The organism is Rhodococcus sp. KBW08, assembly GCF_003852455.1.
GTDB lineage: Bacteria > Actinomycetota > Actinomycetes > Mycobacteriales > Mycobacteriaceae > Rhodococcus_F > Rhodococcus_F baikonurensis.
In genome coordinates, this window is the sequence record NZ_QAJJ01000012.1 from 56,635 (window position 1) to 160,749 (window position 104,115).

Genomic DNA, 104,115 nt, shown 5'->3' on the forward strand with positions numbered 1-104,115 from the left:
AATGGCACGCAGTTTGTCGATCGATCTCGGCCCCAAAGGCGTTCGAGTCAATTCGGTTGCTCCCGGCTATATCTGGGCGGACTCGGTGAAGAACATGTTCGAGAAGAAGGCAGCGGCAGCAGGAGTCGACCCCAAGGCCATTTACGACGAAATCGCGGCGGGCACCGATCTACGCCGGCTACCGGAGCCGGACGACATTGCCAATGCTGTGGTCTTCCTCCTGTCCGATTCGGCCAGGGCCATCGCGGGGCAATGTCTCGACGTCAACTGCGGTCACACCCACCACTGAACCCACCCCACAAGGAATTACAGATGACACAGGATTACGACGGCATCGGTTCCGTCGACGACTTGCACCAGGTCGCGCGTGAGGAGACCGGGTACGAAAACTTCGGCAGCGACAGCTATCTCGAAGGGCTTCGAGTTCTCCTCGAGTCGTTCCAGAACGAGGCCGACCTCACTCCGCACGGCAAGGTGATCGCTCGCAAGATGATCATCGGCGCGCTCGCGGGTCGCCTGACCAGTGAGGCCGGATTTGCGAAATATCCAGAGCACATGGACGTTCCGATCGAGCGCCCGATCTTCGTGGTTGGGTTGACCCGCACCGGCAGCACCGCGCTGCACCGCTTGCTCGGTGCCGACCCAGCGCATCAGGGCGCCGAGATGTGGCTCGCCGAGACGCCGCAGCCGCGCCCCGAGCGCGACAAGTGGTCGGAGAACGCAGACTACGTTCGCTCCGACACTTTCTATCGTGCGCGCCAGCGCAACGAGGCGGACCTGATGAAGGTGCATTTCATGGGGGCGGAGGAAGTCGAGGAATGTTGGCGTCTGCTGCAGCAGACGATGCTCTCGACCGCGTTCGAGACCGTGGCGTACGTACCGAGCTACACCCGGTGGCTGGCGAAGCAGGACTGGACCGAAACATATGCGCGGCACAAGAAGAACCTGCAGTTGATCGGGCTGCACGACCAGGACCGACGGTGGGTGCTCAAAAGCCCGAGTCATGTCTTCGCGATCGACGAGATCATGTCGGTTTATCCGGATGCGCTGTTCGTCCGGACCTTCCGGGACCCGTTGACGTCGATGGCGTCCACCTTCAGCCTTGCCGAGCAGGGCGGACACGACATGTCGAAAGCCTTCGACCGTCCGGCCATCGGGCGCACGCAACTGGACCTGTGGGCAAGAGGGAACGCGAACTTCAACAGTGCCCGTAGCCGCTACAACCCGGATCAGTTCATCGACGTCGACTACAAGGACTTCATCTCCGACGCGGTCGGCACAGTCGAGAAGATCTACGCACAATTCGATCTGCCCTTCACAGACGACGCCCGCGCCGCGGTGGAGGCGTCGCATCAGGCGAGCCTGGCCGAGCACCGTCGTCCGTCTCACCGCTATTCGCTCGAGGAGTTCGGCGTGAGCGCTGCCGACGTCGAAGCGAAGTTCGCCACCACACCCTGATCGACCCAGACCTAGCCCCACTACAACAAGGAGATTTACATGAACGCTGTTTGGGAAAAGTTTTGCGCAGATCTGCTCGAGGTCGGAAAGGTCCTGGAAGACGAGATCGTCCCTCAGGATCCGCTGACTCGAGCCGAGGGCGTTCGCTACCTGAGCCGGTTGCTTCGGTACGGCACGATCAACTGTGTCGAGTACACCGATCCACGGTGGCCGCAGTTCTCGTCCGCTCCGAACCCGAACATGATGACGAAGATCGGTGCCGACAACCCGGACAACGTCTACATGCGTGCCAACATCTCCGGTAAGTACAACTACCGGATCATCGGCACCCGAGGCACCGTCCCGCTGATCACCTTCGGCTCGCGTGTCAATCGGTACCACATCGACGGCACCATGCTGCAGACCGGCGATCTGCACATCCACGACCTCGAGGTCGACGAGAACGGCCGTTTCGAGTTCATCGCGAGTGTGGACAAGCCCGCCGAGGGTGCCTGGCTGCCTTTGGCGCCCGAAAGTAACCTCATCTCCGTTCGGCAAACCCACAAGGATCGGCGCAACGAGGTCGTCGGTGATCTGACCATCGAATGCCTGAACCCGGACGGGGAGTTCGTCCCGCTGACTCCGGAAGAGATCGGCGAGCGCCTCACCAAGTCCGTCGGGATCGTGAAAGGGATGGCGGAGACCTTCCTGGAGTGGTCGCGCAAATTCCAGCCCCGCGCCAACGAGATCTTCGACTGGGGACAGGACTACTTCCAGGACGCCGGCGGTGATCCGACGATCTTCTACTTCCACGGTTACTGGAAGCTCGCCGAGGACGAGGCGTGGGTCATCGAGACCGAGGTCCCGAACTGCGAGTACTTCAACTTCGTGCTGCAGAACTTCTGGGTCGAGTCTCTCGACTACAACCGCACGAACATCTACATCAACAATCACACCGCGAAGCTCAACGACGACGGCACCATGACGATCGTCGTGGCGGCGAAGGATCCCGGCTACGGCAACTGGATCGACACCGATTCGCACTCCGAGGGGACATGGGCGCTGCGCTGGATCAAGGCGGACTCGCATCCGATCCCGACGTCGACGGTAGTCAAGATCTGATCAGCGGACGAGATTGGGAACGTATGTACACCGGAAAGATTCGGTTCGTACCTCGCTTTGTCGCGCTCGGGCTTGCCGGTGCATTGTGGTTGACCGGGTGTGCCTCCAGTAGTGGGGGCACCGCGGGATCGGATTCACCGAGCAGTAGTGGCGCAGCGGGTTTCGTGGGAGCTCGGGATACTGGGGAACGGGTCGACGGAGGTGTTCTCACCTTCGGGTCCTATTCGTTCCCTTCCTCGTTGGACCCCGCCAGAACGCAAGCCGCCGGTTCGACCGGCGGAACCGAAATGGCCGCAATTTACGACACGCTGGTACGCAGCGATTCCACAAGCGGGGGCTTCGTACCGCAACTCGCGAAGACTCTGTCGAACAACAGCGACTTCACCTCGTACACCGTCACTTTGGCTGATGGTCTCACCTTCAGTGACGGGAGCCCGCTCGACGCGGAAGCGGTGAAGTGGAGTATCGATCGATTCGTGGCAGGTAAGGGCGATGTATCGCAGACCTGGCTCAACATCGTGGATCGGATCGAGACGCCCGACGCCACCACTGTCGAATTCATCCTCGAGCGGCCCTGGAGTCAATTCCCGGCGCTGTTGTCGCTCGGCCCCGGAATGATCGTTGCGCGAAGTTCAGGCGGAGAGGCAGGGTCTGTTTCAGGAACCGGGGACGGAGCGTTCACGCCGATCGGGGCGGGCCCGTTCACCTTGGCCAAGTTCGCGCCGCACGAAGAACTGGTACTCGCCGCACGTACGGATTATCAGGGCGGTAAACCTTCACTGGACACACTGCGGTTCGTTCCTACTTCGGGCGCACAGTCTCAGTACGAATCGCTGAAGAGCGGTCAGATCGACATGACGTACATTCTGCGAGACGAGGCCGTCATCAAACAAGCTCTCGACGACGGATACTCGGGTTACCTCAGTCCGACCGGACAGAACGGGATCGGCACGATCAACAATCGCGAGGGCAAGCCCGGGGCCGATGTGCGTATTCGTCAGGCGATCGCCTCCGGGGTGGATCCGGCGGCAGTCGATACCCGTGCGAACAACGGATTGGGCACCGCCAGTTCCGAACTGGTCCCGCGGACATCACGTTGGTACAACAACACAGCAGGCATTCCGTTCGACCCGGCGAAGGCAAAAGCGCTGCTCGATCAAGCGAAGTCCGACGGGTACGACGGGAAACTCCGTTATCTCACCACCTCGGAGCCGAGCCAACAAGCGACGGCACTGACGGTTCAGGCGTCGCTGAACGCGATCGGTTTCGACGTCACCATCGACTACGCCACCGATGTGACCGATCTGGTTCGACGGGTATACAGGGACCACGATTTCGACATGACCAGAGGTGGCGCTCCGGTCGGAGAAGAAGCGCCGTACCTCAATGTGTACAACAGTATGGCCAGTGATTCGAAGAACAACCCGTCCGGCTTCGCGGACCCGGAGATGGACGCGCTGATCACGGCTGTGCAGACTGCATCGACGGACGATGCTGTCCGTGAGGCGATCAGCAGGGTGCAGGAGTACGCCAATGTGACTGTGCCTTACGTGATCTGGGGTCCCGCATCGGTGTTGACTGCATGGGACGGCAACATTCACGGCGTCGTACGCACTATCACCGACATCATGTTCTTCGGCGATGCTTGGATGTCGCCGGCGTGAGTTCCTGCAGATGGAAGGGTTTTCGACGTGCGATTGACGAAATGGTGTAGCGGCGAAATGGTGGAACGATGAAGTGGTCCTTGGCGGGCGCGATGATCGACGCCCTGGAGTTGTGCGAGTTGGCGCAGGTCGCAGAAGAGGTGGGTTTCGACGGAATCGCGATGCCGGATTCCGTGTTCTATCCGGAGCGGGTGTCGGCGCCGTATCCGTACACCGCTGACGGGAAGCGGATGTGGTCGCCCGAGACACCGATGGCCGATCCCTTCATTGCCATGGCCGCAATGGCGGCCGTCACGTCGCGAATTCGGTTTTACACCAACGTGTTCAAACTCCCACTGCGTGATCCGCTGTTGACGGCCAAGCAGGTATCGACCATGGCGGTGATGTCGCGGAACCGCGTCGCTCTCGGCGTCGGTTTGTCCTGGATTCCCGAGGAATTCACTTTCACCGGTACCGAGATGCGAACCCGCGGTGCGCGTACCGACGAAGCCATCGAGATCATCAAGGCCGTGTGTGCGGGACGTGGACCCGAATGGGTCGAATTCCATGGCAAGCACTACGATTTCGACGCGCTGATGATCAGTCCTGCTCCGGAGATTCCTGTTCCGATCTACATCGGTGGGCACAGTGAACCGGGATTGCGGCGCGCAGCCAGGTTGGCTGACGGTTGGATGTCGGTGAACACGACCAAGGCCGAATTGGCCTCCGCCATCGATCGTCTCACGGAATTGCGGGACGAGTACGGTCGTGCCGATGCCCCCTTCGGCGTCAACGTCTCGCCGACGGATGTTCGCGATCTGGACGGATATCGGGAACTCGAGGCTCTCGGAGTCACGGAAATCAGAGTGTTGCCGTGGTATCGCTACGGAGTTGATGGCGGTGATCGTCAGGCACGACTCGACTCGATTCGACGGTTTGCCGACGAGGTCATCGCTCAGTACTGATCGATCAGCGTCTGCATCGCCCGGCCGTAGAGTTTTGCCAACTCGTCGCGATCTGCGGACTGGGGGATGCTCTCGTCGCTGAGGACGCTCAACAGGCCGGACACCTGGGCGGAGACCAGGAGTGCTCGGGTGTACGCGTCTTCGCCGTCGAGGCGAGCGGCGAGATTGGTGGCAAACGTACCGGTCATCTCGCGCAGCCGCTCCCGGATCCGTGGACTGTCCGACGCCCGCATGAGCGCTGTGTACACCGACAGCATCCGGGCGTCGGCCTTGCCCAGGACGAATGCTGCGATCCGCTCACCGAGGGTGTCGAGTGGGCCGTCGAACTGGCCTTCGAAGTAGTCCGCAACCGGCGTGGTTTCCAGGAACAGCGCTTCCTTTGACCCGAAATGCCGGATCACCAGGGCCGGATCGATTCCGGCAACTTTGGCGATGGCGCGAACCGACGTGCCACCGAATCCGTGCTCACCGAATAGTTGGAATGCTGCAGCGCGAATCGCCTCGGACGTCGAGGGCTGTTCCTGCTCTGGCGTGTGCTTCGTGGGTGTCACGACATCGACCTCTGTGTTCGCGTGCCGACTTCGTTGTCAACGGCGTTGACTATAGCGTGTCAACGGTGTTGACTGTTGAGTCTGTCAACGGTGTTGACAGCTAGATGCGGTGAGTGAAGAGAGCGTGGAATATGACAGATGCCGACGTCCGGGTTCCCAGCGAAGAGGTTGTCGATCCGCCGACCAATTGGAAGATGGTGGGCAGTGGACTCGCATTTCCGTTGTTCTTCGTCATCATGTTCTGCCTGTGTTACGTCAGCGCGTTCCACTCACCGACGCCGAATCAGGCCCCGATCGTGGTGGTCGGTCCGTCGTCCGTCACGGCCCCGCTGATCGACGGAATCCAGGCGTCGTCGGGTGACAAGTTCGACATCGTTGCCACCGCCAACGCCGCCGACGCTCTCTCTCGGATCGACAACCGCGACGCGATCGGCGCCATCGAGATCGGTGACACCGTGACCGCACGTATCGCCACCGGCGCGGGCGCCTCGACGGTTTCCGTGGTGAGCAGCTTGGCGCATTCCGTCGCGGAGCAGACGGGGCAGCAGGTCACGGTGATCGACTCGGCGCCCGTCACGGCGCGCGACTCCTCGACCGTCGGGCTCTTCTACTTCTTGATCGTCTGCACCCTCGGTGGCTACCTGACCATCACGGTGCTCAGTCAGGTTGCGCCGAGAATGCGGCTGCGAGAGCAGTATTCGATCCTGGCCGGTGCGGCGGTACTCACCCCGCTCATCGCCTTCGGAATCACCAGCATCTTCATGCACGCCTTCGGGGCGTCGGTCGGTCAGATCGTGCAACTGCTGGGGATCTCGATGCTCTACACGTTCACCGTCGGTGCGGTGAGCATCCTGCTCAATCGACTGCTCGGGCAGGCCGCGATCTTCGCGGTGCTGACGGTGCTCGTCTTCATCAACTTCCCGAGTTCGGGCGGTGCCATCCCGGTGTCGTTCCTGCCCGGATTCTGGCAGCACATCCATTCGTTCTGGCTCGGATCAGCGGCCATGGAGCCCATCCGCTCCGTCATCTACTTCGGTGGGAACGGCGCCGGACCGCACCTGCTCGTTCTGGGGATCTGGCTGGTCGCGGCACTCGGCCTGACCGGACTGCTCGCCTCTCGGCAGTCGAAGAAGGCAGCAGCGCACTGAGCGTGGTGGGGCCGGCGATTGCCGACCCCACCCGAACTGTTTACTTCAGCCGTACCGCGTCGGTGCCCGGCCCGTCCAGCATCGCCGACCCCAGCAGGATCTCCGGAATGCCGAAGCCGTCGATCAGCGTCTCGACGTGCGGACGCAGGGTGCGGCACCGCTCGTTGATTCCGCGCGTCACGGCCTTCGAACGCTCCACCGACAGGTGCCGGTGCTCCATGAACCAGGCCTTGTCCTCCTCGATGACGGACAGTGCGTAGAGATCGCACACCTCGCCGAAGAGTTCCTTTGCGGTCTCGTCCTCACACGAGTCGATGCCCGCGACGAATGCTTCCAAAATGACGCGCTCGATGTGCGCCTGAGCGGCTTTGAGCACGTGGTCCTGCACGAAGTTGAACGCGTCGAACGGGTTTTCCTCGCGCTTCTGTGCTGCCTGCAATCGCCTTGCCGCAGTGGAGAGTAGGTACTCTTCGCGATCTTCGAACATCTTCATCTGGGTGCCGCGGTTGAAGAGGCTGCCGTCCTCTTCGTTGTCCTGGCGGGTGTCGACGATCGTCTGCAGGATCTGCTGCGCTGCCGTGCGCTTCTTGACCACGTCGGAGACCGTCGTAGCGGCGAAGCGCATCCAGTCGACCGGGCTCATGCCGCGAACTTCGTCGGCGTAGGAGGTGAGTAGTTCCTTGGCAACCAACTGAGTCAGAACGTGGTTGTCACCCTCGAACGTGGTGAAGACGTCGGTGTCAGCCTTGAGCGCGGTGAGGCGGTTCTCGGCGAGATAGCCTGCGCCACCGCAGGCTTCGCGTGCCTCCTGGATGGCCCGAGTGGCGTGCCACGTGTTGGCGGCCTTGAGTCCGGCGGCGCGACCCTCAAGTTCGCGCTGCTCCTGCGGATCCGGGTCGTCGCTGCTCTGGATGTCGTGCATCGCGGCAACAAGCTCGTTCTGTGCGAACTGCAGAGCATACGAGCGGGCGATCAACGGCAGCAGACGCTTCTGGTGGACGAGGTAGTCCATGATCAGGACCTCGTCGTCGCTCTTCGGGGCACTGAACTGTCTGCGCTGCAGGGCATATCGACCGGCAATGGCCAATCCGACGCGGGCGGCCGCTGCCGCCGAACCACCGACGGTCACACGTCCGCGAACCAACGTGCCGACCATCGTGAAGAAACGACGGTTCGGGTTCTCGATCGCCGAACTGTACGTGCCGTCCTCGGCGACGTCGGCGTAACGGTTGAGCAGATTCTCACGCGGGATGCGGACCTGGTCGAAGACGATGCGGCCGTTGTCGACTCCGGGCAGCCCGCCCTTGAGCCCGCAGTCGGACGTCGTGACACCGGGGAGGTCGTTGCCGGCGTCGTCACGAATCGGCACGACAAAGCAGTGGACGCCCTGACTTTCGCCACCGGTGATCAGCTGTGCGAACACTGCCGCGACGGTCGCGTGCTGGGCAGCGCCGCCGATGTAGTCCTTGCGAGAGGACGGAGTGGGGGAGTTGACGACGAACTCACCCGTCTCGACGTCGTAGGTTGCCGTGGTTTCGAGTTCCTGGACGTCGCTGCCGTGACCGGTCTCGGTCATCGCAAAGCAACCGAGCAGGTCCAGATCGATCAGCGGCTTGACGTATGCCTGGTGGTGACGCTCGGTGCCGAGGTTTTCGATGGCGCCGCCGAACAGACCCCACTGGACACCGGCCTTGACCATCAGTGAGAGGTCGGACATCGCGAGCATCTCGATGCTGGTGACGGCGCCACCCGCGTCGCCCGTTCCGCCGTGAGAGACCGCGAAACCGTTTGCGGCGTAGCCGAGATCGGCGAGGACGCGCATCTGTTCGAGAGCCTTGGAGCGCGCAATGGCGGTGTTGGGTGTGTAGTGCGGAGCAAAACGTTCGTCGTTCAATTCGCCGCGAACGCGCTCACGCACCTCCCGCCAGCGTCCGTCGAGTGTTGTCCTGAGGTGGTCCGCTGTGGTGGCCATGGAACCGACGATAGCGCGTAGCGCACCGCGGGCAACCCGGTTCGATCCCAACCCTCACATTCAGCAGGAGCCCGCGGCACCCGCTTCGATTCCTTTGCGGAAGAGTTCCTTCTCGCTCTTGGACATAGCCTGGTACGAAGGGTCGTTCTCGACGATCTTCAGGAAGTCGGCGCCCGCTGTCTGCGTCGACGTCTCGCCGCTCTGAACACGCTGCTGAACGTAGACGGACACCGCTGAACACCCTCCGAGAAACGCCGGGTCGGTGCTCGTTGCCGCGGTGGTTCGAGCCGAGTCGGTGGCGCTCGGCGGCGACGACGTTGTCGCCTTTTCGTCGTTCGAAGCGTCCGAGCCACACGATGTGAGAAGAATCGCAGCCGAGACCATCAGCGTCGTCAACAGTCGCTTCATGCCGGAAATCGTCTCACGCGGGGCCCGGTTCGACCGGAAAACTCGCCTCGAGCACCGAAGTCCTACACCCTGTCGTTGTCAGATTCGACAGAACTGGGACACTGGAAGCCGTGACTGTGTCTTCCGGTGATCCCGACGTGCATGCAACGAACTCCGCTCGGCTCTTCGAACGTGCCGGCAACGTGATTCCGGGTGGCGTCAACTCGCCCGTCCGCGCGTTCGGTTCGGTCGGCGGAACACCGCGGTTCATCCGCGAGGCGTCCGGTTACACCCTCACCGACGTCGACGGAAACGATTACGTCGACCTGGTGTCGTCCTGGGGTCCGATGATTCTCGGGCACGCTCACCCGGCAGTCGTCGAAGCAGTTCGCGAAGCAGCCCTCGGTGGTCTCTCCTTCGGTGCGCCGACCGAAGGCGAAGTTGCCCTCGCCGAGGAAATCGTCGCCCGCGTCGCGCCCGTGGAAAAGGTTCGCCTGGTCAACTCCGGAACCGAAGCCACGATGAGCGCAGTCCGCCTCGCCCGCGGATTCACCGGACGCACCAAGATCATCAAGTTCTCCGGTTGCTACCACGGCCATGTCGACGCCCTTCTCGCCGATGCCGGATCGGGCCTCGCGACGTTCGGGCTGCCGACCTCTCCCGGTGTGACCGGCGCTCAAGCCGAAGACACCATCGTCGTCCGCTACAACGATCTCGATGCAGTGGCCGCGGCGTTCGCCGCCAATCCGGGCGCCATCGCGTGCGTCATCACCGAAGCTGCCGCCGGAAACATGGGCGCCGTCGCGCCGCTTCCCGGTTTCAACGAGGGTCTGCGTCGTCTCACCCGTGAGCACGGCGCGCTCCTGATCATGGACGAGGTGATGACGGGATTCCGCGTCAGCGCCTCGGGTTGGTACGGCATCGACAACGTCGCCGGCGACCTCTACACCTTCGGCAAGGTCATGAGCGGCGGACTGCCCGCCGCAGCATTCGGCGGCCGCGCCGACATCATGGGCCACCTCGCGCCAGACGGTCCCGTCTACCAGGCCGGCACCCTTTCGGGTAACCCCGTAGCTGTCGCCGCCGGACTCGCAAGTCTGCGCGCCGCCGACGCCGAGGTGTACGCCAAGCTCGGTCGGAACGCGACCGCCCTCGGCGACCTCATGACCCAAGCACTCACCGCCGAAGGCGTCGAGCACCGAGTGCAGTACGCAGGCACCTTGGTGAGCGTGTTCTTCACCGAGAACACAGTGACCAACTACGACGAAGCCAAAGCCGCGCAGACCTGGCGATTCCCCGCCTTCTTCCATGCGCTGCTCTCCCGCGGCGTGTACCCGCCGCCGAGCGCGTTCGAAGCGTGGTTCGTCTCCGCAGCACTCGACGATCGAGCATTCTCGATCATCGCCGACGCCATGCCCCACGCTGCCAAGGCCGCAGCCGCTGCCGTCAAGTCCTGACACGTTCAAGCTCGAGCAACAACCGCACGCTTCCGACATCCATCTTCTTCAGCGAGGACCCTCGACTGTGACCGACGCCGATCACCCCGACCACACGTCCACCCGCACCATCGTCCACGTCCTTCGCCACGGCGAAGTTCACAACCCGCGCGGGATCCTCTACGGACGGCTCCCGGGCTTCCGGTTGTCGGTGGCGGGCGAAGCCCAGGCGCGTGCGGTCGCGTCAGTGCTCGCCGATCACGACATCACCCACGTGGTCGCGTCGCCGCTGCAGCGAGCACAGGAAACTGCAACGCCGATCGCCGAGGCACACAAGCTCGACATCGTCACGGACGAAAACCTCATCGAGGCAGGCAACGAGTTCGAAGGTCTCAAGGTTGCCGTCGGGGACGGTGCGCTCTCACGTCCGCGTCACTGGTGGAAACTGCGTGACCCGTTCACCCCGTCCTGGGGCGAGCCCTACCTGCAGATCGCGCATCGCATGCTCGCAGCCGTCAACGCCGCACGCGTCGCGGCAGTCGGACACGAAGCCGTCGTCGTCAGCCATCAGCTTCCGGTCTGGACCCTGCGCCGATTCTTGCAGGGCGAGCGACTCTGGCACGACCCTCGTCATCGTCAGTGCGGCCTGGCCTCGTTGACTTCACTGGTCTACGAGGGCGACACCCTGGTTGACATCGTCTACTCCGAACCCGCCGGCGCCTCCGACCCGAGAGTGACAGGAGCATGATTTCGCGCCGCATCGCCGCAGCACTCGCAGTCGCTGCGTCCGCGATGCTTCTTCTCTCGTCCTGCGCGACCGGCGACGACGCCGTCGCACAGGGCGGAACTTTCGACTTCGTATCACCGGGCGGACAAACCAAGATCTTTTACGATCCGCCGTCCGACCGAGGCACCATCGGCAAGCTCTCCGGGCCAGACCTGATGAACGAAGGCCAGAAGGTCGGCGTCGACGACTTCGAGGGCAAAGTCGTCGTCCTCAACGTCTGGGGTCAGTGGTGCGGACCGTGTCGGGCCGAAGCCGACGACCTGGAACAGGTCTACGAGCAGACCAAGGATTCGGGCGTGCAGTTCCTCGGCATCAACGTCCGCGACGACACCAAGAACAAGGCGCAGGACTTCGTGGTCGACAACAAGGTCTCGTACCCGTCGATCTACGACCCGTCGATGCGTTCGCTGATCGCCCTCGGTAAGGGCTACCCCACGTCGGTCATTCCGACGACGATCGTCCTGGACCGCCAACACCGCGTCGCCGCGGTGTTCCTCCAAGAACTACTCGCCGAGGATTTGCTGCCCGTCGTCCAGCGAATAGCTCAGGAAGACGCGCAGTAGACATGACAACCACGACCACCACGCTGCTGGCCGGCAGCGAAACACTGAGTGCCGGTGTGGGCGAGGCATTTCAGAACGCGGCGTCTTCGGGTCCGCTTCTGCTGGCCCTCGGCGCCTGCGTGCTCGCCGGTCTGGTGTCGTTCGCTTCGCCGTGCGTCGTTCCGCTCGTTCCCGGCTACCTGTCCTACCTCGCCGGCGTCGTCGGTGCCGACGCTCCCGCGATCACAGCCGAAGAGGCGAAGACGCGAACGATCACCCGCAGCAGTCGCCTGAGGGTGGCCGGTGCGGCCGGACTGTTCGTCGCCGGCTTCACAGTCGTCTTCGTTCTCGCGACTGCGTCGGTGTTCGGTGTCATCTCGACTCTGCTCGTCAACCGCGAGGTTCTGATGCGTGTCGGCGGCGTGATCACGATCGCGATGGGCCTCGTGTTCATCGGACTGATCCCCGCCCTCCAGAAAGACGTTCGTTTCGAACCCCGTCGTGTCTCGTCACTGGTGGGCGCCCCGTTGCTCGGGGGAGTGTTCGCGCTGGGCTGGACGCCGTGCCTCGGACCCACGCTGGCAGGCGTGATGTCCGTAGCCGCGGGAACCGACGGGATGACCGCCGCGCGCGGTGTCACGTTGATCGTCGCGTACTGCATCGGACTCGGCCTGCCGTTCATCATCTTGGCGCTGGGATCGGCGCGTGCGCTGACCGGCGTCGGCTGGTTGCGTCGTAATGCACGCACCATTCAAATTTTCGGCGGAATCATGTTGGTGGCAGTGGGAATCGCCCTCGTCACAGGCGCGTGGGACCAGTTCGTCGGCTGGGTTCGCGACGCATTTATCTCGGAGGTGACGCTGCCGATATGACAGCTGACGACAATAACGACAACCCGAAACCCGCGCTCCCGAAGCAGTCGGTGATCGGTCGAGTCGTTGCACTCGGGCGCAACACCTGGCGCGGACTCACCTCGATGCGGACCGCGTTGGTTCTGCTGTTCCTCCTCGCGCTGGCTGCTATCCCCGGCGCCCTGCTGCCACAGCGAACCCTCAACGAGGGCAAGGTCGCCGACTACATCGCCGCGCGTCCGACGCTCGGCCCGTGGATGGACCGCCTCGAACTGTTCGACGTGTTCAGCAGCTTCTGGTTCACCGCGATCTACGCATTGCTCTTCATCTCGCTGGTCGGCTGCATCCTGCCGCGTTGCGTGGAGCACGCGAAGGCGCTGCGTACCCGTCCGGTGAATGCGCCGCGCAATCTTGCTCGTCTGCCGCACCACACCAAGAGCGTCGTCGACGGCGAGACTCCCGACGAACTTGCTGCCCGGGTGTCGAAAGAACTGCGTGGGTGGCGCGTCGAAACGCGTCGCGGCGATACGAAATCGCGCCGTGAAGGCGAGATCACCATCTCGGCGGAAAAGGGATACCTCCGCGAATTCGGCAACCTCGTGTTCCACCTGTCGTTGGTCGGATTGTTGATCGCGATCGCCGCGGGCAAGTTGTTCGGCTACGAGGGCAACCGCATCGTCATCGCCAACGACGGACCTGGCTTCTGCACCACCTCGCCGGCCGTGTTCGACTCCTTCGTCGCCGGTTTGAGCCTCGACGGCACCGGCATGACCCCGCTGTGTGTCCGTGTGAAGAATTTCCAGGCCGACTACCTCGAGACCGGTCAGGCCGAGATGTTCACCTCGGACATCTCGTATCAGGCAGGCGACGACCTCGAGTCCGATACCTGGCGGGACACGACCATCCAGGTGAACCACCCGCTGCGGATCGCCGGCGATCGTGTGTACCTGCAGGGACACGGATACGCGCCGACATTCACCGTCACCTTCCCGAACGGCGAGACCCGCACCGAGACGCTCCAGTGGCGTCCCGACGACGCCACGACGTTCCTGAGCAGTGGCGCGATGCGTTTCGACCCGCCGGGCGGCATGTATCCCGATGCGGACGAGCGTCGGAAGAATCAGATTGCCATCGAAGGATTGTTCGCGCCCACCGCCCTGTTCCACGGCAACCTTCTGTCGTCGAGCTACCCGGCGATGAACGACCCGGCAGTCGCCATCGACATCTACAAGGGCGATACCGGACTCGACACCGGCAATCCGCAATCGCTGTTCGAACTCAACACCGAACTGATCAATCAGGGTCGACTGGTCAAGCAGGATCGAGTCAATCTCTTCCCAGGGGAGAGCGCGACGCTTGCCGACGGCACCCAGGTGCGATTCGATGGTGCCGTCGACTTCGTGAACCTTCAGGTGTCCCACGATCCCGCTCAGGTGTGGGTGTTGGTTTCGGCGTTGACGATGATGGCGGGTCTGCTCGTCTCGCTCGTGATCAAGCGTCGCCGGGTCTGGGCACGTATCTATCCCGATGACGAACGACGTACTGTAGTAGAACTTGGTGGGCTTGCCCGCACCGACCACGCAGGCTGGGGCGACGAGTTCGACCGCCTCGCCGACCGCTTGCTGAAAAGCAATCCGACCACCGCGGTGAACCAACCGCACGCGCAGGAGAACGCCCGATGACAACCAACGAGACACTCGCGCAGTACAGCGACTGGGCCTTCAAGTCCGCCTTCACCGTGCTCGTTCTGGCGTTCGTGCTGCTTATCGTGCAGTACGCGTCGGCCAGAGCCAAGGCGGTTCAGGACAAGGAACTGGTCTCGGCCGGCGGAGTCGACGCTTCCGTGCCGGGCAGGGTCGCGGAGAATCCGACCAAGTCGCTCTCGGAGCGGTTCGGCGGAATGGGCCGAGCTGTCCTGGTTGTCGGAACGGTTCTGATCATCGCGTCGATCGTGCTCCGCGGATTTGCGACGGAACGGTTCCCACTCGGCAACATGTACGAGTTCGTGGCGATGGCGTGTGCGGCGTCGTTGCTGGTCGGGCACGTCCTGCTGATCAAGCCGGCGTACCGTCCGATGTGGGTCTTCCTGCTGGTTCCCGTCCTGATTCTGATGTTCCTCGCCGGCACGGTTCTCTACGCCGACGCGGCTCCCGTGGTTCCGGCGCTGCGCTCGTACTGGCTGCCGATTCACGTGACGATCGTCAGCGTCGGCTCCGGCATTTTCATGATCGGCGGTATCGCTTCCCTCTTGTTCCTGCTGCGACTGAAGTTCCCGCCCGGTGACGAAGGCTCGAGCATCGGTGGCCGGATCGCGGAGCGACTGCCGGACGCCCAGACCCTCGACCGCTTGGCCTACAAGAGCACGATCATTGCCTTTCCGCTGTTCGGCGCCGGTGTGATCCTCGGTGCCATCTGGGCGGAAGCTGCGTGGGGACGCTTCTGGGGTTGGGATCCCAAGGAGACGATGTCCTTCATCGCCTGGGTGATTTACGCCGCTTACCTCCATGCGCGAGCAACGTCCGGTTGGCGAGAGACGAAGGCGGCCTGGATCAACATCGCCGGATTCGTCGCGATGTTGTTCAACCTCTTCATCATCAACATGGTCGTGTCCGGCCTGCACTCCTACGCGGGACTCAACTGATCCTCTCGAGGTACCGTGGGTGGCTGCCGACCGGTCTGTAGGTATTACCGGTAGGTAGGTCAGGGGCGGCAACAGTTACGATGCAGCTCGGTGAGTTATTAGCTGCTTGGTAGCTGTGGGATCGACGAGGGGGAACGGCGAGATGGCCGACAAGATCGAGGACGCCGGAGCAGGATTGTGGGAGCCGGTGCGCCCTGCCGAGCCGACGCGGAGCGAGTTGCGCACATCCGCACCCGAGACGTCATCCGACTCGGTTCCCAGCGATGTTCGTAGTCTCTTCGTGGCCCCGGTCGACTCCGGTCCGCTTCAGCAGGTCGCCGGCCCGGGGCCCGATGCACCCGCCGCTCAGCCACCGCTGACGACGCCGGCAACTCCTGCGCCAGGCCCAAAGACCCCGGTCATCCAATATCCGGAAGCGCAACCAGGCCCCGTCAACGGCCAGTTCTCGACCTCGCCCGCGATGCCGATGCAGACCTACGAACCCACGAATCGTGCAGGGTCGGTTCCGGATTCACGAACTGGCGCTCCACAGTCCTTCCAGCACCCACAGCCCGTCCAGAGCGCGCCGCCCCTCCCGAACCAGCCCGGTCCGACCGCGCGACCGTCCGCGGGACCACCCCAGCAACCACAGGCACTTTCTTCGCCTGGCGCGCAGCCACCCAACCCCAAGATTCGGCAGTTCGGCCACCCCGGCGCTGCGCCGGTGCAGAACGGCCACACCCTGCAATACGGTCAACCGCTGCAGAACGGGCAGGCGCTGCCGAACGGACAGGGGCTGCCGAACGGACAGGGGCTGCCAGTTGCTCCGGCGGCGCCGGTTCACCCTCAGATGCAGCAGACCGGATTCAACTCCGCTCCCGGCAATCTCCCTGAGCAGGCGCTCCCCATGACGGCGCAAGACCTTTCGGCCGCGCTGCTCGTCAAGCCTGTCCGACCCGCCCCGGCCGGTGGTTGGCGCAAGGCGTTGTACACGATGTCCGGCCGATCGGTGAACCTTGGAAACGGTGCAAAGGATCAGCATGTCGTCGAGTTGACGCGCCAGATCAACCAGCCCCTGCAGGGCTGCTACAAGGTTGCGGTGCTCAGTCTCAAAGGTGGCGTCGGTAAGACCACGACCACCGCGACGCTGGGATCGATGTTCGCGTCGATTCGCGGTGATCGCGTCGTCGCAGTCGATGCAAACCCCGACAGAGGAACCTTGAGCCAGAAGATCCCGCTCGAGACTCCGGCAACGGTGCGGAACCTGCTGCGCGACGAGAACAGCATCGAGAAGTACAGCGACGTCCGTGGCTACACATCGCAAAATCGCCACCGGCTCGAAGTGCTTGCATCCGACAGTGATCCAGCAGTTTCAGAGGCCTTCAGCGGCGGGGACTACACGCGTACTGTCGACATGCTCGAAAAGTTCTACAGCATCGTTCTGACGGACTGCGGTACCGGATTGATGCACTCGGCGATGCAGGCCATTCTCGAAGGTGCGGACTCGTTGATCGTCGTCAGTTCCGGATCCGTCGACGGTGCACGTAGCGCCTCCGCGACACTGGACTGGCTCGATGCTCACGGTTACAGCAGGCTGGTCGCCACGTCCGTAGCCGTCATCAATGCGGTACGCCCTCGCTCGGGCAAGGTTGATCTACCACGGGTCGTCGAGCATTTCGAGCAGCGCTGTCGAGCGGTGAGACTGATTCCGTTCGATCCGCATCTGGAAGAAGGTGCCGAAATCGATCTGGACCGGCTGCGTCCAGGCACCCGCCAAGCGGTGTTGGAATTGGCCGCCGTGGTTGCACAGGACTTTCCGACCTCCCCGTTCGGCTTTCCGGGGAGGTAAGCGGTAGCCGGGTGAGCCCGGACGCTACGTCGACGTGTCAGTCGGCGGTACGTCCGGACCTTCCGTGCGCTTGCGTCGTGTTTGCTGGTTCACATTCCACAGGAATTCGGGATCGTCGTCCGGCCCGCGCACGCCGCTCACCGGGGTACGCGTCGACGGATCGGGCCCGAATGCCTTCCACATCAGAACGATCAATGTCACCAAACCCACCAACGCCAACAGATACAACACGGCGCACCTCCTCAGGGAACTGAGGTCGAGCCTACTCAGTCTCCGGCCCGCTTCACCAGAAGCGGTGTGGAGAAGGGTTTCGGCTCAGTGCGTCAGTGCTGTATCTGTCGGGTACTGCAAGATCTGTCGGGTGCTACAAGTACTTCGAAGTGAGCTGAAGTTGCTCAGTTGTTGTCCGCTTCGGTGGTCAGTGAGCGCAGAAGCTGCATGACCTCGGTCTCACGGAATCGACGATGTCCCCCTGGCGTGCGAAGCGAGCCCAGTCGTCCTGCGTGTGCCCAGCGGGTCACGGTCTTGGGATCGACATGAAACAATGCCGCTACCTGTCCTGGCGTCATGAGTGCGTCTGCGGCGGTATTGAAGGTTGGTGCGCTCATTGTGAGGTCCTCCATGTTGATGTCGAACGTTGACGAGCAGTGACTCTGAACAGTGATACCGAACCGGTGTGTCGAGCAGTTGCCAAAAACCTGCGTCGAGTTTGTTTCGAAGTCCTTCGCTCACATTCGACCGTTTTCTGAGTGGTAGCGCAATGTTTGCACAGATATAGCCGGGTAGTCGATCTTTCAAGACAAAGTAATGTTTAAGTAAAGGACAAAATGGATATAGCGGGCTTGATCCCACCCGCATTCGGAATGGGTAACCTGAGAGGGTGAGCCAGTTGTCTGAAAACCCCGAAAATGTTCCTTCTGAGCCGGTCAAAGCCAGTAAACCCTCCGCAAACTCTGCACAGGCAAAGTCGACTGCCGGGCCGGTGACCAAGGGTCAACTGGCCCGCGACGTGGTGCTGTACTCGGTCGCTCGACTGCTCTTGGTCGTCGTGATCGGTGCCGTCATCATCGGCGGTGGAAAGCTCGCCGGCACCGACGTTCCCCTGATCGTCGCGGCACTGTTCGCAGTTCTGATCGCGCTGCCACTGTCGCTGCTGCTCTTCGCGAAACTCCGCAAGCGTGTCAATGCGGGCATCGCGGCCGTCGACGCCCAGCGCCGGTCCGATCGTGACGATCTTCGCTCCAAGCTGCGCGGGGACGGGCGGTGACCACGGGGTCGCTCGACGTCGACCGTCGGACGTCACGCCAGTGGGTCGACAACGCGGTGCGGTTGATCGAAGCCGACGCGCAACGCAGCGCGGACACTCACCTGCTGCGGTATCCGCTACCGAGTAACTGGACCGTCCAGCTCTATCTGAAGGACGAGTCGACCCACATCACGGGGAGTCTCAAGCATCGACTCGCGCGGTCGCTTTTCCTGTACGCGATCTGCAACGGCTGGGTTACCGAAGAGACCACCGTCATCGAGGCGTCGTCCGGTTCGACGGCTGTCAGCGAGGCGTATTTCGCGAAGTTGCTCGGACTGGATTTTGTCGCCGTGATGCCCGCGAGTACGAGTCCCGCCAAGATCGCATTGATCGAGGCGCAGGGTGGACGTTGTCATTTCGTGAGCGATCCGTCCTCGATCTACTCGGAATCGCATCGGCTCGCGAGTGAGTCGAACGGCCACTACATGGACCAGTTCACCCATGCCGAGCGCGCAACGGACTGGCGCGGAAACAACAACATCGCCGAATCCATCTTCACTCAGCTCGAGCACGAGGAAAACCCGATTCCCGACTGGGTCGTCGTCGGAGCCGGGACCGGCGGAACCGGCGCCACGATCGGCCGCTTCCTTCGCTACCGGAAATTCGACACCGGACTGTGCGTCGTGGACCCGGAGCACTCCGTGTTCTTCGACGCGTGGCGGGCCGGCGATCCGTCGATCGTCGGTACTCGGGGTTCCCGGATCGAGGGCATCGGCCGTCCGCGCGTCGAACCGTCGTTTGTCGGTCAGGTGGTCGACCGAATGATCAAGGTCCCTGATGCAGGCTCGATCGCGGCCGCACGGCACGCCAGCGCCGCCCTGGGGCGCAAAGTCGGCGGCTCGACGGGTACGAACCTGTGGGGCGCCTTTGCGTTGATCGCGGAGATGATGGCGGCCGGACGCAGCGGCAGCGTCGTCACGCTGCTGTGCGACGGCGGAGAGCGTTATTCGGGCACGTACTACAACGACGAATGGGTGACGTCGGAAGGGATCGACCTGCTCGGTCCGACGGCCGTGCTGGACGAGTTCGTACGGTCGGGTGTGTGGACGGCTAATTCCTGAGCCGCGTACTTCTGCGCTGGTGACACGTGACCACGGGCGGGGCGGCTCATCGTCACGCGTGGCCAGGCATCCAGCCCGGACGATTGCTCGTCGGTTCTGATGCGGATCAGTCCGGGGGAGAGCCTGTTCTCGGCCAGGCGCACGAACCCGAGTCGCTCGTAGTACGGCGCGTTCCACGGGACGTCGACGAACGTCGTCAGAGTCACGAGATCGTGGTGATGGTCCGCCGCCCATTCGGTGACGGCGTCGATCAGCTGGGCGCCGAGGCCTTGGCGGGCATGATCGGGGTGAACGGAAACCTGCTCGATGTGTGCGCCGCCGTCCACGATTTCGACGAGTGCGTACGCCACAGGTACGTCGTTAGCGTCGGTCTGAACCCAGATGTGCTCGGCCGCGAGAAAATCGTTCAACTCGTCGAGCGTGGGCGGTGGATCGTCTGCGATGGCGTCCATCCCGATGTCTCGGAACGGTTCGCCCGCGGCGATCTCGATCTGTTGCAGTGCGGGTAGGTCGGTGGATATGGCCGAGCGGATCACAGAAACCGTTTTACCTCGAGAGCGGAGTTTCGCCCAGCGCTACGCCGTGTGAAACACAAACCTACGCAACCGTAGGTTGTGTATCGTTTGTCCAAGGGGCACTTCTCCAGCGAGGGCGGATCATGGGCAATCCTGAAGTTTCACTCGACAATTACGAAGCGGTGTACGAGTACTACCGCAGCCATCAGCAGAACCGGTTTGTGGCGAAGCTCGCCTACGCCGCCTTGGCGCTGAAGTACCGCCCGCGAGTGCGATACGCGCCGGGGGCGGAGGCTGCGCTGAAGACTCTGCTCGAGCGCAAGACGCAATTGGTCGTGGCGGTCAATCATCTGACGGAGAGCGACCAGTTCACGCTCGCCGCGACCGCGTGGCGCACTCCGTTGCGCCGAGTGATCGGACGGACCAGGGTCCTCGCCAAAGACGAACTCTTCGTTGATCCCTCACAGCGCAAGAAGATCGACATGATGGGCAGTATCCCGGTTTTTCGCAGCAAGAACTACGGCCTTCGCGCTGTTTCGGATGCCGGCCGAGTGATGATGGACGTCGCGGCGGAGCGTCTGGGCAATGGCGATTGTCTGGCGATTTTTCCCGAGGGGACGTGCAATACCGAAGATCCGACGCAGTTGCAGCACGTCAACAGCGGAATCGGCCACATCGTGGCCCGGGCCGAGAAGTTGGGGTGCTCGCCGGCTCTGGTGTCGATCGGCATCAACTACGGCCCGGTTTCCGGAGACGTCAAGGCGGCGAGTGTCTTTGTCGGAATGCCGGTGACCGAACTGCCGGACAAGCCGATGGATATCGCCCGAATTGTGCAGGCTGATTTGCAGGTGGCAGTGAACGGGGCAGTCGCAGGGTACTGAGGCATGTTGTCAATTTTGGTTGACAGATTCCGTGTGTCAACCTAAATTGACAAACATGACCGAAGCAACCTCTCTAGCCGCTGCCGCCGGCAGCCCGGATCCCACCGAGGGATTGCGTGCCGTTCGAGCGCTGCGACGTCTGCTCGACAAACTCGAGGCCATTCAGGTCGCCAATGCGCGCCGGCACGGATGGTCCTGGCAGGCGATCGCGGAAGCTCTCGAGGTCAGCCGTCAAGCCGTCCACAAGAAATATGCGTCCGCGCAGTCGGAATCGATGCTGCGTTCACTGCGCGAGAAGGGCAGGTAAGTGCCATGTTCGAAAGGTTCTCCGCGCAGGCGAGGGGAGTAGTCGTCGATGCTGTCGCCGGATCCGGTCCTGTCACGCCGACGGAACTTCTGACCGCCCTGCTCACCGCTGATCGGGGCATCGCCACCGAGGTGCTCACCGAGTCGGGTGTCACCCTCGACGCGATCCGCCGCGCCGGCGCCGGCGCGAAAGGCGGTGACTCGACGGGCGGTGACTCGCACAACCTCGACGACGACGCCGAGATACTCAAGTCGATCGGCATCGATCTCGATGCGGTGCGGGAAAGTCTGGAGCAGTCGTTCGGTGAAGGTGTGCTTGACGAGACTCCTGTGCCGGACGGTGTCGGTACGTCGCGGAAAAGCCGATTCGGGTTTCCTCGATCGCGATTCGAGAAGGACTCCAAGAAGGTGTTGGAAATCTCGCTCCGTGAAGCGCTCGCGCACAAGGACAATCGAATCGGTGCCGAACACATCCTGCTCGGCATCCTGCGTGTCGCCGACGGGCCCACCCGTCAGGCCCTCGAAACGCAGGTCACGATGTCGGTGATCCGTGAGCGATTGGAAGCGAAGATGAATCGCGCCGCCTAGATTCGGCACGGCTCCGCATGCACGGGGCGGGATGTGCCAGCATTCAGACATGACATTTCTGGCACGTCTCATCATCAACGGCATAGCCATCTGGCTGGCGTCGGCGTGGGTCACCGGCATCACGATCGCCAACCACGACAACGGCACCTGGGGCACGGTTCTCGTGATCGCGGTGATCGCCTTGATCTTCACGGTGGTCAACGCCTTCATCAAGCCGGTAGTGCAACTTCTCTCGCTACCGCTGCTCATCCTGACTCTCGGACTGTTCACCCTCGTGATCAACGCCCTGATGCTGATGCTGACGGCGTGGATCTCGTCCGGAACGTCCTACGGCTTGACGGTCGACGGCTTCTGGACGGCAGTCTGGGGCGCGCTGATCATCTCGATCGTGAACTTTCTGCTCAGCGCGTTCGTCCCCGACAACCGTTGAGTACGGCGAAGTTCAGGCGAGACTGAGCGCAACTGCGGTCGCGGCGCCCCAGACGAGCATGGCGAGTCCGGTGTCGCGCAACGCGGGGATCAGAGCCATTCCCTGGCCCCCTGAACGCAGCGGGGCGTTGGCTCGGATTGCGAGTGGCAACGCGAGTAATCCGAGCAATGCCCACGGAGTACGCAGGATCAGCAGCAGGGTCGCGACGAACGGGACGGCCAGCAGGATCACGTGCAGCGTGCGGGTCTTCGCGTCGCCGAGTCGGACTGCGAGAGTGATCTTTCCGGACTCGGTGTCGGTCGGGATGTCCCGAAGATTGTTGGCGACAAGCACTGCGCTCGAGAACGAACCGATGGCGATCGCTCCGGCCAGTCCGGCCAGGTCCACCCGCTCGGCCTGCACGAACTGAGTTCCCAGCACTGCGATCAACCCGAAGAAGATGAACACGGCGATCTCGCCGAACCCGCTGTATCCGTACGGCTTCTTGCCGCCGGTGTAGAACCATGCACCGATGATGCAGAACACTCCGACCGCGACCAGCCACCAGGCCGTGGTCGCCGCCAGAACGAAACCGGCTACCGCGGCAACGGCGAAGCAGCTGATCGCGGCGGCCTTCACCGCTCCGGGACTGACCAACTTCGATCCGACCAAGCGCAGTGGCCCGACGCGGTCGTCGTCCGTTCCGCGGATTCCGTCGGAGTAGTCGTTCGCGAAATTCACCCCGACGATCAAGGCCAAGGAGACGATCAGTGCCAGGAGCGCCTTCCACCACACTGCGAGGTCCAGTGACGCCGCGGCTCCGGTGCCGACCAGCACGGGCGCAATCGCGTTCGGGAGTGTGCGCGGCCTCGCGCCTTCGATCCATTGAGCAGCTGTTGCCATACGACGATCTTTGCACTGTGCAATACGATCGAACGCGGTGGATCAGCACATGACTCGAGACGTGAGTGAGCGCGCCAGGTACGCGCAGTCGGGCGCAGACCTGGCAGACATTGCCTTGCTCGGACCCGTTTCGACCAAAGTGGGCGATCGTCTGGTGCCCCTCCCTGGGCCGCGAGCTCGAACTCTCCTGGTGGCGCTGGCTCGCAATCCCGGTGAGCCACGTACCGCGCAGAGCCTGATCGACGACGTCTGGGGGCTGGAGCCACCGCGCTCACCGATGAACGCGCTCCACACTCAGGTCTCGCGCCTGCGATCTGCACTCCCGGACGGGGCCCTCGAGGTGACGGCGGCCGGATACCGGCTCACTCTCGCTCGGGAGCGTGTCGACCTGGCCAGGGCAGCGGACGCGGCCCGTCGGTTGCGCTCGGGCGGCGCCGACGCGTCCGAGGCGCTTGCCGTCACGACCGACGCGCTGCGCCTGTGGCGCGGTACCCCCGGAAGCGACGTCGTCGGCGACGTCGCAGATCGCCTCGCGCTCGACGCGGGCCGCGTGTACGACGAACTGGAGTCGGCGCAGATCGACGCATTCCTCACGTTGGGGGAGTACGCGGCAGCCATTCCACTGGTGCGAGGACGGCACCTGGCGAGTCCATTCGACGACACGGCAGCCGAAGCACTGATGCGCGCGCTCGCCGGAGCCGGCCGCGTCAACGAGGCACTGGAGGTGTTCGCAGAGTTTCGAAACCACCTCGCCAACCGTCTGGGCGCTGATCCGTCACCTGCGCTGGTGACTCTGAACGCAGAACTTCTGGGCGCGCCGGCAGCTACACCACGGGCTGCGCGTGCGATCGGTCTACGCGCTGCCCCCAACACCTTGCTCGGTCGCGATGGCGACATCGACCAGATCGAATCCTTACTCGCCCGCTCTCGCGTCGTCACGATTCTCGGACCCGGCGGTGCCGGAAAAACCCGTCTCGCACACGAATTGGGCCTGCGCGCATCCGTGAACCGGCCTGGCGTCTCGGTGGTACTCGTGGAGCTGGCGTCGTTGCGCAGCAGCGAAGACGTCATCGCGGCCATCGGCGGCACCCTCGGAATCAGCGAATCCGATCTGGCGCCAGGAAAATTGACCGTCGGCCGGACGCATTCGGCGCGAGAGCGACTCAAAGAGGCGCTGTCGGCCGGTCCGATGTTGCTCATCCTCGACAACTGCGAGCACGTGATCGGCGCGTGTTCGGAGATCGTGGCCGAGATGATCGCGGCCGGTCCTCAGTTGACGGTACTGACCACCAGTCGTTCGCCGCTCATGATCAGTGCCGAGGCGGTGTACCCGTTGCCGCCGTTGGCGATCGACGACGGATCCGGGTCGGCAGTCGAACTCTTCTCGGCGAGAGCCCGCGCGGTGCGGCCGTCCGTTCATCTGGACGTCGACGCGGTCGTCAAGCTGTGTACGACGCTCGACGGACTCCCGCTGGCGATCGAGCTCGCTGCCGCTCGGGTCCGCACGATGAGCGTCGACGAAATCGGTTCGCGACTGCGAGATCGGTTCGCGTTGTTGCGCTCCGACGATCCGACGTCTCCGGACCGGCATCGGACGCTGCACGCGGTGATCGACTGGAGTTGGAATCTTCTGGGCAGCGGGGATCAGATCGCGCTGCGTCGGCTGTGCCGATTCCCGGCAGGCTTCACGCTTTCTTCGGCGCAGGCAGTTGCAGGGTGGGGCGAGCTGACCGATGTGGCGGGCGCCGTCGAAGCTCTGGTCAATCAGTCGCTTCTTTCCGTCAGCGACGGACAGGGCGATCTTCGGTACTACATGCTCGAGACGGTCCGTGAATACGGCGAGGAGCAACTCGCCGCGTCCGGGGAGGGGCCGGAAGTGATTCGGCGCCTCGACGACTGGGCGATCGCGATCGCCGAGGACGCCGTCGTGCGATCACGAACGGACCAGCTTCGCCTGATTGCCGACTTGGACGCCGAGCACGACAACCTTCTCGCTGTTCTTCGCTGGGCCGTGGAGCGCGGCGACGCGGTTACGGTGGCCAACGTCTTTCCCGTCCTCGCGATTCTGTGGGCCGTACGAGGATCGAACTCGGAAATCTCGAATTGGGCGTCGAAGATCGTGGGGGCGACCGCGGACAACGATCTGCGCGACGTGAATGCGGAACTGGTCGGCGCGACGTTCATCCTGGTGGCAATGCATCTCTTCTTCGGGGAGGCCGATCGAAACCATGCCCGTGCGCGGGTCCGCCTTCGAAAGCTGTTGCGTGAGCGCGATGATCTCGGTCCGTTGTTCGCATTTCTGATCAAGCTGACCACGAGTGGGATCGCCAACCACAAACTTGCGCGGTTGGTGGCCGAAGGCGTTCGCAGTTCCGATCCCGAGACCCGAATGGCGGCGCTGTCCGCGCGTTCGAACATGCGGGAGAACATCGGGGATCTGCGCGGTGCATTGCTGGACGGCGAGGCGTTGTTCGACTACGCCACCAGCATCGGTGACGAGTGGGGTCTGGCGATGGCGGCCCAACATGTCGGGTCGGTTCACAGCCAATCCGCCCGTTACGGCGAGGCCATCGAGTTCTACGCGATCGCGGCGGCGTCGATGGAACGTCTCGGTGCGCGTGACGAGGCGATGCAGCTCATCTGCTTTCAAGCCGGAGCAATGATCGCGGCCGGTGACACCGCTGGTGGTCGGGTACTTCTCGATCGGGCACGCCCGGCCTTGGCCCACTCGGGTGGGACCGGAGCCATCGAAACCGATCAACGGCGCGCGGCGCTCATGGCGAGTATCGCCGAGGCGGATCTCGCGGACGGCCGTATCGAGGACGGCCTGGCTCGGTATCGAGAAGCGCTGGAGCTGTTGGGTTCTGCGATCGAGAACATCTTCGGTGATCCCTTCGTCGTTCTGCTCGGTGCCGCGGCCGTGTGCGCTCATGCGGTTCACGGCCGGCACGAACTCGTGGCGGGTCGCGTTCTGCAGATGAAGGAGTCGAGTGCTCTCAAGCTCGATCCCAACGGTTACGCGGACCTGCCGCTCGCGGGTTCGTTGGCGTCGGCGATCGGGTCGTTCGATCTTGTGACGGGCAACATCGATCGCGGGGTCGAACTGATGGCACTGTCGTTGAAAATGCCGGGGAGACAAGACTTCGTCTCGCTCCACCATGCGCGCCTGTCCGACTTCGCTGTCGGTGTGGTCGGAGCCGACAGGTGGTCTGTGGAAACCGAGAAGGTGTCGGGCTACTCGCGCAGAGCGGTCCGCGAAGCAGTGTTGGCTGCGCTTCGCGGACCGGTGCTGGACTAGAGCTGGACGATGTTGCGGGACTTACGTCTTGCGCATGTACATCCGGACGGTCAGAGGTGCCATGACGGCAACGATCACCGCGGCGCCGACCAGTGACCAGACCACGTGGATGCCGAAATGGCCGTCGTTGGCCAGCTCGCGAACCGCGGTCACCAAGTGCGAGACCGGATTGACGTTGACGAACTTCTGAAGCCAACTCGGCATGGTGGCAGGATCGACGAACGCATTCGACAGGAATGTCAGCGGGAACAGCACGAGCATCGAAACGCCCTGCACCGTGGACGCTTTGTTCATCAGCACGCCCATGAGGGCGAAGATCCAGCTGATGGAGAACGCACACACCATGACCAGGATCGCAGCGGACAGGATGCCGACCACGCCGCCTGCCGGGCGGTATCCCATCGCGAAACCGACGATGAACGTGATCGTCGTGGCGATGCCGTAACGCACGACGTCGGCGAGCAATGCACCGGACAGCGGGGCGATGCGCGCGATAGGAAGGGACTTGAAGCGGTCGAACACACCCTTGTCCATGTCTTCACGAAGCTGGGTGCCCGTGACGATGGAACCGGTGATGACGGTCTGAACGAGAATGCCGGGGATGATCGTCGGCAGGTAGGCAGTCACGTCACCGGCGATCGCGCCGCCGAAGATGTAGGTGAACATCAACGTGAAGATGATCGGCTGGATGACGACGTCGAACAGTTGCTCGGGGTTGTGCTTGATCTTGAGAATTCCGCGGTACGCCATCGTGAACGTGTTCGCGAAGCTCTGCTGCAGGCTGATCCGGCGGGGCGCAGAGTCCGGTTGCGCAATCGGCGACCGGGGTTTGGTGAGGGTGGTTGTCATGCGACGCTCCGATCGGAGTCGTTGTCGGACTGGGCGTCGTTGCGTCCACCGTCTTCGGGTTGGTGCCCGGTGATGGTCAGGAACACTTCGTCCAGGCTGGGTTTCTGTACGTTGATCTCGTCGACGGCGATACCTTGCTCGCGCAGGCGGATCAACAGGTCCGCGGTGATCGACGGGTCGCTCAGCGGGGCGGTGATCCGACCGACCTCGGGCGTGACACCCACCTCGACGCTCAGCGCAGCGGCGATGAGCGAGCGAGCTTCCTCGGTTCGATCACGATCGACCAACTTGAGCTGTAGCGAAGAGATCCCGACCGACGCCTTGAGTTCGTCGGCGGTGCCGTTGGCGATCACGCGGCCGCGGTCGATCACCGCGATGCGATCGGCCAACTGATCGGCCTCGTCGAGGTACTGCGTGGTGAGCAACACCGTCGAACCCTCGGCGACGAGTCGCCGGATGGTCACCCACATCTGGGCGCGGGTGCGCGGATCGAGGCCGGTGGTGGGCTCGTCGAGGAACAGCAGCGGCGGGCGAGCGATCAGGCTGGCCGCCAGATCCAGGCGTCGACGCATACCGCCGGAGAAGTTCTTCAGCGGTTTGGTTGCGGCCTCGACCAGGTCGAACTCCTCGAGGAGTTCGAGGGACTTGCTGCGTGCGTCGCGGCGGCTCAGACCGAGCAGCCGCGAGAAGATCACGAGGTTTTCGGTTGCAGTGAGGTCCTCGTCGACGGAGGCGTACTGCCCGGTGACCCCGATCAGGGAGCGGACCGCGGTGGGTTCACGGCTGACGTCGTGGCCGAAGATGCGTGCCTCACCGCCGTCGGGGCGTAGGAGGGTCGCGAGCATGCGGACGGTGGTGGTCTTGCCGGCACCGTTCGGCCCGAGGACGCCGAACACCGAGCCGGTGGGGACGGTCAGGCTGACGCCGTCGACCGCGCGGTGCTCGCCGAACTTCTTGACGAGTCCGTCGGCCTCGATGGCAAGAGGCGAAGCTGTGTGGTTCATGGAGTGAAGCTTGGCAGATCGATCTTGCATGGACCTTGCGTGGAACTTGCGGTTACTTGCACAGCGCGCGAGGTCGGTGCTCCACAACCGGCAAACACTCCCCAGACGGATCTTGCTCGTCGGTCCGCGGGCGCGGTGGCATCAGGCTCGCTGCATGGAAATTCTCACGCGGGCACAGGCACACCGCGACGGCACCAGCGACGAACAGTTGCAACGAGCGGTCAAGCGAGGTGAGTTGCACCGAATTGCGGCGGGGATCTACATGCGGGCCGATCACTTCCGCGAACTCGATGCGAGAGCACGCCATCGCTGCGCTGTCATGGCAGCCGCCGAAACCTGTGGACCCGGCGCAATCGTGAGCCATGCTTCGGCAGCTGTCATGCACGGATTGGATTGCGGCGGATTGAGATTGGACACCGTACACATGACGCGTAGCCGACCCTCGGGTGGGCGGAAGAGCCAGACCTTGCATCTTCACCCGGCGGTGGTCCCGCCCGAGGAAGTCGTGCTGATCGACGGTGTCGCAACCACGTCGTTGGCGCGAACGTTCGTAGACCTCGCGCGGACGACGTCGTTCGAGAACGCCGTGGTGATCGGTGATTGCGCCCTGCGACGCGGGATGAGACGTGAGGACGTCGACGCCTCTCTCGATCATGCGCGCGGACGGCTGGGGATGAGCCGGGCTCGGGTCGTGGCCGAGTTCGTCGAATCGGGTGCCGAGAGTCCCGGGGAGTCCATCAGCCGCGTACGGATGCGCGACCACGGTTGGCTGAAGCCGACTTTGCAGCACGAGATCCGTCACGGTGGACGGTTTGTCGGAAGGGTCGACTTCTTCTGGAAAGAGCACGGTGTGGTGGGCGAGTTCGACGGGATGGTCAAGTACCGCGGCGACGATCCGGGTAGGGCGGTGGAGCGCGAGAAACTGCGCGAGGACGCGATTCGGGACGCGGGGTTCGAGGTGTTCCGGTGGGTATGGGCGGATCTGCGCGACTTCGAACGCGTCCGGGAAAGGTTCGAGCGGGCTTGTCTCCGCGGAGCCGCGCGCTGATTGTGCAGCCGCACCCCTGATCAGGCCTGCGGCTGAAGAAACGTGCTGCGGCTGCTAGCTGAACCGAGCAACCAGGGCGGCGCGATCGAGCTTGCCCGGGCCACGGAGGGGGAGCGCGTCCACCACGAACAACTCGCGCGGCGCTGCGGTCACGTCGAGTGTCCGCTGAGCATGTGTGCGCAGCTCCGCGAGCGTCGGAGCTTCGCCATCGGCTACGACGACGGCCACCACCCGCTGCCCGAGTCGCCGGTCTTCGATGCCGATCACCGCGCACTCGCGAACGGCGGGGTGATCGGCCAGCGCGGCCTCGACGACCTGCGGTACGACGGTCAGTCCGCCGGTGGAGATTGCCTCGTCCAACCGGCCGCTGATGCGCAGAACTCCGTCGACCACTGATCCGGCGTCGTCGGTCCGGAACCATCCGGGTTCGGCGAACGCGGGGTGGTCGGGAAGCCCACGATACCCGGACGCGAGCATCGGTCCACCCAGTAGAACCCGGCCGCCGTCGATGCGAATCCTTGCCCCGGACAACGGGATTCCGTCGTACACGCAGCCGCCGGAGGTCTCGCTCATCCCATAGGTGCGGACGACGGTGATGCCCGCTTCGGTGGCCTGCGCGAGCACCGGCGCAGGCGTCGCAGCGCCGCCGAGCAGAACGGCGTCGAGCGAAGCCAACGCCTCGACCGCAGCGCGATCACCGAGCGCCTTGACCAACTGCGTCGGCACCAACGAGGTGTAGCGACGCGGTCCGCTCATCGCGGCGACGGCGCCCGGAAGCGCTGCCGGGTCGAAACCCGCACTGACGTCGACGATCACCGGCTGTGTTCCGGCGAGCACACTGCGCAACAGAACCTGCATACCGGCGATGTGGTGCGGGGGCAGGACCAGCAACCAGGATCCGGTGCCGCCGAGGCGTTCGTGGGTCGCGTCGCCGCTGGCTCGCAGTGCGGCCGCAGTGAGCATTGCCCCTTTGGGAGTGCCGGTGGTTCCCGACGTGGCGACCACCAGCGAAATACCGTCGTCGATGGGCTGATCGGGGTGCAGAGCGTCGCTCAGGCGAGCTGTCTCGCGTGCGTCGGCCGCCGGGACGGGGAGCACGGCGTCGTGCTCGCCTCCCAGGATCTGCGCGATGCGCGGCAATACCTCGAAGACCGCCTCGCCCTGTGGAACCGCGAGCGTGCGAAGAACGTTCACCGGATGTCCGGCCCGGCAAGCGGCCAACCACCGTCAGCCAGATGACTTCGCACGCGGTCGACGTCGGTTTCGAGAGGCATCTCGTTGGTGATCTTCGTGATGAGGACCTGGATGTCGGTCTTCTCGATGGGCAGATCGCCGTCCTCGATCAACGCGTCGGCGACGGCGTCGACCTCGGATTCGGAGAGTCTGCGGGTGAGGAGCGCGAAGAGCGGGATGTAGTCCTGCTCGGGGACGCCGTTGGGATAGCCGGCCCGCAACCAGCCGACTATCGACGTGAGGAAGGGCGGAAGGGCCATGACGTCAGCTCACGTCTCGAACTTCGTTGTCGGCGTCCGCGTCTTCGATGACCGGCCATCCACCTGCGCGCAGTCTTTCGGTGACACGATCGACGTCGTCCTCGGACGGCTCCTCGTTGAGGATTCCCTCGATGATGGCGCGGATGGTGTCGTAGTCGACGTGCCGGTCCGGTACCTCGTGTGCGGACTCGATGGACATCGAAACGACCTGCTCGATCTCCTCGTCGGTCAGACGGCGACGGAGAACCGCGAGCAGCGCGAAATGATCCTTGTCCGGGATGCCCTCGGGGTACCCGGCACGCAGCCAGTCGAGCACGCTGCGCAATGAATACTTGCTCAAATCCTCGGCCTCATTTTCGTTTCGGTGGTTTCAGTGGTGTAGCGCGACGACCACTCAGAAGACGTGTATTCCGAACGTGCTGGCCAAGAAGTTCTTCATCAACAACAGTATTCCGGCGAAGATCGTGACGAGCACGACCGCAAAACAGAGGTACGCACCCATTTTACCCAGGGTGGACGGTCCTTCGGTGCCGTCGGCGTTCGGCAGGCTCAACGACTTGAGGCCGAAGGCGAAGATCGCCGGAAGTCCCGCTCCGAAGAGCAGTCCGACTGCCACTACCTGCCAGAGCGAATCGAGGGTATCGGTCAGTAGATGCATTCTCTTGCGCCCCTTTCAGGAGTTGCGGGTGGCTTCGGTGGACGGAGTGGGTTCGGCTGCCGGGATCTCGGCAACTGCCGCATCTGAATTCTCGTCCCATTCGGCAGTCACGTTCGCCGCGTCTACGGGTTCCTTACGCGAGCGTATGTACATGAAGATCGCGAAGGCGATGAGTGCAGCGAAGACGACGAGCACGCCGGCCAGTCCGCCGATCAGATGCGCGAGTGCCCAACAAATGGCGCCGACGACCGCGGCCGACGGCAACGTGATCAGCCAGGCAGCGGCCATCCGGCCCGCGACGCCCCAGCGGACCTCGGCGCCCTTGCGGCCGATGCCGGTACCGAGGATGGATCCGGTGGCGACGTGAGTGGTCGAGAGGGGGAGTCCGAGGTGGCTCGACGTGAGGATGATGGCGGCGGACGACGCTTCGGCAGCAAGTCCCTGCGGAGCGGCGATCTCGACGAGGCCCTTGCCCAGGGTGCGGATGATGCGCCAACCGCCGAGGTAGGTCCCGAGGGCGATCGCAACGGCACAGGTGAACTTCACCCAGAACGGCATCTCGGTCTCGGCGGTGATGGTGCCGTGAGCGACGAGGGCCAAAAAGATGACGCCCATCGTCTTCTGGGCGTCATTGGTGCCGTGTGCAAGTGAGATCAGTGAGGCGGTGCCGATCTGTCCGAAACGGAAACCGCGCTCGCGCTCGTCTTCCTTCACGGACGCGGTGATGCGGTACACGAGCTTGGTGCCGACGCCGGCGACCAGAGCCGCGACGACCGGCGCGAGGATTGCGGGGACGACGACCTTGGTCAGAACTCCACCCCACTCGACTCCGCCCATACCGATGGAGGCGATTGCGGCGCCGATCAATCCGCCGAACAGTGCGTGCGAGGAGCTCGACGGCAATCCGAGAAGCCACGTCGCCAGGTTCCAGATGATTCCGCCGACAAGACCGGCGAACACGATCAGCAGCAGATCCTGCCCGCTGACCGCGCCGAGGTTGACGACACCTTTGGCCACCGTCGCTGCCACCTCGACGGACAGGAACGCACCGACCAGGTTCAGGATCGCGGAAAGTGTGACCGCAACTTTGGGCTTGAGTGCACCGGTCGCGATGGAGGTGGCCATTGCGTTACCGGTGTCGTGAAAACCATTCGTGAAATCGAACGCGAGGGCGGTGACAACTACCACCAGGAGGATTACGAGCTCTGCGGTCACAACGTGAATTGTGCGTATCGAACGCGTAAAAGTACAGCGAACGGGATGCGAACAGGGGCTCCGTGGAGTACGTCCCCGTGCGTGGGCTGCGGCGCTGCCGTTCGCGATGTGTTCAGCGCCACGAAATCGGAACCCTGTGTGGGACCTCACTTTTTGGTCTCACTCACCGGGAAGGCACATTCGGACCGTTTTAAACGCTGATTACCTACGGGCACCGAGCGCACCGGAACAGGGGTTTCACCCCCTGTTTCTCGGTGTCTGTCAGTGAGAAGGAGAGCTCCGACCGTGAAGCCCAACAAGTCCACGAAGCTGATCGTGGCACTCGCCGCGACCGCCGTTCTGGCGTCAGCCTGCGCATCGAATCGTGGTGACGATCCCTACGCCGTCGCTGTCGGCGGATCCGGCGTCGGCGCCGACCTTGCGTCGAGCACCTCCGATGCGAAGTTCGGCACCCTCGATTCGCCGTGTGGCGAAGGCGACGCCACCGGCGCAACCGATCAAGGCGTCAGCGACACCGAGATCAAGATCGGGTTCGGTGACGACCGCGGGTACGTGAAGTCACCGGGGCTGAACAAGGAAATGAGCGATGCCGTCAACGCGCTCATCTCTTGGTGCAACGATCAGGGCGGCATCAACGGCCGCAAGGTCGTCGGTACCGACTACGACGCCGCGATGACGCAGGCCAACTCGGTCATGCAGGAAGCGTGCGCGAGTCAGTTCATGATGGTCGGGTACGGCTTCGCCATGGATCAGACCGCCGAGCAGACGCGTGTCGCCTGCAACCTGGTGTCCGTACCGGGCTTCACCGTCTCGCCGGACGCCGCGAACGGACCCATGACCTTCCAGGGAGTTCCGTTCCCCGTCGACTACGCGAACGGTTCGCAGTGGTTCCAGATGGCCGAGATGCACCCCGATCTGGTGAACGACTTCGACGTCGTCAACAGCACGATGCCCACGATCATCAGCTCCACCACGAAGATTCGTTCGATTGCCGAGGCCGCGGGCTTCAAGCTCAAGGATTGCGGCGTTACACTCAACTACGAGGGCGAATCGAGCTACGTGCCGTTTGCCGAGAAGTACAAGGAGTGCGGCGCGAAGGGTATCTGGACGTCACGATCGGCGAGCCCGTCGGAGCTGAACTTCGTGAAGGCCCTCGACCAGGTCGGGATCGACCCCGTCTTCTTCGGCGAAGCCACCTGGTACGGCGCGACCGTCTCGGATTGGAACAAGGACACCGGACTGCTCGACAACCTCAACGCGGGCATGACCTTCCAGATGCTCGAGAACGCGGACAAGGTGCCCGCAGTGAAGAAGTACGTGGATCTGGTCTCCGAGCAGGGCGGCAAGACGGCGCTCCTCGGGATGCAGGCGGCGTCGTCGTTCCTGTTGTGGGCCGCCGCCGCGGACGAGTGCGGCAGCGACCTGACGCGCCAGTGCATGGTCGACGAACTCTCGAACATTCACGAGTGGGACGGCGGCGGATTGCATGCCGTCACCGATCCCGGCAAGAACATGCCGGCCACCTGCGGCCTCATGACCTCGCTGAAGGGCAATACCTACGCGCAGGCGTTCCCGTCCACCGCGGGCGAATTCAAGTGCGACCCCAAGTACCTCGTAGCGACCGACAAGAGCACCTGGGGAACCGAACTCGGCGCTGACCGCGTGTCGACGAAGTACCAGAACGCCAACGTCATCAAGCCGCAGTCCTGATTCTTCCGACTCGGGCGGCGCGCGCCAACCGCCGCCCGAGTCCCTAACGAGGGTTCAGCCATGAACACTTTTGTCACTTTCACGATCCTGGGCCTGGTCCTGGGGTCGGTGTACGCGATCGCCGCCTCCGGGTTGGTGCTCACGTACAACACGTCAGGCATCTTCAACTTCGCGCACGGTGCACAGGCAATGCTCGGTGCGTTCATCTACTGGCAGTTGCGCTACGGCTGGGAACTTCCCACCGTCGTCGCCTTGCTGATTTCACTGGTCCTCGTCGGGCCACTGATGGGTCTCGGGCTCTACGTCCTGATCATGAAGGGCCTGCGCGATACTGCCGAGGTCACCAAAATCGTTGTGACGGTCTCGATCCTGCTCGGGATGCTCTCGATTTCGCATTGGTTCTGGCATCCCGAGACCGCCCGAACGATGCAGATGTTCTTCGGGGACCAGTCCAAGATCACGGTGTTCGGAGCGAGCATCCGCTACCACGAGTTGATCTGCATCCTCGTTGCGATCGCAATCGCAGTCGGCCTGCGGGTTCTTTTCACACGCACCCGCGCCGGTGTTGCGATGCGCGGCGTCGTCGACGATCCGGAACTACTGCGCCTCAACGGCCACAACCCGGAGCGTCTCGCGGCACTGTCCTGGGCGATGGGTTCGACGCTCGCAGTGCTCGCCGGCATCCTGATCACCCCGATCAGCGGCGGCACACTCGAGGCGAACATGTTGACGCTCTTGGTGATCGACGCGTTTGCCGCGGCCATGTTCGGCCGGTTGCGCAGCATTCCGCGCACGTTTGTCGGCGCCGTGGTTCTCGGCCTTGCCGGTACGTACGTGTTGGCGTACTTCCCGACCAGTTGGAGTTGGACATCGAACTTCCGTGTATCCCTGCCGATGATCGCGCTGTTCGTCGTACTCATCGTCCTACCTCAGGACCGGCTTCGCGGTGCGGTCACTCGTACCCGTGAGCGCTACCACGTGCCGAGCGTGCGCAAGGCCGTCGTCTGGGGCGCGGCGCTGATCGTCATCGTGTACCTGATCCGTCTGCTGATGGTGACGTCCGCCGTCACGACACTGACCATCGGAATGACGTTCGCGATCATCGCGCTCTCGCTCACACTCCTCACCGGCTACGCGGGTGAATTGAACTTGGCGCCGGTGTCTTTCGGTGCTATCGCCACCATCGTGGCCTTTCACTTCGGGATCTCCGGTTCCGGGTTGGCTGCGCACCTCAACCTGTGGGGCATCGTCGTCGGAGTCCTGGTCACCGCAGTCATCGGCGGCCTCGTCGCCCTGCCGGCGCTGCGGCTGAGAGGGCTGTATCTTGCGCTTGCAACCATGGCCTTCGGAGTGTTCCTCTCCAACATGGTTCTTCGTGACACCACCGAACACGAGATGTTCGGCATGAAGTACTCGCTGTTCAAGGACGGCAACATCGCCCTCCCGCCGCTGAAAATCGGTCCGCTCGATCTGAGCAACGAGACGGTGTTCCTGATGACCGTGACCGCGCTGTTCTCGGTACTCGGCGTCGGCGTCATCGCGTTGCGTAACAGCGGTTACGGGCGCCGACTCGCTGCGATGAAGGACAGCCCGGCCGGTTCGGCCATGCTCGGACAGAGCCTGGTTCGGCTCAAGCTGAGCGTCTTCATGATCTCTTCGGGGATCGCCGGACTCGGCGGCATTCTGATGTCGAGCGCCATGGGGTCCGTCTCGGGTGAGAGCTTTGCCATCATGGTCAGCCTCTCGCTGCTCATGCTGACCGTCGTCGCGGGTATCGGATACGTCACCGGTGCCCTGTTCGGCGGACTGATGGCCGGAATCGGGTTTGCGGTCATCATGGTCTCGTTCACCAATCTGGCTTCGGCGCAACCGGAGTTGGAGGGAATGTGGCTGCTCTTCGGCAACATCGCGGCAGTCAGTCCGGCACTGATCGGCATCGGTGTCGGCGCGAACCCCAGTGGCACCGTGCACAGCGTGATCGAGGGCTACCGACGGCTCGCCGATGCCAAGCCGGTTCTGATCGGCGGCGCCGCGGTCGTTCTGCTGACCTACGTACTTGCTCTGACCGGCGTTTTGGGCAACTGGTGGTTCGCGTCCATCACGATCGCAGTGGTGTTCATGCTGCCGGTGATCGGTGAGATGGTGATGCCCCGTGCGGTTCTCACCCCGGAAGAACTGGCCGCCAAGGCAACAGTCGTCCCCGAGGACGTCGGGATCGACGTCCCGTACAGTCCCGAGATCCGTGACGAGATCGACCGCGAACTGGGGCTTCCTCAGTACCAGGGCAGCTCGCGGAAGGAGTTGACCGCCCATGTCTGATGCACCACTACTCGAAACACGCGGTGTGAGTGTTCGTTTCGGCGGGCACGTCGCGGTCAAGGACGTTTCGCTCACCGTGCAACCCGGAACCGTGACCGGACTGATCGGACCGAACGGCGCCGGCAAGACGACGCTCTTCAACACCATCACCGGGCTGCAGAAACCCACCTCCGGTCAGGTGTTTCTCGGCGGCGTCGACGTGACGAAGCTGCCGCCGCACCAGCGGGCAGGTCGCGGGCTGGCACGTACCTTCCAGCGGCTCGAGTTGTTCGTCTCGCTGTCGGTGCGTGACAATCTGCGCGTCGCCGGCGACATCCACAAGGCGAACGGCCGCAACAAGATCGACGTGGACAGCGAGACCGATCGTCTGCTGGAGCTGACCGGGCTGACGGATGTCGCGGACAAGGATGTCGCGGACATCCCCACCGGACGCGCTCGCGTCGTCGAAGTTGCGCGAGCCCTCATGACCGACCCGCGAGTGCTTCTGCTCGACGAACCGGCCTCGGGTCAGACGGAGCAGGAAACCGAGGTCTTTGCCGAGATGCTCACCGAACTGGCAGCGGGGGGACTCGGAATCTGTCTGGTCGAGCACGACATTCCACTGGTGATGAAGGTGTGCTCGACCATCCACGTACTGGACTACGGCGCAGTCCTCGCCTCGGGTGATCCGGAGAAGATCCGGACGGATCCGGAAGTGATCGCGGCCTACATCGGGACCGAGGAGGAGGCAGTATGACTTCAGCGAAAATTGGCGAGGCGAAAATTGGCGCGGTGAAAATCGACGAGGGATTACGCGGCGCCGACCGCCCCGAACCGCTGCTCGAACTCTCCGGTGTCCGTGCCGGTTACGGATCCATCGAGGTTCTGCACGGGGTCGATCTGGTTCTCGAACCCGGCGCCGTGGTGGCGCTACTCGGACCCAACGGTGGTGGCAAGACGTCGACGCTCAAGATCTGCTCGGGGGTCCTTCCGGTCACCCGCGGCGAGTTCCGGCTCGCGGGCCAGGTCGTGAACGGCGTCGAGCCTTCGGAGTTGGCTCGGCTGGGGGTGTGCTCCATCCCCGAGGGACGCGGGATCTTCGCCAACCTCACTGTGCGGGAAAATCTGTGGATCGCGACCGGAACGGGCGTCGGCTTGGCCGAACTCGAAGAGGTTGCGTACGGCAGGTTCCCGATCCTGGGGGAGCGGCGTGGTCAGTTGGCGGGATCGATGTCCGGTGGCGAGCAGCAGATGCTGGCGCTGTCTCGGGCACTCGGCACTCACCCGACCGTGCTCCTGCTCGACGAGCTGTCGATGGGTCTCGCACCTCGAATCGTCTCGCAGATGTACGACGTCGTCGGCTCGCTTGCAGCCGAAGGCATTTCCATTCTGGTTGCCGAGCAGTTCGCACGAGCGGTGCTCCCCATCGCGACCTCGGCCGCACTGATGTTGCAGGGACGCGTCGTGAAGACCGGCGATCCACACGACATCGAAAACGAACTTTCTACCAGTTATCTAGGAGGATGACGATGACTACTCTCGCCGAAGATCGCCGTGAGGAATTCAAGAAGAACATCGCAGAGTTGAAGCTGGACAAGAAGCAGGCAGGCGGCGACGCGGCGACGCGCATCGCAGGCCTGGTGCTCATGGTCGTCGGAGTGGTCGGCGCCTTCGTCGTCTACATCTCTTCGCTGACGCTCTCGGACCTACGGGATCTGGTGTCGTACCAGATTCTCACCGTGGTTTTCCTCGCCCTGACAGTGGTCGGTGCTGCGCTCTTCCTGGCCGCATCGGTGGCAAAGGTGCTGCGGCTGTGGTTGGTTCGCCAACTGCTCGAGGGCCAGGCCCAGACAGATCAGATCTCGCAGGCGCTGAGCACGCGCAACTGATCTCTGCGAAGAACCGACAGATGCCCGCCACGGAAGTTCGTGGCGGGCATCTGTCGCTGCTCGACTATTCGGCCGGCGGCCGGGAATCTTTTCGGATCGGATGATCCTCGGGAATCTGCACCATCACGATCGGCGTCCCGTCGGGGTCGGCGATCCACATCTCGTGCAGACCCCACGGTTCCTGCCTCGCCTCGCGGGCGATCTTGACTCCGGCGAGAACCAGTTCGGTCTGCACCGCAGTGAGATCACGGACCTGCAGCCAGATCGCGCCGCGAAACCCACCCTCGCCGGTGCCACCGTGAGCGGCGACTTCGATCAGCCCTTGGCCGGCGAAGAAGACTGTGCCGCCGGGGTATTCACGAGCGATCGCCAGACCGAGGGTGTCTCGGTAGAAGCTCAGCGTTCGTTCGTACTCGCTCGGGCGCAATATGGTACGGCTACTCAGAATCTCCACGTCCGGCCTCCCGTCTCACACCTACTGTCTCAGAAGTACCAGGGATATGGTGACCAGTCGGGGTCACGCTTTTCGAGGAACGAGTCGCGACCCTCGACGGCCTCGTCGGTCATGTACGCCAAACGTGTTGCCTCACCGGCGAACAGCTGCTGACCGACCAATCCGTCGTCCTGCAGGTTGAATGCGTACTTGAGCATCCTCTGCGCCTGCGGCGACTTGCCGTTGATCTTGCCGGCCCAGTCGATCGCGACGTTCTCGAGTTCCGCGTGGTCGACAACCTTGTTGACGGCGCCCATCTGGTGCATTTCCTCGGCGGTGTACGTCTCACCCAGGAAGAAGATCTCGCGAGCGAACTTCTGGCCCACCATCTTTGCCAGATAGGCGCTGCCGTAGCCGCCGTCGAAGCTTCCGACGTCGGCGTCGGTCTGCTTGAACCGTGCGTGCTCGCGGCTGGCGAGCGTCAGGTCGCACACCACGTGCAGGCTGTGACCGCCGCCCGCAGCCCAACCGTTGACCAGGCAGATCACGACCTTCGGCATGAAGCGGATCAGGCGCTGGACCTCGAGGATGTGAAGGCGTCCGGCGCGTGCTTTGTCGACGGTGTCCGCCGTTTCACCTTCGGCGTACTGGTAGCCGCTGCGACCACGGATGCGCTGGTCTCCGCCCGAGCAGAACGCCCAGCCGCCGTCCTTCTCGCTGGGTCCGTTGCCGGTGAGCAGGACCGCTCCCACGTCGGAGGTCATACGGGCGTGATCGAGCGCGCGGTACAACTCGTCGACGGTGTGCGGGCGGAACGCATTACGTACTTCCGGTCGGTCGAAGGCGACGCGAACGGTGCCTTGGCTGACGTGCCGGTGGTACGTGATGTCGGTGAGGTTCTCGAATCCGGGGACAGGGCGCCAGAGCTGCGGGTTGAAGGTCACCTGAGCCACGATAGAGGCAAGCGTCGCGCGTCTAACGGATACCTGAGGTAGAACACGTTCCCGGGCGCGCTAACGTGCAGGTCATGAGCGAACAAACCGCAGATGGCACGGAGATCGTCACAGACGGTGAGAACCGGGGCGGATTTCCGCGGTTCCGGCACACTCCCGCAGGTCCGGACTTCGGGCGTTTCGTCGAGGCTATGCGCAGGTTGCAGGACCTTGCGGTCTCGACCAACGTTCCCGACGACGTACTCGCTGACATCGCCACGCAAGCCGAAGAGCTTGCCGATCGGCTGACGCCGTACGAGGTGCCGGAGGGCAAGTCACCTGCGGGCTCCAACATCCAACTGCCCGGACGCGGCAGCCTCCTCATGCTCCCGTGGATGGTCGAGAAGTTCGACACCGAAGGAGTCCGCAGTACCGGCGTCTTCCGCCGCTACCACCTGGGTGGCAACGGCGCCGCTCACGGCGGTGTACTGCCCCTGTTGTTCGACGACATCTTCGGGATGACGGTCCACGCGGGCGGCCGTCCGATCTCCCGGACCGGCTACCTCCACATCAACTACCGCGCGATCACTCCGCTCAACACGCAACTGGTGATCGAAGGGAAGGTGGATAGGGTCGAGGGGCGCAAGACCTTCGTCAGCGCGCGCCTGACCGACCTCGACGGCAAGCTCCTCGCCGACGGTGATGCGCTCATGATCGAACTGCTTCCAGGACAGCCCTGACATGTTCCCCTCGTTCGACGATCTGATCGCGGACGCCGTGGTGCTCGCGCTGCCGATGCGAGTTCGCTTTCGCGGCATCACGACTCGTGAGGCTCTGCTCGTTCGTGGCCCGGCCGGGTGGGGAGAATTCGCCCCCTTCGTCGAGTACGACGACGGCGAGGCGTCGCAGTGGTTGCTCGCCGGGATCGAGGCGGCGTGGCTGGGGCCACCACCCGCGCTTCGTCCGGCAGTGCCAGTCAACGCCACCGTTCCGGCGATCGACGCGTCTGCCGTTCCGCAATTGTTGGAGCGTTTCCCCGGGGCCCGGACCGCCAAGGTCAAGGTCGCCGAGAAGGGACAGACGTTGGCGCAGGACGTCGCCCGGGTGAACGAGGTGCGTCGGCACATCCCGAACGTGCGCGTCGACGCCAACGGCGGTTGGAGCGTGGACGAGGCGATCACGGCTTTGCGTGCCATCACCGAAGACGGTGAACTCGAATACGCCGAGCAACCGTGTGCAAGCGTCGAGGAACTGGTCAGGGTCCGCGCGGCGGGGACCGGTGTGCGGATCGCTGCCGACGAGAGCATTCGCCGTGCCGAGGACCCGCTGCGTGTCGTACGAGCCGGGGGAGCGGACGTCGCCGTCGTGAAGGTGCCGCCGCTGGGCGGGATGCGTGCTGTGGTGGCGCTGTCGGCGCAGCTGGCGGACTACGGGGTACCGGTGGTGGTCTCGAGTGCGCTGGACACGGCTGTGGGGATGTCCGCGGGACTGGCGGCCGCGGCGGCCTTGCCCTCGCTTCCGTTTGCCTGTGGTCTCGGCACGGGTGGCTTGTTCGTCCGGGATGTCGCGGTCACCGAAGCAGCCGCCGACGGCGCTTTGTCCGTTGGTGCCGTCGAGCCTGATCCGGTTCTGCTCGAGACGTTGGCGGCGCCCGCCGACCGGCGCGACTGGTGGTTGGAGCGCGCCAGGCGCTGCCATCGGATACTCGGCAGTAGAGACCAGCCGAATTTCGTATAGTCTCGGGCGCGACCTGATGAACATCAGTGAAGAATGAAGGGATCGAAAGTGGTTGCAGCTCTGAACGAAACCCTGCTCGAGGAATCACGGGTTCCCGCGGTCGTCGCGGACGTGCAGACCTTGATCGACGCAGAGGTTTCGGATAAGTCGGGGGCCTCAGGGCTGGCTCTCAAGGGTGGCTACGGCGCGGTCAAGAAGGTGAGCCCGTCCATCGTGCCGGACGCCGTCACCGCGCTTCTGCCGGCTTTCGTGGCAAAGCTCGAGCCGTACTGGCAGGAATTCTCGGCTTCCGGTGAAGGCAGCTTCGCCGATTTCATCAGTGCCCGCGGCGACGCGGTCGCCGATTCCCTCCTCGAGGTGACGGACGAGCGCATCGAGGGTAGTGACAAGGCTGTCGTCAAGTCGATGTACTCGAAGCTGCGCGGTTCGGCCAAGAAGCATGTGACTGCAGCTCTGCCGCGTCTGGGCGATGTGATCCAGAAGCACGCTGCATAAGCGAACGTAAAACAACGAGTGGCCCGGGAGTTTCTCCCGGACCACTCGTCGTTGTCGGTGCTTTTGTCAGTGAGCCGAATGTCCGTGACGCCAGAAACCGGTGAAGGTGATGTCGGTTTTGGCGAACTTTCGGTCGTTCACGAGATGTCGACGCAGCCCTGTGGTGAGAGCCTGTTCGCCGGCGACAAACGTGTACGACGGCCCCTCGGGCAGTTCGGCGGCGCGGACGGTCTCGAGGGTCAGAACACCCGGCGTTGCGTGTTCGTCCTCGCGAACGAGCCAATGCACGTTGACGTTCGCCAACTCCGGAATGTCTTGCTTGTCTTCGATGTTCGGAATCTCGACGAAGACCTCGGCACGCAGGTCTGCCGGCGCGGTTTCCAGAATGCCGATGATCGCCGGAAGTGCGCTCTCGTCGCCGACGAGCAGTTGCCACTTGGCCTCGGGTGTGGGGTTGTAGATGCAGCCTTCGTCGAGGAGGGCGACATTGTCGCCGGTCGACGCGGTGTCCGCCCACGCGGATGCCGGGCCGATGTCGCCGTGATAGGCGAAGTCGATGTCGATCTCCGTGGTCTCACCGAAGAGACCGGATCCGGCAGCACGGTAGGCGCGAATCGTGTAGTTGCGCACGACCGGTCGCGTGTCCTTGGACATCAACAGGTACTGCGCGTACCAGAGATTGCTTGCCGCGCTCGGCAACCGGAGTTCGCTCTGGCCGACCTGCGGGATGAACATGCGGAACCACTGATCGGCACCCATCGGTGCGATGGTGGACAGCTCTTCGCCGGCAATGGTCACCCGGATGAAGCTCGGGCTGATTCGTTTGTTCGCCACGACCTGCGCCGACACGATGCTGCGTGAGGCCGGTTTCACGAACTTGGCGCGCTTGGCCATGACTGGTTGCTCCCTGATTAGCTGTTACTCGTACCTAATCAGGTAACCCTAACCTGATTTACGGCCGGTGTGGAGTGGTGGGTCTGTCCTTTTCGACGACTTCGGGAGGAAGACCCCACTGCGCTCGGCCGAGTCGGCTCATCGGTGCGATTGCCGCGAAGTCCGGTAACCCGTCGTCGGCGACAGCCTCGGGACGTACTGCGACCGCGACCACATTTCCCATCACGACAAATGAATTACCGACCTCGATGACCTGGTGAAGCGTGCATTCGATGGCGATCGGGGAGTCGGCGACCCGGACAGGGCGAACCCGCTCGCTCGGTTCGCTACGGATGTTCAACTCGAGAAATTCGTCGGCCTCGGCGTCGTAGAAGGCCGAACTCTTGTTCACCACGTCTGCGAGCGTGGCGGTCGCCAGGTTGATCACGAATTCGCCGGTCGCTTCGATGTTGCGCAGACTGTCCTTGCGTCCGACCGACGTGAACTGCACGATCGGCGGCGCCGAACTTGCCACGGTGAAAAAGCTGTACGGAGCCAGATTGCCGACGCCGTCCGCCGACAGGGTGGACACCCAGGCAATCGGCCGGGGGACCACCGAAGCGGTGAGTAACTGATAGAACCGGCGAGGTTCGAGCTCGGCTGGATCGAAGAGTGTGCGCACCCACACATAATGCCGCTGTCCCCGCCCCTGGGCATGCTTGCACCCGAACATCTGACACTCTTGAAGGCGTGAATCCGTCCACTGCACAAGCCACAGCCGTCGTCGACGAACTGGTTCGTGGTGGCGTGCGTGAAGTCGTGCTGTGTCCAGGCTCTCGCAACGCGCCCCTCGCATTTGCCCTCCAGGCCGCCGATCTCGACGGCCGGTTGCGTCTGCACATGCGGATCGACGAGCGGACGGCAGGCTTTCTGGCACTCGGACTGGCAATCGCCGGTAAACGCCCGGTCCCCATCGTGATGACCTCCGGGACCGCCGTCGCGAATCTCGGACCTGCGGTCCTCGAGGCCAACTACGCCCGAGTGCCCTTGGTGGTCCTGAGCGCTAACCGGCCGTACGAGATGCTCGGCACCGGAGCCAACCAGACCGTCGAGCAACTCGGGCTCTTCGGCAGTCAAGTCCGCGCAACGATCAGCCTGGGCTTGGCCGAGGACGATTCGACGCAGAACAGCCAATGGCGCTCGGCGGTTTGCCGGGTCCTCGCCGCTGCCCGCGGAACCCGATCCGGAAACGCGGGTCCGGTGCATTTCGACATCCCACTCCGTGAGCCGCTGGTGCCGGACGTGCACGTCCAGGGACCGGTTCCGGAAGGCCGTCCCGGCGGTGCAGCCTGGACCACCACCCAGAACGCGACGCTCGATGTTCCGGTCGATCTGGACCTCACCGCAGATACGGTGGTCATTTCCGGACACGGCAGCGCACTTCGACCCGAGCTGGCCGGCCTGCCGACGGTGGCCGAGCCGACGGCTCCGATGCACGGGATCGCACTGCATCCACTCGCGCTCTCGCAACTCAAGCCCAAGCAGGCGATCATCACCGGCCGCCCGACGTTGCATCGTCAGGTCTCGAAGGTGCTGGCCGACCCGAGCGTCGACGTCTACGCGCTGACAACCGGGCCGCGCTGGCCCGACGTATCCGGCAACGTACTCGCCACCGGAACCAGGGCAGTGGTCACCGGGACGCCCGATCCCGCCTGGATTGCTCGCTGCGCCGCGCTGACCGAACACGCCGAAACTGCCGTCCGCAAACAACTCGACGCCCACCCCAAGGCCACCGGCCTACACGTGGCAGCTGCTGTGATGGATGCTCTCGCGGACGGCGACCAGCTTCTGCTCGGCGCATCCAACCCTGTTCGCGATGCGGCACTCGTGAGCTATCCCAAGCCCGCCGTGCGGGTGCTGTCGAATCGCGGCGTCGCAGGTATCGACGGCACCGTCTCGGCGGCGGTCGGTGCCGCATTGGCGTACGAGGGCGGACGGACCGTCGCTCTCATGGGCGACCTGACCTTCCTGCACGACGCGTCCGGGCTGCTGATCGGGACCGGTGAGCCGAGGCCGAGCGACCTCACCATCGTCGTAGCCAACGACGACGGCGGCGGTATCTTCGAGCTCCTCGAACAAGGCGACCCGCAGTACGCCGGCGTCTTCGAGCGAGTGTTCGGAACACCCCACGGCATGGACCTCGCTGCGCTGTGCGCCGCCTACCGCGTGCCGCACGCAGCCGTCAGCGTCGACGCCCTGGCAACGACGCTGGCGCAACCGGCCAACGGCATTCGGGTTCTCGAGGTCGCGACGGATCGCAGTGGACTGCGCGAACTCCACGCTTCCGTGCGGGCACAGCTGTGACGCAAACGGTTCTGCGTCGCCTCCGCATCGGCGTACTGGTGGTTGCGGTCGGCATTTCGGTGCTCGCGGTGATCCTGGTTCTCGGTGCCTGGCGCAACGATCGGACCATCGAATCGAACATGGGGACCGCAACCGCCGAGGTGCTCTCGGCGGGCTCGCTACGGTCGGCGATCAGCTTCGTGACTCCGGACGGCGCGAATCACAACCCTGAACTGGGCGTGCTCTATCCCACCAATCTGACTGTGGGACAACGTATCGAAGTCGAGTACTCCAAGGTCGACCCCGATTTGGTCCGGGTAGCGGGACGCAACGCGACGGTGGCGCTGATCCCGGCCGGATCCGTGATCGTCGTGACATGGCTCCTGGCAGGACCGTCGATCTGGTACCTGCGCAAGCGGGAAGCGCAGGCGGCAGGTTCGGCGCCGGTCGCCTCGAGTTAGTTCGCGCTTCGCCCGAACTTCACACGAACATGACGTGGACTTTTCCTGGCCCTGTCACCGTTCTCGGTGTGAGAGTAGCCATCGTTGCGGAGTCATTCCTGCCCAACATGAACGGCGTCACCAACTCGGTACTACGCGTGCTCGAACACCTCGATCGCACTGGCCACGACGCCATGGTCATTGCGCCAGACACCGTCGGATCCGACACCTCTGCCGCCACCGAACACGACGGCGTGCAGGTAGTTCGGGTGCCGGCCGTCATGGTTCCCAAAGTCAGTTCACTTCCCGTCGGTCTGCCGCAACCACGCCTGACCACAGCCGTGCGGACCTTCGCGCCCGACGTCGTCCATCTGGCATCGCCGTTCCTGCTCGGCGCCGGGGGAGTGGCCGTCGCCAAGAGGCTCGGGATCCCCACCGTCGCGGTGTACCAAACCGATGTCGCCGGATTTGCCGAAAGCTACGGGCTCGGCGTCACGAGCCGCGCCGCGTGGGCGTGGACCCGTCGAATCCACAAGAGCTGCAACAGGACCCTCGCGCCCTCCACGTCGGCAGTCGACGCGCTCGAAGAGCACGGCATTCCGCGTGTGCACCGATGGGCCCGGGGCGTCGACGCACAACGATTCGCGCCTTCGCGTCGTAGTTCGGTGTTGCGGCAGTCCTGGATCGGTGACAGCGACCGGTTGTTGGTCGGTTTCGTCGGTCGCCTCGCGCCCGAAAAGCACGTCGAGCGACTGGCCGTGCTGGCCGCCGATCCCAGTGTGCAGATCGTCGTCGTCGGCGACGGCCCGGACCGGCAGAATCTGCAGCGACTGATGCCGGACGCGATCTTCACCGGACAACTCGGCGGTACCGACCTGGCCGATGCGTACGCGAGCCTGGACGTATTCGTTCACCCCGGCGAGCACGAGACCTTCTGCCAGGCGGTCCAGGAAGCTCTCGCCAGCGGTGTCCCCGTCGTCGGACCGGACGCCGGCGGCCCGCGTGACCTGATCTCGCATTGCCGCAACGGCTACCTCCTGCCGACCGACAGGTTCACCGAACTCCTGCCAAGCGCCGTCGACGCACTTCGTCAGCGGGATCTGCGGGTGCAGTTCGGCTCCGCGGCAAGGCGCTCGGTGCTGCACCGGACCTGGCCGGCAATCTGCGAAGAGTTGCTCCGTCACTACGAGGACGTGCAGGGCCTCGGGCGGCGAACAGGTGTCAGAGCAGCCTGAACGCCCTCGCTGCCCGAGGGTTGGTAGCGTTTCGGGTGTGGACACTACACACGGAACCCGAGCAACTCTCGAGAAGCAACCGCACGAAGTCGCGTCGATGTTCGACGACGTCGCGGAGCGATACGACCTCACCAACACCGTGCTGTCCTTCGGCCAGGACAAGGGTTGGCGCAAGGCCACCCGCGAAGCCCTCGACCTCAAGCCGGGCGAGAAGGTACTCGACCTCGCCGCCGGAACCGGTGTCTCGACCGTCGAACTGGGACGCTCCGGTGCGTGGTGCGTCGCCACCGACTTCTCCAAGGGAATGCTGAAGGCCGGAATCTCGCGCAAGGTCCCGATGGTCGCAGGTGACGCGATGTACCTGCCCTATGCCGACAACGTCTTCGATGCCGCGACGATCTCCTTCGGCCTGCGCAACGTCTCCGACTTCCAGGCCGGACTGCGTGAGATCGCCCGCGTCACCAAGCCGGGCGGACGTCTCGTCGTCAGCGAGTTCTCGACGCCCGTCTTCGGACCCTTCCGCACGGTCTACATGGAATACCTCATGAAGGCGCTCCCGCGGGTCGCACGCACTGTCAGCAGTAACCCCGACGCCTACGTCTACCTCGCCGAATCGATCCGTGCCTGGCCGACCCAGGAAGAGTTGGCCCGCAAGATCGAGGCAGCCGGGTGGAAGAACGTCAAGTGGCGCAACCTCACCGGCGGCATCGTGGCGCTGCATTACGCAACTGCCTGAACCTGCTGTGCGCCTTTATTAACCCCCGGCGGTTAATAAAGGCGCACAGCACTTGCTCAACCGAACAGCGGTCGGGAGTCGATCTTTCTCGACGCGGCCCCCGACGCGCGCCAGGCCTTCGCCGTCAGATCGGCGTCGGCATCGGTGACGAGGTTCCCCATGACCCGCACGGCGACCGTCATCAGGGCACGTGAGCGCATCGCGATCGGACCCGACGCCGGCAGGAACTGCGGAACCGTCAGCAGGCCTGCGAGCCGGCGCGCGACCGAGAACGCCTGCCCGTAATGCTCCCGAAGCACGCTCGGCCACAGCTGCGTCAGATCCTCGGCGCCGAGCTGTTCGACCACCAAACGTCCGCCTTCGAGGCCGTAGTCGATGCCCTCACCGTTGAGCGGGTTCACGCACGCCGCGGCGTCACCGATCACGGCCCAGTTGCGTCCGGCGATGTTGGAAACTGCTCCTCCCATGGGTAGCAAAGCCGAAGCGACGGAATGTATTTCGCTGCTCCACTGCCACTCGCCTCGGCGCTGATCGGTGTAGAGGTCGAGCAAGGGTCGCAGGGCACCTGGTGCCGGACGCTTCGACGTCGCCAGTGTCCCGACTCCGATGTTCACCTCGCCGGTGCCGAGCGGGAAGATCCAGCCGTACCCCGCCTGCAACGTGCCCTCGCCGTCTCGCAGTTCCAGATGCGAGGTGATCCACGGATCGGCGCTGCGCGGCGTCGCGACATACGCGCGTGCCGCGACGCCGTACGCGGTGTCCCGGTGCCACTGCCGTCCCAGCTTCTTGCCGAGCGTCGAGCGAACGCCGTCGGCGATGATCAGCGTCCGACAACGAAGGGTGCTGCGTCCCGAGGGGCCGGCGAGTACGACGGCGGCTACTCGATCACCATCGAGTTCGACGTCCACTGCTTTGGTGCCCTCGACCATGACCGCGCCGGATTCGACTGCGCACCGGCGAATGGCGTCGTCGAGTTCGGTGCGGGGGATGGCACTGCCGATCGGCGGGAACGACGTCCCCGGCCACTCGAGTTCGAGTTCTTGTCCGAAACCGGACAACCGCAGGCCCTTGTTCGTCGTATGTGACCGAACCCACTCGCCGAGGCCGAGGAGATCCAGTTCGGCTACGGCGCGCGGAGTGAGTCCATCACCACAAGTCTTGTCTCGCGGGAACACGGCGGCGTCTACGAGCACGACGTCTCGGCCGCTGCGGGCGGCCCATGCAGCGGCCGAAGAACCCGCGGGACCTGCGCCGATGACCACAATGTCGGTTTCGGTCGGAAGCGAATCGACGACGGGGGACTGCTCTTCTACGGACACACTCACATCTTCCCAGGCCCGCGATCGCCACCGTGGCGAGGCCGTCCCGAGTGCGAACCGCTAGGTTCACTACCGTGGGAACCGAGCCGTCACTGACGACAGGAATGGGTACTGACATCGTGAGCACCGAAAAGACTGCTGCCGACGCAACCGCATCGAGCACCGTCGTTGCAGGCATCGACCTCGGCGACGAACAGCTCGCCGCAGTAGTGCGTGGTGGACTCTCCGATGTCGAGGAGTTGTTGGTCAGCGAGCTGTCCGACGGAGAAGACTTCCTCACCGAGGCAGCGCTGCACCTCGCGCGCGCCGGGGGAAAGCGCTTCCGTCCGTTGTTCACGATCCTGACCGCGCAGCTCGGACCGGTGCCGAACGATCCGTCGATCATCACCGCAGCGACCGTCACCGAACTCGTTCACCTCGCAACGCTCTATCACGACGACGTCATGGACGAGGCGTCCATGCGGCGCGGGGCACCCAGCGCAAACGCTCGCTGGGGCAACAGCGTGGCGATCCTGGCCGGCGACTACCTGTTCGCACACGCATCACGCCTGGTCTCGACGCTCGGACCCGAAGCCGTTCGGATCATCGCCGAAACCTTCGCCGAACTGGTCACCGGCCAGATGCGCGAGACGATCGGCGTCAAGAAGGAGCAGGATCCGGTCGAGCATTACCTGAAGGTCGTGTGGGAGAAGACCGGTTCGCTGATCGCTGCCTCGGGACGATTCGGCGGTACCTTCTCCGGCGCCGACGCAGCCCACATCGAGCGCCTCGAGCGCCTGGGTGACGCCGTCGGCACTGCGTTCCAGATCTCCGACGACATCATCGACATCTCGTCCGTGTCGGCGCAGTCCGGCAAGACACCGGGCACCGACCTGCGCGAGGGTGTGCACACCCTGCCTGTTCTGTACGCGTTCCGCGAAGAAGGAGCCGACGCAGATCGCCTGCGGGAGCTGCTCGCGGGCCCGGTCACCGAAGATGCACTGGTAGAAGAGGCACTCGAACTGCTCGAGCGTTCGCCGGGCATGGTCAAGGCAAAGGCAAAGCTGGGCGAGTACGCCGTCGCGGCAAAGGCTCAGTTGGCCGAACTGCCCCAGGGGCCGGCGAACGAAGCACTGGTGCGTCTCGTGGACTACACGATCGAACGAGTCGGCTGACACTCGACGAATCGGGGTTCCCGGGTGGAAACCCCGATAGTCCCTGGGGTGAATCCCTGACGACCCTGGGTGGGAACCCTGATGACCCTGTCCTTCGTTGACTGAACAGACCCGGTGCACACGCCGGGCAGTTCGGGTGAGCCTTCGGCTCCGGCGAGGCAAGAGGTGAGCAGTTTGCACGGCTACGCGAACGGTGCGAAGACATTCGGGTTGTTGGTGGGGATGTCGGCGCTGATCGTCTTCATCGGCTCGCTGTTCAACAGCCCGTTCCTTCTATGGGGATCCGTTCTGTTTGCCGTCGGCATGAATGCCTACGTCTACTTCAACAGCGACAAACTGGCGCTCCGATCGATGCGCGCGCAGCCCATCACCGAGGTCGAGGCACCGGCGATCTACCGGATCGTGCGCGAACTCGCCACGACAGCGCACCAACCGATGCCTCGGCTGTACATCAGTCCCACGAACGCCCCGAACGCGTTTGCCACCGGCCGTAGCCCTCGCCACGCCGCGGTATGCGTGACCAGCGGCATTATGCAGATTCTGAACGAACGCGAATTGCGGGCCGTGCTCGGGCACGAACTCTCCCACGTCTACAACCGGGACATACTGATTTCGTCCGTTGCCGGCGCGATGGCCAGCGTCATCTCGGGTCTGGCCAACTTCGCTATGTACGCGAGCATCTTCGGTGGCCGAGGGAACGGGCAGGGAAGTAATCCGATCGCGCTGCTGCTCGTCTCCCTGTTGGGACCGATCGCGGCAACCGTGGTCAAGCTGGCCGTCTCGCGCTCTCGCGAGTATCAGGCCGATCAATCGGGAGCCGAGCTCACCGGTGACCCGTTGGCGTTGGCGTCGGCGCTACGCAAGCTCGAGTCGGGCGTCGCGGCCGCGCCGTTGCCGCCCGAACCGAAGCTCGCCGCGCAGTCTCACCTGATGATTGCCAACCCCTTCAGAGCGGGGGACAAGGTGAGCAAGCTGTTCTCCACGCATCCGCCCATGGCGGACCGGATCGAGCGCTTGGAGAAGATGGCCGGGATGTAGGGCCTTCGGCCCCTGTGCGCGGTTAGGCAGTCCCAGGACTCCTTAACCGCGCACAGGGGCGCAGCCCCTACTACCGGTAGTTCACGAACTGCAGGGCGATCCCGAAGTCCTCACCCTTGAGCAGGGAGATGACGCCCTGGAGGTCGTCGCGCTTCTTGCTGCTCACACGAAGTTCTTCACCCTGGATCTGCGCCTTGACGCCCTTGGGGCCCTCGTCGCGGATCTTCTTGGTGATCTTCTTCGCGTTCTCGCTGCTGATGCCCTGGACCAAGGTTCCGGACAGCTTGTAAATCTTTCCGGACTGCGCCGGCTCGCCGGCATCGAATGCCTTCAGCGAGATGTCACGACGGATCAACTTCTCCTTGAACACGTCGAGGGCGGCCAGCAGTCGCTCCTCGGTGTCGGCGTTCAACGTGATCGTCTCTTCACCAGACCACTCGATCGACGCTCCCGTGTTTCGGAAGTCGAAACGCGTGGTCAACTCCTTGGCAGCCTGATGTAGGGCGTTGTCCACCTCTTGACGGTCAACCTTGCTCACCACGTCGAAGGACGAATCAGCCACTTCACACTCCCGCTTTCCGGTAGTTCACGAACATCGAGTTCCGCCCACCTTCCATACCGGTGGACACCTCGACGTTATCGGGTCGGCACCGCCCGTTACCACCCGGTTTGCAAAATGGGGGTGTGTTCGTTGTATTCTTCTCACCGCACCGAGGAAGCCGTTTTCGGCCGCCGCACGTCGCGATATACTTGCGAATGCGCCGGATCGAAGCCTGGTGCAAGCACGGCAGATTGCCCGAGCGGCCAATGGGAGCGGACTGTAAATCCGTCGGCTTATGCCTACGTAGGTTCGAATCCTACATCTGCCACCCCAAGTCAGCCCCGATTCTCTTCACGAGAGTCGGGGCTGACTTTTTTTGTGCGTGTTCCGAGGTCGGGCGCGCTGGTGACGCCGACGCCGGCCGCGGCTCAGGGGCGCCGGGGGAGGGTTTCGGGGGAGTACAGGGTCAAGCGGGTTCCCGCAAAGCCCTCGCCAGCGGCCCCGATCGGTGCAACAATGGGCTCCGGCACCATTTTTGCCCCGATGACCAGCGGATTTGGTGCTGGCGCTCGTTCGTGTGTAATCTTTCGGAGGCTTCAAGAGAGCGGCAACGCACTCCTGAGCCACGCCCCCTTAGCTCAGTCGGTAGAGCGTTTCCATGGTAAGGAAAAGGTCAACGGTTCGATTCCGTTAGGGGGCTCGCTGGATTGTGGTGCCGTGCTTTCCGCGCGACACTCGACACCGAGGCGGTGTAGCTCAGTTGGTAGAGCAAACGACTCATAATCGTTGCGTCGCCGGTTCAAGTCCGGTCACCGCTACACAATATGCATGATCCACCCTGATTGCTCGTAATCAGATACACCCGAAAGAAGGCATCCCGTGGCCTCCTCGACCGACGTTCGGCCCAAGATCACCTTGGCCTGCGAGGTATGCAAGCACCGCAACTACATCACCAAGAAGAATCGGCGCAACGACCCCGATCGCCTGGAGCTCAAGAAGTTCTGCCCCAACTGCGGAACCCACCAGTCGCATCGCGAGTCGAAGTAGTAAGTCCTTAACAGGACGACGATTTTCGCGGAAGACCCTCTCTGGGCCTGCGTCTTCGGGTCCTAGCTAGAAGAGAGTCTCACCGCGTGACAGATTTGCAAGAGAACCAGGCAGCGGCCGAGGTCCCTACGGACCCGGCCGCTCATGCCGTCCAGATGGTCGGTCACCACTATCGTGTCGAAGACTTCTACGAGGTCGGACGCGAGAAGGTGCGCGAGTTCGCTCGCGCCGTCCAGGATGCTCATCCCGCGCACTACGACGAGTCGGCAGCCAAAGGCCTCGGATACGACGGCCTGATCGCTCCCATCACGTTCGTCGCCATCGTGGGTGCCATTGCTCAGCGTCGTCTGTTCGAAGAGATCGTCACAGGCTACGACCTGAGTCAGATTCTTCAGACCGATCAGCGACTGGTGCTGCACAAGCCCATGCAGGTCGGTGACCGACTCTTCTGCGACGTCTTCCTGGATTCGTTCAGGCAGGCCGCAGGTAGCGACATCATCGTGACCAAGAACATCATCACCGATCAGAACGACGAAGCAGTTGTCACCACGTGGACGACGCTCGTTGCTCGTACGGGTGGGGAAGTGGACGAGAACATCGCCCACGCAGTCAAGGACGTGATGATGCATGTCGCTTCGTAAATTTTCCGACGTCACTGTCGGCGAACTTCTCCCCGAGAAGTCCGTCACCCTGACGCGTGGAAACCTCGCCAACTACGCGGGTGTTTCGGGAGATCCCAATCCGATTCACTTCAGTGACGAGGTCGCACGACTTGCCGGCTTGCCGGACGTCGTCGCGCACGGCATGCTCTCCATGGGTATCGGTGCCGGCTACGTCACCGAATGGCTGGGAGATCCGGGCGCAGTGACCGAGTACAACGTACGGTTCACGAGCCCGGTGATCGTGGCAGCCGACAAGGCGGCCGAGATCGAGTTCACCGCCAAGGTGAAGTCGGTCGACGAAGAAAGCAAGACTGCAGTACTGGCAATCGTGGCCAAGTCCGAAGGTAAGAAAATCTTCGGTCGGGCCACCGCCACGGTCCGTCTAGCCTGATCGCAGGGCGGATTGTGTTTGTTCCGGGGCTTTGAAGTACACTGAGATTTCTGGGATTCCTCAGCGCTGCGCGCTGCCCTGAATGTTGCAAGACATTCACCTCGGGTAGCGCGTATGTTGTGTGATCGCAGAACGGTTGATTCAGGCAGGGTCTACCTGTCGAGGTCAACCAAAGGGGCGTAGCTCAACTGGCAGAGCAGCGGTCTCCAAAACCGCAGGTTGCAGGTTCAAGTCCTGTCGCCCCTGCCCCCGGATGCCAGCGACTGAGAGGAACGACGTGAGCGAGGAGCGCGCCAAGCGCGACGCCGACACTTCGGATGCGGAGACTTCAACGTCTGCCGATTCGACCGGTGTCGACGACACTGCAGCTGACGCGACTACGCGTTCCGATCTGTCGCTGGACAAGGACGGTGCCGAGAAGGCACCCTCCGCACCTAGTGGGGTTTCCAACAAGCCGACCGGCAAGCGCGCTGCACGCGGCGCCTCGGTCAGCGCGTCCACCGTGAAGACTCCGGCCCGGACGGCATCCCGGACATCTTCGGCCAAGCCGACTGCAACGAACCCCGGCAAGAAGCCCAAGGCGAAGAAAGACAACATCTTCAAGCGCCTGCGCAAGTTCTTCCGCGAGGTCATCGCAGAACTCCGTAAGGTCATCTGGCCGAACCGCAAGCAGATGATCACCTACACCAGCGTCGTGCTGACGTTCGTGGTCTTCATGGTCGCTTTCATCAGCGGCGTCGATATCGCTGTGATCAAGGGTGTCACCTGGCTGTTCGGCTGATCGCCGTAGCAGCCGGGCGTCTTTGCCTGCGAGCGCGACAAGACCCGACCCGGGTCCGAGTAACGAGAGGAAGCGAGTGCCCCAGTGAGCACCCCCGAGAACGACACGAATGAGGCTTTGGCCGAAGAGCGTGTTTCTGCCGAGGCGGCAGCCGAAGTAGACGTCGTGGTTGCCGAAGGCACCGATGTGGACGTTGCTGAAGGCACCGACGCAGACGCTGCAGCGACCGAGGACGTCATCTCCGACGATGCCGAGAACTCCGACGAGGCCGCTCCCGCCGCCGAGCTCGAGGTCGAGGATCCCGTTGCCGAACTCAAGGCTGCGCTTCGTCGCGCCCCGGGCGACTGGTACGTCATCCACTCGTACGCCGGTTACGAGAACAAGGTCAAGACCAACCTCGAGACTCGCGTTCAGAACCTCGACGTCGGTGACTACATCTTCCAGGTGGAAGTTCCCACCGAAGAGGTCACCGAGATCAAGAACGGCCAGCGCAAGCAGGTCAACCGCAAGGTTCTGCCCGGATACATCCTCGTTCGCATGGAGCTCAACGACGAGTCGTGGGGCGCCGTGCGCAACACGCCTGGCGTCACCGGTTTTGTCGGTGCCACGTCGCGTCCCTCGCCGCTGACCCTCAACGAGGTCGTCAAGTTCCTGCTCCCGCAGCAGGAGCAGAAGAAGCAGCAGGCTGCAGCGGCCGCCGTCGCAGCAGGCGAGGCACCGTCCGAGTCCTTCGGCAAGCCCCTCATCGAGGTCGACTTCGAGGTCGGCGAGTCGGTCACCGTCATGGACGGCCCGTTCGCAACCCTTCCGGCCAGCATCAGCGAGGTCAACGGCGAGCAGCAGAAGCTCAAGGTTCTCGTGTCGATCTTCGGTCGTGAAACCCCGGTTGAGCTCAACTTCAACCAGGTCGCGAAGATCTGACCGCCCCAAAACTTGCAAATTGTTCGACGCAAGACACACACCCAAGCTAGAAACTAGGAACTAGAGATGCCCCCAAAGAAGAAGAAGCTCGCCGGGCTCATCAAGCTGCAGATCCAGGCAGGTCAGGCTAACCCTGCACCTCCCGTGGGTCCCGCGCTCGGTCAGCACGGCGTGAACATCATGGAGTTCTGCAAGGCCTACAACGCGGCGACTGAGTCCCAGCGCGGCAACGTTGTGCCGGTCGAGATCTCGGTCTACGAAGACCGGACCTTCGATTTCAAGCTGAAGACCCCTCCCGCCGCCAAGCTGCTCCTCAAGGCAGCCGGCGTCGCCAAGGGCTCCGGCGAACCGCACAAGACCAAGGTCGCCTCGGTGACCATGGATCAGGTGCGCGAAATCGCGAAGACCAAGGCTGAAGACCTCAATGCCAATGACATCGAGCAGGCCGCGAAGATCATCGCCGGCACCGCTCGTTCCATGGGCATCACGGTCCAGGGCTAGTAGTCCGCTCCACAGCATTACGTGGGAGGGCCGGCCAGGCCCCGACCACAACTGAACCATTCACCACTGCACAGGTAATTCGCTGCAGTGATAAGTAAGGACAGAACAAATGGCAAAGCGCAGCAAGGCGTACCTCGCCGCCGCTGAGAAGATCGACGCAGACAAGCTCTACAGCCCGCTTCAGGCTGCAAAGCTCGCCAAGGAGACGTCGTCCACCAAGATGGATGCAACCGTTGAGGTTGCAGTTCGTCTGGGCGTCGACCCCCGTAAGGCTGACCAGATGGTCCGCGGAACGGTCAACCTGCCCCACGGCACCGGTAAGACCGCTCGCGTCATCGTGTTCGCTGTTGGCGAGAAGGCAGCAGAAGCCGAGGCTGCAGGCGCTGACGTAGTCGGTGCAGAAGACCTGATCGAGCGCATCCAGGGTGGATGGGTCGATTTCGACGCCGCAATCGCGACTCCTGATCAGATGGCCAAGGTCGGCCGCATCGCCCGTGTCCTCGGACCGCGTGGCCTGATGCCGAACCCGAAGACGGGCACCGTCACGGCGGATGTCACCAAGGCTGTCAACGACATCAAGGGCGGAAAGATCAACTTCCGCGTCGACAAGCAGGCCAACCTGCACTTCGTCATCGGCAAGGCATCGTTCGACGATGAGAAGCTGGTGGAGAACTACGGCGCAGCCCTGGACGAGATCCTGCGTGCGAAGCCCTCGTCGGCCAAGGGACGCTACGTGAAGAAGATCACGGTCTCGACCACCACCGGTCCGGGCATCCCGGTGGATCCGAACCGTACTCGCAACCTCCTCGAGGATGCTGCAGACGCGTAAGCAGTCCGCATACGAACAAGAAGGCCGGCAGGGATCAACTCCCTGCCGGCCTTCTTGTCTGTTTCGGGAGGGAGTGATCCCTGCCGGTGGTATCGGTCCAACGGTGGCATCATCGGGGTATGCACGAAGCGTTCCAGTTCCTCGGAAACTTTTGGTGGCTGATCTTCGTTTTCGGCGGCACCATCGGTGGGGCGCTGAAAGGTGTCGCGGTTGCCAACGAAAGGCGGATCGAGCGCCGGCAAGAGCGCTTCCGGCTCAAGCAGCAGACCAAGGTCGCCATCGCGCAGGCCAACGCACAACATCACGCCGACGAAGAAACACAGCGCCGAGAGCTGGCCAAGGTAATCGAGCAGCACGATGCGGTCGACGACCGATGGTTCTCATACGAGCTCGATCCGGTCACACTGCTCGACACCCCGATGATGACGGACATGCGTGAGCCTTTGACGGCCGATTTTCATCGAGCCAAATATCGTGCCGATCTGCTCCGTCCAGGCAATCCGGAGACGATGATCGGCAACCAGCAGGCACAAACCGAGTATCGCGAGGCGGTGCACGCGTACTCGATCGCCTTCGAGATCGCGGAAGCGGAGGCGAAGCGTCGCCGACGGAGCGGATTCACCCTCGACGAACAAGAGCGCCTGGTACGGGCGCAGCGTCTGCTGCGACTGGCCATGGACGAGGGCGCGACGCCACAGGAACGTCAGAGTGCGTATCGGAAGGCCCACAAGGAACTCGATGGGCTGCTGGTGTTGCCGGACCGAGCTCGGGCAGAGATCGAACACAAGATCGCCAGGGCTATAGGCGCGTGACGGACCCGATTTGGTTCTGCAGCGAGCAGTCAGGTAGTCTTCGAGGCGGAGTTCAGTGCTGGATATGAACTTCACCCCAAAATCATGTTCTACCCAAGACCGTTGGTGATTGCACTCAGTGATGAGTGTGGTTGAAAGTCCGGGAGTGCCCGGCGGCCCACGTAGGTGAACGAGGTAGGGGGATAGCTTGATGTAGTGGTTCTACAGTTTGCCTGGTTATGCACTGCTTTGCGTTGCATCGTTACGCTGATTCGTAAGCCTCTTCTTCATGTTTCCTCTGTACGCCCCGTGCGCTTGCGCCGGGGCGTTTTGCATGTCGCGGACTGTGTCTTCTCGGGTTCACCCCGATGAGGTGCAGCGGTTCCTGAGTGGGACAACGACTGTCACGAGAGGAGGCGAAGTATGGCAAAGCCTGAGAAGGTTTCCGCAGTTGCGGAAATCACCGAGCAGTTCAAGGGTTCGACCGCCGCTGTGGTCACGGAATACCGTGGCCTTTCGGTTGGCAACATCACGACACTGCGACGCGCTCTCGGAGAAGGTGCCACCTACTCCGTCGCCAAGAACACCCTGGTCAAGCGTGCCGCCGCAGAGGCTGGCATCGAGGGCCTTGATGACCTGTTCGTTGGTCCGACCGCCATTGCATTCATCAAGGGCGAACCGGTCGACGCTGCGAAGGCTCTGAAGAACTTCGCTAAGGACAACAAGGCGCTCATCATCAAGGGCGGCTACATGGACGGCGCTGCGCTGTCCGTGGAAGAGGTCAACAAGATCGCGGATCTCGAATCCCGCGAAATCCTGTTGGCAAAGCTTGCCGGCGCGATGAAGGGCAACTTGGCAAAGGCCGCAGGCCTGTTCAATGCTCCCGCTTCGCAGATGGCCCGTTTGGCCGCTGCCCTGCAGGAGAAGAAGGCTGCAGAAGGCGGAGCCGCAGAGGCCCCCGCAGAGGCTGCCACCGAGGCTCCGGCCGAGGCCGAAGCCGAAAGCTGATCCGCACCCGCGCATCACTGCTATAACCCCGCCCGGTCGCGGATCAGCGACATGGGACTTACAGGAAGGACCGCCACAATGGCGAAGCTCAGCACCGAAGAGTTGTTGGACCAGTTCAAGGAGCTCACCCTCCTCGAGCTCTCGGAGTTCGTTAAGGCATTCGAGGAGACCTTCGAGGTCACCGCTGCTGCTCCCGTCGCCGTCGCCGCTGCAGGCGCACCGGCTGCCGGCGCAGAAGCTGCTGAAGAGCAGGACGAGTTCGACGTCGTCCTCGAGTCGGCTGGCGACAAGAAGATCCAGGTCATCAAGGTCGTCCGTGAGGTCGTTTCCGGCCTCGGTCTGAAGGAAGCCAAGGACCTCGTCGAGAGCGCTCCGAAGGCCATCCTGGAGAAGGTTGCCAAGGACGCCGCAGAGGCTGCCAAGGAAAAGCTCGAAGCTGCCGGCGCAAAGATCGTCATCAAGTAAGACGGTTTTCCCGCTGCTCTTCGCGAGTAGTAACGAAGAGGGCCACTCCCCACGGGGAGTGGCCCTCTTTTTTTGAACTTTTTTCGCGGGTGATATGTCGGAATCCATGCAGGTGGGAGGGGTGTCCGAACTAGGCTGTGACCTGAATTATGCTTCTTCCCTACTCGTTAGTAGTATTCGCAGTCACGGGTACCACTCCCATGCGATAGAGTGACCCAACCCACACGGGTGCATGCATGCAACGGACGTCGCGGAGGTAATGGTGGGAGTCGAGGTAGCGGTACAAGGACTGACAAAGTCTTTCGGGTCGCAGAGGATTTGGCAGGACGTGTCGTTGACACTTCCCGCGGGTGAGGTCAGCGCACTGCTCGGGCCTTCGGGTACCGGTAAGTCGGTGTTCCTGAAGTCCCTGATCGGACTGCTCCGCCCTGAACAAGGCTCCATCGTCATCGACGGCACGGACATCCTGCAGTGCTCCTCCAAGGAGCTCTACGAGATCCGCAAGCTGTTCGGCGTTCTCTTCCAGGACGGCGCGCTGTTCGGCTCGATGAACTTGTACGACAACATCGCCTTCCCCCTTCGTGAGCACACCAAGAAGTCGGAATCCGATATCCGCAAGATCGTGATGGAGAAGTTGGACCTCACGGGTCTGGTCGGCGCCGAGGACAAGCTTCCCGGTGAGATCTCCGGCGGTATGCGCAAGCGTGCCGGTCTGGCGCGTGCACTCGTGCTCGATCCCGAGATCATCCTCGTCGACGAGCCTGACTCCGGTCTGGACCCGGTGCGTACGACGTACATCAGCCAGACGCTGATCGACATCAACGCCCAGTCCGACGCCACGATTCTGATCGTCTCGCACAACATCAACCTCGCACGTACGGTGCCGGACAACATCGGCATGCTCTTCCGTCGTCAGTTGGTGATGTTCGGTCCTCGCGAGGTGCTGCTCACCTCGGACGAGCCCGTCGTCAAGCAGTTCCTGAACGGAACGATGATCGGTCCGATCGGTATGTCGGAGGAGAAGGACGAGGCTCAGATGGCGCACGAGCAGGCGCTCGTCGACGCCGGTCACCACGCTGGTGGTGTCGACGACGTCGAGGGCATCGTGCCGCAGATGAAGGCCACCCCCGGAAACCCCGAGCGTCAGGCTGTTCGTCGTCGCCAGGAGCGCGTCCGCCAGATCATGCACACCCTCCCAGGTAACGCTCAGGCGGCAATTCAGGACAGCCTGGACGAGGTTGACGGAACTGGGCAGTACGATCCCCAGTACGCCGACGCGAGCGGCTATCAGGGGGAGTGGAACGACAACTCGCAAGACACGCAGGTCATTCCTGCATACGAGGGCGATCCGTACGGAAACACGACACACGGGCAAGGGTAGGCATATCGGATGGGGGTTACCCGCAACTCGGTTCTGAGTCCGGTCAACGGAGCATTAACTCAGGCCGGAAACATCGTCGAACTGTTCGTCGACGTCGTCAGGAATACGTTCCGGCGTCCATTTCAGTTCCGTGAGTTCATCGAGCAGGCCTGGTTCATCGCCAGCGTGACAATTTTGCCGACGGCATTGGTAGCCATCCCTTTCGGCGCCGTCGTCTCACTGCAGACCGGTTCGCTGATCAAGCAGTTGGGTGCAGAATCGTTCACCGGCGCTGCCAGCGTCCTGGCGGTGATCCAGCAGGGTAGCCCTCTGGTGACAGCGTTGCTGGTCGCCGGTGCGGCCGGATCGGCCGTGACGGCCGACCTCGGTTCGCGAACCATTCGCGAAGAGATCGACGCGATGGAAGTCCTCGGAATCAATCCGATTCAGCGCCTGGTGGTTCCGCGTGTACTCGCGATGGTGCTGATCGCTGTGCTGCTCAACGGACTGGTGTCCGTGGTCGGTATCGCGGGTGGTTACTTCTTCAACGTCATCCTGCAGGGCGGTAACCCCGGTGCTTACATCTCGTCGTTCTCAGCTTTTGCCCAGCTACCGGACATTTGGAGCGGAGAGATCAAAGCCGCGGTGTTCGGTGTCATCGCTGGTGTGATCTCCGCGTACAAGGGACTCCACCCGTCCGGTGGCCCGAAGGGCGTCGGTGAGGCGGTGAACCAGGCCGTCGTCATCACGTTCCTGCTGTTGTTCTTCGCCAATCTGATTCTGACGATGGTGTACCTCCAGATCGTGCCGGCGAAGGGATCTTGACCTAAATGACCATCGCACGAGGCCGCGGCGATCAGTTCCTGCTGAAGAGCCGCAAAGTTGCCAGAATTCCAGTGAACGCGTTGGACCGCGCAGGCGAGCAGATGTCGTTCTACGCGCGCGCCATCGCGTGGACTCCGCGCACCCTGCACCGGTATCGGAAGGAGACGCTTCGGCTACTCGCCGAAGTGACGTTCGGTAGCGGTGCGCTCGCAGTCATCGGCGGAACGATCGGCGTCATCGCGATGATGTCGGGATTCACCGGTGTCGTCGTCGGTCTGCAGGGCTTCGCAGCTCTCGAGCAGTTGGGAAGCTCGGTTCTGACGGGCTTCCTCTCCGCCTACGTCAACACCCGTGAGATCGCTCCGATCGTTGCGGCTCTTGCGCTCTCGGCCACGGTGGGTTGTGGTTTCACCGCGCAACTCGGTGCCATGCGAATCTCCGAAGAGATCGACGCACTGGAGGTCATGGCAGTTCCGTCGGTGCCGTTCCTGGTCACGACGCGCATGATCGCCGGCTTCGTCGCCGTCATCCCGCTGTACATCGTGGGTCTACTCGCGGCGTATCTCGCCTCGAGAGTGATCAGTACGGTGTTCAACGGGCAGTCGACTGGCTCGTACGACCACTACTTCAATCTGTTCCTGCCACCGCAGGACGTGCTGTATTCGTTCGCGAAAGTCCTGGTCTTCGCCTTCGTGCTGATTCTGATCCACTGCTACTACGGTTTCCATGCCTCGGGTGGTCCCGCAGGCGTCGGTGTGGCCGTCGGCCGCGCTGTTCGCGCCGCAATCGTGACGATCGCCGTTCTCGACTTCTTCCTCAGCCTTGCGATCTGGGGAACCACGACGACTGTGAGGGTGGCCGGATGATCGAGGCTCCGTCAGTCCTGCGCCGCCGTGTGCTCGGACTCGTGTTCTTCGTGGTGTTGGCCTTGTTCCTGGCCTTCACCATCGGAACCTTCAACAAGACGTTCAAGGACGTCGTGAAGATCGACCTCGTGACCGATACCGTCGGAAATGCCTTGCCACCCAACGCTGACGTCAAGGTTCGTGGGCTGCTTGTGGGCGAGGTGCGGTCCGCGTCGACGAAAGACGGCCAGGTCACGTCGGTCCTCGCGATCGAGCCGGACAAGGCCGATCTGATTCCGTCCAATGTCACGGCGCGTCTGCTTCCGAAGACGCTTTTCGGTGAGCGATACGTCTCCCTGATCATTCCGGAGGGAACCACCGCGACCCCGATTTCCGCGGGAACGGTGATCCACCAGGACAAGAGCGGTAATGCTGTCGAGGTCGGCGACGTTCTGGACGGGCTGCTCCCACTTCTGCAGGCCATTCCGCCGCAGGATCTGGCGAACACTCTCGGTTCTCTCGCGCAGGGTCTGACGGGGCGCGGAGCCGAGCTCGGTCTGACGGTCGATCGTCTCGAGGAGATCTTCCGCGGCGTCAACACCGAGCTGCCCGCGGTGCAAGAGGATCTGCGCAAGTTCGCGGACTTCTCCCAGACGTACTCGGACGCAGCGCCCGATCTGATCAACGCTCTCGACAATCTGCGGACCACGGGTAACACGGTGGTGCAGAAGCAGGACCAGTTGCGGACACTGCTGGCGTCGCTCACCGTGACATCGTCGGACACCGCAGCCTTCCTCGAAGCGAACTCGTCCTCGATCATCACGCTCGCTGCGGATTCGAAGGAAGCTCTCCAGCTTCTGGCTCAGTACTCACCGACCTTCGGGTGCACGTTCAAGGGCTTCTCGGACACCGCTCCGGAAGCTGCCAAGATCCTGTCCACCGACGCGCCCAATCCTGGTGTGCGTGCGAGTATTCAGATCGTGAACCCCAAGGGTCGCTACCTGCCCAACCAGGACGAGCCACGACTCGTCGACAACCGCGGCCCGGTTTGCTACGACAACGTCACCGAGCCCGGTCGTCCGTTCCCGCAGTACCCCGGCGGTTCGTACGGTGATGGTTCCTACCAGGTTCCCTCCCGCAATCCAGGTCCCGCCACCATGGAATTCCTGCCTGCACCCGAGGGCTCCGGACCTCAGTTGTTCTCGACCAACAACAGCGGTCCTGCTCAGCAGGCCGGCTACGCGGGCTCGAAACTCGAAGAGGATACGTTGAAGGTGATCTACGGACAGGCCAACGGTGTTGCGCCGGACGATGTTCCGGCGTGGACCACGATGGTCAGCGCTCCGGCATTCGCAGGTGCGGAGGTGAGCGTCCAATGAGAGGACTCGCAGCTCCGCTGACAAAGCTCATCATCTTCGTGGTGGTGACGGTCCTGGCGACAGGACTGCTGGCAGCCAGCATCGCCAACCTCGGCGGTGGTGGCGGTACCAAGTTCAACGCCGTCTTCTCCGACGTCACGTCGTTGAACGAGGGCGACGAGGTCCGCATTGCCGGTGTTCGTGTCGGCCAGGTCGAGAAGATCGCCATCGTCAACGACAACCAGGCCGAGGTTCAGTTCTCGGTATCCGACCGTGATTGGTTGCCGGCCAGTTCCATTGCCACCATCCGGTTCCGCAACCTGGTGGGGCAGCGATACATCTCGCTCTCGCAAGGTGAAGGCAGCCAGGGCAAGAAGATCACCGGCGGCGATACCCTGCCGCTGTCCCAGACGCGCCCGGCAGTCAATCTCACGACACTCTTCAACGGCTTCAAGCCGCTGTTCACCACCCTGAGCGCGGACGACGTCAACAAGCTGTCGTACCAGATCATCCAGGTCTTCCAAGGCGAATCGGGCACCATCAGCGAGCTCGTGCGCAACACCGCGAGCCTGACCAACACCGTCGCGGACAAGGACGCCGTCATCGGGGCGGTGATCAAGAACCTCAACGACGTTCTCGACACAGTCAACGCGAACGACAAGAACCTCGATTCACTGATCGTCAACACCCAGCAACTCGTCACCGGGTTGGCCAACGAGCGTGGCGTGGTCGGTTCGGCCGTCACCTCACTTGCCGGCCTGACCGACGCGACGGCCGACCTGCTCGAGCCGACAAGGCCGTCCATTCAGGGTTCGATCACGGCTCTCAACACGTTGGCGACCACACTCAACCGTCGGAGTGACGACGTGAACGCGGTGCTCGAAACCTTGCCGGTCAAGCTCGAGAAGCTTGCTCGCGTAGCGAGTTACGGTTCCTGGTTCCAGTTCTACCTGTGCGGAATCGACATCGTTGCCGGTCCAGGACAGTCTGCGTCGCTGAATCTGCCCACCGGCCTGCCGACGGTCAATCAGCCGATTTACACCAACGCGGCCACGCGATGCACTCAAGACGGTATGAGGGAGTTGCAAGGTCGATGAGCAAACGTCGCAGTCCGGCAATGGCCGGAGCCATCGGTATCTTCGTGGTGCTGCTGGCCACTTTGTCCGCGTTCTTCCTCGATTCGCTTCCGTTCGTGGGAGCAGGCTCGTCCTACTCGGCCGAGTTCTCCGAAGCTGCGGGTCTCAAGCCTGGTAACGAGGTTCGTATCGCCGGCGTGAAGGTCGGCAAGGTCACTTCCGTAGATCTCGACGGTGACCGTGTTCTCGTCGACTTCAAGGTCAGCGACGCGTGGGTGGGAGATCAAACCTCTGCGTCCATTCAGATCAAGACGATTCTGGGACAGAAGTACCTAGCACTCGATCCGCGTGGAACCGACAACCTCGATCCCAAGGACCGGATTCCGCTCGAGCGCACCACGTCTCCGTACGACGTCGTTCAGGCCTTCTCGGCCGCAGCGGACACGGTCGGCGACATCGACACCGACCAGTTGGCGAAGAGCATGGAGACGTTGTCCCAGGCATTCTCCGAGACACCTGGCGATGTCCGCGCGTCGCTCGACGGTGTCAGTCGGCTGTCGCAGACGATCGCGAGTCGCGATCAGGACCTGCAGAAGCTCTTCGCCGCCACCGGGAAGACGTCGCAGATTCTTGCTGACCGCAACAAGGAATTCACCCAGCTGATCCGGGACGGCGGACTGCTGGTGCAGGAGCTCAACAATCGCCAGCAGGCGATTTCGCAGCTGCTCACCGGAACTCAGCGCGTCTCTCAGCAGCTCACCGGTCTCGTTCGTGACAACGAGGCGGCAATCGGGCCGGCGCTGACGCAGCTCAACGGCGTCATCGACATCCTGAAGGCCAACAACGAGAACTTGGACAAGGCACTGAAGCTCTACGAACCCTTCATTCGCTTGTACGCCAACGTGGTCGGCAACGGCCGTTGGTTCGACCAGGTCGTCGTGAACCTCCTTCCGCCGGGTCTGCCGGATATTCCGGGCTACCGTGACCCCGTTCGTACGTTGGGAGGCAACTGATGGCTGATACCGCCGAAGCCGGAAGCGGCTCCAAGAAGCGCTCGATCGCGATCATCGCTGCTGTTCTGATCGGATTACTCGTGATCGGTGGTGCGCTGTGGTGGGTGTTCACTCGCGCCGGTACCACCAAGATCACCGCCTACTTCGACAAGTCGGTGGGTATCTACGACGGGTCCGACGTTCGTGTTCTCGGAGTGAAGGTCGGCACCGTCGAATCGGTCGAACCTCAGGGAGACCAGGTCAAGGTCGAGTTGCGTGTCGATCGGGGGATCGACATCCCCGCCGGTGCCAGCGCCGCTCAGATCACGCCGTCGGTGGTTGCCGACCGCTACATCCAGCTGACCCCGGTCTTCACCGGTGGCGACAAGATGGTCAGCGGTGCAGTAATTCCGATCGAGAAGACGGCGACGCCCGTCGAGGTCGACCAGTTGTACTCCAGCATCGACGAACTCGCGTCGGCGCTCGGTCCCGAGGGCGCCAACAAGAACGGCGCGTTGTCCGATTTCGTCGAGACCGGTGCGGCCAACCTCGAGGGCAACGGCGAAGCGTTGGGGGACAGCATCACCAACCTCTCGGATGCTGCTCGGACGCTGAATGATTCGCGTGACAACATCTCGCTGACCATCAAGAACCTGGATACTTTCGTGGGCGCACTCGCGGCCAACGATCAGCAGGTGCGTCAGTTCAACACTCAGCTGTCGGATCTGACCGGGTTCTTGGCGGGTGAACGCGACGACCTCGGCGCCGCCCTGAATCAGCTGTCGATTGCTCTCGGCGACGTCGCGAAGTTCGTGGCCGACAACCGTGATCAATTGGTCCAGACAACCGAGGGACTCGTCGAACCGACACAGACACTGGCGAACAACAAGGAAGCGCTCGCCAACACGCTCACCATGCTTCCGCTGGCGATCTCCAACCTCGTCAACTCCTACGACGCCGAATCAGGTGTGCTGGCTTCACGTCTGGCGTTCCCCGATCTGCAGAACCCGGCCGGGGTGCTCTGCAAGTTGATGGACCTCGGCAAGCTGTTGCCCGGTGATCCGCGATTCGAGGCGCTGGGACGGCAGATGCAACCGGCCATCGACCAGTGTGCAAATGTCGCCGCGATGACCGATGCAGCGAATCAGGCCGCAGGACTGAATCTTCCCTTCGGCATCCTCGCCGGATCCGAACGTCAGATGCAGGTAGTTCCGGGCACTGTGCCTGGCGTCGTGTCACCGCGACTCAACAGTGGAAACGGGGAGGGCGAGTGAAGCGTTCATTGATAGTCGGCGCCGGACTGTGCGCCGTCCTGATCTCGGCAACCGCCTGCTCGTCCGAGGGCATCTACGCGGTCCCGCTTCCCGGCGGTCCCGATGTGGGTTCCGATCCGATGCACTTGACCATTCAGTTCGACGACGTGCTCGACTTGGTTCCGCAGTCCGCTGTGAAGGTCGACGGTGTTCCCGTCGGGCGCGTCGACGACGTGTCCGTCGGACCGGACGGATGGACCGCGGACGTCGGTATCATCCTCGACTCGTCGGTTGATCTACCCGCCAACGCAATTGCCGCGGTCGAGCAGACCAACCTGCTCGGCGAGAAGTTCATCCAGTTGTCGGCCCCGCCGTCCGGACCGGACTCTGCGAAGCTGGCCGACGGAGACCTGATTCCGTTGGATCGCACTCGCCACGCCACCGAGATCGAGCAGGTTCTCGGCGCATTGTCGCTGCTGCTCAACGGCGGCGGTGTGGGCCAGTTGCAACCCATCGTCGAAGAACTCGGTGCCGCGTTCGACGGTCGCGAAGGCAAGACGAGAAGCCTTCTGGAGCAGGCGAACACACTCATCGGCGGACTCAACGAGCAGCGTGACGACATCACACGCGCGCTCGACGGCCTGGATGTGCTCTCGACCCGCGTCAACGATCAGAACGAGAAGATCGGGAAGATTCTCGAGGAACTCCCCGTTGCGACACAGGTTCTCAACGAGCAGCGTCCGCAGTTGACTCAGATGCTCGCTCAGGTGGATCGACTCGGAACAGTGGGAACCGACGTCCTCACACAGTCCAAGGACGACCTGATCGCCGATCTTCAGGCTCTGCGTCCGACGCTGCAGGCGCTCGCAGACTCCGGTGACGACTTCGTCGGGGCACTTCCGTTCCTGCCGACGTTCCCGTTCCCGGACGGTGTCGAGAAGATTGCACAGGGTGGTTCCGTGAACCTCTTCCTGAGTGTCGACCTGCAGATCGGCAATACTCTCTCGGGTCTCGGTGTCGGACAAGGCGAACCGGAATACCGTCAGCCGAAGTTCGGCAATCCCAAGCCGGTAGTCGATCCGTCGAACCCGTACTACAACGGAAACGGCCCGCGTCCGGGTTGGCCGACGGTGTCACTGCTGCCGATCGCTCCGATTCTGCCGCAGGTTCCCGTTGTCGCCGGTCTTCCCGCCACAACAGCGGGTGATCCGGCAACGCCGGCGCCCGCGGCGAACCCACTCAACCCCATCCAGGGAATGCTGGAACAGTTCGGAATCGGCGGTGATGGACAGTGAGATCAGCTCTGGTCAGATGGCAGCTCGTCGGCTTTGTCGTGGTAGCGCTCCTGGGTCTCATCTACGTCGGCGCCAAGTACGTGCGCCTGGACAACCTCATGGGGTTCGGGCAGTACACGGTCAAGACCGAATTGGCCACGTCCGGTGGAATTTTCACCAACGCCGAAGTGACGTATCGCGGCGTGCCGGTCGGGCGAGTGGGCGACATGTCGTTGACCGAGGACGGAATTCAGGTCGACCTGAAAATCGACAACAGTGCTCCGGAGATTCCTGCATCGGCCCGTGCCGTCGTGGCTAACCGCTCCGCCATCGGTGAGCAGTATGTCGACCTCCAGCCCGATACCGATCAGGGACCGTTCCTCGAGGACGGCTCGGTGATCGCGGTGGGGGACACCACAACTCCGATCCCGATCGAGGATGTGCTGACCAGTGCCAACGGCTTGGTCAAGTCCGTGCCGGTCGACGCACTCCACACCGTCGCCGTCGAACTCGGTGCAGCGTTCAACGGCAAGGGCGAGGACATTCAGGTCCTGGCCGATTCACTGTCCGGTCTTTCGCAGTCCGGGCTCGACACTCTGCCTCAGACGCTCGCGCTGATTCGGAACAGTGAGACGGTACTGACGACGCAGTCGGATCAGTCCTCCGCGATCAAGCAGTTCAGCACCGATCTCGATGCCGTGACGGCGCAGTTGCGGACCAGTGATCCGGATATCCGACGCTTGATCGACAACGGCATCCCGGCGAGCGATCAGATTGGTGCCCTGATCAACGAGGGTGGTCCGAGCCTGACGACCGACCTGACAAACCTGGCGGCCACCACCAAAACGCTTGCACCGCGAACGATCGCGTTGCAGCCGTTCCTGATCTTCCTTCCCGGCCTCGCCGCTGCCGCACCGACGGTTGCTCCCGGCGACGGAACGGTCCATCAGGGCTTGGTGCTGGAGACCAACAATCCGCTCTCGTGCACGGTGGGTTACGAAGGCACCATGGCAATCCTGGACGAGATGAAGCGTCAGAACCCCAATTTCGACGACACGCAGCAGGATTTCCCGCTCAACACCGCGGCGTCGTGTGAGACGCCGCTGGGCAGCGAGACGGGCGTCCGCAGTGCCAACCGCGTGGTGTACGCCGATCCCGACACGATCCAGCCTTGGGACTTCAAGCCGAAGGTCGATCCGGACAAGTTGAACCTCAACCCGATCGCGACGCAGTTGGCGCCGTTGCTCGGAGTGACACCGAAGTAGACCGATCCGAATGTGATCGAGTTTGTGCAGTTCAGGCTACTGAGTTGTGGCAGTTGACGATTCGCGGCCAGAGGCTGGGCAAAACAGGTAAGTAGGGTAGTGAGTGTGATTCAGAGAAACAGTTCCCCGCAGTCCAGCGGGCCCGAGCAAGTCGAATCGGGAGCGCCGACAACCGGTAGACCGAAGGGGCTGACAGCGTCTCTGATTGCGGTCGGTGTCTTGCTTCTGGCGGCAGTGGTTGCGCTCGGTGTGTTCGGCGTCCCGTACGTCCGGGCGCTCACCACCGACCGCACTACCGCCGAGATGCGTGACGACGCGCTGGTCGGTGCGCAGCAAGTCGCGATCAACCTCAACAACGCGGATTCGGCGAATCTCGACCAGTCGATCGAGAACATGCGTTCTTCGGTGACCGGTGACGAGATGACGACGTACCTGCAGACCGTTCAGGATTCCATCACCGACGAGTTGCGTAACTCGGGCTCGAAGGCTGACACCGAAGTCGTTCAGTCCGCGCTCACCGAACTCAACACCGATGACCGGACCGCCACGGCTCTGGTCGTCGTTCGAGTGACCACGACGCAGGGCAATCAGTTCGTCAAGAATCAGCTCGGCATGCGGCTGGGCATGGTCGAGGTCGACGGGGTCTGGAAGGCGCAGTCGGCTGATCCGATCGGATCGCGACTCGATCTCGGCTCCGGCACTCTGCCGGCGGCCGACGGCTCCACGCCTGCACCTGATGCAACGCCCGCCCCCGGTTCGGGGACCGAGGCACCTGCGTCCGGTGCTCCTGCACCGACAACCGAGGGTGGTGATTCCGGTGGCCAGTAGTTCGTCGAACCTGCACACCGACATCCCTCGAAGGAGAAGCGCGTAATGCCACCCAAACGTCGTACCGGCGGACCGTCCTCCCCGCAGAACCGTCGGCCGAAGATCGCCGGAAGCGCTCGTTCACTCAACGTCCCCGCGGGGACGTCCGATTCGGATTCGGTCGAGCCCACGATCGAAAAGCCGGAAGAAGAAACACAGGAGGCTGTGAAGCCGGAGGCTGCGAAGCCGACGCTCGCGAAGGCAGAATCCGGAGACGCCGAGCCGCCGAAGCCGGAAACCGACGCTCCGGAATCCACCCCGGGCCCCGATCTCACCAAGCCGGTGAAGACAGCCGCAGACGAACCGAAGGTAGCCGCGGGAGAAGCGGAGGGCGCCGCCCCCACTGCCCCGCAGGCCGACGCGGGGGAGTCGCCGGCAACATCCACACAGCCGAAGGGCAGCTGGCGCCTGGTTGCGATCCTGGGGGCCGCGGCGGTGATCGTCGCGATCGTCGCCGGCATCGCCTTCTTCAAAGTCGGCGCGAAGACGGACGACATCGCCTGGGTGGACGAAGGCGCCACGGCCGAGGTTCTTCGCGTGACGCCGTCGGCGTTGGCGGCAGTCTTCACGTTTTCTCCCGACACGTTCGACGCCGATTTCGACAAGGGTGTCCAGGGCCTGAATCAGTCGATGCGTGACCAGCTGACGCAGTACAAGGACACGCAGAAGGCCGGTGTCGAACAAACTCAGACGGCAACGACCGCTGATGTCCCGCTGATCGGGATCACACGACTCGAGAAGGACCGGGCACAGGTGCTCGCCCAACTGAACGTCAGTTCGACGCAGAACGGCGTGGCGGCAGACTCTCGCTCCGGAATGGTCATCGTGAGGCTGGAGAAACAAGACGGAAACTGGCTGATCTCGGAGATTCGCGACCAGTAGCACCTGCGTACCACGACGAGGATCTGGACCGACGCACGATCTCGGTCCAGATTTTTCGTATGTGACGCCGTTGCTGGCTACACTTCCGGTGGCAGTGTTCGAATGCGCGTCACGAATGTTCGAATGCTGCGACACGCGCTCTCGCCCTTGACGGAGCGGTCCGCAAGGTCCACTCTGATCGGTGAACATGCACGGACGAGTGATCGGCAGTCTCACGTCAGTTTCTGAATTCGACCCTCAGTTACACCCGACTCGACATTTCCAGAGTAAGGGTGTACTTTTGGACGTTGCGCTGGCTGCCTCCTGTCCACCCCTCGTCTCAACCGCTGCGAAGTCAAGTACTTCTTGCTTTCTGCGACGGGTTTCGTTCGGGTTGTAACCAGCGAAATTCGAAGCAGATACAGCGGCGGTCGCAACAGCACGGAGCGGCCCGCGTGAGGTGCTGGAAGGACGCATCTTGGCAGTCTCTAGCCAGACCAAGGCAGTTTCCGGAATCCCCGGAGCCCCGAAGAGGGTTTCGTTCGCGAAAGTTCGCGAACCCCTCGAAGTTCCCGGGCTTCTTGACGTACAGACAGATTCGTTCGAGTGGCTGATCGGCGCGCAGAGTTGGCGCGAACGAGCAGCGGCACTCGGCGACAATGCAGTGTCCGGTGGTCTCGAGGACATCCTCGCGGAGCTTTCTCCGATCGAGGATTTCAACGGCACTATGTCGCTGTCCTTCTCCGACCCTCGATTCGACGAGGTCAAGGCCTCGACGGACGAGTGCAAAGACAAGGACATGACCTACGCGGCGCCTTTGTTCGTCACCGCGGAGTTCATCAACAACAACACTGGTGAGATCAAGAGCCAGACGGTCTTCATGGGAGATTTCCCGATGATGACCGACAAGGGCACCTTCATCATCAACGGCACCGAGCGCGTGGTCGTCTCGCAGCTCGTGCGTTCCCCCGGTGTGTACTTCGACATGAGCGTCGACAAGAGCACCGAGAAGGATCTGCACAGCGTCAAGGTGATCCCGGGTCGCGGCGCATGGCTCGAGTTCGACGTCGACAAGCGCGACACCGTTGGTGTCCGTATCGACCGCAAGCGTCGTCAGCCTGTCACCGTCCTGCTCAAGGCACTCGGCTGGACCACCGAGCAGATCACGGAGCGCTTCGGCTTCTCCGAGATCCTCATGGCCACGCTGGAGAAGGACAACACCGCCGGCACCGATGAGGCGTTGCTCGACATCTACCGCAAGCTGCGTCCGGGCGAGCCCCCCACCAAGGAGAGCGCGCAGACCCTGCTGGAGAACCTGTTCTTCAAGGACAAGCGCTACGACCTCGCTCGCGTGGGTCGTTACAAGATCAACAAGAAGCTCGGCCTGAACGCGGGTCAGCCGATCGTTGCATCCACTCTCACCGAAGAAGACATCGTCGCCACCGTCGAGTACCTCGTGCGTCTGCACGCAGGTGACACCTCGATGACGGCTCCGGGCGGCGTCGAGGTTCCCGTCGAGGTCGACGACATCGACCACTTCGGCAACCGTCGTCTGCGTACGGTCGGCGAGCTCATCCAGAACCAGATCCGCGTGGGCTTGTCCCGCATGGAGCGTGTGGTTCGTGAGCGCATGACCACGCAGGACGTCGAGGCAATCACGCCTCAGACGCTGATCAACATCCGTCCCGTCGTCGCTGCGATCAGGGAGTTCTTCGGAACCTCCCAGCTGTCGCAGTTCATGGACCAGAACAACCCGCTGTCGGGGCTGACGCACAAGCGTCGTCTGTCCGCCCTCGGCCCGGGTGGTCTGTCCCGTGAGCGCGCCGGCCTCGAGGTTCGCGACGTTCACCCGTCGCACTACGGCCGCATGTGCCCGATCGAGACCCCGGAAGGCCCGAACATCGGCCTGATCGGTTCGCTGTCGGTCTACGCCCGCGTCAACCCGTTCGGTTTCATCGAGACCCCGTACCGTCGCGTCGTCGACGGACAGGTGACCGACGAGGTCGACTACCTGACCGCTGACGAAGAAGACCGCCACGTGGTCGCGCAGGCCAACTCGGCCATCGACCGCGATGGTCGCTTCACCGACTCGAAGATTCTCGTCCGTCGTAAGGGTGGCGAGGTCGAGTTCGTCGCGTCCTCCGACATCGACTACATGGACGTTTCGCCGCGTCAGATGGTGTCCGTCGCAACCGCGATGATTCCGTTCCTCGAGCACGACGATGCAAACCGTGCCCTGATGGGCGCGAACATGCAGCGTCAGGCTGTCCCGCTGGTTCGCAGCGAGGCACCTCTCGTCGGAACCGGCATGGAGCTGCGTGCAGCTGTGGATGCCGGCGACGTCATCATCACCGAGAAGACCGGTGTCGTGGAGGAGATCTCCGCGGACTACGTCACGGTGATGGCTGACGACGGAAGCCGCAAGACGTACCGGATGCGCAAGTTCGCGCGTTCCAACCAGGGCACGTGCGCCAACCAGCGTCCGATCGTGGACGAGGGACAGCGTGTCGAGGCCGGCCAGGTTCTGGCCGACGGCCCTTGCACCGAGAACGGTGAGATGGCGCTGGGCAAGAACTTGCTCGTCGCGATCATGCCGTGGGAAGGCCACAACTACGAGGACGCGATCATTCTGTCGCAGCGTCTCGTGGAAGAGGACGTCCTGACCTCGATTCACATCGAGGAGCACGAGATCGATGCCCGCGACACCAAACTCGGTGCCGAGGAAATCACTCGCGACATCCCGAACGTCTCCGACGAGGTCCTCGCCGACCTCGACGAGCGCGGCATCATCCGTATCGGTGCCGAGGTTCGTGACGGCGACGTGCTGGTCGGAAAGGTCACGCCGAAGGGCGAGACCGAGCTGACCCCCGAAGAGCGCCTCCTTCGCGCCATCTTCGGTGAGAAGGCTCGCGAGGTTCGTGACACGTCCCTCAAGGTTCCTCACGGTGAGACCGGCAAGGTCATCGGAATCCGCGTGTTCTCGCGTGACGAAGACGACGATCTGCCTCCCGGTGTCAACGAGTTGGTCCGCGTCTACGTGGCACAGAAGCGCAAGATCCAGGACGGCGACAAGCTCGCCGGCCGCCACGGCAACAAGGGCGTCATCGGCAAGATTCTGCCGCAGGAAGACATGCCGTTCCTCTCGGACGGCACGCCTGTCGACATCATCTTGAACACGCACGGCGTCCCGCGTCGTATGAACATCGGTCAGGTCTTGGAGACCCACCTCGGGTGGATCGGCAAGACCGGCTGGAACGTTCAGATCGCGTCCGACGGCTCTCGTCCCGACTGGGCTGCGACCCTGCCGGAAGAGATGCTGTCCGCTCCGGCCGACTCGAACATCGCCACCCCGGTGTTCGACGGTGCGAAGGAAGACGAGCTCACCGGTCTCCTCGGCGCGACGCTGCCGAACCGTGACGGCGAGCAGATGGTCGGACCCGACGGAAAGGCCACCTTGTTCGACGGCCGCTCCGGCGAGCCGTTCCCGTACCCGGTCTCGGTCGGTTACATGTACATCATCAAGCTGCACCACTTGGTCGACGACAAGATCCACGCTCGTTCGACCGGTCCGTACTCGATGATCACGCAGCAGCCTCTCGGTGGTAAGGCCCAGTTCGGTGGCCAGCGCTTCGGTGAGATGGAGTGCTGGGCGATGCAGGCCTACGGCGCGGCTTACACGCTGCAGGAACTGCTGACCATCAAGTCTGACGACGTGGTCGGTCGAGTCAAGGTGTACGAAGCCATCGTCAAGGGCGAGAACATCCCCGAACCCGGCATCCCCGAGTCGTTCAAGGTGCTCCTCAAGGAGCTCCAGTCGCTCTGCCTCAACGTGGAGGTGCTGTCCTCGGACGGCGCGGCCATCACGATGGCGGACGGCGACGACGAGGACTTGGAGCGGGCCGCAGCGAACCTTGGCATCAACCTGTCCAGGAACGAAGCTGCGACGGTCGACGACCTCGCGAACTAGGTTTCGGTCCCCGGGTTGCTCTTGAAAGAGCGGCCCGGGGGCGTAGTTCACATTTGAATTGGCAGTCAGGTTGCCGGGTGACCGGCAACCGTAACCCCAACGGGGAAAGGAAGTTACGTGCTCGACGTCAACTTCTTCGATGAACTCCGCATTGGCTTGGCCAGTGCAGAGGACATCCGCAATTGGTCCTACGGCGAGGTCAAGAAGCCGGAGACCATCAACTACCGCACGCTCAAGCCCGAGAAGGACGGCCTCTTCTGCGAGAAGATCTTCGGCCCCACCCGGGACTGGGAGTGCTACTGCGGTAAGTACAAGCGTGTCCGCTTCAAGGGCATCATCTGTGAGCGCTGTGGCGTCGAGGTCACTCGCGCCAAGGTTCGTCGTGAGCGCATGGGTCACATCGAACTGGCCGCACCGGTCACGCACATCTGGTACTTCAAGGGTGTTCCGAGCCGTCTCGGTTACCTGCTCGACCTGGCTCCGAAGGATCTCGAAAAGATCATCTACTTCGCTGCCTACGTCATCGTCGGCGTCGACGAGGAGCTCCGTCACAACGAGCTGTCCACCCTCGAAGCCGAGATGCAGGTCGAGAAGAAGACCGTCGCAGATCAGCGTGACGCCGATCTCGAGGCACGTGCGCAGAAGCTCGAAGCCGACATCGCCGAGCTGGAGGCAGAGGGCGCGAAGTCCGATGTCCGCCGCAAGGTCAAGGACGGCGGCGAGCGCGAAATGCGTCAGCTCCGTGACCGCGCGCAGCGTGAGCTGGATCGTCTCGACGAGATCTGGACCACCTTCACCAAGCTGAGCGTCAAGCAGCTCATCATCGACGAGCTCCTGTACCGCGAGCTGGTCGACCGTTACGGCGAGTACTTCACGGGTGCGATGGGCGCAGAGTCCATCCAGATCCTGATGCAGAACTTCGACCTCGACGCCGAGGCAGAGTCTCTCCGCGAGACCATCCGCAGCGGCAAGGGCCAGAAGAAGCTGCGTGCACTCAAGCGCCTCAAGGTGGTTGCGGCTTTCCAGACCAACGGCAACTCGCCGATGGGCATGGTCCTCAACGCTGTTCCGGTGATCCCGCCGGAGCTTCGCCCGATGGTTCAGCTCGACGGTGGACGTTTCGCGACGTCCGACCTCAACGACCTGTACCGCCGCGTCATCAACCGCAACAACCGCCTCAAGCGACTGATCGACCTCGGTGCTCCCGAGATCATCGTCAACAACGAGAAGCGGATGCTGCAGGAGTCCGTCGACGCCCTGTTCGACAACGGCCGTCGTGGACGTCCGGTCACCGGACCGGGTAACCGCCCGCTGAAGTCCCTGAGCGATCTGCTCAAGGGCAAGCAGGGTCGTTTCCGTCAGAACCTGCTCGGTAAGCGCGTCGACTACTCGGGTCGTTCCGTGATCGTCGTCGGTCCTCAGCTCAAGCTGCACCAGTGTGGTCTGCCCAAGCTGATGGCTCTCGAGCTGTTCAAGCCGTTCGTGATGAAGCGTCTGGTCGATCTCAACCACGCGCAGAACATCAAGTCGGCAAAGCGCATGGTCGAGCGCAAGCGCGTCCAGGTGTGGGACGTCCTCGAAGAGGTCATCGCCGAGCACCCCGTGCTGCTCAACCGTGCACCTACGCTGCACCGTCTGGGTATCCAGGCATTCGAGCCGCAGCTCGTCGAGGGCAAGGCCATTCAGCTCCACCCGCTGGTGTGTGAGGCCTTCAACGCCGACTTCGACGGTGACCAGATGGCTGTTCACCTCCCGCTGTCGGCAGAGGCTCAGGCCGAGGCACGCATCTTGATGCTGTCCTCGAACAACATCCTCTCGCCTGCTTCGGGTCGCCCGCTCGCCATGCCGCGTCTGGACATGGTCACGGGTCTGTTCCACCTGACCCGTCTCGACGAGGGTGTCACCGGTGAGCTCGTTGCTCCGACCAACGACGAGGCAGAGCAGGGCGTGTACTCCTCGCCCGCCGAGGCTCAGATGGCAGTCGACCGCGGCGCGCTCTCGGTTCAGGCTCAGATCAAGGTGCGTCTGACGCAGCAGCGTCCGCCGCGCGACCTCGAGAACGAACTGTTCCCCGAGGGCTGGAACTACGGTGACGGCTGGACCGCCACCACGACACTCGGCCGTGTGCTCTTCAACGAGCTGCTTCCGGCGGACTACCCGTTCGTCAACGAGCAGATGCCGAAGAAGCGCCAGGCGACGATCATCAACGATCTCGCCGAGCGGTACCCGATGATCGTGGTTGCTCAGACCGTCGACAAGCTCAAGGACGTCGGGTTCTACTGGGCCACCCGTTCGGGTGTCACGGTCTCGATTTCCGACGTGCTCGTGCCGCCGGAGAAGCCTGCCATCATCGAGGACTTCGAGGCTCAGGCCGACAAGATCGAGAAGCAGTACCAGCGTGGTGCTCTGGACAAGAAGGAGCGCAACAGCGCTCTGGTCACCATTTGGCAGGAAGCGACCGACAAGGTCGGCAAGGCCATGGAGGCTCACTTCCCCGACAGCAACCCGATCCCGATGATCGTGAAGTCCGGCGCAGCCGGCAACATGACTCAGGTTCGCTCGCTCGCCGGTATGAAGGGTCTGGTGACAAACCCGAAGGGTGAGTTCATCCCGCGTCCGATCAAGTCTTCCTTCAAGGAAGGCCTGACCGTTCTCGAGTACTTCATCAACACGCACGGTGCTCGTAAGGGTCTGGCCGATACCGCACTCCGCACCGCCGACTCGGGTTACCTGACCCGTCGTCTGGTGGACGTTTCGCAGGACGTCATCGTCCGCGAGGTCGACTGTGGAACAGAGCGCGGCATCGTCACCACGATCGCCGAGAAGCAGGCCGACGGCACGATGATCCGCGATGCTCACGTGGAGACCAGCACGTACGCCCGTACCTTGGCGGCCGATGCAGTCGACGCGAACGGCACCGTCATCGTCGAGCGTGGCCACGATCTCGGTGACCCCGCGATCGATGCTCTGCTCGAAGCCGGCATCACGACGGTCAAGGTCCGCTCGGTCCTGACCTGCACCACCGGCACCGGCGTGTGCGCCACTTGCTACGGCCGCTCGATGGCCACCGGCAAGCTGGTCGACATCGGTGAGGCTGTCGGTATCGTCGCCGCTCAGTCGATCGGTGAGCCCGGTACCCAGCTGACCATGCGTACCTTCCACCAGGGTGGTGTCGCAGGAGATGACATCACCGGCGGTCTGCCGCGTGTCCAGGAGCTGTTCGAGGCACGTGTGCCCAAGGGCAAGGCTCCTATCGCGGACGTCACCGGTCGGGTACAGCTCGAAGACGGCGATCGTTTCTACAAGATCACCATCGTTCCGGACGACGGCGGCGAAGAGGTTGTCTACGACAAGCTCAGCAAGCGTCAGCGTCTGCGCGTCTTCAAGCACGCCGACGGTCGCGAAAGCCTCTTGGCTGACGGTGACCACGTCGAGGTCGGACAGCAGCTCATGGAAGGTGCTGCCGATCCCCACGAGGTCCTGCGAGTCATGGGTCCGCGTCAGGTTCAGATCCACTTGGTCAACGAGGTCCAGGAGGTGTACCGGAGCCAGGGTGTGTCGATCCACGACAAGCACATCGAGGTCATCGTGCGCCAGATGCTTCGTCGCGTGACGATCATCGATTCCGGTGCCACCGAGTTCCTGCCCGGTTCGCTCACCGAGCGCGCCGAGTTCGAGTCGGCAAACCGCCGCGTTGTCGCCGAGGGTGGCGAGCCCGCAGCCGGCCGTCCGGTGCTCATGGGTATCACGAAGGCGTCGCTCGCGACGGATTCGTGGCTGTCCGCGGCATCGTTCCAGGAGACCACTCGTGTCTTGACCGACGCGGCTATCAACTGCCGTTCGGACAAGCTGATCGGTCTGAAGGAAAATGTCATCATCGGCAAGCTGATCCCTGCCGGTACCGGTATCAACCGTTACCGCAACATCCAGGTTCAGCCCACCGAAGAGGCACGCGCCGCTGCTTACGCAGTGCCGTCGTACGACGACCAGTACTACAGCCCGGACGGCTTCGGCCAGAACACCGGTGCTGCAGTTCCGCTGGACGACTACGGCTTCAGCAACGACTACCGCTAGTCGGGTAGTCGCATGTGACGACTACCGCTAGCGGTTAGTTCGTAGAAGATCCCCCCACCTCGAAAGAGGTGGGGGGATTTTTCATGGCAGGAGTCGTTCGTGTTCAGGAGTTACTGCCGCTGAGGTCCGGGATGACGATCTCCTGGACAGCCCACTTGTTGCCGTCGGGGTCGGCGAAGTAGATGAACCGTCCCCAGGCCTGGTCGTCGATCGGGCTGATGTCGATGCCGCGGCTCTTGAACTCGCGCTCGGCCTCTTCGACGTCTTTGACCACTACCTGCATGCCGACGACGGAACCGGGCTCGGCGTCGGTGATTCCCTTGCCGATGCAGATCGAGCAGGCGGAGCCGGGTGGTGTCAGCTGGACGAATCGTAGGTCCTCGCTGACCGTGTGATCGTGGTCGGCATTGAAGCCGAGGCGGACGTAGAAGTCCTTGGCGCGGTCGATGTCGGTGACGGGAATGGCGACCAGTTCGAGCTTGATGTCCATGACGTGCCCTTCATGTGATGGTGAATTCCGGCGACAGGTCCAGTGTTGCGGGTATTGCGGTCAGAAACGGTCCTCGTTCGACGCCCGGATGAAAGTTTCCGAATTCCTTGTTGCTCCGAGAGTGCTTCTCTCACTGCTCGACCGATCCCGAACCAGGAGCGGATACCCCGACTCCGCAGCTCTGACGCATTCCGCCGAACGCGCCGCGCACGCCGACGCGCTCGGCTACCACCGGTTCTGGGTGGCCGAGCATCACGCAGTGCCCGGGATCGGGAGCGGGTCGCCGGCCGTACTGCTCGCCGCGATCGGCGCGCAGACGCGCGAGATCAGACTCGGGAGCGGTGGGGTCATGCTGCCGAATCACCAACCACTGATCGTCGCCGAGCAGTTCTTGATGCTGGAGGCTCTGTACCCGGGGCGAATCGATCTCGGCCTCGGTCGATCGCTGGGATTCACGGAGCCTGTTCGTCAGGCATTACGACGCAGCAAGGACGCTCCGGACACGTTTGCGTCGGATCTGGAAGAGGTGAGGCGCTACCTTGACGGATCCGCGGCTGTGACGGCACGGCCGGCGTCGGAGACCGGGGTGCCGATCTTCGTGCTCGCGACGCGCACGGGCCTGGAAGTGGCAGCGCAACTGGGGCTTCCGGTGGTCGTGGGTGGGCCGATACTCGGAATCGGGGGTACCGGCCGGGTGGATGCACTGGACGAGTACCGCCGGGCTTTCCGGGCCACCGACGCTCATCCCGAACCCTACGTGGTGGTCTCTCTCGAGGTGGCGGTTGCCGATACCACCGACGCGGCGCGTGAGTTGCTGATCCCGGAGGCATACGCACTCGCAGAATCGTCACGGACAGGGGAGTTTCCGCCGCTGGTGTCACCGGACGAGATCAGGCACGCCCCGCGCAGTGACCGAAACGCCAGGCGGATCGAGTCGTTCATGGCGTCGGCGCTGCACGGGACGCCCGTCGAGGTGAAGCAGCAACTTCACGATCTGGCCGAGCGGACCGGTGCCGACGAAGTGTTGGCGTCGACGTCGACGTACGACCGTGACGCGCTTGCACTTTCGGACCGCCTGCTACGTGAGGTGCTCTAGCGGTGTGGTTGATCTAACGAGGCACGTGAAACTCGAGCAGCGTCGCGACGGAGTCGTCGAGGTCGGTCCACGGCACCGGTACGGAGAGGACGGCGATCGCCGAAGTCGGGAACTTGTCGCGGATACGTTGGGCCGCTTCGGAGTTTTCGTTCGATGCGAGATCGAGTGCAGTCCAGGGAATTCCGGGTTCGTGTCCGACGATCAGGAGCGTCTTGACGTGGTCGGACGTGGTTCGCGCAGCTGCAATGACGTCTGCGGGTGAGCCGCCGTAGATGGACTTCTCGAATCCGGCGGGAGCTTCGATTCCCGTCGAGGCAAGAGTTTCGACGGTCCGCCGGGAGGTGGAGCACAGGACGGCGTCGACGGGCGGGACGTTTTCACGGATCCATTCGCCGCCGATGCGGGCCTCGCGCAGGCCCCGTTCGGCGAGCGGACGCTCGTGATCACGGATGCCCTCGGGGTAGCTGGACTTGCCGTGTCGCATGAGGACGAGGGTGCGGTGGTCGGCCATGCGTTCACGGTATCCGCTTTATGCCCGTCAGTCCGGTTACTCTGGATGGTCAGGACCTTGAAGGAGGTTTTCGATGGCCGGTAAGAAGCTCGATCGAACTAATGCCCGAACTGCACTCGAGGTTGTACGCGAAAGCCCCACCATCGCTTTCATCACCGTTGCCCCGGCAGTGGTCGTGTTCGGCGTGGTGTGGTGGCTCTTCGGTTTCTGGGCCGCGATTCTTCTCGCGTTGGTGTTCGGTGTCGCGGCTGTCGCGACCCAGAAACTGCGTTAGAGGGCGCTCACCTGCGCAACTGCGCGGAGCGCTTCGCCGACCAGGAACCAGACCGTGACGGTCTTGTCGTCGACGCGGCTGCGCAGGACGACGTCGTCGCTGGAGACGATGGGGGAGAGGTACTCGATCAGTGCTCGATGCGGAACCGTACGCAGTTCGGTGCGAGCGCTGAGGACCTCTTCGACCGCCTGCCAGTAGACGGCGTTGTTGACGTGGTCGAACGGGTCGATGTCGGTGGCGCGCAGAGCGAACGGCGTGTCGAGAACACCGGCGTCGTCCGCCTCCGGTGCGTTCTCGGCGAGGACACGCTTCCACTTCAGACGATGCTCGTCGGTGGATTCTTCCAACGGCCGCATGAAGTCGTCGCTCATCCGGGTGGGCATGCCTGACTCGGCGCTGATGTTGATCCAGAAACCTTCGGTCTCCATCAGGGCGCCGTTGCTGCCGTCGAAGCGCACGCGCATGTTCGCCCACCTCGTGGAGAAGCCGGAGCACCAGCGAGTCATCGTCAACTCTTCCGGCCAGATCGCCGGGCGTACGACATCGACGACCGTACGACGCACGATCCAGAGCGGATGGGTGTCGATGGCGCCCGCGGCTTCGATGTTGTCGTTGCCGATGTCCTGCAGGTACCGGGCGACGGCGTCGAGCCTGACCTGCTTGGCGACGTCGATGTCGCCGGTGCGGACCGGGCGGGACTTGACGAAGATCGGTCCTCTGTCGGGCTGCTGCGCGAGCGTGAGATCTGGGTACACGTGAGATTCCTGTTCGCTGGAGTGAGCCGATTCTGTCAGGCTTTTCAGCGAGTGGCGATTATCTGCTTTCCGCAGCCGGAACCGTCGACCATTCGTGCCACGGCGACGGCGGTGTCGGCAAGGGGATGAACGGAGTCGATCACCGGGGTGATGTCTCCGGCGTCGATCATCTGCGTCAGGACCTCCAGATCTTCGGCGTTCTCCGAAGCGATGAGGGTGCCCATTTTCTGAGATATGAACGGAGACAAGCAGTGTGCGCGGATCTGGCGATCGATTCCGCCGAGCCACCGTCCGCCGTTCTCGCCGCCGACGATCACCAGCGTTCCGGTGCGTGTGAGCGCTCGTCGTAGGTCTCGCAGTCGGCGGTTGCCACCGGTGTCGATGATGACGTCGTATCGATGTGATCCGTCGGTGGCGTCGTCGACGCGGTAGTCGAGAACCTCGTCGACTCCGAGGGAGCGGACGGCGTCGGTTTTCGAGGTGCTGCATACGCCGGTGACGTGAGCGCCCATGGCTTGTGCCACCTGCACCGCGTAGATCCCGACGCCACCGGATGCGCCGAGTACGAGGACGGATTGCCGCGCCTGCACGCGGCCGTGGTCGCGTACGGCTTGCAGCGCTGTGAGGGCGGAGACCGGCACCGCTGCTGCTTGTGCGAACGACAACCGGGCAGGTTTTGCGGCAATCTTGGTTTCGAGTGCGCGTGCGTATTCCGCAAACGAACCGACCGCGATCCCGTACACCTCCTGGCCGACTGCCACGCGGGTAACCGAGCTGCCGACGGCCTCGACGCGGCCGGCCACGTCCAGCCCGCGGACCCGATTTTTGGGTGCGCGCAGTCCGAAACCGGCTAGGCGCAACGGATATGGCAGTCCGGCCATGAGATGCCATGCCCCGCGGTCGACGGACGCGGCCTCGACGCGTATCAGCACTTCGTTGTCGGCGACAGCGGGCCGCGGAATGCGGTCGACGTAGAGAACGTCGGCCTCGCCGTAGCGATCCTGTACGACGGCCGTCATCAGTTCCTTCGCCATGCGAGTCTCCGTTCGTCGAATACTTACGTCGTAAGTATTGCACTTACGGTGTAAGTTCTGTCAACGTGGAAAAGCGCGCAAGATTGACCCGAGACGACGTTGTACGCGCTGCTGTCGCGCTTGCCGATTCCGTCGGAATCGATTCGATGACCATGCGCAAGCTGGGGACCGAACTGGGCGTCGAGGCGATGTCTCTGTACAACCATGTTTCCGACAAGGGGGATCTGCTCGACGGAATGGTCGATGCGGTCTTCGCGGAGATCGATCTGCCGACGCCGGGACACCCGTGGCGCACGGAACTCCACGCGCGAGCGGTATCGACGCGGGAAGTGTTGGCGAGACACCCGTGGGCAACTCCGTTGATGGAGTCCCGAACGACGCCTGGTCCCGCGACCCTGCGCCACCACGACGCCGTCATCGGAACGCTACGCGCCGCCGAATTTCCGGTTGCCCTTGCTGCGCACGCCTTTTCGATCATGGATGCGTACATCTACGGCTTTGTGCTCCAAGAGGTGAGTCTGCCGTTCGAAACCGCGCAGGAAACGACGGAACTGGCGAACGCGATCATGGGGTCGTTCGAGAGCGGTCAGTATCCGCACCTGGCCGAGTTGACCACCGAGCATGTCCTGGCGCCCGGATACAGCTATGCCGCCGAATTCGCTTTCGGTCTGGATCTGATTCTCGACGGTCTCGACCGTCTGCACATCGGGAGTGAACGATGATCTGACGTGTGTGCCGGGTTAAAGTCGAGAAAACCGGGTTACCGGTCCAGACTTCAGATGTCCCGAAGAGGAGCTTTCTGTGCGCGCCATGGTGGTTACGGAACTGTCCGGTCCCGAAGGAATTGTCGCGCAGGAGGTTCCCGAGCCCGCCGCCGAAGGTCTCGTCCTCATCGATGTGAAGGCCAGCGGTGTCTGCTTTCCGGATCTGCTGATCACCTACGGCAAGTACCAGATCCGCCCGGAACCGCCGTTCATTCCCGGCGCGGAGATCTCGGGCGTCGTGGTCTCCGCGCCGGAGGGATCGGGTTTCGCTCCGGGTGATCGTGTTCTCGCGGCCGCGTATCTGGGTGGGTATGCAGAGCGGATTGCCGTCAACCCGGCGCAGGTGCTTCGAATTCCGGACGGACTCGCTTTCGACGAGGCGGCGTCGCTGATCATCAATTATCAGACGATGGAGTTCGCGCTCGCTCGTCGCGCGAAGATCGTCGCGGGGGAGACAGTCGTTGTACTCGGCGCTGCGGGCGGTGTCGGAACGGCAACCATCCAGCTGGCCAAGGCGCACGGCGCCCGGGTGATTGCCGTAGTACGCCGCGAGGGCGTCGAGGACTTCCTTCGTGAGCTCGGCGCCGACGAGGTGGTCCCGCTTGCTCCGGGATGGGGCGAGCGTATTCGGGAACTGACCGACGGCGTCGGCGCGCAGATCGTCGTGGATCCGGTGGGCGGCGACGCGTTCGACGACGCGGTGCGTGTTCTGGCGCCGGAGGGCCGTCTTGTGGTGATCGGTTTTGCCGGTGGCGGCATCCCCGAGGTCAAGGTGAACCGGGTGCTGTTCCGCAACATCAGCATTGTCGGAGCCGCGTGGGGTGAGTTCACACGCACCAATCCCGAAGCGGTAGCCGAGGTCCACGCATCGCTGGTAGAACACGTCCGAAACGGCTTGCGACCCCTGGTCAAGGCACGGTATCCCCTTGCCGATGCAGCAGTTGCCCTGGCTGATCTCGAAAGCGGCAAAGTTCTCGGAAAGGCCATCTTGCTGCAGGAATGATTCTTCGCAACGTGATGGTGGTCACCAAATAATAAGTTGCAACATGTTTTCATTTGGGCAATAGTTGCAACCGCACTACCATTTGCCAGGTGATCGCTTCCGATTCTGATGACCTGTATGGAGCACTCGACGAGTTGTTCACTCGCCTGATGAGCGCCGGTGATTCGGAGTCGATCGATGCGTTGATCGAGCTGGATCTCTCGTTCTCTCAGGTGCGTGTGCTGTTCGTGCTTGCGCAACGTGATGCGGCGATCCCGATCAACGAGGTTGCCGACGAGCTTCGGCTCTCGGTGGCAGCGACGGGGCGGAACATCGATCAGCTCGTGAACATGGGTCTGGTCGATCGCCGTGAAGACGAGCGGGACCGACGCGTCAAGCGGGTTTCCTTGTCGGAGGCCGGTCGTAAGGTGACGACCAACCACATCGAGTGCAAGCGCGGCCAGCTTCGTGAATTCGCGTCGCGTGTTCCTGAGCCAGAGCGGATTCGTTTGTTCGAGGCTCTCAAGCCCATTCTCGCGGGTGACTATCTGCGAGCACTTAACCAGGAGACTTCGCGATGACATCGCCGAACGCGCCGGCACCGGCGTCCGACAAACTTGACGGGGCGGTCCTCAAGATCGCTTCCGTGGTGGTGCTCGGCGCCATCATGTCGATTCTCGACGTAACCGTGGTGAGCGTCGCGCTCACCACTTTTGCCGAGGACTTCGAAACTTCGTACGCCACCGTCGCGTGGACGATGACGGCGTACACCCTCGCTTTGGCGACGGTCATTCCGGTTACCGGCTGGGCTGCCGACCGTTTCGGTACCAAGCGCCTGTACATGACGGCCCTGGTGCTGTTCGTGCTCGGTTCGGTCGCCTGTGCGATGGCGTGGGACATCACCTCGCTCATCGGCTTCCGTGTGCTTCAGGGCCTCGGCGGCGGCATGTTGATGCCGCTCGGTATGACGATCATGACCCGGGCTGCCGGTCCGGACCGCGTCGGTCGCGTCATGGCAGTTCTCGGTATCCCGATGCTGCTCGGCCCCATCGGTGGCCCGATCCTCGGTGGTTGGCTGATCGAGGCCGCGAGCTGGCACTGGATCTTCCTCATCAACCTGCCGATCGGCATCATCGCGTTGGCAGCGGCATTCATCATCTTGCCGTCGGACAAGGCGAAGCCTTCGGAGTCCTTCGACTTCCTCGGCATGATCCTGCTGTCGCCCGGCCTCGCGCTGTTCTTGTTCGGTGTGTCGTCCATTCCCGAGGTGGGAACCGTTGCGTCGGCTCGGGTTCTGGTGTCGGCCGGTATCGGTCTGGCGCTGATCATCGCCTTCGTGTTCCACGCGCTCAACAAGGATCACCCGCTGATCGACCTGCACCTGTTCAAGAACCGTCAGTTGACCACCGCCGTCATCACGACGTCGCTGTTCATCGTCGCGTTCATGGGGGCCGGGTTGCTGTTCCCGAGCTACTTCATTCAGGTCGGCGGTCACACCACGCTCGCTGCCGGGTTGCTCATGGCTCCGCAGGGTCTGGGCGCCATGGTGACCATGCCCATCGCCGGTCGACTGGTCGACAAGATCGGCCCGGGCAAGATCGTCCTGACCGGTTTGCCGTTGATTCTCATCGGTTTGGGTGTGTTCACGCAGGTCGCTTCCGACTCGCCGACGTGGCTGTTGATGGGCGCGCTGTTCGTCATGGGCCTCGGTATGGGTTGCACCATGATGCCGCTGATGACCGCAGCTATCGTGACGCTCTCCAACGAGCAGATCGCTCGCGGCTCCACCCTGATGAACATCGTTCAGCAGACCGCAGGTTCGATCGGTACCGCCGTGATGTCGGTGGTCTTGACCAACCAGCTTCTCGATCGTGGACTCGATACGACGATGGTCGGAGCGGCGTCGCACATTCCGACCGAACCGGGAAGTCCGCAGGAGTCCGCTGCAGATTCGATTCTCAGCGCGGCGTCGGATGCCTTCGGTAACACCTTCCTCGTTGCCACTGTGCTGATCGTCCTGACCCTCATCCCGGCGTTCTTCCTGCCGCGGAGCAAGACCACCAGGCCGGTGGCCGAGGGCGAGACGGCAACGCCGATCGTCATGCACTGACCGCTTTTCGATAGATCGTTCGTCCGGTGAGGGCGGCACACATCTTGTGTGCCGCCCTCACCTTTTTGCCGTGGAATAGAGCTTGATGGTTGAATGTTTGATCAGTTACATGCAAACGCATGGATCTAGTTCGCGGAGGAGCAACCATGCAGTTCGGAATCTTCACGGTCGGTGACGTCACCACTGATCCCACGACGGGGACGACCCCGACAGAGCACGAGCGCATCAAGGCCATGACGACCATCGCCAAGCACGCCGAGGAAGTCGGCCTCGACGTCTTCGCGACCGGCGAGCATCACAACAAGCCGTTCGTGCCGTCATCGCCGACCACGATGCTCGGATACATCGCGGCCCAGACCGAGAAGATCACCCTTTCCACGTCCACGACGCTGATCACCACCAACGACCCGGTGAAGATCGCCGAGGACTACGCGATGCTTCAACACCTCGCCGAGGGGCGCGTCGATCTGATGATGGGACGCGGGAACACCGCGCCGGTCTACCCGTGGTTCGGCAAGGACATTCGCGCCGGCATCCCGTTGGCGCTCGAGAACTATCAACTTCTGCGCCGGCTGTGGGACGAGGAGGTCGTGAACTGGCAGGGGGAGTACCGCACTCCGCTCCAGGGATTCACGTCCACGCCGCGCCCGCTGGACGGCATCGCGCCGTTCGTGTGGCACGGTTCGATCCGTAGCCCCGAGATCGCCGAGATCGCGGCTTATCACGGCGACGGATTCTTCGCCAACAACATCTTCTGGCCGAAAGAGCACTACATCGAGCTGATCAATCTCTACCGCCGGCGTTACGAGCATTACGGCCATGGGTCGGCGGATCAGGCGATCGTCGGACTCGGTGGTCAGGTCTTCATGCGCAAGAACAGTCAGGACGCGGTCAAGGAATTCCGTCCGTATTTCGACAATGCTCCGGTGTACGGACACGGCCCCTCACTCGAAGAGTTCACCGAGCAGACGCCGCTGACCGTCGGTTCCCCTGAGCAGGTCATCGAGAAGACGTTGGCGTTCGCCGATTTCTTCGGTGACTATCAGCGCCAGCTGTTCCTGATGGATCACGCCGGGCTGCCGCTGAAGACCGTGCTCGAGCAGCTCGATCTGCTCGGTGAGGAAGTTGTTCCGGTTCTGCGCCGTGAGTTCGCGGCCAGGCGGCCCGCACATGTGCCGGACAACCCGCCCACTCACGCGTCGATGAAGGCAGCTCGTGAGGCAAGCAGTGTCACTGCCTGACGAGCAACCGCTTGACGTTCCGGTCAGTACCACCGAACTCGCCACCGACGCCTGGGAAGCCCTGTTTCGCGCCCAGGTGTCGGTGCTGCGGCGGCTGGCTGCCGATGACGTCTGGGATCAGGTGACGATGCGCGAGTACGACGTGCTGTTCACTCTCAGTCTCGCGCCGCGGAACTGCCTGCGCCTGCATGACCTGAATCGGGAGATTCTGTTGAGCCAACCGTCGCTCAGTCGCCTGGTGGAGCGGCTGGAGGGCGAAGGTCTGGTATCGAGGAGTGTTGATCCGCGCGATCGCCGCGGCACGGTCGTGCAACTCACCGAAGCGGGTGCAGCGCTGCAGAAATCAGTGGGCCGCCGCCATGCAGCGAGCATTCGGCGCCACGTCGGACCAGCGTTGGACGCCGATGAACTCCGGCAACTAGCGGAATTGTGCACGCGTCTGCGTCTCGCGCAGTCATGACTAGAGGCAGGATGGAAGTATGAGCAACCTCGAAGCGCAACCCGTCGAGCAGGAATGCGAAGGCCATCCGGCCGAGAGCGAGATTCAGATTCTCACCCCGCGCGACGTTCCGCTCGGTGGCCCGCGGGCGATGCGAGTGCGACGCACCCTTCCGCAACGCGAGCGTTCGTTGATCGGAGCGTGGTGTTTTGCCGATCACTACGGTCCGGATGATGTCGGCTCAGGACCGGGCATGCATGTGCCGCCGCATCCGCATACCGGATTGCAAACGGTGAGTTGGCTGTTCACCGGAGAGATCGAGCACCGGGACAGCATCGGTTCCCATGCGATGGTGCGGCCGGGTGAACTCAATTTGATGACGGCCGGGAGTGGGATCGCGCACTCCGAGGTGTCGACGCCGAACACCAAGGTTCTGCACGGGATGCAGTTGTGGGTGGCGTTGCCGGATGCGGCGCGCGATACCGCACCCGCGTTCGTTCACTATCGACCGGAGCCGGTGACCACCGATGGTGCCACGCTCAGTGTGTTCCTCGGTTCGCTCGCCGGTGACACGTCTCCGGTGTCTACCTTCACCGAATTACTCGGTGCCGAGGTGATTCTCGATCCTGGGGCCGAGATCGCCCTCGATGTCGATCGTTCACATGAGCACGGCGTGATCGTCGATCGAGGATCGGTTGTTCTGCGTGGTACCACCGTCGGCTGGGCCGAGTTGGGTTACCAAGCACCGGGTTTCGGAAAACTGACTTTGCGCAATCCGGGATCCGAACCGGCTCGACTGCTACTTCTCGGCGGAAAACCGTTGGGCGAGCAGGTCGTCATGTGGTGGAACTTCATGGGCCGTACCCACGCAGAGATCGTCGAGTATCGACGCAAGTGGCAGGCTGAGCTTGCCTCCGGATTCGACGGCAGTGTCCCGGACCAGCGTTTCGGCGTCGTGCCGGGATACGACGGTCCGGCGCTCCCGGCGCCCGAGTTGCCGAACAGTACGTTGCGGCCCCGGGGCTAGTCGCCGGCCTTGCTGCTACCGGCCGCGAGCGTCGTCTCGATCAAGCGTGCTCGATGTCCTGGTGAGCCTTCGCGAGCATGATGTAGCCGGCGCCGTTTGCGGTGATACCGGCCTTTTCGCCTTCGGAGAGTTCACGTTTGACCTTGGCGGGCACGCCGGCGACCAGTGATCCAGGCGGGATCTGCATCCCCTGGGACACGACCGCGCCGGCGGCGATCAGCGATCCCGAACCGATGTGCGCGCCGTTGAGCACCACGGCGCCCATGCCGACGAGCACGTCGTCTTCGACGGTGCACCCGTGTAGCACCGCGTTGTGGCCGACCGAGATTCGTTCGCCCAGTACCGCGGGGAACGTGGGGTCGGCGTGCACCGTGCAGTTGTCCTGAATGTTGGTGTCCGCGCCGATGGAGATCGATTCGGCGTCGCCGCGCAGGACTGCGCCGTACCAGATGCTGGCGCCCGCAGCGATGGTCACCGCGCCGACAACGGTGGCGTTAGGTGCGATGAACGCGCTTTCGTCGATCTGCGGGGTGTTACCGAGAACGGTGGCGATGATCGGGTTGGTCATGGTTCTCCTGTGCGTTGGAATGACGTGCTCTGACGGTACCTGGACTATTTCGGTGTGGGCTTTCGATTCATGACGACTGTGCCGACGCCCGCGGTCACCACCAGCCCGATGGCCACGAGTGTGAACGCGTCGAGCCTCTGCCCGATCACGAGGACTCCGGCCAGTGCGGCCGCAGCGGGTTCGAGGGCGATGAGGACGGCAAAGACCTTCTTGGCCAATGATCGCAACGCCCACATTTCCAAGCTGTACGGGATGACGGACGAGAGGATGGCGACGGCCGCGCCGGCGGCGAGCATCTTCGGATCCAGCAGTTCACTCCCGCCGGAGACGACGCCGAAGGGAAGCGTCAAAACCGCCGCGACGATGCTTGCGCCCGCCAACCCGTCGGCGCTCGGGAGCGTCGCTGCCAGGTGGGAACCGGCCACGATGTAGCCGGCCCACGCGGCAGCGGCGATCAACGCGAACATCACCCCGATGGGGTCCAAACCGGATTCGCCGTGATCGCCCAATCCCAGCAGCAACACTCCGCCGAAGGCGAGCAGCACCCATGCTCCGTCGGCCCACCGACGAGACAGAACTGCGGCCAGGGTGAGCGGTCCGAGGAACTCGATGGTGACGGCGGTGCCGATGGGCACTGTCTCGAGGGCGAGGTAGAAGGCACCGTTCATCACGGCGAGGGCGGTGCCCAGCGCGAAGATGCCCTTGCGCTGTCGGCTCGACCACCGGCTCCAACGCGGGCGGACGATCACGCCGAGGATGATCGCGGCGATCGTCAGTCGCAGCGTCGTGGCGCCCGCAGGTCCGATCTGCGAGAACAGTGTCGTCGCGAATGCCGCTCCGAACTGGAGCGACAGTATCGAGGTGAGGACTGCGCCGACCGGCAGTAGCTGACTGCCGGTCTTCATTCTCCGGTGAACTCAGGACTACGACGTTCGAGCATGGCAGCGACGGCTTCGTGGTGATCGCGGGTGTGATGGGCGATCGACTGCATGGCGGCCGAGAGTTCGAGCAGGCTCTCGAGGCTTTGGTGCTGGCCCTCGCGAAGCAGCTTCTTGGTCATCCGGAGTACCTGCGGGGGATTGGCCGCTACCCGCGCTGCCAGGGCATGCGCTGCGGAGAGCAATTCCTCGGGCTCGGTGAGCTGCGAGACCAGCCCCCAGTCGAGCGCCTTCGCAGCATCGATCGGTTCGCCGGTGAACGCCATCTCGGCGGCGCGGGCGTTACCGATCGCGCGGGGGAGCAGCCACGCTCCGCCGTCGCCGGGGATGAGTCCCACCTTGACGAAGCTCTCGGCGAAGACTGCCGCCGTCGAGGCGATGCGGAGGTCACACATGAGCGAGAGATCGCAGCCCGCTCCGATGGCCGGGCCGTTGACGGCTGCGATGGTCGGCACCTCACACGTGTACAGCGCGAGTGGAATGCGCTGGATGCCGTGCCGGTAGCCCTGGCGGATCTCGCCGGGCGCGCCACCGAACATGCCTTCCTTGTCTCGCATGTGTTTGACGTTGCCACCGGAGGAGAAGGCTGACCCGGCTCCCGTGAGGATGACCGCGCGCACACTCTGATCTCGGTTCACCGCGGTGACCGCGTCTTCGAGAGCTTCGATCATGTCGATCTCGGAGATCGCGTTGCGGGTGTCCGGGCGATTGAGGGTCCACGTGACCACATCGCCGGTTCGCGAGATCAGTACGGCGTCGCTCATGGGTGCTCCTGGTAGTCGATGGCAGTTGAGTTCAGTCTCTCACCACGAGATTTCGCAATAACAATCATTCGTGCTTGATTTTTATGGGTGTGAGTGTGATGCTGGTCGCATGGCCGAACTTCAGACGTTCATCGATGACTTGCGGGCCGAAGGCGAGAGCCTCGATGCCCTGGTTGCAGATCTGCCCGAGGAGAAGTGGGCGACACTGACGCCTGCGGAAGGGTGGACCATCGCGCATCAGATCGGGCACCTGCACTGGACGGACAGTGCCGCGATCCTGGCGATCACCGACCCGGACGGGTTCGCGGAGCAGTTGAAGGCGGCGTTCGTGAATCCGGCGGGGTTCGTCGACGACGGTGCCGCCGAGCAGGCTGCCCGCCCGCCTGCGGAGTTGCTCGCCGATTGGCGAGCGGGGCGCACCGCTCTCGTCGAGGCGCTGACCGCAGCGCCGACCGGCACCAAGTTTCCCTGGTACGGCCCGCCCATGGGCGGAGTCTCCATGGCAACCGCGCGGTTGATGGAGACGTGGGCACACGGACAGGACGTCGCCGACGCCCTTGGCGTCGAACGCGCCCCGACGGCGCGCATCAAGAACATCGCTCACCTGGGTGTGCGGACGCGGAACTTCGCGTACTCGGTCAACGAGAAGACGCCGCCCGCCGACGATTTCCGGGTTGAGTTGACCGCGCCCGACGGCTCGCTCTGGACCTGGGGGCCGGAAGATGCGCCGCAGAAGGTGACCGGGCCGGCGTTGGACTTCTGCTTGCTGGTCACTCAGCGGGCCAATCTTGCTGATCTCGACCTGGTCGCCGTCGGTGCCGACGCAGACGAGTGGCTCGGGTTCGCGCAGGCGTTCGCGGGTCCCAGCGGCGAGGGACGAACTGCCGTCGGATCCAGCGGCGAGGGACGAGAAGCGGAGGTGGGCAAATGAGTTCGGTACGGATCGGTAACTGTTCCGGTTTCTACGGCGACCGCGTCTCGGCGATGCGCGAGATGCTCGAGGGTGGCGAACTCGACTACCTGACCGGCGACTACCTGGCCGAACTGACGATGTTGATCCTCGGCCGGGATCGGATGAAGGACCCGTCGCTCGGCTACGCGAAGACGTTCCTGCGGCAGGTGGAGGACACTCTCGGCCTCGCGCTCGACAAGGGGGTGAAGATCGTCGCGAATGCAGGCGGTCTCAATCCCGCCGGCCTGGCCGATGCGCTGCGCGAGGTCAACACCAAGCTGGGGTTGAACGCGAAGATCGCCCACGTCGAGGGCGACGATTTGATCTCTCGCGCAGACGAACTCGGACTCGGCTCCCCACTGACGGCCAATGCGTACCTCGGTGCCTGGGGCATCGTCGAAGCATTGTCGGCCGACGCCGATGTCGTGGTCACCGGACGAGTCACCGATGCGTCGGTGATCGTCGGTCCGGCCGCTCACCATTTCGGTTGGAAGCGAGATGATTTCGATCAGCTGGCCGGTGCTGTTGCGGCGGGCCACGTCATCGAGTGCGGAACTCAGGCCACCGGCGGCAACTACGCGTTCTTCACAGAGATTCCCAACTTGGGTAGGCCGGGATTCCCGATCGCCGAGATCAACGCGGACGGATCTTCGGTCATCACCAAACATGCCGGAACGGACGGCGAGGTGAGCGTCGGCACCGTGACGGCGCAACTGCTGTACGAGATCACGGGTGGACGCTACGCGGGACCGGACGTGACCACCCGCATCGACAATGCGGTGCTCACCCAGGAAGGCCCGGATCGGGTGCTGATCAGCGGCGTCACGGGAGAGGCCCCGCCGCCGCAGTACAAGGTCTCGCTGAACACGCTGGCCGGGTTCCGCAACGAGGCCACCTTCATCCTGACCGGTCTCGACATCGAGGCCAAGGCAGATCTGGCGAAGACTCAACTCGAATCCTGGCTGACGAAGAAGCCGGCCGAACTGGTCTGGACTCTCGCCCGCACGGATCATCCGGATTCCGACACCGAGGAAACAGCGAGTGCGTTGCTGCGCTGCGTGGTTCGTGACGCCGACCCCAAGGTGATCGGTCGTCCCTTCTCCGCGGTTGCGGTGGAAATGGCACTTGCCAGTTACCCCGGCTTCTCGCTGACCGCGCCGCCGAGCAACGGCCAGCCGTACGGAGTGTTCACCCCCGGCTACGTCGACGCGGGATCGGTGCCTCACGTCGCCGTACTTCCCGACGGCACGCGCGTGGACATCGCTCCGTCGACGCTGACGCTGGACCTCGAACCGGTCGACGAACCCGAGCGACCACAGCCCTTGCCGCCGCAGTCCTCGATCTCGGTGCCGCTCGGCACTATCGCCGGTGCGCGCAGTGGAGACAAGGGTGGAAACGCCAACGTCGGAGTCTGGGTTCGCACCGACGAGCAGTGGAAGTGGTTGGCGCACACTCTGACCGTCGAAATGCTCAAGGAACTGCTACCGGAAGCAGCAGACCTGAACGTCACTCGCTACCAGCTTCCGCACCTACGTGCCGTCAACTTCGTGATCGAGGGAATCCTCGGTCAGGGTGTGGCCTCGCAGGCGCGGTTCGATCCGCAGGCCAAGGGAATTGGTGAATGGCTGCGCTCGCGCCACATCGACATCCCGATTTCGCTACTCTCCGTAACTGACGAGAAAGAGGATTCACGGTGACCGTGTGGACCACACCGGAAAGGCTTGCGCTTCGCGCGACCGTACGCGGATTCGTGAACCAGGAGATTCTGCCGCATCTGACGCAGTGGGAGCGCGACGGCGAGATTCCGCGCGAATTGCACCGCAAGGCAGGCGCTCTCGGCCTCCTCGGGGCCAGTGCGCCCGAATCGGCGGGCGGTGAGGGCGGCGACGCCGTCGACTCCATCGTGATCTGTGAGGAGATGCACCAGGCAGGTGCGTCGGGCGGGCTGTTCGCCTCGCTGTTCACCTGCGGCATCGCGGTGCCGCACCTGATTGCGGCCGGCGACGAGGCGCAGATCGAGAAGTGGGTCAAGCCGACCCTGCGCGGCGACAAGATCGGCTCGCTCGCCATCACGGAACCCGGCGGAGGCAGCGACGTCGGGCACCTGACAACTACAGCCAAGCGCGACGGCGACCATTACGTAGTCAACGGTGCGAAGACGTTCATCACCTCCGGTGTTCGCGCAGACTTCGTCGTCACTGCCGTGCGTACCGGTGGCCCCGGCGCGGGTGGCGTCTCGCTGCTCGTGATCGAGAAGGGCACACCGGGATTCACGGTCTCGCGCAAACTCGAGAAGATGGGGTGGCGTGCATCGGATACCGCGGAGCTGTCCTTCGTCGACGCCAGGGTCCCGGTGGAGAATCTGGTCGGGGCAGAGAACAGCGGCTTCGCGCAGATCGCGCAGGCCTTCGTTTCCGAGCGCGTCGCCCTCGCTGCGCAGGCGTATGCCAGCGCCGAGCGATGCCTCGAGTTGACCCTCGAATGGTGCCGCGCCCGCGAGACTTTCGGACGCCCACTGATCAGTCGGCAGGCAGTGCAGAACACCGTCACCGAGATGGCCCGCAAGATCGACGTCGCCAAGGTGTACACGCACTCGGTGATCGAGCGGTACATGGCCGGTGACGGCGATCTGATCGCCGAGGTGTGCTTCGCCAAGAATACGGCGGTCGAAACGGGTGAATGGGTTGCCAACCAAGCCGTTCAGCTGTTCGGCGGCCTCGGATACATGCAGGAAAGTGAAGTGGAGAGGCAGTACCGGGACATGCGAATTCTGGGAATCGGTGGCGGAACCACCGAAATCCTCACCGGCCTCGCGGCCAAGCGATTGGGGTATCAGTCATGAGTGTCATTCGGTCAACACTGGACACCAACTCCGAGGTGTACCAGACCGCAACATCGACCATGAACACCAAGCTCGCCGAGATCGAGGTCGAGCACGCCAAGGCGTTGGCGGGCGGTGGCGAGAAGTACACCGAGCGTCACCACAAGCGGGGAAAGCTCCTGGCACGCGAGCGGATCGAGCTTCTGCTCGATCAGGATTCACCGTTTCTCGAACTGTGCCCCCTCGCTGCGTGGGGGAGCGACTTCCCGGTCGGCGCCAGCACCGTGGTCGGTATCGGCGTCGTCGAAGGCGTCGAATGCCTGATCGTCGCCAACGATCCCACCGTGCGCGGCGGCACCAGCAATCCATGGACGCTGCGTAAGGGATTCCGCGCGAACGACATCGCGATGCAGAATCGCCTTCCGGTGATCTCGCTCGTCGAGTCCGGTGGCGCGGACTTGCCGACGCAGAAAGAGGTGTTCATTCCCGGTGGCCGGATGTTCCGTGACCTCACTCAGCTGTCCGCAGCCGGAATCCCCACCATTGCACTGGTCTTCGGTAACTCGACGGCCGGCGGCGCGTACATCCCGGGCATGTCCGACCACGTCGTGATGATCAAGGAACGCTCCAAGGTGTTCCTCGCAGGCCCGCCGCTGGTCAAGATGGCCACCGGTGAGGAATCCGACGACGAGGCACTCGGCGGCGCCGAAATGCACGCTCGCAAGTCCGGCCTGGCCGACTACTTCGCCGCCGACGAGCAGGACGCGATCCGCATCGGGCGCTCGATCGTCAAGCGGCTCAACTGGACCAAGAAGGGGCCGGCGCCTCGCACCGAGATCATCGAACCGCTCGAGGATCCGGAAGAGTTGCTCGGCATCGTTCCCGCCGATCTGAAGATCCCGTTCGATCCGCGTGAGGTGATCGCCCGCATCGTCGACGGTTCCGACTTCGACGAGTTCAAGCCGCTCTACGGTTCCTCTCTCGTGACCGGCTGGGCGGAGCTGAACGGCTACCCGATCGGCATCCTGGCCAACGCCCGTGGCGTGCTCTTCAGCGAGGAATCCCAGAAGGCCACGCAGTTCATCCAGCTCGCCAACCGCTCCAACACGCCGTTGCTGTTTCTGCACAACACCACCGGCTACATGGTGGGCAAGGAATACGAGGAGGGCGGCATGATCAAGCACGGATCGATGATGATCAATGCGGTTGCCAACTCCAAGGTTCCGCACATCTCGATCCTGCTCGGAGCGTCGTACGGCGCCGGTCACTACGGCATGTGCGGACGGGCGTTCGATCCGCGATTCCTCTTTGCCTGGCCCAGTTCCAAGTCCGCCGTCATGGGCGGAGCGCAACTCGCCGGCGTCATCTCCATCGTGGGACGCGCTGCTGCCGAGGCCCGCGGCCAGGTGTTCGACGAGCAGGCTGATGCCGGTATGCGCGCGATGATCGAGAACCAGATCGAGGCCGAGTCACTTCCGATGTTCCTGTCCGGACGTCTGTACGACGACGGCGTCATCGATCCCCGAGACACCCGCACCGTGGTGGGAATGTGCCTGTCGGCCATTGCCACCGCCCCGATCGAAGGCACCGAGAACTTCGGCGTCTTCCGTATGTGAGGCACGCCGTGACAATCACTTCTGTATTGGTCGCCAATCGTGGCGAAATCGCCCGCCGTGTCTTTGCAACCTGCCGCAAGAACGGAATCGGCACGGTCGCGGTATTTTCCGACGCGGATGCCGACAGCCCGCACGTCGCCGAAGCCGACGCATCCGTTCGGCTGCCGGGTAACACGCCCGCCGAGACCTACCTGCGGGGTGAGCTGATCATCGCCGCTGCAAAGGCTTCGGGCGCCGACGCCATTCACCCCGGCTACGGGTTCCTGTCCGAGAACGCGGAGTTCGCGCGCAGCGTCATCGATGCGGGGCTGACGTGGATCGGCCCACCCGTCGAATCCATCGAGCTGATGGGGTCGAAGGTCGAGTCCAAGAAGATCATGGATGCCGCCGGAGTGCCGGTGCTGTCCGAACTCGATCCCGCTGCGGTGACCGAAGCGCATCTGCCGGTGCTCATCAAGGCGTCGGCGGGCGGCGGCGGACGCGGAATGCGTGTCGTTCGTGAATTGTCGGCACTGGACGGCGAACTGGAAGCGGCGCGGCGTGAGGCGCAGTCCGCTTTCGGTGACCCGACGGTCTTCTGCGAGCGCTACCTCGAAACCGGTCGGCACATCGAGGTTCAGGTCATGGCCGACCGCCACGGCGGCGTGTGGGCGGTGGGAGAGCGCGAGTGCTCGATCCAGCGTCGACACCAGAAGGTCGTCGAAGAGGCGCCGTCTCCGCTCGTACAGCGCATCCCCGCCATGCGCGACAAGCTTTTCGACGCCTCGCGGCTCGCCGCCAATGCCATCGGCTACGAAGGGGCGGGAACCGTCGAGTTCCTTGCCGACGAAAAGGGCGACTTCTTCTTCCTCGAGATGAACACTCGTTTGCAGGTGGAGCACCCGGTCACCGAGTGCACCACGGGGCTCGACCTGGTGGAGCTGCAATTGCAGGTGGCTTCGGGTGACACGCTGCCGGACGAGCAGCCGGAGATCCGCGGGCATTCGATCGAGGTGCGTCTGTACGCCGAGGATCCCGCCAAGAACTGGCAGCCGCAGAGCGGAACCGTTCACCACATCGAGTTGCCCGGTAACGTGGCAGAATTCAGTGTTCTGCGCGAGCAGGGTGTTCGCCTCGATTCCGGCGTCGTCGACGGCAGTGTTGTCGGCGTCCACTACGACCCGATGTTGGCCAAGGTCATCTCGTATGCGCCGACCAGAACGGCAGCTGCGCGGCTGCTCGGATCGACGCTGGCGCGCACCAGGATTCACGGCCTGCGCACCAACCGGGACCTGCTCGTCAACGTCCTGAGCCACCCGGCCTTCATTGCGGGAGACACCGACACGGCGTTCTTCGAGACCCACGACCTCGAGAAACTGTCAACGCCTCTGGCCGACACTGACGCCGAAAGACTGTCGGCGCTGGCGGCTGCACTTGCCGATGCCGCGCACAACCGGGCGTCGGCCCGCGTCATCGGCCGCTTGCCCAGCGGGTGGCGCAACCTGCCGTCGCAGCCGCAGAGCAAGAGTTATTCCACTGCGTCGGGCGACTACGACGTCCGCTACTTCCTGAGCCGAAGCGGCGTGCTGAGTGCAGAAGGCTTCGACGACGTGAGTCTGGTGTCGGCTACTGCGTCCCGGGTAGTGCTCGAGGAAAGCGGAGTACGGCGTTCGTTCGACGTGGCGGTCTACGGGAGTGAGATTTTCGTCGACTCCTCGCTCGGGCCCGTCGCGTTGTCGGCAGCACCGCGCTTCGTGGATCCGTCGGCGGAGGTCGCCGCCGGTTCGTTGCTCGCTCCGATGCCGGGCTCGGTCATCCGCCTCGGCGCCGCACTCGGTGACACCGTCACTGCCGGCCAGCCGATTCTGTGGCTCGAGGCCATGAAGATGGAACACACCGTCACCGCGCCGACTGCCGGTGTCCTGGTGGAACTTCCGGTTGCCGTCGGCCAGCAGGTCGAGGTCGGATCGGTACTCGCACGTGTGGAAGAACCCGCTACAGAAGAGGAAGCATGATGAGTTTCATCGAAACCGAAGAGCAGAAGGAACTGCGGGCATCCGTTTCCAAACTGGGTGAGCGCTTCAACTACGTCGACTACGTGCTGCCCAAGGCACGCAAGGGTGAGCCGCTCACCGAATTGTGGAACGAGGCCGGCAAACTCGGATTCCTCGGCGTCAACCTGCCGGAGGAATACGGCGGCGGCGGTGCGGGGATCTACGAACTCGCGCTGGTGCAGGAGGAATTGGCGGCACAGGGTGCCGGTCTGCTCCTGGTTGTCGTCTCGCCGGCCATCTGCGGCACCATCATCGGCAAGTACGGCACGGCGGAGCAGAAGCAGCAATGGCTACCCAGCCTCGCCGACGGATCCAAGATCATGGCGTTCGGAATCACCGAGGCGGACGCTGGTTCCAACTCGCATCAGATCACGACGACTGCTCGGCGTGACGGAGAAGACTGGATCCTGAGCGGGAACAAGATTTACATCTCGGGTGTCGATCAGGCTGATGCGGTTCTCATCGTTGCGCGCACCGAGGACTCCAAGACCGGCAAGCTCAAGCCCGCTCTGTTCATCGTCCCCACGGATTCTCCCGGATTCGTGAAGACGCAGATGGAGATGGACATCATCGAACCGGACCACCAGTTCATCCTCTTTCTCGACGATGTGCGTCTGCCGGCCGAAGCTCTGGTCGGCGAAGCCGATGCCGCTCTGATGCAGTTGTTCGCCGGCCTGAACCCCGAGCGCATCCTGGGTGCGTCGATGGCCATCGGAATGGGCCGTTACGCCCTGAACGCTGCGGTGAAGTTCGCGAACGAGCGCACGGTGTGGAAGACGCCGATCGGTGCGCACCAAGGTATTTCGCATCCACTCGCCCAGGTGAAGATCGAACTCGAGCTCGCCAAGCTGATGATGCAGAAGGCTGCGGTGCTCTACGACAGTGGCGACGATTTCGGTGCTGCCGAAGCCGCGAACATGGCGAAGTACGCGGCCGCCGAAGCGAGTATCAAGGCACTCGATCAGGCGATCCAGACGCACGGCGGCGCAGGCCTGACGAAGGAATACGGGTTGGCTGCCATGCTCGGCGCGGCACGTATCGCCCGCGTTGCCCCGGTGAGCCGTGAGATGATCCTCAACTTCGTCTCGCAACACTCTCTCGGTCTGCCTCGGTCCTACTAGACGGTCTCACGAGAAAGGGCGAAGCATGACGGACGAGGACAAGTCATACGTACGGTACGAAGTATCGGGCGGTGCGGCCACGATCACTCTCGACTCACCACACAACCGCAACGCGATTTCGACGCGGTTGGTCACGGAGTTGCAGGGTGGGCTGACGTCGGCGGCGGCCGATCCGGAAGTTCGAGCCGTGGTGCTCACTCACACCGGTGGAACATTCTGCGCGGGAGCTGATCTCAGTGAGGCCTCCGGGTCGTCGGCATCTCCGGAGGAGGCGGTCAAGGAGCGAGGACGGGGAATGTTGACGCTCTTGCGCAGCATTCTCGAGCTTCCCAAGCCGGTGATCGGGCGGATCGACGGTCACGTCCGGGCCGGGGGCATGGGTCTTGTCGGGGCGTGCGACATCGTCGTCGCCGGACCGGCGAGCACCTTCGCGGTGACGGAATCACGGTTGGGTTTGGCGGCGTCCATCATTTCGCTCACGGTCCTACCGAGGCTCGACCAGCGATCTGCGAGCCGCTATCTACTCACCGGAGAGAAGTTCGGCCAGCACGAGGCCGAATCCATCGGACTCGTCACCGCCGCGTCGCAGGACACGGGGGAGTCGATCACCGAGTTGCTCGGCACCCTGCGCCAATGTTCACCGCAGGGGCTTGCCGAATCGAAGTGGATCACGACGCGTTCGGTCCTGGCCGGATTCGACCGGGACGGCGAGGAGATGATCGCGCAATCGGCTCGGCTGTTTTCGTCCGACGAGGCTCGTGAGGGCATGATGTCTTTCTTGCAGAAGCGTCCAGCGGCCTGGGCGCAGTAGAAACTGCGCAGCTGGGACACAGAAGCGCTGGAAGACAGCAGTAGAAGGGATGGCGGCGCGATGACTCGAGAGCCCAAGCAGGACCGAAGTCGAGTCACGCGCTCCCACCTGCTGGAAGTGACTGTGGAGTGTCTCGCCGAACTCGGATGGAGCGCAACGACGATGAGCGTCGTCGCGCAGCGTGCCGGGGTGTCCCGCGGTGCGATGCAGCATCACTTCCCGACGCGTGAGGACCTCATCACCGCGGCGCTCGAGGTGATGTTCGACGCCAGGATGGACCAGGCACGAAAGGAATCCACCGACCTTCCGGTGGGTGCCGGACGAACAGAGGCGATCATTTCGCGGTTGGTCGAGTACTACACCGGGACTCTGTTCAAGGCCGCACTGCAGGTGTGGACGGCCGCTGCCTCCGACCCCGACCTGCGGGCGCGCGTGTTGCCTCTCGAGGAACGGTTCGGACGCATCGCGCACCGGATGGCCGTCGAGAGTCTGGGAGTCGACGACTCCGATCCGGTGACGCACCGCTTGGTACAGGCGACCCTGGACCTGGCCCGTGGGCTGGGGCTTGCAGACGTCTTGACCGACGACTCGCGCCGACGCACCGAGGTGGTCAAACAGTGGGCGGCGCAATTGGATTCCACGCTGGTTCGGGTACCGGTCGCAACTCCCTGAATCGGCAGCGGCGTGGGCGCACCGATGCGCGCGACGCGCACGTGGCGTGTGTCGGGGGCCGCCGCGAAGTACAGTCGGCTCCATGGCCGCACGCACTCTCACCTCGATCGGGACTTCGGTATTGGTCTCGGCCGCCGTGCTCTCGGCTGTGGTCGGATGCAGCTCCGACGACGGGTCCGTCGATCAGCCGGGCGACGGAGCGGGTTCGCAGGCACTCGCACCTACGGATCCCGGACCGATGTTCGCCGAATGCGGCTCGGTGACCGACGAAGAAGTTGTCAGCGCCTTCAATCTCGGCGCTTTCGCGACGACGACGCGCAACGGCGTCGGTTGCCAGTGGGAAGTAGCCGGCTCGAACGGTCCGAGCGTCAGTTTCTCCTGGTACCGCGGAAGCCCGATCGGCCGCGAACGGGCCGGGTCCGACCTGCTCGGACGCCCCGCCGACGACATCACGATCGGTGGACACCAGGGCTTCATCGCGTCCACGGCAGGTTCGTTGTGCGAGTTGGGTATCGCGTTCGGCGGAGACTTCGTGCACTGGTCGATCACCTACGGTTTGCTGCCGCCGACCGCGGATCCGTGCACGGTGGCACGGGATCTGATGGAAAAAACAGTGTCGAGGGCACAGTGAAGCGCGTAAGGATCGGACTCGCCGTGGCCGGGTCGCTGGTTCTGCTGACAGGCTGCGGCTCGGTGGTTACCGGGACTCCCCGCGCGGAGGGCAGCTACGGCGGTAGTGACAGCCAGGAATTCGCGAACGTCCTCCAAGAATGCGAAGCCGTCACCGACGAGCAGATCGCCGGTGCCGTGGGTGCCGACGCCGTCGGGCGTGGGTTCTTCGGCGCTATCTGCCGTTGGGACGGCATCGGCGCCGCGGGTCCGATCAAGATCACCTTCAACTGGTTCGAGACGGGCACACTCGATCACGAGCGCGCTGCTTTCGAACATCTCGGATACGTGGTGGCGAAAATCGACATCAACGGCAGTGGCGGGTACCAGGTCCGCCAGCCGGCTGATCCGCAGAGTTGCGGGGTGAGCGCGAGCGCACCGGCCGGGGGAGTGTTCGGGTGGTGGGTCACCGAGCCACAAGGCGGCGCGGATCCGTGCGACGCAGCGGCAAAGCTCGGCGCTTTGACGTTGAACCGCAGCATCTGATCGCGACCGGTCCGATCGGGTGGTCGCACTGCGCGCTCAGAGTGGCGCTCAGAGTGGGTGGTCAGGGCGTGAGGTCACTATCACCGTGGCCTCGCTTTGACCTCGTGGCGCGCCGACAGGTATCGTTATGGGTCGTGTCCGGCATGCCCGGGCCGATCTGTGTGCCTAGCTAGGTATTGCCGTGCGCGCGTTCGAGCAGAATCTGCTGATGAACGAGCATCCGGCTGCCTGTGTGGGGGTATGCGACACGCCCGACCTCGGGGGCGGTGCACGGCATGAAAGTGCTGAGTACACACTCTGAGGTGGGTGAGGAGCAGCAGCTCTCTTGCTCCAACTGCTAGATCCCTAATTTCAGAACAGCCACGTTTTCGAACGGCCCGAGTTCGCTCGAGCAGTCTGTTCGTCACAAGAAAGCCGGTAAATGCCAACCATCAACCAGCTGGTCCGCAAGGGTCGCCGCGACAAGACCGCCAAGGTCAAGACGGCAGCCCTCAAGGGCAGCCCGCAGCGT

Annotated in this window: 104 protein-coding genes, 4 tRNA genes and 1 pseudogene (1 of these 109 only partly in view); 82 read left to right on the top strand and 27 right to left on the bottom strand. The window is 63.3% G+C overall.

What is annotated here, in order from left to right:
- From DBV08_RS16945 to DBV08_RS16965, 5 genes are all read left to right on the top strand, one after another.
- Nucleotides 1-289: the end of an SDR family oxidoreductase gene (locus tag DBV08_RS16945; RefSeq protein WP_124568197.1), read on the top strand. Its footprint begins 503 nt before the window's first position; the window shows 289 of its 792 coding nt (coding positions 504-792); its start codon lies beyond the left edge, outside the window; the stop codon is at nt 287-289.
- A gap of 23 nt (nt 290-312) precedes the next feature.
- A complete protein-coding gene (locus DBV08_RS16950) occupies nt 313-1,458 on the top strand; it encodes a sulfotransferase (protein WP_124568198.1) in 1,146 nt (381 codons plus the stop codon).
- Nucleotides 1,459-1,497: 39 nt separating this feature from the next.
- Nucleotides 1,498-2,559 carry a DUF1214 domain-containing protein gene (locus DBV08_RS16955; RefSeq protein WP_124568199.1) on the top strand — a complete coding sequence of 354 codons (1,062 nt, stop codon included), beginning with the start codon at nt 1,498-1,500 and terminating at the stop codon, nt 2,557-2,559.
- A gap of 23 nt (nt 2,560-2,582) precedes the next feature.
- Entirely contained in the window at nt 2,583-4,223 is a 1,641-nt protein-coding gene (locus tag DBV08_RS16960; protein ID WP_124568267.1) for an ABC transporter substrate-binding protein, read from the top strand.
- A 68-nt stretch (nt 4,224-4,291) separates the two neighbouring features.
- Nucleotides 4,292-5,167 carry a TIGR03619 family F420-dependent LLM class oxidoreductase gene (locus tag DBV08_RS16965; RefSeq protein WP_124568200.1) on the top strand — a complete coding sequence of 292 codons (876 nt, stop codon included), beginning with the start codon at nt 4,292-4,294 and terminating at the stop codon, nt 5,165-5,167.
- On the opposite strand, the gene DBV08_RS16970 is transcribed toward DBV08_RS16965, so the two are convergent.
- Nucleotides 5,158-5,718 carry a TetR family transcriptional regulator gene (locus tag DBV08_RS16970; protein WP_050656212.1) on the bottom strand — a complete coding sequence of 187 codons (561 nt, stop codon included), beginning with the start codon at nt 5,716-5,718 and terminating at the stop codon, nt 5,158-5,160. The two genes, DBV08_RS16965 and DBV08_RS16970, sit on opposite strands and share 10 nt — an antisense overlap.
- A gap of 131 nt (nt 5,719-5,849) precedes the next feature.
- On the opposite strand from DBV08_RS16970, the gene DBV08_RS16975 reads away from it, so the two are divergent.
- On the top strand, nt 5,850-6,866 hold the full coding sequence (locus DBV08_RS16975; RefSeq protein WP_124568201.1) for an ABC transporter permease: 1,017 nt from the start codon (nt 5,850-5,852) through the stop codon (nt 6,864-6,866).
- Between the two features lie 40 nt (nt 6,867-6,906).
- On the opposite strand, the gene DBV08_RS16980 is transcribed toward DBV08_RS16975, so the two are convergent.
- Both DBV08_RS16980 and DBV08_RS16985 read right to left on the bottom strand, forming a co-directional pair.
- Nucleotides 6,907-8,838: an acyl-CoA dehydrogenase gene (locus DBV08_RS16980; RefSeq protein ID WP_124568202.1), complete on the bottom strand. Its 1,932-nt coding sequence runs from the start codon at nt 8,836-8,838 to the stop codon at nt 6,907-6,909.
- A gap of 60 nt (nt 8,839-8,898) precedes the next feature.
- Nucleotides 8,899-9,246 carry a hypothetical protein gene (locus DBV08_RS16985; protein WP_124568203.1) on the bottom strand — a complete coding sequence of 116 codons (348 nt, stop codon included), beginning with the start codon at nt 9,244-9,246 and terminating at the stop codon, nt 8,899-8,901.
- A 110-nt stretch (nt 9,247-9,356) separates the two neighbouring features.
- Here DBV08_RS16985 and hemL point away from each other — a divergent pair, with 110 nt between their 5' ends.
- From hemL to DBV08_RS17020, 7 genes are all read left to right on the top strand, one after another.
- The gene (gene hemL / locus DBV08_RS16990; protein WP_095970365.1) at nt 9,357-10,682 is read left to right on the top strand and encodes a glutamate-1-semialdehyde 2,1-aminomutase; all 1,326 of its coding nucleotides are present in this window, start codon (nt 9,357-9,359) and stop codon (nt 10,680-10,682) included.
- Nucleotides 10,683-10,749: 67 nt separating this feature from the next.
- Entirely contained in the window at nt 10,750-11,409 is a 660-nt protein-coding gene (locus DBV08_RS16995; protein WP_003941868.1) for a histidine phosphatase family protein, read from the top strand.
- The gene (locus tag DBV08_RS17000; RefSeq protein WP_124568204.1) at nt 11,406-12,011 is read left to right on the top strand and encodes a TlpA disulfide reductase family protein; all 606 of its coding nucleotides are present in this window, start codon (nt 11,406-11,408) and stop codon (nt 12,009-12,011) included. The genes DBV08_RS16995 and DBV08_RS17000 overlap by 4 nt, the downstream gene beginning before the upstream one ends.
- A gap of 2 nt (nt 12,012-12,013) precedes the next feature.
- A complete protein-coding gene (locus tag DBV08_RS17005; RefSeq protein ID WP_095970363.1) occupies nt 12,014-12,862 on the top strand; it encodes a cytochrome c biogenesis CcdA family protein in 849 nt (282 codons plus the stop codon).
- Nucleotides 12,859-14,523, top strand: coding sequence for a cytochrome c biogenesis protein ResB (locus DBV08_RS17010; RefSeq protein ID WP_095970362.1), 1,665 nt, complete (start codon nt 12,859-12,861; stop codon nt 14,521-14,523). The genes DBV08_RS17005 and DBV08_RS17010 overlap by 4 nt, the downstream gene beginning before the upstream one ends.
- Entirely contained in the window at nt 14,520-15,482 is a 963-nt protein-coding gene (gene ccsB, locus DBV08_RS17015; protein ID WP_124568205.1) for a c-type cytochrome biogenesis protein CcsB, read from the top strand. Before DBV08_RS17010 ends, ccsB begins: the two co-directional genes overlap by 4 nt.
- A 460-nt stretch (nt 15,483-15,942) precedes the next feature.
- On the top strand, nt 15,943-17,310 hold the full coding sequence (locus DBV08_RS17020; RefSeq protein ID WP_185564681.1) for a MinD/ParA family protein: 1,368 nt from the start codon (nt 15,943-15,945) through the stop codon (nt 17,308-17,310).
- 24 nt (nt 17,311-17,334) lie between these two features.
- Here the strand turns inward: DBV08_RS17020 and DBV08_RS17025 are convergent, their stop codons facing one another.
- Both DBV08_RS17025 and DBV08_RS17030 read right to left on the bottom strand, forming a co-directional pair.
- Nucleotides 17,335-17,541, bottom strand: coding sequence for a hypothetical protein (locus DBV08_RS17025; protein ID WP_019744349.1), 207 nt, complete (start codon nt 17,539-17,541; stop codon nt 17,335-17,337).
- Nucleotides 17,542-17,705: 164 nt separating this feature from the next.
- Entirely contained in the window at nt 17,706-17,918 is a 213-nt protein-coding gene (locus DBV08_RS17030) for a BldC family transcriptional regulator (protein WP_003942029.1), read from the bottom strand.
- Between the two features lie 272 nt (nt 17,919-18,190).
- On the opposite strand from DBV08_RS17030, the gene DBV08_RS17035 reads away from it, so the two are divergent.
- Entirely contained in the window at nt 18,191-18,577 is a 387-nt protein-coding gene (locus tag DBV08_RS17035; protein WP_095970361.1) for a DUF4229 domain-containing protein, read from the top strand.
- On the top strand, nt 18,574-19,677 hold the full coding sequence (locus DBV08_RS17040; RefSeq protein ID WP_124568207.1) for a PLP-dependent cysteine synthase family protein: 1,104 nt from the start codon (nt 18,574-18,576) through the stop codon (nt 19,675-19,677). Before DBV08_RS17035 ends, DBV08_RS17040 begins: the two co-directional genes overlap by 4 nt.
- Here the strand turns inward: DBV08_RS17040 and DBV08_RS17045 are convergent.
- Nucleotides 19,575-20,213: a GNAT family N-acetyltransferase gene (locus DBV08_RS17045; protein ID WP_124568208.1), complete on the bottom strand. Its 639-nt coding sequence runs from the start codon at nt 20,211-20,213 to the stop codon at nt 19,575-19,577. The two genes, DBV08_RS17040 and DBV08_RS17045, sit on opposite strands and share 103 nt — an antisense overlap.
- A gap of 122 nt (nt 20,214-20,335) precedes the next feature.
- On the opposite strand from DBV08_RS17045, the gene DBV08_RS17050 reads away from it, so the two are divergent.
- Genes DBV08_RS17050 through DBV08_RS17065 form a run of 4 tightly spaced genes read left to right on the top strand, consistent with a single transcriptional unit; the run spans nt 20,336 to nt 22,397 of the window.
- On the top strand, nt 20,336-21,073 hold the full coding sequence (locus DBV08_RS17050; protein WP_124568209.1) for a 1-acyl-sn-glycerol-3-phosphate acyltransferase: 738 nt from the start codon (nt 20,336-20,338) through the stop codon (nt 21,071-21,073).
- A gap of 55 nt (nt 21,074-21,128) precedes the next feature.
- Complete coding sequence (locus DBV08_RS17055) at nt 21,129-21,380, top strand: HTH domain-containing protein (RefSeq protein ID WP_095970357.1); 252 nt, start codon at nt 21,129-21,131, stop codon at nt 21,378-21,380.
- A 5-nt stretch (nt 21,381-21,385) separates the two neighbouring features.
- Nucleotides 21,386-21,967: a Clp protease N-terminal domain-containing protein gene (locus DBV08_RS17060; protein WP_124568210.1), complete on the top strand. Its 582-nt coding sequence runs from the start codon at nt 21,386-21,388 to the stop codon at nt 21,965-21,967.
- A 49-nt stretch (nt 21,968-22,016) separates the two neighbouring features.
- On the top strand, nt 22,017-22,397 hold the full coding sequence (locus DBV08_RS17065) for a phage holin family protein (protein ID WP_003941998.1): 381 nt from the start codon (nt 22,017-22,019) through the stop codon (nt 22,395-22,397).
- A gap of 12 nt (nt 22,398-22,409) precedes the next feature.
- Here DBV08_RS17065 and DBV08_RS17070 read toward each other — a convergent pair whose 3' ends face one another.
- The gene (locus DBV08_RS17070) at nt 22,410-23,279 is read right to left on the bottom strand and encodes a 1,4-dihydroxy-2-naphthoate polyprenyltransferase (RefSeq protein ID WP_124568211.1); all 870 of its coding nucleotides are present in this window, start codon (nt 23,277-23,279) and stop codon (nt 22,410-22,412) included.
- A 49-nt stretch (nt 23,280-23,328) separates the two neighbouring features.
- On the opposite strand from DBV08_RS17070, the gene DBV08_RS17075 reads away from it, so the two are divergent.
- On the top strand, nt 23,329-26,577 hold the full coding sequence (locus DBV08_RS17075) for a BTAD domain-containing putative transcriptional regulator (RefSeq protein ID WP_124568212.1): 3,249 nt from the start codon (nt 23,329-23,331) through the stop codon (nt 26,575-26,577).
- 21 nt (nt 26,578-26,598) lie between these two features.
- Here the strand turns inward: DBV08_RS17075 and DBV08_RS17080 are convergent, their stop codons facing one another.
- Nucleotides 26,599-27,426, bottom strand: coding sequence for an ABC transporter permease (locus tag DBV08_RS17080; RefSeq protein ID WP_095970354.1), 828 nt, complete (start codon nt 27,424-27,426; stop codon nt 26,599-26,601).
- Nucleotides 27,423-28,430: an ATP-binding cassette domain-containing protein gene (locus DBV08_RS17085; protein WP_095970353.1), complete on the bottom strand. Its 1,008-nt coding sequence runs from the start codon at nt 28,428-28,430 to the stop codon at nt 27,423-27,425. The genes DBV08_RS17080 and DBV08_RS17085 overlap by 4 nt, the downstream gene beginning before the upstream one ends.
- A gap of 154 nt (nt 28,431-28,584) precedes the next feature.
- On the opposite strand from DBV08_RS17085, the gene DBV08_RS17090 reads away from it, so the two are divergent.
- Nucleotides 28,585-29,478 (top strand): type IV toxin-antitoxin system AbiEi family antitoxin domain-containing protein, encoded by an 894-nt coding sequence (locus tag DBV08_RS17090; RefSeq protein WP_124568213.1) that lies wholly within the window; start codon nt 28,585-28,587, stop codon nt 29,476-29,478.
- Nucleotides 29,479-29,532: 54 nt separating this feature from the next.
- Here the strand turns inward: DBV08_RS17090 and menE are convergent, their stop codons facing one another.
- The 5 genes from menE to DBV08_RS17115 are packed head-to-tail and all read right to left on the bottom strand — an operon-like array spanning nt 29,533 to nt 32,844.
- Nucleotides 29,533-30,672, bottom strand: coding sequence for an o-succinylbenzoate--CoA ligase (gene menE, locus DBV08_RS17095; RefSeq protein ID WP_124568214.1), 1,140 nt, complete (start codon nt 30,670-30,672; stop codon nt 29,533-29,535).
- Nucleotides 30,669-30,971: a DUF3349 domain-containing protein gene (locus tag DBV08_RS17100; protein ID WP_095970351.1), complete on the bottom strand. Its 303-nt coding sequence runs from the start codon at nt 30,969-30,971 to the stop codon at nt 30,669-30,671. Before DBV08_RS17100 ends, menE begins: the two co-directional genes overlap by 4 nt.
- Nucleotides 30,972-30,975: 4 nt before the next feature.
- Entirely contained in the window at nt 30,976-31,311 is a 336-nt protein-coding gene (locus tag DBV08_RS17105) for a DUF3349 domain-containing protein (protein WP_095970350.1), read from the bottom strand.
- Between the two features lie 54 nt (nt 31,312-31,365).
- Nucleotides 31,366-31,629, bottom strand: a complete 264-nt coding sequence (locus tag DBV08_RS17110; RefSeq protein ID WP_003942079.1) for a hypothetical protein — start codon at nt 31,627-31,629, stop codon at nt 31,366-31,368.
- A gap of 15 nt (nt 31,630-31,644) precedes the next feature.
- Nucleotides 31,645-32,844 carry an inorganic phosphate transporter gene (locus DBV08_RS17115; RefSeq protein WP_095970349.1) on the bottom strand — a complete coding sequence of 400 codons (1,200 nt, stop codon included), beginning with the start codon at nt 32,842-32,844 and terminating at the stop codon, nt 31,645-31,647.
- 285 nt (nt 32,845-33,129) lie between these two features.
- Here DBV08_RS17115 and DBV08_RS17120 point away from each other — a divergent pair, with 285 nt between their 5' ends.
- From DBV08_RS17120 to DBV08_RS17140, 5 genes are read left to right on the top strand one after another with little or no spacing between them, the layout of a single operon-like run.
- Nucleotides 33,130-34,554, top strand: coding sequence for an ABC transporter substrate-binding protein (locus DBV08_RS17120; protein WP_124568215.1), 1,425 nt, complete (start codon nt 33,130-33,132; stop codon nt 34,552-34,554).
- A gap of 60 nt (nt 34,555-34,614) precedes the next feature.
- Nucleotides 34,615-36,873 (top strand): ABC transporter permease, encoded by a 2,259-nt coding sequence (locus DBV08_RS17125; protein ID WP_124568216.1) that lies wholly within the window; start codon nt 34,615-34,617, stop codon nt 36,871-36,873.
- On the top strand, nt 36,866-37,609 hold the full coding sequence (locus DBV08_RS17130; RefSeq protein WP_124568217.1) for an ABC transporter ATP-binding protein: 744 nt from the start codon (nt 36,866-36,868) through the stop codon (nt 37,607-37,609). The genes DBV08_RS17125 and DBV08_RS17130 overlap by 8 nt, the downstream gene beginning before the upstream one ends.
- Nucleotides 37,606-38,379 (top strand): ABC transporter ATP-binding protein, encoded by a 774-nt coding sequence (locus tag DBV08_RS17135; protein WP_081051248.1) that lies wholly within the window; start codon nt 37,606-37,608, stop codon nt 38,377-38,379. The genes DBV08_RS17130 and DBV08_RS17135 overlap by 4 nt, the downstream gene beginning before the upstream one ends.
- 2 nt (nt 38,380-38,381) lie before the next feature.
- On the top strand, nt 38,382-38,741 hold the full coding sequence (locus DBV08_RS17140) for a hypothetical protein (protein ID WP_003942018.1): 360 nt from the start codon (nt 38,382-38,384) through the stop codon (nt 38,739-38,741).
- 64 nt (nt 38,742-38,805) lie between these two features.
- On the opposite strand, the gene DBV08_RS17145 is transcribed toward DBV08_RS17140, so the two are convergent.
- Entirely contained in the window at nt 38,806-39,195 is a 390-nt protein-coding gene (locus DBV08_RS17145; RefSeq protein WP_095970345.1) for a VOC family protein, read from the bottom strand.
- A gap of 29 nt (nt 39,196-39,224) precedes the next feature.
- Nucleotides 39,225-40,118 (bottom strand): 1,4-dihydroxy-2-naphthoyl-CoA synthase, encoded by an 894-nt coding sequence (locus DBV08_RS17150; RefSeq protein WP_024487301.1) that lies wholly within the window; start codon nt 40,116-40,118, stop codon nt 39,225-39,227.
- Nucleotides 40,119-40,201: 83 nt separating this feature from the next.
- On the opposite strand from DBV08_RS17150, the gene DBV08_RS17155 reads away from it, so the two are divergent.
- From DBV08_RS17155 to DBV08_RS17165, 3 genes are read left to right on the top strand one after another with little or no spacing between them, the layout of a single operon-like run.
- The gene (locus DBV08_RS17155) at nt 40,202-40,846 is read left to right on the top strand and encodes a PaaI family thioesterase (protein WP_095970475.1); all 645 of its coding nucleotides are present in this window, start codon (nt 40,202-40,204) and stop codon (nt 40,844-40,846) included.
- 1 nt (nt 40,847) lies between these two features.
- Nucleotides 40,848-41,843 (top strand): o-succinylbenzoate synthase, encoded by a 996-nt coding sequence (locus tag DBV08_RS17160; RefSeq protein WP_124568218.1) that lies wholly within the window; start codon nt 40,848-40,850, stop codon nt 41,841-41,843.
- A gap of 48 nt (nt 41,844-41,891) precedes the next feature.
- The gene (locus DBV08_RS17165) at nt 41,892-42,338 is read left to right on the top strand and encodes a DUF6918 family protein (RefSeq protein WP_003941973.1); all 447 of its coding nucleotides are present in this window, start codon (nt 41,892-41,894) and stop codon (nt 42,336-42,338) included.
- 66 nt (nt 42,339-42,404) lie between these two features.
- Here DBV08_RS17165 and DBV08_RS17170 read toward each other — a convergent pair whose 3' ends face one another.
- Both DBV08_RS17170 and DBV08_RS17175 read right to left on the bottom strand, forming a co-directional pair.
- On the bottom strand, nt 42,405-43,232 hold the full coding sequence (locus tag DBV08_RS17170; protein ID WP_020968957.1) for a siderophore-interacting protein: 828 nt from the start codon (nt 43,230-43,232) through the stop codon (nt 42,405-42,407).
- A gap of 58 nt (nt 43,233-43,290) precedes the next feature.
- On the bottom strand, nt 43,291-43,893 hold the full coding sequence (locus DBV08_RS17175; RefSeq protein WP_021343457.1) for a flavin reductase family protein: 603 nt from the start codon (nt 43,891-43,893) through the stop codon (nt 43,291-43,293).
- Nucleotides 43,894-43,961: 68 nt separating this feature from the next.
- On the opposite strand from DBV08_RS17175, the gene menD reads away from it, so the two are divergent.
- The 4 genes from menD to DBV08_RS17195 all read left to right on the top strand — a co-directional run bounded on the left by menD (nt 43,962) and on the right by DBV08_RS17195 (nt 47,965).
- On the top strand, nt 43,962-45,575 hold the full coding sequence (gene menD / locus DBV08_RS17180) for a 2-succinyl-5-enolpyruvyl-6-hydroxy-3-cyclohexene-1-carboxylic-acid synthase (protein WP_095970341.1): 1,614 nt from the start codon (nt 43,962-43,964) through the stop codon (nt 45,573-45,575).
- A complete protein-coding gene (locus DBV08_RS17185; RefSeq protein ID WP_124568219.1) occupies nt 45,572-46,015 on the top strand; it encodes a DUF3592 domain-containing protein in 444 nt (147 codons plus the stop codon). The genes menD and DBV08_RS17185 overlap by 4 nt, the downstream gene beginning before the upstream one ends.
- Before the next feature lie 68 nt (nt 46,016-46,083).
- Nucleotides 46,084-47,229, top strand: coding sequence for a glycosyltransferase family 1 protein (locus DBV08_RS17190; protein WP_221621602.1), 1,146 nt, complete (start codon nt 46,084-46,086; stop codon nt 47,227-47,229).
- A gap of 37 nt (nt 47,230-47,266) precedes the next feature.
- On the top strand, nt 47,267-47,965 hold the full coding sequence (locus DBV08_RS17195) for a demethylmenaquinone methyltransferase (protein WP_124568220.1): 699 nt from the start codon (nt 47,267-47,269) through the stop codon (nt 47,963-47,965).
- Between the two features lie 56 nt (nt 47,966-48,021).
- On the opposite strand, the gene DBV08_RS17200 is transcribed toward DBV08_RS17195, so the two are convergent.
- Complete coding sequence (locus DBV08_RS17200) at nt 48,022-49,284, bottom strand: geranylgeranyl reductase family protein (protein WP_397487531.1); 1,263 nt, start codon at nt 49,282-49,284, stop codon at nt 48,022-48,024.
- A gap of 104 nt (nt 49,285-49,388) precedes the next feature.
- Between DBV08_RS17200 and DBV08_RS17205 the strand changes: the two genes are divergently transcribed.
- Together DBV08_RS17205 and htpX are read left to right on the top strand one after the other, a co-directional pair.
- Entirely contained in the window at nt 49,389-50,438 is a 1,050-nt protein-coding gene (locus DBV08_RS17205; RefSeq protein WP_037129929.1) for a polyprenyl synthetase family protein, read from the top strand.
- A gap of 174 nt (nt 50,439-50,612) precedes the next feature.
- Nucleotides 50,613-51,476, top strand: coding sequence for a zinc metalloprotease HtpX (gene htpX / locus DBV08_RS17210; RefSeq protein ID WP_029254860.1), 864 nt, complete (start codon nt 50,613-50,615; stop codon nt 51,474-51,476).
- 70 nt (nt 51,477-51,546) lie between these two features.
- Here the strand turns inward: htpX and DBV08_RS17215 are convergent, their stop codons facing one another.
- Nucleotides 51,547-52,038 carry a YajQ family cyclic di-GMP-binding protein gene (locus tag DBV08_RS17215; protein ID WP_003941854.1) on the bottom strand — a complete coding sequence of 164 codons (492 nt, stop codon included), beginning with the start codon at nt 52,036-52,038 and terminating at the stop codon, nt 51,547-51,549.
- Between the two features lie 224 nt (nt 52,039-52,262).
- Here DBV08_RS17215 and DBV08_RS17220 point away from each other — a divergent pair.
- The 27 genes from DBV08_RS17220 to DBV08_RS17350 all read left to right on the top strand — a co-directional run bounded on the left by DBV08_RS17220 (nt 52,263) and on the right by DBV08_RS17350 (nt 79,430).
- Nucleotides 52,263-52,345: transfer RNA gene (locus DBV08_RS17220), tRNA-Tyr, on the top strand.
- Nucleotides 52,346-52,644: 299 nt separating this feature from the next.
- A tRNA-Thr gene (locus DBV08_RS17225) sits at nt 52,645-52,717 on the top strand.
- 45 nt (nt 52,718-52,762) lie between these two features.
- Nucleotides 52,763-52,835 (top strand) — tRNA-Met (locus DBV08_RS17230).
- A 61-nt stretch (nt 52,836-52,896) separates the two neighbouring features.
- Nucleotides 52,897-53,064, top strand: coding sequence for a 50S ribosomal protein L33 (gene rpmG / locus DBV08_RS17235; RefSeq protein ID WP_003941903.1), 168 nt, complete (start codon nt 52,897-52,899; stop codon nt 53,062-53,064).
- 86 nt (nt 53,065-53,150) lie between these two features.
- Entirely contained in the window at nt 53,151-53,705 is a 555-nt protein-coding gene (gene hadA / locus DBV08_RS17240; RefSeq protein ID WP_019744315.1) for a (3R)-hydroxyacyl-ACP dehydratase subunit HadA, read from the top strand.
- A complete protein-coding gene (hadB, locus tag DBV08_RS17245; RefSeq protein ID WP_095970338.1) occupies nt 53,692-54,117 on the top strand; it encodes a (3R)-hydroxyacyl-ACP dehydratase subunit HadB in 426 nt (141 codons plus the stop codon). Before hadA ends, hadB begins: the two co-directional genes overlap by 14 nt.
- A gap of 173 nt (nt 54,118-54,290) precedes the next feature.
- Nucleotides 54,291-54,363, top strand: a tRNA-Trp gene (locus DBV08_RS17250).
- Between the two features lie 31 nt (nt 54,364-54,394).
- Nucleotides 54,395-54,898, top strand: coding sequence for a preprotein translocase subunit SecE (secE, locus tag DBV08_RS17255; RefSeq protein WP_172436548.1), 504 nt, complete (start codon nt 54,395-54,397; stop codon nt 54,896-54,898).
- A gap of 84 nt (nt 54,899-54,982) precedes the next feature.
- The gene (gene nusG / locus DBV08_RS17260; RefSeq protein ID WP_095970336.1) at nt 54,983-55,819 is read left to right on the top strand and encodes a transcription termination/antitermination protein NusG; all 837 of its coding nucleotides are present in this window, start codon (nt 54,983-54,985) and stop codon (nt 55,817-55,819) included.
- A gap of 66 nt (nt 55,820-55,885) precedes the next feature.
- Nucleotides 55,886-56,320: a 50S ribosomal protein L11 gene (gene rplK, locus DBV08_RS17265; RefSeq protein WP_003941896.1), complete on the top strand. Its 435-nt coding sequence runs from the start codon at nt 55,886-55,888 to the stop codon at nt 56,318-56,320.
- Nucleotides 56,321-56,429: 109 nt separating this feature from the next.
- Nucleotides 56,430-57,149 carry a 50S ribosomal protein L1 gene (gene rplA / locus DBV08_RS17270; protein WP_003941982.1) on the top strand — a complete coding sequence of 240 codons (720 nt, stop codon included), beginning with the start codon at nt 56,430-56,432 and terminating at the stop codon, nt 57,147-57,149.
- Between the two features lie 119 nt (nt 57,150-57,268).
- A complete protein-coding gene (locus DBV08_RS17275; protein ID WP_124568222.1) occupies nt 57,269-57,961 on the top strand; it encodes a hypothetical protein in 693 nt (230 codons plus the stop codon).
- Between the two features lie 402 nt (nt 57,962-58,363).
- Complete coding sequence (gene rplJ / locus DBV08_RS17280) at nt 58,364-58,948, top strand: 50S ribosomal protein L10 (protein ID WP_003942074.1); 585 nt, start codon at nt 58,364-58,366, stop codon at nt 58,946-58,948.
- 78 nt (nt 58,949-59,026) lie between these two features.
- Nucleotides 59,027-59,413: a 50S ribosomal protein L7/L12 gene (gene rplL, locus DBV08_RS17285; protein WP_003941857.1), complete on the top strand. Its 387-nt coding sequence runs from the start codon at nt 59,027-59,029 to the stop codon at nt 59,411-59,413.
- 259 nt (nt 59,414-59,672) lie between these two features.
- Nucleotides 59,673-60,794 carry an ABC transporter ATP-binding protein gene (locus DBV08_RS17290; protein WP_311715677.1) on the top strand — a complete coding sequence of 374 codons (1,122 nt, stop codon included), beginning with the start codon at nt 59,673-59,675 and terminating at the stop codon, nt 60,792-60,794.
- A 9-nt stretch (nt 60,795-60,803) separates the two neighbouring features.
- Nucleotides 60,804-61,598: an ABC transporter permease gene (locus tag DBV08_RS17295; protein ID WP_003942038.1), complete on the top strand. Its 795-nt coding sequence runs from the start codon at nt 60,804-60,806 to the stop codon at nt 61,596-61,598.
- Nucleotides 61,599-61,603: 5 nt separating this feature from the next.
- Complete coding sequence (locus DBV08_RS17300) at nt 61,604-62,464, top strand: ABC transporter permease (RefSeq protein WP_003941894.1); 861 nt, start codon at nt 61,604-61,606, stop codon at nt 62,462-62,464.
- Nucleotides 62,461-63,822, top strand: a complete 1,362-nt coding sequence (locus tag DBV08_RS17305) for an MCE family protein (RefSeq protein ID WP_003942007.1) — start codon at nt 62,461-62,463, stop codon at nt 63,820-63,822. Before DBV08_RS17300 ends, DBV08_RS17305 begins: the two co-directional genes overlap by 4 nt.
- Nucleotides 63,819-64,898: an MCE family protein gene (locus tag DBV08_RS17310; protein ID WP_003941932.1), complete on the top strand. Its 1,080-nt coding sequence runs from the start codon at nt 63,819-63,821 to the stop codon at nt 64,896-64,898. The genes DBV08_RS17305 and DBV08_RS17310 overlap by 4 nt, the downstream gene beginning before the upstream one ends.
- Nucleotides 64,895-65,890, top strand: coding sequence for an MCE family protein (locus DBV08_RS17315; RefSeq protein ID WP_003942053.1), 996 nt, complete (start codon nt 64,895-64,897; stop codon nt 65,888-65,890). The genes DBV08_RS17310 and DBV08_RS17315 overlap by 4 nt, the downstream gene beginning before the upstream one ends.
- The gene (locus tag DBV08_RS17320) at nt 65,890-67,143 is read left to right on the top strand and encodes an MCE family protein (RefSeq protein ID WP_124568224.1); all 1,254 of its coding nucleotides are present in this window, start codon (nt 65,890-65,892) and stop codon (nt 67,141-67,143) included. Before DBV08_RS17315 ends, DBV08_RS17320 begins: the two co-directional genes overlap by 1 nt.
- Complete coding sequence (locus tag DBV08_RS17325; RefSeq protein WP_003941859.1) at nt 67,140-68,417, top strand: MCE family protein; 1,278 nt, start codon at nt 67,140-67,142, stop codon at nt 68,415-68,417. The genes DBV08_RS17320 and DBV08_RS17325 overlap by 4 nt, the downstream gene beginning before the upstream one ends.
- The gene (locus DBV08_RS17330; protein WP_124568225.1) at nt 68,414-69,661 is read left to right on the top strand and encodes an MCE family protein; all 1,248 of its coding nucleotides are present in this window, start codon (nt 68,414-68,416) and stop codon (nt 69,659-69,661) included. The genes DBV08_RS17325 and DBV08_RS17330 overlap by 4 nt, the downstream gene beginning before the upstream one ends.
- Before the next feature lie 99 nt (nt 69,662-69,760).
- A complete protein-coding gene (locus DBV08_RS17335; RefSeq protein ID WP_124568226.1) occupies nt 69,761-70,489 on the top strand; it encodes a hypothetical protein in 729 nt (242 codons plus the stop codon).
- Nucleotides 70,490-70,534: 45 nt separating this feature from the next.
- Nucleotides 70,535-71,410 carry a hypothetical protein gene (locus tag DBV08_RS17340; RefSeq protein WP_124568227.1) on the top strand — a complete coding sequence of 292 codons (876 nt, stop codon included), beginning with the start codon at nt 70,535-70,537 and terminating at the stop codon, nt 71,408-71,410.
- A gap of 439 nt (nt 71,411-71,849) precedes the next feature.
- A complete protein-coding gene (locus tag DBV08_RS17345; protein ID WP_124568228.1) occupies nt 71,850-75,356 on the top strand; it encodes a DNA-directed RNA polymerase subunit beta in 3,507 nt (1,168 codons plus the stop codon).
- Nucleotides 75,357-75,473: 117 nt separating this feature from the next.
- Nucleotides 75,474-79,430 (top strand): DNA-directed RNA polymerase subunit beta', encoded by a 3,957-nt coding sequence (locus DBV08_RS17350; RefSeq protein ID WP_003941914.1) that lies wholly within the window; start codon nt 75,474-75,476, stop codon nt 79,428-79,430.
- Between the two features lie 103 nt (nt 79,431-79,533).
- Here the strand turns inward: DBV08_RS17350 and DBV08_RS17355 are convergent, their stop codons facing one another.
- On the bottom strand, nt 79,534-79,920 hold the full coding sequence (locus DBV08_RS17355; RefSeq protein ID WP_124568229.1) for a glyoxalase superfamily protein: 387 nt from the start codon (nt 79,918-79,920) through the stop codon (nt 79,534-79,536).
- 88 nt (nt 79,921-80,008) lie between these two features.
- Here DBV08_RS17355 and DBV08_RS17360 point away from each other — a divergent pair, with 88 nt between their 5' ends.
- The gene (locus DBV08_RS17360; RefSeq protein ID WP_124568230.1) at nt 80,009-81,016 is read left to right on the top strand and encodes an LLM class flavin-dependent oxidoreductase; all 1,008 of its coding nucleotides are present in this window, start codon (nt 80,009-80,011) and stop codon (nt 81,014-81,016) included.
- A gap of 13 nt (nt 81,017-81,029) precedes the next feature.
- On the opposite strand, the gene DBV08_RS17365 is transcribed toward DBV08_RS17360, so the two are convergent.
- Nucleotides 81,030-81,527: a histidine phosphatase family protein gene (locus DBV08_RS17365; protein WP_124568231.1), complete on the bottom strand. Its 498-nt coding sequence runs from the start codon at nt 81,525-81,527 to the stop codon at nt 81,030-81,032.
- A 73-nt stretch (nt 81,528-81,600) separates the two neighbouring features.
- Here DBV08_RS17365 and DBV08_RS17370 point away from each other — a divergent pair, with 73 nt between their 5' ends.
- Nucleotides 81,601-81,801: a hypothetical protein gene (locus tag DBV08_RS17370; RefSeq protein ID WP_003941897.1), complete on the top strand. Its 201-nt coding sequence runs from the start codon at nt 81,601-81,603 to the stop codon at nt 81,799-81,801.
- Here DBV08_RS17370 and DBV08_RS17375 read toward each other — a convergent pair.
- Both DBV08_RS17375 and DBV08_RS17380 read right to left on the bottom strand, forming a co-directional pair.
- The gene (locus DBV08_RS17375) at nt 81,798-82,556 is read right to left on the bottom strand and encodes an acyl-[acyl-carrier-protein] thioesterase (RefSeq protein WP_124568232.1); all 759 of its coding nucleotides are present in this window, start codon (nt 82,554-82,556) and stop codon (nt 81,798-81,800) included. The two genes, DBV08_RS17370 and DBV08_RS17375, sit on opposite strands and share 4 nt — an antisense overlap.
- 44 nt (nt 82,557-82,600) lie before the next feature.
- The gene (locus DBV08_RS17380) at nt 82,601-83,590 is read right to left on the bottom strand and encodes an NAD(P)-dependent alcohol dehydrogenase (protein WP_124568233.1); all 990 of its coding nucleotides are present in this window, start codon (nt 83,588-83,590) and stop codon (nt 82,601-82,603) included.
- A gap of 65 nt (nt 83,591-83,655) precedes the next feature.
- Here DBV08_RS17380 and DBV08_RS17385 point away from each other — a divergent pair, with 65 nt between their 5' ends.
- The 7 genes from DBV08_RS17385 (at nt 83,656) to DBV08_RS17415 (ending at nt 90,153) form a co-directional block, all read left to right on the top strand.
- On the top strand, nt 83,656-84,312 hold the full coding sequence (locus DBV08_RS17385; protein WP_124568234.1) for a TetR/AcrR family transcriptional regulator C-terminal domain-containing protein: 657 nt from the start codon (nt 83,656-83,658) through the stop codon (nt 84,310-84,312).
- Nucleotides 84,313-84,391: 79 nt separating this feature from the next.
- A complete protein-coding gene (locus tag DBV08_RS17390) occupies nt 84,392-85,357 on the top strand; it encodes an NADPH:quinone oxidoreductase family protein (protein ID WP_124568235.1) in 966 nt (321 codons plus the stop codon).
- Between the two features lie 89 nt (nt 85,358-85,446).
- Nucleotides 85,447-85,917 carry a MarR family winged helix-turn-helix transcriptional regulator gene (locus DBV08_RS17395; protein WP_003941890.1) on the top strand — a complete coding sequence of 157 codons (471 nt, stop codon included), beginning with the start codon at nt 85,447-85,449 and terminating at the stop codon, nt 85,915-85,917.
- Nucleotides 85,914-87,446 (top strand): DHA2 family efflux MFS transporter permease subunit, encoded by a 1,533-nt coding sequence (locus DBV08_RS17400; RefSeq protein ID WP_050656395.1) that lies wholly within the window; start codon nt 85,914-85,916, stop codon nt 87,444-87,446. Before DBV08_RS17395 ends, DBV08_RS17400 begins: the two co-directional genes overlap by 4 nt.
- Before the next feature lie 146 nt (nt 87,447-87,592).
- The gene (locus DBV08_RS17405; RefSeq protein WP_095970472.1) at nt 87,593-88,687 is read left to right on the top strand and encodes an LLM class flavin-dependent oxidoreductase; all 1,095 of its coding nucleotides are present in this window, start codon (nt 87,593-87,595) and stop codon (nt 88,685-88,687) included.
- Nucleotides 88,674-89,147 (top strand): MarR family winged helix-turn-helix transcriptional regulator, encoded by a 474-nt coding sequence (locus DBV08_RS17410; protein ID WP_124568269.1) that lies wholly within the window; start codon nt 88,674-88,676, stop codon nt 89,145-89,147. The genes DBV08_RS17405 and DBV08_RS17410 overlap by 14 nt, the downstream gene beginning before the upstream one ends.
- A 19-nt stretch (nt 89,148-89,166) precedes the next feature.
- The gene (locus DBV08_RS17415) at nt 89,167-90,153 is read left to right on the top strand and encodes a pirin family protein (protein WP_124568236.1); all 987 of its coding nucleotides are present in this window, start codon (nt 89,167-89,169) and stop codon (nt 90,151-90,153) included.
- Between the two features lie 40 nt (nt 90,154-90,193).
- Here the strand turns inward: DBV08_RS17415 and DBV08_RS17420 are convergent, their stop codons facing one another.
- The 3 genes from DBV08_RS17420 to DBV08_RS17430 are packed head-to-tail and all read right to left on the bottom strand — an operon-like array spanning nt 90,194 to nt 92,423.
- Complete coding sequence (locus DBV08_RS17420) at nt 90,194-90,721, bottom strand: gamma carbonic anhydrase family protein (RefSeq protein ID WP_124568237.1); 528 nt, start codon at nt 90,719-90,721, stop codon at nt 90,194-90,196.
- Between the two features lie 44 nt (nt 90,722-90,765).
- A complete protein-coding gene (locus DBV08_RS17425) occupies nt 90,766-91,626 on the bottom strand; it encodes a DMT family transporter (protein ID WP_124568238.1) in 861 nt (286 codons plus the stop codon).
- The gene (locus DBV08_RS17430; protein WP_124568239.1) at nt 91,623-92,423 is read right to left on the bottom strand and encodes a crotonase/enoyl-CoA hydratase family protein; all 801 of its coding nucleotides are present in this window, start codon (nt 92,421-92,423) and stop codon (nt 91,623-91,625) included. The genes DBV08_RS17425 and DBV08_RS17430 overlap by 4 nt, the downstream gene beginning before the upstream one ends.
- Nucleotides 92,424-92,532: 109 nt before the next feature.
- Here DBV08_RS17430 and DBV08_RS17435 point away from each other — a divergent pair, with 109 nt between their 5' ends.
- From DBV08_RS17435 to DBV08_RS17485, 11 genes and pseudogenes are all read left to right on the top strand, one after another.
- On the top strand, nt 92,533-93,354 hold the full coding sequence (locus DBV08_RS17435; protein WP_124568240.1) for a TIGR03084 family metal-binding protein: 822 nt from the start codon (nt 92,533-92,535) through the stop codon (nt 93,352-93,354).
- Entirely contained in the window at nt 93,351-95,072 is a 1,722-nt protein-coding gene (locus DBV08_RS17440) for an acyclic terpene utilization AtuA family protein (RefSeq protein WP_124568241.1), read from the top strand. Before DBV08_RS17435 ends, DBV08_RS17440 begins: the two co-directional genes overlap by 4 nt.
- Nucleotides 95,069-96,217: an acyl-CoA dehydrogenase family protein gene (locus DBV08_RS17445; RefSeq protein WP_124568242.1), complete on the top strand. Its 1,149-nt coding sequence runs from the start codon at nt 95,069-95,071 to the stop codon at nt 96,215-96,217. Before DBV08_RS17440 ends, DBV08_RS17445 begins: the two co-directional genes overlap by 4 nt.
- Nucleotides 96,214-97,812, top strand: coding sequence for an acyl-CoA carboxylase subunit beta (locus DBV08_RS17450; RefSeq protein ID WP_124568243.1), 1,599 nt, complete (start codon nt 96,214-96,216; stop codon nt 97,810-97,812). The genes DBV08_RS17445 and DBV08_RS17450 overlap by 4 nt, the downstream gene beginning before the upstream one ends.
- 8 nt (nt 97,813-97,820) lie before the next feature.
- Entirely contained in the window at nt 97,821-99,806 is a 1,986-nt protein-coding gene (locus DBV08_RS17455) for a biotin carboxylase N-terminal domain-containing protein (RefSeq protein ID WP_124568244.1), read from the top strand.
- Nucleotides 99,806-100,966 (top strand): acyl-CoA dehydrogenase family protein, encoded by a 1,161-nt coding sequence (locus DBV08_RS17460; protein ID WP_124568245.1) that lies wholly within the window; start codon nt 99,806-99,808, stop codon nt 100,964-100,966. The genes DBV08_RS17455 and DBV08_RS17460 overlap by 1 nt, the downstream gene beginning before the upstream one ends.
- Before the next feature lie 25 nt (nt 100,967-100,991).
- Nucleotides 100,992-101,777 (top strand): enoyl-CoA hydratase family protein, encoded by a 786-nt coding sequence (locus DBV08_RS17465; protein WP_124568246.1) that lies wholly within the window; start codon nt 100,992-100,994, stop codon nt 101,775-101,777.
- 60 nt (nt 101,778-101,837) lie between these two features.
- A complete protein-coding gene (locus DBV08_RS17470) occupies nt 101,838-102,449 on the top strand; it encodes a TetR/AcrR family transcriptional regulator (RefSeq protein ID WP_003942008.1) in 612 nt (203 codons plus the stop codon).
- A gap of 82 nt (nt 102,450-102,531) precedes the next feature.
- Nucleotides 102,532-103,080: a DUF3558 domain-containing protein gene (locus tag DBV08_RS17475; RefSeq protein ID WP_095970315.1), complete on the top strand. Its 549-nt coding sequence runs from the start codon at nt 102,532-102,534 to the stop codon at nt 103,078-103,080.
- A 23-nt stretch (nt 103,081-103,103) separates the two neighbouring features.
- Complete coding sequence (locus tag DBV08_RS17480) at nt 103,104-103,604, top strand: DUF3558 domain-containing protein (RefSeq protein WP_234036799.1); 501 nt, start codon at nt 103,104-103,106, stop codon at nt 103,602-103,604.
- Between the two features lie 421 nt (nt 103,605-104,025).
- Nucleotides 104,026-104,115 (top strand): annotated as a pseudogene (locus tag DBV08_RS17485) (30S ribosomal protein S12); the annotation flags it as partial.

Bases quoted from the DNA above. Each gene is read 5' to 3' on its own strand.
- DBV08_RS16950 (WP_124568198.1), top strand. From the start codon at position 313: ATGACACAGGATTACGACGGCATCGGTTCCGTCGACGACTTGCACCAG.
- DBV08_RS16955 (WP_124568199.1), top strand. From the start codon at position 1,498: ATGAACGCTGTTTGGGAAAAGTTTTGCGCAGATCTGCTCGAGGTCGGA.
- DBV08_RS16960 (WP_124568267.1), top strand. From the start codon at position 2,583: ATGTACACCGGAAAGATTCGGTTCGTACCTCGCTTTGTCGCGCTCGGG.
- DBV08_RS16965 (WP_124568200.1), top strand. From the start codon at position 4,292: ATGAAGTGGTCCTTGGCGGGCGCGATGATCGACGCCCTGGAGTTGTGC.
- DBV08_RS16975 (WP_124568201.1), top strand. From the start codon at position 5,850: ATGACAGATGCCGACGTCCGGGTTCCCAGCGAAGAGGTTGTCGATCCG.
- DBV08_RS16980 (WP_124568202.1), bottom strand. From the start codon at position 8,838: ATGGCCACCACAGCGGACCACCTCAGGACAACACTCGACGGACGCTGG.
- DBV08_RS16985 (WP_124568203.1), bottom strand. From the start codon at position 9,246: ATGAAGCGACTGTTGACGACGCTGATGGTCTCGGCTGCGATTCTTCTC.
- DBV08_RS17000 (WP_124568204.1), top strand. From the start codon at position 11,406: ATGATTTCGCGCCGCATCGCCGCAGCACTCGCAGTCGCTGCGTCCGCG.
- DBV08_RS17005 (WP_095970363.1), top strand. From the start codon at position 12,014: ATGACAACCACGACCACCACGCTGCTGGCCGGCAGCGAAACACTGAGT.
- DBV08_RS17010 (WP_095970362.1), top strand. From the start codon at position 12,859: ATGACAGCTGACGACAATAACGACAACCCGAAACCCGCGCTCCCGAAG.
- ccsB (WP_124568205.1), top strand. From the start codon at position 14,520: ATGACAACCAACGAGACACTCGCGCAGTACAGCGACTGGGCCTTCAAG.
- DBV08_RS17020 (WP_185564681.1), top strand. From the start codon at position 15,943: ATGCCGATGCAGACCTACGAACCCACGAATCGTGCAGGGTCGGTTCCG.
- DBV08_RS17030 (WP_003942029.1), bottom strand. From the start codon at position 17,918: ATGAGCGCACCAACCTTCAATACCGCCGCAGACGCACTCATGACGCCA.
- DBV08_RS17050 (WP_124568209.1), top strand. From the start codon at position 20,336: ATGGGCAATCCTGAAGTTTCACTCGACAATTACGAAGCGGTGTACGAG.
- DBV08_RS17055 (WP_095970357.1), top strand. From the start codon at position 21,129: ATGACCGAAGCAACCTCTCTAGCCGCTGCCGCCGGCAGCCCGGATCCC.
- DBV08_RS17060 (WP_124568210.1), top strand. From the start codon at position 21,386: ATGTTCGAAAGGTTCTCCGCGCAGGCGAGGGGAGTAGTCGTCGATGCT.
- DBV08_RS17065 (WP_003941998.1), top strand. From the start codon at position 22,017: ATGACATTTCTGGCACGTCTCATCATCAACGGCATAGCCATCTGGCTG.
- DBV08_RS17070 (WP_124568211.1), bottom strand. From the start codon at position 23,279: ATGGCAACAGCTGCTCAATGGATCGAAGGCGCGAGGCCGCGCACACTC.
- DBV08_RS17075 (WP_124568212.1), top strand. From the start codon at position 23,329: ATGACTCGAGACGTGAGTGAGCGCGCCAGGTACGCGCAGTCGGGCGCA.
- DBV08_RS17080 (WP_095970354.1), bottom strand. From the start codon at position 27,426: ATGACAACCACCCTCACCAAACCCCGGTCGCCGATTGCGCAACCGGAC.
- DBV08_RS17085 (WP_095970353.1), bottom strand. From the start codon at position 28,430: ATGAACCACACAGCTTCGCCTCTTGCCATCGAGGCCGACGGACTCGTC.
- DBV08_RS17090 (WP_124568213.1), top strand. From the start codon at position 28,585: ATGGAAATTCTCACGCGGGCACAGGCACACCGCGACGGCACCAGCGAC.
- DBV08_RS17100 (WP_095970351.1), bottom strand. From the start codon at position 30,971: ATGGCCCTTCCGCCCTTCCTCACGTCGATAGTCGGCTGGTTGCGGGCC.
- DBV08_RS17110 (WP_003942079.1), bottom strand. From the start codon at position 31,629: ATGCATCTACTGACCGATACCCTCGATTCGCTCTGGCAGGTAGTGGCA.
- DBV08_RS17125 (WP_124568216.1), top strand. From the start codon at position 34,615: ATGAACACTTTTGTCACTTTCACGATCCTGGGCCTGGTCCTGGGGTCG.
- DBV08_RS17130 (WP_124568217.1), top strand. From the start codon at position 36,866: ATGTCTGATGCACCACTACTCGAAACACGCGGTGTGAGTGTTCGTTTC.
- DBV08_RS17135 (WP_081051248.1), top strand. From the start codon at position 37,606: ATGACTTCAGCGAAAATTGGCGAGGCGAAAATTGGCGCGGTGAAAATC.
- DBV08_RS17140 (WP_003942018.1), top strand. From the start codon at position 38,382: ATGACTACTCTCGCCGAAGATCGCCGTGAGGAATTCAAGAAGAACATC.
- DBV08_RS17155 (WP_095970475.1), top strand. From the start codon at position 40,202: ATGAGCGAACAAACCGCAGATGGCACGGAGATCGTCACAGACGGTGAG.
- DBV08_RS17160 (WP_124568218.1), top strand. From the start codon at position 40,848: ATGTTCCCCTCGTTCGACGATCTGATCGCGGACGCCGTGGTGCTCGCG.
- DBV08_RS17170 (WP_020968957.1), bottom strand. From the start codon at position 43,232: ATGGCCAAGCGCGCCAAGTTCGTGAAACCGGCCTCACGCAGCATCGTG.
- DBV08_RS17205 (WP_037129929.1), top strand. From the start codon at position 49,389: ATGGGTACTGACATCGTGAGCACCGAAAAGACTGCTGCCGACGCAACC.
- hadB (WP_095970338.1), top strand. From the start codon at position 53,692: ATGTCGCTTCGTAAATTTTCCGACGTCACTGTCGGCGAACTTCTCCCC.
- rplK (WP_003941896.1), top strand. From the start codon at position 55,886: ATGCCCCCAAAGAAGAAGAAGCTCGCCGGGCTCATCAAGCTGCAGATC.
- rplA (WP_003941982.1), top strand. From the start codon at position 56,430: ATGGCAAAGCGCAGCAAGGCGTACCTCGCCGCCGCTGAGAAGATCGAC.
- DBV08_RS17275 (WP_124568222.1), top strand. From the start codon at position 57,269: ATGCACGAAGCGTTCCAGTTCCTCGGAAACTTTTGGTGGCTGATCTTC.
- rplJ (WP_003942074.1), top strand. From the start codon at position 58,364: ATGGCAAAGCCTGAGAAGGTTTCCGCAGTTGCGGAAATCACCGAGCAG.
- rplL (WP_003941857.1), top strand. From the start codon at position 59,027: ATGGCGAAGCTCAGCACCGAAGAGTTGTTGGACCAGTTCAAGGAGCTC.
- DBV08_RS17290 (WP_311715677.1), top strand. From the start codon at position 59,673: ATGGTGGGAGTCGAGGTAGCGGTACAAGGACTGACAAAGTCTTTCGGG.
- DBV08_RS17295 (WP_003942038.1), top strand. From the start codon at position 60,804: ATGGGGGTTACCCGCAACTCGGTTCTGAGTCCGGTCAACGGAGCATTA.
- DBV08_RS17300 (WP_003941894.1), top strand. From the start codon at position 61,604: ATGACCATCGCACGAGGCCGCGGCGATCAGTTCCTGCTGAAGAGCCGC.
- DBV08_RS17305 (WP_003942007.1), top strand. From the start codon at position 62,461: ATGATCGAGGCTCCGTCAGTCCTGCGCCGCCGTGTGCTCGGACTCGTG.
- DBV08_RS17310 (WP_003941932.1), top strand. From the start codon at position 63,819: ATGAGAGGACTCGCAGCTCCGCTGACAAAGCTCATCATCTTCGTGGTG.
- DBV08_RS17315 (WP_003942053.1), top strand. From the start codon at position 64,895: ATGAGCAAACGTCGCAGTCCGGCAATGGCCGGAGCCATCGGTATCTTC.
- DBV08_RS17320 (WP_124568224.1), top strand. From the start codon at position 65,890: ATGGCTGATACCGCCGAAGCCGGAAGCGGCTCCAAGAAGCGCTCGATC.
- DBV08_RS17340 (WP_124568227.1), top strand. From the start codon at position 70,535: ATGCCACCCAAACGTCGTACCGGCGGACCGTCCTCCCCGCAGAACCGT.
- DBV08_RS17355 (WP_124568229.1), bottom strand. From the start codon at position 79,920: ATGGACATCAAGCTCGAACTGGTCGCCATTCCCGTCACCGACATCGAC.
- DBV08_RS17360 (WP_124568230.1), top strand. From the start codon at position 80,009: ATGAAAGTTTCCGAATTCCTTGTTGCTCCGAGAGTGCTTCTCTCACTG.
- DBV08_RS17365 (WP_124568231.1), bottom strand. From the start codon at position 81,527: ATGGCCGACCACCGCACCCTCGTCCTCATGCGACACGGCAAGTCCAGC.
- DBV08_RS17370 (WP_003941897.1), top strand. From the start codon at position 81,601: ATGGCCGGTAAGAAGCTCGATCGAACTAATGCCCGAACTGCACTCGAG.
- DBV08_RS17380 (WP_124568233.1), bottom strand. From the start codon at position 83,590: ATGGCGAAGGAACTGATGACGGCCGTCGTACAGGATCGCTACGGCGAG.
- DBV08_RS17400 (WP_050656395.1), top strand. From the start codon at position 85,914: ATGACATCGCCGAACGCGCCGGCACCGGCGTCCGACAAACTTGACGGG.
- DBV08_RS17405 (WP_095970472.1), top strand. From the start codon at position 87,593: ATGCAGTTCGGAATCTTCACGGTCGGTGACGTCACCACTGATCCCACG.
- DBV08_RS17415 (WP_124568236.1), top strand. From the start codon at position 89,167: ATGAGCAACCTCGAAGCGCAACCCGTCGAGCAGGAATGCGAAGGCCAT.
- DBV08_RS17420 (WP_124568237.1), bottom strand. From the start codon at position 90,721: ATGACCAACCCGATCATCGCCACCGTTCTCGGTAACACCCCGCAGATC.
- DBV08_RS17425 (WP_124568238.1), bottom strand. From the start codon at position 91,626: ATGAAGACCGGCAGTCAGCTACTGCCGGTCGGCGCAGTCCTCACCTCG.
- DBV08_RS17430 (WP_124568239.1), bottom strand. From the start codon at position 92,423: ATGAGCGACGCCGTACTGATCTCGCGAACCGGCGATGTGGTCACGTGG.
- DBV08_RS17435 (WP_124568240.1), top strand. From the start codon at position 92,533: ATGGCCGAACTTCAGACGTTCATCGATGACTTGCGGGCCGAAGGCGAG.
- DBV08_RS17440 (WP_124568241.1), top strand. From the start codon at position 93,351: ATGAGTTCGGTACGGATCGGTAACTGTTCCGGTTTCTACGGCGACCGC.
- DBV08_RS17450 (WP_124568243.1), top strand. From the start codon at position 96,214: ATGAGTGTCATTCGGTCAACACTGGACACCAACTCCGAGGTGTACCAG.
- DBV08_RS17460 (WP_124568245.1), top strand. From the start codon at position 99,806: ATGAGTTTCATCGAAACCGAAGAGCAGAAGGAACTGCGGGCATCCGTT.
- DBV08_RS17465 (WP_124568246.1), top strand. From the start codon at position 100,992: ATGACGGACGAGGACAAGTCATACGTACGGTACGAAGTATCGGGCGGT.
- DBV08_RS17470 (WP_003942008.1), top strand. From the start codon at position 101,838: ATGACTCGAGAGCCCAAGCAGGACCGAAGTCGAGTCACGCGCTCCCAC.
- DBV08_RS17475 (WP_095970315.1), top strand. From the start codon at position 102,532: ATGGCCGCACGCACTCTCACCTCGATCGGGACTTCGGTATTGGTCTCG.